This window comes from Pseudoxanthomonas mexicana (assembly GCF_046736355.1).
Taxonomy (GTDB): Bacteria; Pseudomonadota; Gammaproteobacteria; order Xanthomonadales; family Xanthomonadaceae; genus Pseudoxanthomonas_A; species Pseudoxanthomonas_A mexicana_B.
Genome location: NZ_CP157201.1, coordinates 3,517,563 through 3,627,759, shown reverse-complemented (window position 1 = coordinate 3,627,759; position 110,197 = coordinate 3,517,563). Strand labels below are relative to the sequence as shown.

Below are 110,197 nucleotides of genomic sequence, written 5' to 3'. Positions count from 1 at the left end.
TGGCTTGCACCGTCGGCGCCGCCCAGGCGCAGGTCGAGGCCACCACCGACTACCTGTCGCGCATGGACGGCGACGGCGACGGCAAGGTCAGCCTGGACGAATACCTGGCCTGGATGAGCTACGCCTTCGACGCGCGCGACCGCAACGGCGACGGCACGCTCGCCGGCGACGAACTGCCCGGCGGCCGCGGCAATCCCGTCACCCGGCAGCAGCACCGCGAGCGACTGGCCGCCACCTTCCACAAGCAGGACGCCGACCGCGACGGCTACCTGAGCGCGAGGGAACTGGCGGCGCCGCCGCGCTAGCGTGATGCGCCATGCCGATCCCCGGCAGCGCCAGCGGCTGAGGCCGGCATCGCCTTCTTCGCCGACGCCCTTCCAGAAGTTTGCATGCTCTCCTGCATGCAACATGGTGCTGACCCCGGCGGATGATTTACCGGCGAATGGCCGAACTGCTCCAGCGGCGACAACGGGTCACGTTGCGCACTTACCGCACCGGGTAGCCCCAATAATCCATATCACCCTGGGAATCACGGATAAGGTCAGGGAAGCTTCCACTTTGACAGCGTCCATCCCGGCCGGATGACGCTTGCCATTGGCCAGGATGAATCGCCGGATCCAGCCGACATAGGCCTGCTCGGTACGACGGCTGTAGTGACGCACCCGCAGCGCCGCTCGCACTCGATCCAGCAACCGTGGCGAACGCCCGCCGGTTACACCCTCTACATCGCCTGCGTAACTCATACACCCGCTTCCCCAAGCGACAACGCAAGCACACTGGCAGCCTCCCGGTGCCGTGTCTGTCATCCAACCCATTAATTCGAGGCAGGAATCTTCCGGTTGGATTTCCCTTGCGACTATCCCATACTCCGCGCAACACCCCGTTTATGGGGTTGAATAGGTAGTTAGGCCGCAGTGGGTCAAAGTTCGGGGTGGTTCCTGCCTCGGCAAATCCACCGGCTGTTTGCCGGTCGGCTCCGGCTATCGTTCTTCACTGTCTTCGGTGTCGGCAAGTTCGCGGCTTCGGTCTTGGCGTCATGGTTGCCACGCTCGGTTTGCACTTGGCTTTGGTTACTCCGCGCGTCCGGCTTCATCGGGCAAGCCCCGGCCATACAGCTGTGGCATCATCTGCTTCCGGTACGTTGTTCAAAACAGGCAGCGCCGGCCCGGCTAGTAATCCCTCGGCCCATGCTGCCTAACAATTCGTTCAAGCCGAACAACAATCGCTACGCGATTGTTGTCGGCTTAACTCCGGCGTTAGAACTCAGGGGGAGTTTCGCAATGCTGACCTTCAAGACCCAGTTTCCAATCGCATCATCTACAACGATGGAGGAGCTTCTGGAGTGCTGTCGCACTTGGATCAAGAAGAGCCCTTACACAAAGCTTTCGAACTCCATTCCCGAAGATGCTAGTAATGGGAAGTTTGGAGACGATGAGGAGTCCGCAAACTTCGCAAGCTACATTTCTGAGTCGAACTCCACTGGCGGCGTTCGATACGAGAAAACCGATAATGAGGACGTTCGTTGGGTAACGGACGTAGTGGGACATAAAACTGAAGACGCCTTCTGGGTGAGCATTCAGCTGAACGTGGATTCTGAGCTGCCAGTAGAGCGCCTTGAGCAAGGGAAGCGACCGTATATCGTAAAGCTCCTTATGGAGCGCTTCTCAGGAGGACATGACGGCAGCCTCCCTGTAACCGATCAGCCAACTTATCTCGCGGAGACTGACACAGATCTTGCTGAGCAGATCATCTGTGCCAGCACCGGAAGCGTAATGCCGGTCGTCTATGCAAGCAGAGACTCCAAAGAAGAACTGCTGATTGACCCATCTCGGCTGTCAAAGTGGATATCTGGCATGGCTCACGTGATTGTAGAGCCTAGTCGGAGATTTTCATCTCAGATCATGCGGAAGGTGTACGGCGAGAATGTCTACGGAGGTGCTGTTGCCATCTATTGGCCCGACGGGATCGGAAGGTGGACTTACCTTCCAGGAAAGTGGAGCAACTCTGAAGCATTGCACGCCGCTATTTCTAGAAAAGTAAGAATGTCTCTTCTTTACCAACGTGCTCGACGCGAATGCACGTGGTCGTACCTACAAGAGATGGTCTCTCGGCAGAAGCTTGACGAGCTAAGAGCGTCTGGTTCCGGAAACATCGATGAGTACATCGAACACTTCGATAGAGAGATTGCTGCGAAGGACGAAGAGATCCTTAGATTGGAGGCAGAGATCATTAGAGTTCGATACAGCAAAAGGGGAGAGCGTTCCTCCTCTGACAGCGGGGAAACCTCAATAGTTCTTCAAACGAATGAGACTGATCTTTACCAAGGCGAGCAACTTGGGCTGATTACAGATGCCCTTCAAGTAGCAGCGGAATCATCAGAGCAACACTCACGCAGGCGTCAGGTCTTCGATTCGCTGATCGATAACAATGAGAACCCCGGGGATCGAGAAGAACTATTGGACCGGCTTAAAGAGACTCTGCGGAACTACACATCGCTAACCTCTCCAGTGCGTTCTGAGTTAGAGGATATCGGCTTCGTGATCTATGAAGAAGGCAAGCACTACAAGCTTCTATTTCAAGACGACTCGCGCTATCCGTTCACACTGCCTAAGACGGGAAGCGACTGGCGTGGCGGTCTAAATGCCTTCTCAGACTTGAAGAAGAAGGTCTTCTAGGCCTGAGTTCTAACAATTCATTCAAGCCGATGCCGCTTCGCGGCACGGCTTAATTCTGGCGTTAGGGCGCCATGACACTACAGGGGGGAGCATGACAAAGAACCAAGCGTACGACTTTCCGGAGCATTTCCGAGATTTCGTTTTTATGCCGAAGTTTGAGGAGAACGTTGATGCTTTGGCAGCCCTAGCTGAACCAGAGGACTGGGGTTACAAGTCCACAGCGGCTCAACACTCAAAACCAATCCTCAGGAACTACCTGACATACACCTACCGTCGGGTGGCGGAAGAAAAGAAGATCGCAATAACTCCCGATGAGGAGTGCGCGTGCTTCAACCTTGGGCTGATCACGGCATCTCAAGAGCCCATCTATGCGCTGTTCTCTAAGAACAAGCTCGATAACTTTACGCACTACTGGCATTTCTGGAGATTCTGCAGGCGCGGAGAGTTCGACCTAAACAGATTCTCTTCCCTTCCTGACATGGCGCATTACTACGACAATCCCGCAAGTCTGGTGTATGACGCTCGGAAAGAGTTGCGGGTAAACGTAGAGCACATCATCCAAGACAACATTGACCGGTTTCCTGAGGCCCTTAAGACTATGAATTCCTTTGGGCTTCAAAATCTTGTCAAAGGTGCGATCGATTCCGCGCTTGAACGAGTCCGCCGGAACTACAAGACAGCTATCCCGCAGTACTATCAGGGCAGCGTGCAGCTGCTGCTTCCACTCACTTTGCTTGACCCAGCAAAGGCCGATCTAGCACTTGTGGCGGAAAGATTCGGTGACTTCTACCGCGCGGCAACCTGTCTCACGTTAGACATGGCGTACAACAATGCTAGGCAAGTCGCTCGGCCAGACCGTGACTGGCTGGCGCCCTAACAATTCATTCAAGCCGACGCCGCTTCGCGGCGCGGCTTAACTCAGCAACTGTCTTCCGACTGACGGTCAGCCAGGCATCGCGACCTCCTGCACCAGCTCATCGCGACGTCGTGCATTGATGATGGTCAACAGCTTGCGCATGCAGGCGACCAACGCGACCTTAGCCAGTTTGCCGCGTGCGCGAAGTTGCTTGTAGTGCGCCTTCATCGTTTCGTCCCAGCGCACCGCCGACAGGGTGGCCATGTACAGGGCCACACGGACGGGTGATCGTCCGCCGCGGATCCGGCGTGCGCCGCTACTCTGGCCGCTGTCGCGGTTCATGGGTGCCACGCCGACCAGGCGTGCGATCTGGCGGCGGGTTAGGGCGCCCAGCTCCGGCAGCAGTGCCAGGCTGGTGGCCTGGAAGATCGGTCCCAGCCCTTTGCATGATCCCAGTGCAGGCGTTGCGTGCGTATCGAGCAGGCTCTTTATCTGCCGACCGATGGCCATGAGCTCACGGCGCAGGGCCGCGATGATCCTGGCCGCCAGCGACCGGACCGATGCCGGGCACATCGCCATCTGCTGCCGGTGCGCCTGCAGCGCCGTGACCACCTGGCCGCGGCGGCGCAGCCAGTCCCGGAGCTCGCGCTGCCAGGGCAGCGGGGCGCGGTAACGCTGAAACCGGTCGGCGAACATGCGGGCCATCAGGCACAGCAGCCGGGCATCGATGGCATCGGTCTTGGCCACATCGCCGGCCGCACGGGCGAAGTTGCGCGCTTGGCGGGGATTGACCCGCGCCACCCACAGGCCGGCATCGCAGCAGGCTTCCAGCAGCGGCTCTTCGTAGCCGCCGGTCGCTTCGACCACGATCCGGGCCGCCACCTGCGCCAACTGTCGAACCAGCTTGCGGATGCCGGCCGCGCTGTTGGCCACCCGCATCACCCGCGGTCGTCCTTCGATGGCCACGTCCAAGGAGGCCTTGCCCACGTCGATGCCTACTGCCGTCATGCCCGTTCTCCGATAGAGTTGGCCGGTCGAGAGCATCGCGCCCACGGCCCACGCTTATCAGTTCGAGGGAGACCTCGGTCAACTGTCCGGGCGCAGGGCGCGAGAACCGGCATGCGGCCCCTGCTGAGTTACGGTGCTGCTACACCGAGGCGTTATCGGGCGCGCATGCCGGGCTCTCGGCGCCTAAGCTAGGGGAAAGACAAGACATAAGGCGTTAGGTGCCACCGGAGACTTCAGAAGTGCTTGGATTCCACATCATCATGCCTGCACTCCTGATCTCATTGGTGGTCGGTTGCTCGGTCAAAACGCACAACCGAGCTCCACCTACCGATGACACCTCGGCACAACGGCGGCATGAAGACATCCGAGTCTTCCGCGAGAACTTCCTGGCAATGGATCGCGCATTCACACCCGCAACGATCGCGGCCGCGGAACAAAGGTTGTCAAGGCTGGAGAACATGTCTGCATCGATACGGCCGTCGGAGTTCGCGGTGGAACTTTGCCGCATCGCTGCACTTGCGGACAACGCTCATACACAGTGCTTACCCAACTGGCTCGGCCGCGATATTTGCCAAGGGGTAGCGGCATTGGGTGTAAACCAGCCGCCCTGGTGCCAGTTGAAGGAACCGGATTCGGAAATTCCGGACTTCTCGACCATACCGATTTCGTTGTATCCCTTCGGCGAGGAGTTCCATGTCGTCGGTGCAGAGGAGAGAAATTCGGATCTCTTGGGCGCCCGTCTCGTTGCCGTTGAAGGCCATTCAATCGAGCGCATCCGTCCAACACTCCGTGCCTTCTCAGGCGGTACGCCCGCCCATCGCGACGAAAGAGCGGCTCAAGTACTGGTCAGTCCGGAACAATTGTACGTCGTTGGTCTAAGTTCGAGTGAAGACTCGGTGCGATATACGTTCCTCACTCCGGATGGACGTCGGATTGAGCGAATACTCATCCTGCCGAAACCTTCCACGAAGTCCGCGGCATGGCGCTCTATTCCCGATGGAGCATCGGCCGGATGGGCGTTCCAGGCGCCAGACGAACCTTTCCGTTACCGCGATGCACCGGAAATCGACAGCATCGTCGTGCAACTCCGCCAGCACTTGGACGGACACGACCAGAGCATCACCGATTTCCTCGATATAGCAGAGCGCCAAAGGGTCTTGCTCGGTCGCAAGAATGTTGTGCTGGACATGCGGTTCAATCGGGGAGGCAATTTCCTACTCACACGCGATTTCATCAATCGCTGGCCCAAACGCGTGCCGGGACGCTTCTGGGTGCTGACCAGCCGCAGCACTTTCTCCGCTGCGATCGCCACGATCGCGTACCTGAAGCAGGCAGCTCCAGATCGCGTGACACTCATCGGCGAGCCGGTCGGCGACCGATTGATGTTCTTCTCAGATGGCCTGCCCATTCAGCTGCCACATTCCGGGTTATTCTTTCTGCCCTCAACCGTACGCATGGACTACCGTGACGGTTGCAGGAAGTACGACGATTGTTCAGAGGCTGTTGCGCAACCGGGTCGCCCAACCGCAACTTCTGCCTTGCCATTCCTGGGGGAGCTGGAACGCTTGCCGCTTTCCATCTCGACGTTAGAGCCGGATATTCCTGTGCCCTGGACAATAGACTCGTGGCTGACGGGCGAGGACCCAATGATGGAAGCCGTGATAACGCTGGTCGAGCAAGATGCCCAGTGACGCATGAGGCATCGCGTTGATGCCCAACAAGTCGTTCAAGCCGATACCGCTTCGCGGTTCGGCTTAACTCCGGCGTTAGGTGTGCTATGAAACAGCTACTTGCAATTTCAGTTTTCTTTACAGCTTTTTCAGTCAATGCAGCGGAACCTCAAGATGAGAAGTGCGCCTACGATCAAGAGGCACTTCTGTCTCTTGACGAGGCAGCTTTTGACCAAGACTTGCCTAATGGCGGCTGGCGCAAGATTGGAAACATCTCGGGGTGTGAGGCTGCCGCCGCAGAGCTAATTTCTGCCTATCGGGAAAGGCATCCAAACTCTTCATCAACAGTAGCTTGGCATCAAGGTCAGATGCTGGCGTCTGCGGGAATGAATAAGCAGGCCATTCCTATACTTGAGAGTTCCAAGAAAGACCCGACACAAGACATTGCGGGATGGAACCACTACGTTGATGCCACTATTGCCTTCTTGTCTGGCGACAAAGAAAAGCTTGAAAAGGCACGTGATCGGTTAGCGGCTGTGCCCTATGACGCTGCACCAGGCATGCCGCCACTCGTGGATGGGCATGTTGAGTTTACAACCCAACCAGACCAACCACCCGTCAGAATGCGCTGGCCACCAAACATCGATGTGGTGGATGGCTTGGTCAAATGCTTCGGTAAGTCATACGGCGAAGCATATGGGCCATCTTGTCGCCCCGATGGATCATGAGGCGCACAGGTCTAACAATTCATTCAATCCGACGCCGCTCCGCGGCGCGGCTTGATTCAGCCAAGGCAAAGAAATTGGGTACCGCAAGAGATATCTGAAGTGATCAAAACCACCGCCAGCTATACGGTCGAACACTCGGTACCCAGCGTCCAAACCTACCTGTATCTCCGCGAAGCTTGTGGCCTTAGCCCCAAGACCCCCGTCGCAGCAGAGCGAGGGTTGTCGAATACGTTGTTTGGCGTACAGGTGTTCTTCCAGGGAGAGCCGGTCGGAATGGGGCGCATCATGGGCGACGGAGGCTGCTTCTATCAGGTCGTTGATATCGCAGTGCTGCCTGCGCATCAGGGTCATGGACTTGGCAAGAAAATCATGGCGGCGATCGCCGGCTATATCGAGCATGAAGTACCTGAATCCGGCTATGTGAGCCTTCTCGCGGATGGTCAGGCGTATCAGCTTTACCAGCAGTTTGGTTTCGTTCTCACAGCTCCGGCAAGTGTCGGCATGGCTCTCAGGAAAAGTACGGCAGGCGGGATGTAGCGATTCCCTATAGCCACCGGTGGCCTCGACCACGATGCGGGCAGCATCGCGGTAACCGGCGTGCGGCCCTGCTGGACCACGGTGCTGCGCACGCCGGGATCATGGCAATTGCGGTAGGCGAAGAACCTCAGCGAGTTGGCAATGACCATAAGAGCAACGTCACGCAGCAAATTTTTCCTTTACATGGCCTTTGGGTTCCTGGCCATCGCCGTCATTGGATTCTCGACGACCTTTTTCATTCCCCTGGCACGCGGGACTTTCAGGGCGCCACCCATAATCCACATACATGGCGCGCTGCTCTTTGCCTGGCTGCTTTTCTTCATCCTGCAAGCCTCGCTGATTCATAAGCGCCGCATCCTCACTCACAGGCAACTCGGTCTCATGGGCGCCGCACTGTGCGTGGCCATCGTCGTTTCTGGTGTCCTTGTAGGGCTCTATGCGACTCGCAGGGATCTCGCCGCAGGTGGCGACGATCTTGTGCTTGGCCAGTTTGTCAACATCCTGATCGAGATGGTTCTGTTCGGGTCATTGGTTGCGGCGGCAATTGCCTTCCGCCGTGACGGTGAGAGCCACAAGCGGCTACTTCTTCTCGCCACCATCTCCGCACTTGCCCCCGCATGGCTCAGGTTCCGCCATCTGTTTCCTGCGGTTCCAAATCCGTTCGTTACCTTCTCACTCCTGGCCGACTCCCTGCTGCTGCTTGCCATTGCCCGTGACTGGCTTGCAATCAAGCGGGTTCATCCGGTTTATCTTTGGGCCGGCGGCGCTATGGTGGTGGTGCACGTCATTGAACTGCTGGCGATCCGCAGCACCCCTTGGCTGCGCTTGTCGCGCTGGTTGCTTGGCGAACCCGCGGGGTGAATTGACGCCACAAGCGCAACGTCCGGCGCAGTGCTGCGCGTCGCTGGATTGGAGTCTTGCAGCCGTGTCCACGGGAAAAGAAACGCCGGCCACGAGGGCCGGCGTCGGGGTGCCGGCACGCGGGCCGGCAGGGGGAGGAACGGCTTACTGGGTGATGTCCACGTCCTTGGTCTCGCGCAGGAACAGCGAGCCGATCACGAAAGTCATCAGCGCGATCACGATCGGGTACCACAGGCCGTAGTAGATGTTGCCGGTGGCCGCGACCAGGGCGAAGGCGATGGTTGGCAGGAAGCCGCCGAACCAGCCGTTGCCGATGTGGTACGGCAGCGACATCGAGGTGTAGCGGATGCGGGTCGGGAACAGTTCGACCAGCCAGGCCGCGATCGGGCCGTACACCATCGTCACGTAGATCACCAGGATGGTCAGGATGAACACCACCATCGGCTTGTTGATGCGTGCCGGGTCGGCCTTCTCCGGATAGCCCGCCGAAGTCAGCGCCGGCTTCAGCGCGCCGTTGAACGCATCGCCCTGGGCCTTGGCCTCGTCCGCCGCCAGCCCGGTGCCCTCGTAGCTGGAGATCTCGGTGCCGCCGACGTGGATGACCGCCACCGTGCCGGCCGGCGCCTTCTCCACGGTGTACGGCACGCCGGCCTTGGCCAGCGCGGCGGTGGCGATGTCGCAGGAACTGGTGAACTTGGTCTTGCCGACCGGATCGAACTGGAAGTTGCAGGTGTCCTCGTCGGCGGTCACCACCACCGGCGAGGTGGCGCTGGCCTCGGCGACGGCCGGATTGGCGTAGTGGGTCAGCGCCTTGAACAGCGGGAAGTAGGTCAGCGCGGCGAGCAGGCAGCCGGCCATGATGATCTTCTTGCGGCCGATCTTGTCCGACAGCCAGCCGAAGAAGATGAAGAACGGCGTGCCGATGGCCAGCGCGGCGGCGATCATCAGCCAGGTGGTCGTGCTGTCCACCTTCAGCGACTGCGACAGGAAGTACATCGCGTAGAACTGGCCCGCGTACCACACCACCGCCTGGCCGGCGGTCGCGCCCAGCAGCGCCAGCAGCACGATCTTGCCGTTCTTGGAGAAGAAGCTCTCGGTGATCGGCGCCTTGGAGGTCTTGCCCTCGGCCTTCATCTGCTGGAACAGCGGCGACTCGTGCAGCTGCATGCGGATCCACACCGAGATGCCCAGCAGCACGATCGACAGCAGGAACGGGATGCGCCAGCCCCAGGCGTTGAACGCTTCGATGCCCAGGCCCTCGCGCACGCCCAGGATCACCAGCAGCGACAGGAACAGGCCGATGGTGGCGGTGGTCTGGATGAAGCTGGTGTACAGGCCGCGCTTGCCGTTGGGCGCGTGCTCGGCCACGTAGGTCGCCGCGCCGCCGTACTCGCCGCCCAGCGCCAGGCCCTGCAGCAGGCGCAGGACGATCAGGATGATCGGCGCGGTGATGCCTATCGACTCGTAGTTGGGCAGCACGCCGACCAGGAAGGTCGAGATGCCCATGATGACGATGGTGACCAGGAAGGTGTACTTGCGCCCGATCATGTCGCCGATGCGGCCGAACACGATCGCGCCGAACGGACGCACCGCGAAGCCGGCGGCGAAGGCCAGCAGGGCGAAGATGAAGCCGGTGGTCTCGTTGACGCCGCTGAAGAACTGCGCGGCGATGATCGCCGCCAGCGAACCGTACAGGTAGAAGTCGTACCACTCGAAGACGGTGCCCAGGCTGGAGGCGAAGATGACCTTCTTGTGGCCCTTCGTCAGTGCGCCCGGCGGGGTGTTGGCTGCAATGGTGGACATGGGTGCTTCCCTTTAGAAAGTGTATTTGACGTGCGTGTGCAGTCGCTTGAGATCGCCCTCGCGCTCGTCTTCCAGGAAGCGCTGGCCGAAGATCAGTTCCGCGCCGACATCCAGTTTCGGGAATGGCGAATAGATCACGTTGGCGTGGAAGGAATGCGAACGCTCGGTCACGCCGAAGCCGGTGAGGGCCTTGTCGTTGTCGAAGTGCGCGGCGGAATACATCAGGTTGGTGCGGACCTTGGGGCTGAAGGCATGGCGCCAGGCGACGAAGGCGCCGTAGCCGTCCAGCGCGTGGAGGTCGCCGCCGGCGTCGGCGACCACGTCGCTGCCCAGCCCGAAGGCGAGGTAGCGGCCGATGCCGCTGCCGGCGTTGACGGCGTAGCGGATGTCGTCGTTGGCGCCGAGGTTGAACCGGCCCGAGACGCTGACCGCCGCGCCGCTCTCGGTCTGGCCGGCGGCCTTGAACTGGCGCAGCAGGCCGGCGACGCTGAAGTGGCCCCAGCTGCCCTTGCCGGTCCAGCGCGCGGTGACGTCGGGCAGCACGTTGTCGCCGGAGTTGGCCAGGCGCGCGCCGGTCTGGTAGGCGGTGATGGTGGTCTGCGGGTTCTCCAGCGACACCGACCACGGCCCGCTGCTGTAGCGCAGCTGCGCCTGCCGCACGAACACCGTGCCGTCGGTGGGGCCGACGAAATCGACCGCGTCCGGCAGCGCCGCCACGTCCATGAAGTTGGACCAGGTCTGGCCGGCCAGCCAGTTGTTCCAGCTCACGTAGGCCTGGCGCAGGGTGACCGCGTAGGTGTTGGTCGCGGTCTCGTTGCCGGCCAGCGCGTTGCTGCCGCCGCCGAAGAAGTCGGCCTCGATGAAGCCCTTGAACTTGTCGCCGTTGCCGGTGACGTGATCGGCGCTGAACCAGAAGCGCGAGAACTGCGCGTGGAAGTCGGTATAGGCATCGCCGCCATCGGCGCTGGCGCCGCCGACCGGGATGGTGCTGGGCACGTAGAACAGCCGGCCGGAGGAACCGTCGGCGATGCGGCCGTCGCTGGTGTCGGTGACCATCGCGTCCATCTTGACGAAGCCGCCATAGGAGAACGTGCTGCCCGGATTGGCCGCGGTCAGGATGGTGGTGGACTGGATCGGCTGCTTGCCGGCCGGCAGCGCCGCCGGCTGCGCGCTGCTGACCTCGCTGATCCGGCTCTGCGCCTCGGCGATCTGGCCCTGCTGTTGCTGCTGCGCCGACAGCAGCTGCTGCACCTGCCGCTCCAGATCCGCCACCCGCGCCTCCAGTGCCTGCTCGCGTGCGGTCTGCGCGAAGGCCAGGCCCGGCGCGATCAATGCGACGAACAACGCGGCGGCCAAGGGCCGTCGCGACATTGCTGCGAAACGTGTGCTCATAACCCTCTCCCGGTGATCACGGACCGCGCCCAGGGAGCGCGGTTGCCGGCAGACTTGCGCGTCCGCTCCGCATTCGCCTATTCGCCATTAGTCGAAACACGCGCCGAAAGCCGGCATGGCGGCGCCGGATCAGCCGCTTGCAGGGGCTTTCGGAAGGAGGAGCGGGAGGGGTTTTACGACCAAGGTCTAAGTGCCTTGCTGCGATGCCGCAAGCATGGATGCGGCAAACTGCGGGCAGGACGGCTTCCGGCGGCGATGTGCATGCGCGCCGGCGGCCGTCAGAATCGCATCTTCGCAAACGCAAGCTCCGGGAGGGCTCCCCCATGACCGATCTGTATCCGGTGAAGCCGGAATTCGCCGCCAAGGCACGCATCCGCCGCGAGGACTACCTGCGCGACTACCAGGCGTCGATCGACGATCCGCAGGCCTTCTGGGGCCAGGCCGCGCGCCGGCTGCAGTGGTTCAAGGAGCCGACCCAGGTCAAGGACGTCAGCTACGATCTCGACGACTTCCGCATCCGCTGGTTCGCCGACGGCGAGCTCAACGCCAGCGTCAACTGCCTGGATCGCCAGCTGGCCGAGCGCGGCGACAAGATCGCGCTGCTGTTCGAGCCGGACAGCCCCGACGGCGAGAGCCACGGCGTCACCTACCGCGAGCTGTACGAGCGCACCTGCAGGCTGGCCAACGCGCTGCGCAGCCTGGGCGTGCGCAAGGGCGATCGGGTCACCCTGTACCTGCCGATGATCCCCGACGCGGCGGTGGCCATGCTGGCCTGCGCGCGCATCGGCGCGATCCACTCGGTGGTGTTCGGCGGCTTCGCGGCCAACTCCATCGCCGACCGCGTCGCCGACTGCGGCAGCAAGCTGATCATCACCGCCGACGAGGGCCTGCGCGGCGGCCGCAAGGTGCCGCTGAAGGCCAACGTCGACGCCGCGCTCAAGCTGCCGGGCACGCAGACGGTGGAGACGGTGCTGGTCGTGCGCCATACCGGCGGCGCGGTGGACATGCAGATGCCGCGCGACCGCTGGTTCGACGCGGTGGTCGACGAGCAGCCGGCCGAATGCGAGCCCGAGCGCATGAACGCCGAGGATCCGCTGTTCATCCTCTACACCTCCGGATCCACCGGCAAGCCCAAGGGCGTGCTGCACACCACCGGCGGCTACCTGCTGTTCGCCGCCTACACGCACGAGGCGGTGTTCGACCTGCGCGAGGACGACATCTACTGGTGCACCGCCGACGTCGGCTGGGTCACCGGCCACAGCTACATCGTCTACGGCCCGCTGGCCAACGGCGCCACCTCGGTGATGTTCGAGGGCGTGCCCAACTACCCGAGCGTGTCGCGCTTCTGGGAGGTCATCGACAAGCACAAGGTCACCATCTTCTACACCGCCCCGACCGCCATCCGCGCGCTGATGCGCGAGGGCGAGGAACCGGTGAAGAGGACCTCGCGCGCCTCGCTGCGCCTGCTCGGCAGCGTCGGCGAGCCGATCAACCCGGAGGCCTGGCGCTGGTACTACGACGTGGTCGGCGACGGCCGCTGCCCGGTGGTGGACACCTGGTGGCAGACCGAGACCGGCGGCATCCTGATCTCGCCGCTGCCCGGGGCCACCGACCTCAAGCCCGGCTCGGCGACGCTGCCGTTCTTCGGCGTGCGCCCGGCGCTGGTCGATCCGGAAGGCAAGACGCTCGAGGGCGCGGCGGAGGGCAACCTGGTCCTGCTCGATTCCTGGCCGGGGCAGATGCGCAGCGTCTACGGCGACCACCAGCGTTTCATCGACACCTATTTCCGCACCTATCCCGGCACCTACTTCACCGGCGACGGCTGCCGCCGCGACGAGGACGGCTACTACTGGATCACCGGCCGCGTGGACGACGTGATCAACGTCTCCGGCCACCGCATCGGCACCGCCGAGGTGGAGAGCGCGCTGGTCTCGCACCCCAAGGTGGCCGAGGCCGCGGTGGTCGGCTTCCCGCACGACATCAAGGGCCAGGGCATCTACGCCTACGTCACCCTGGTGGCCGGCGAGGTGCAGAGCGAGGAGCTGCTGAAGGAACTGGTGCTGTGGGTGCGCAAGGAGATCGGCCCGATCGCCGCGCCGGATCACCTGCAGTGGGCGCCGGGCCTGCCCAAGACCCGCTCGGGCAAGATCATGCGGCGCATCCTGCGCAAGATCGCCGAGAACGCGCCGGACCAGCTCGGCGACACCTCCACCCTGGCCGACCCCTCGGTGGTCGATTCGCTGGTGGCCGAGCGCAAGGTAAAGTGAGGCAAGGGCGAGGAGCAGGAGTGAGCGGAGAGGGGTGAGGAGTGAGCAACGGCAATGGCGCCGTGTGATTCACCCTCTTTTCTCCTTGTTGCAGGGGGGTGACTGGCCTACCCTCCTGCTTCCGCTCACTTCTCCTCCTCTCCGCTCACTCCTGCTCCCGACCCATGCCCACCCTGCTGATCGCCGACGACCACCCGCTGTTCCGCGAAGCCCTGCGCGGGGCGTTGCAGCGGGTGCTGCCGGGCGTGCGGCTGCACGAGGCCGACAGCGTCGATGCGCTGTACGCGCTGGTGGACCGGCATCCGGACGCCGACCTGCTGCTGATGGACCTCAACATGCCCGGCGCGCAGGGCTTCAACGCGCTGGTGCACCTGCGCGCGCTGCACCCGCAGTTGCCGGTGGTGATCGTCTCGGCGCGCGAGGAACCCACGGTGATGCGCCGCGCGCTGGACCACGGCGCGCTCGGCTTCATCCCCAAGTCGGCCGATTCGGACACCATCGGCCAGGCCATCGGCGCGGTGCTCGACGGCGAGCGCTGGGCGCCGGAGGAAGCGCACAACGCGCCGGCCACCTCGCGCGACGAGCACGAGGTGGCCCAGCGCCTGCGCGAGCTGACCCCGCAGCAGTTCCGCGTGCTGCAGATGCTCGGCGCCGGCCGCCTCAACAAGCAGATCGCCTACGACCTGGGCGTGTCCGAGGCCACCATCAAGGCCCACGTCACCGCCATCCTGCGCAAGCTCGGCGTCACCAACCGCACCCAGGCCGTGCTGATGGCCTGGCTGATGGTGGAGCCGGATGCGATCGTGCTGCCGGTGGAAGAGCAGGATTGAACGAGGGGCGGCTCCGGACCCCTTGGGCGCCGGCGGCGGGATGCGGGCTCAGAACGCCGGCTTGCCGATGCGCAGCACGTAGTCGAGCGAGGCGGCGCCCAGCCCGGGCAGGTTGAGGTAGAGGCCGTCGGTGCCGATGGTCACGCTCTCCACCTTGACGTCGACATAGGTATCGAGGGTGGTGCTGGCGCCCTGGCTCGCGACGTGGATGGCCTTGAGGGTGTAGGTGCCGATGGGCGCCTGGTCGCCCCTGGCATTGCGGCCGTCCCAGGAGAACGGCAGCTCGCCCTTGCCGCCGGCCTCCAGCACCAGCTTGCGCACGACCACGCCGCAGTCGTCGATGATCTGGATGTTGACGATGCCCATCCCGCGGGCCATCACCGAACCGGTGGCGGCGCCGTTGCCGGTCAGGGCGATCTTCTGCGAAGGCAGCAGCACCGAATGGCCTACCAGCAAGGCGCTCTTGAGCACCTGGTCGTCGCTGTGGACGCTGGCGGGTGCGGCCGCGGTCATGTTCAATTCGGATATCCCCTGTACGGTTGAAGACGGCGCGCGTCCGGCGGCGCCTTCGCCCTCCGGCCGGGGGCCGTCCGGCTCCCCGGCGCGCGCAGGCCCGCCCGCCGCCTTGCCGTCGGCCTGTGCGGGCGCGCAGGGCGGGAAGGGAGCGGAGCGCTCCGCCCCGTCCACGGTCACGGTCACGTTGGCGCAGTTTCCCGGCATCGCCGTCCAGTCCGGGCTTGCGCGCTCATGCCCACGACCTCTTCCAGTAGCGGGCGAGCCGTTCGGCCACCTGCGGGTGGTCGCGGTAGTAGACGGCGTTCTCGTGCAGGCCGACCCAGCGCTCGTGGTCTTCCAGCAGGCCGGCGAGATGGCCGTTGAGGTTCAACAGGCTGCCGCGGGCTGTTTCGGCGGGTTCGCGCCGCAGGATGATCTCGACGCAATTCAACAGGCAGCGCAGCAGGTCCAGGCTGTCCTGGCTCTTGCGCTGCGCGGCCACGGCCAACCGTTCCAGGTGCTCGGGCGGCAGCCGCGCGATGGACGCATCGGTCAGGCCCGTGCCCTCGCCCTGCAGCAGTTCCAGTATCCGCACCAGCGGCGTGACGTCCCCGGCCGGGTCCGGCGCATCCGCATCCGATGGCGGTATCGGGAAGTTCATTCATCCTCCGGTGAATCGCCCTTCATTTGGGACGCGGGAAGCCGATACAGGTCTTGGACAGACCCGTTGCGGGCGGAAGCGCCCCGCGGATCCATCGTCACGGGGATGACACTACGTTATTCGTAGTATCGGAGTCAAGCCGGCTTTTCGTAGCTTGCTCTACGATCCCGTCGGAAGTTTCCGTGCCCGCCAAACGCAACGTCCCGATCTACAGTCGAAGACTGCGCCAAGCTCGGGAAGCCAAAGGCTTGTCCCAGCGCAGCCTGGGCATCGAAGCCGGGATCGATGAATTCGTCGCCAGCACGCGGGTCAACCGCTACGAGACCGGCGTACACCAGCCCGACCATCAGACATTGACCCACCTGGCGCAGGTGCTGGACCTGCCGACCGCCTACTTCTATGCCGAAGATGACCGGCTGGCCGCGCTGATTGCGGAATTCCACCAGATCCACCTGACCTCTTCCCGCTTGATCAAGGGGGGCAAGGGAGGCAAGGGGAGCAAGGGGGACAAAGGCGACTGATCGCAGGCGAGGTCCGGCGTCGGTAGCCGGGCCTGCCGCGGCACAGGACAAGCCACTGCCGGGCGCAGCGCGGGATTCCCCGAGTTCGCCGGGACCTGGCTGGAATCAGGCTCCCCCGGTCGCCGGGCATGTGAACCCTTTCCGCCTGGCCTGGTTGCGGCCGAGCATCCGGTCGGTCACCGGCAGCGCGTCGCCGTTGAGCCGCCAGTCGTAGATCACGCTGAAGGCGAGCACGCGGGCGACGTATTCGCGGGTCTCCTTGTAGCTGATGGTCTCGATCCACAGGTCGGGATCGTAATTCGGCCGCTGCGACTGCCAGCGCGCGGTCGGCGCCGGGCCGGCGTTGTAGGCGGCGATGGCCACGTAGGGCACGCCGTAAGTGTCCTCCATCTGCCGCAGGTAGGCGGTGCCGAGGCGGATGTTGGTGTCGGCGTCGTACAGGCTGTCGGCGCCGCCCCAGGCGATGCCGAGCCGCCGGGCGGTGGCCGCGCCGGTGGTCGGCAGCACCTGCATCAGCCCGCGCGCGTTGGCGCCGGAGCGCGCGCGCGGATTGAACACGCTCTCGGCGCGGATCTCGGCCGCCACCCAGGCCGGATCCAGCGCGTGCCGGGCCGACTCGCGGCGGATCGCCTCCTGGTGGTGCAGCGGGAAGCGCAGCTCGTACAGGCGCTGCTCGTCGGGCTGCTTGCCCAGCGAGAACACCGCGCGATCGAACCAGCCGTTGTCGTGCGCCACGCCGACCGCGATGCGGCGCTGGGCGTCGTCGAAGCGCGCCATCGCCTCGTTCCATTCGGCGGTGGCCCAGCCGGGACGATCCAGCTTCCACAGTTCCATCGCCCGCACGATCGCCGGATCGCGGGCGACCGCCGCGCGCGCCTGCGCGCCGTCGTCCGGCTTCCACGGGCACAGCACGTATGGCTGGCCGAGCCGGTCGGCGGCGAGGAAGCCGTGGAAGGTGGGCGAGGCGGCGGCTTCGCGCAGCAGGCGCTGCGCCTCGGCCTTGTCGCCGGTCTTCTCGGCCATGCGCGCCTCGAACCAGCGCCAGCGCGAATCCTCGCGCTGCGCCTTCGGCATCCTGCGCAGCGCGGCCAGCGCGGCGCGCCAGTCGCCGCGCGCCATCGCCTCGCGCACGCGCCACTCGTGCAGGCGCTCGTCGTAGGCCGATTCCGGCACCGCCTCCAGCCGCCGCGCCGAGTCCGGGCCGTACGAGGCCACCGTCCACAGCGCGATCTGGTACAGCACCGGCGCCTGCTCGGCCGGGCTCATGCCCAGCGCCTGCGCGTACTGCGGCAGCTGGCGCTCGGCCGCGTCCGGATCCTTGCCGGCCAGCCGCGCCAGCCCGTGCGCGGCCATCCTGCGGCTGCGCTCGCCGCGCGGCCAGTTCAGCGCGCGCGGGTGCACCGCGTCGATGAAGGCGGCGTAGTCGTTGGCCAGCGCCGCCTCGGCCGCCGGCAGGCCGCGCGCCGCGCTGCGCATCACCGCGCCCTGCTGTTCGGCGGCGGCCGCGTCGATGCGCGCCCAGCGCAGTTCCGGCGGCAGCCCGCCGCGGCTGGCCAGCAGCGCGAACACCGGGTCGCAACCGTCCGGCAGCGACTGGGCCGCGCCGCGCCAGATCGCCTGCGCGTCGCGGGTCCACTGTTCGTCCAGCGCGCCGGTGGCCTGGCGCGCATTCAGCTCGGCGCATTGCAGGGCGGCGCCGCGCTGCGGCCGCCAGTGCGCGCGGAACGTGCGCCATTCCTGCCGCCGCGCCAGCGCCGCCAGCCACAGCGTGCGGAACTGCTCGCCCACCGCCTGGCCTTCGTGGCGCTTGAGGAAGTCCCGCGCCTGCGCATCGCCCACGGTGTCGATGCGCCGGCTCATCTGCGCGAACTGCAACCAGCCGTGCAGCGGATGCCGGGCCAGCGCGGGATCGACCGGCTGGCCCTGCGCGGCGGCTTCCAGCGCGGCGCGCACCTGCGGGCGCTGCGCCTCCAGCGATTGCGCGCGCGACGGCGCGGCGGCGAACGCGCACAGCGCAGCGAGTACGATGATCGAAGCGGAACGGGACATGCGCCGGAATATACCGAAGGCGCATGAACGTCCGTGACGAAAGCGCGACGCATGCCGACAGGGGACGCGATGGACTGGAGCAACGTGTGGATATTCCCGCTGCTGGGCGTGATCGCCGGCATCCTCGCCGGCCTGCTCGGCATCGGCGGCGGGCTGGTGCTGGTCGGCGCGCTGGTGTGGCTGCTGCCGCTGTACGGCGTTCCCGCCGAGGCGGCGATGCACGCGGCGCTGGCCAGTTCGCTGGCCAGCATCGTGCTGACCGCGGCCTCGTCGGCGCGATCCCACCACCTGCGCGGCAGCGTGATGTGGCCGACGGTGGCGTGGATGGTGCCGGGCCTGCTGATCGGCGGCTGGCTGGGCAGCGGCTTCGCGGTCGCGCTGGACGATGCGGCGCTGCGCTGGATCGTCGCCTGCTACTGCCTGCTGGCCGGCGCGCAGATGGCCTTCGGCGGCGTCCGCAACGGCGGCCGGGGCGACGCGCCGCCGCGCGGCCTGCCGCTGACCGCCGCCGGCACCGGCATCGGCGCGGTGTCGGCGGTGGTCGGCATCGGCGGCGGCAGCATGACCGTGCCGCTGCTGGTCTGGCTGGGCTCGCCGCCGGTGCGCGCGGTCGGCACCTCCAGCGCCTGCGGCGTGGCGATCGGCGTGGCCAGCGCGCTGGGCTATGCGCTGCACGCGCCGGCCGGCGCGCTGCCGGCGCACGCGATCGGCTACGTCTACCTGCCGGCGGCGATCGGCGTGGCCGCCGCCTCGGTGCTGGCCGCGCCCTGGGGCACGCGGCTGGCGCACCGGCTCAGCGGGCGGGCGCTGCGGCGCGTGTTCGCGCTTTTCATGATCCTCGTCGCAGTCAGTATCGTGATAGCGAAGTGAAGAGATGACGGCACGTTCGTCGCATGTTGCGGCGTGACTTGCCCTGTTTTTACGATTTGTTTACAAGGAGCGCAGGCCGCTGGCAGCAGTGAGAAAGGAACAGGGGGGCCGTGGCCGACACCACCCATTCTTAAGGAGAGAGAACATGAAACTGCGCATTCGGCCGCTGGCCGCCGCGGTTCACTGCAGCCTGCTGTTCGCTTTGCCCGGCCTGGCCGCCGCACAGGACGCGCCTGCCCGCAGCACGCCCACCACCCTGGACAGCGTCCAGGTCACCGGCACCCGCATCAAGAAGGCGGAGATGGAAGGCCAAGTGCCGGTCCACGCGCTCACCCGCGAGGACATCGAGCGCTCCGGCCTGACTTCCATCGGTGACGTGCTGCAGGAGCTGACCGGCTCCGGCTCGGCGCTCAACACCCGCTTCAACTCGTCCGGCAACTTCGGCTTCTCGCCCAACGGCGACGGCGTCGGCGCCGGCTCGGCGCAGGTGGATCTGCGCCACCTCGGACCCAAGCGCGTGCTGGTGCTGGTCGACGGCGTGCGCTGGGTCAACGAGTCCTCCGCCTCCGGCGTGGGCGCGGCGACCGATCTCAACACCATCCCGCTGGCGATCGTCGAGCGCATCGAGGTGCTGGAGGACGGCGCCTCGTCGCTGTACGGTTCCGACGCCATCGCCGGCGTGGTCAACATCATCACCCGGCGCGCGTTCGACGGCGGCCAGGTCACGCTGAACTACGGCGAGTATGGCGAGGGCGACGGCACCACCCAGGGCGTGGACCTGGCCTGGGGCTATACGACCGATCGCAGCAGCCTGTTCCTCGGCGCCAGCCATACCGACCAGGATCCGGTCTATTCGCGCACGCGCGAGCAGGCGAGCTTCCCGACGCCGGGCACCGGGCTGACCTTCGGCAGCTCGGGCACGCCCAACGGCCGCTTCATCTTCATCGCGCCCACGCCCAGCACGGCCTGTCCGCTGACCGACCATGACGACAATCCGGCCACGCCGCCGGTGGCGTTCTGCAACATCACCACGCCCAATGGCTCCTCGTTTCCCAACGGCGTCAGCTATCCCGACGACTTCATCGGCTTCACCACCGCCAACCGCTTCAACTTCGCCCAGTACAACCTGCTGGTCACCCCGTCCAGGCGCACCGGCGTGTTCGGCCAGTTCCGCTTCGATCTCAGCGATGGCCTGCAGTGGTACGCCAAGGCGCTGGCCAACCGTCGCGAGTCGGTCAACCAGGCCGCGCCCGAGCCGATCTTCCTCGGCCCCGACGCCGGCACCGGCAACCCGCTGGCCGACAACATCTTTATTTCCCGGCTCAACCCGTACAACCCGTTCGGCTTCGATCTCGATTCGGCCGACAACCTGATCATGATCGGCCGCCGCCCGGTGGAAGGCGGCGCGCGCGTGTTCGAGCAGGAGGTCGACACCCGCTACCTGGCCACCGGCCTGAGCGGCAGCTTCGCCGACGCGCGCTGGTTCTGGGACGTCAACGCGGCCTGGAGCGAGAACGAGGCCGAGCAGACCAACTACGGCAGCTACAACATCTACAACATCGCGCTGGCGCTGGGCGATCCGGCCGCCTGCGCGGCGGTGGCCGGCTGCGTGCCGCTGAACATCTTCGGCGGCCCCGGCACCATCACCGCGCCGATGCTGGCGTGGATCCAGCCGGTCGTGCGCGATCGCAGCAAGAACAGGCTGATGCTGGCCTCGGCCAACCTCAGCGGCGATCTGTTCGAGCTGCCGGCCGGCGCGCTGGCCTTCGCCGCCGGCTACGAGTACCGCAAGTACGAAGGCTCGTACAGCCCGGATCCGCTGACCGTGCGCGGCCACTACAACGGCGTGCCGTCGCTGCCGACCTCGGGCGAGTACGACGTCAACGAGGTGTTCGTCGAACTGGACGTGCCGATCCTCGCCGACAGCGCGTTCGGGCAGAAGCTCAACCTCAACCTCGCCGGCCGCTATTCGGACTACTCGACCTTCGGCGGCGAGTTCACGCCCAAGTACGGCCTGCGCTGGCAGGTGACCGACGAGTTCCTGCTGCGCACCACCTTCGCCGAGGGCTTCCGCGCGCCGGCGATCGGCGAACTGTTCGGCTCGGCCGCGCGCGCCGACCTGCAGATCTCCGATCCCTGCTCGATCGGCCTGGGCGGCACCCCGCCGCGCGGCAGCGCCAGCAACTGCGCCGCGCTCGGCGTGCCGACCGGCTACCAGCAGGCCAACTCGCAGATCTCGGTGACCACCGGCGGCAATCCGGATCTGGAACCGGAGCGCTCGCGCAGCTTCAGCGCCGGCTTCGTATGGAGCCCGGGCTTCGCCAGCGGCGCATCGTGGTCGGACCGGCTGGATTTCGAGGTCACCTTCTACCGGCACGACCTGGAAGGCGCGATCCAGGCCATCGACGCGCAGACCCAGCTCGACCTGTGCGTGGCCACGCTCGAAGCGCAGTACTGCGACGGCATCACCCGCGCCTCCACCGGCGGCATCAACGGCTTCAACAACCGGCTGGTCAACCTGGGTTACATCAAGACCGACGGCTGGGACGTCGACCTGAGCTGGGCGCTGCCGGAAACCGCGGCCGGCCGTTTCCGCATCGCCTGGCAGAACACCTTCGTCACCCGCTACGAGGCGGTCGGCGCCGGCGGCACGCGGCAGCCGCGCGCGCCCGGCATCGAGGTCAACGACAGCGCCATCCCCGAATGGACCTCGACCGCGACGCTGGACTGGCGGCAGGGCAACTGGAACGCGTCGTGGTCGCTGCGCCACGTCGACGAGCTGAGCGAGGACTGCGGCGACGCGGTCGCCTTCCCGGTGTGCAGCGACCCGGCCACCGGCACCAACACCCTGGCCGCCACCACCTACCACGACGTGCAGCTGGGCTACCGCTTCGGCTGGATGAAGGGCCTGCAGCTGACCGCCGGCCTCAACAACGTGTTCGACGAGGATCCGCCGATCTGCCTGTCGTGCTCGCTCAACGGCTACGACCCGTCCACCTACGACATCCCGGGTGGACGCTTCTGGTACCTGCGCGCGGACCTGAAGTTCTGACCGCGGCGGGCCGCCACGCGAAAAAGGGGAAGCCGGCGCAAGCCGGCTTCTTCCTGTGCGTGGCGGGCGGCGGGGCCGCGGTTGCGCTCAACCGCGCAGCGCCGCCTCCGGCACGTCGATGTCCATCGCCAGGGCCAGGTGGTCGGAATTGGCCGCCGGCAGCGCGCGGGCGTCGTTGGCGACCAGGTCGGCGCTGATCAGGATGTGGTCGATGGCGCGCTGCGGCCGCCAGCTCGGGAAGGTCGGCACGCAGAACTGCGGCGGCTGCAGGCGGGTGCGCTTGTACAGCGTCTCCATCTCCGGGCGATCCGGCAGGCAGTTGAAGTCGCCCATCAGCACGGCGTTGGGATGGTCGGACAGCAGTTCGGCGATGAAGGACAGCTGCGAGTGGCGGGAGTTGGCGCCCAGCGACAGGTGCGCCACCGCCACGGTCAGGCCTTCGCGGCCCTCGCCGAAGCGCGCCATCAGCACGCCGCGCCCGCTGATGCGGCCGGGCAGCGAATGATCGCTGACCGCGACCGGCTCCAGCCGGCTGAGCAAGCCGTTGGCGCTGCCGGCCACGCGGGCGACGTTGCGGTTGGGCTGGTGGCTCCAGTAGTCGAAGCCGGCGCGCTCGGCCAGGTAGTGGGTCTGGTTGGTGAAGCCCGAGCGCAGGCTGCCGGGGTCGGCCTCCTGCAGGCCGACGATGTCGTGCTGGCCGGCCAGCTGCGCGATCAGGTCCAGGCTGCCGCGCTTGTTGCCCGCCGGCAGCGCGTGCGACCAGCTGCGGGTGAAGTAGTCGCTGTAGCGGCGCGTGCTGGAGCCGGCCTGGATGTTGGCGCTGAGCACGCGCAGGCGGCGGGTCTGCAGCGGTGACTGCGGCGCTTGCGGCGTGCCCGGGTTCGTCATCGGCAGGGCTTCAGCGCGCCGCGCGTTCCTGCGCGATCAGGTGCTCGACGGTGTTGAGCATCTTCTCGTAGCTGTCGCCCACGCTGACCGTGTACTTGCCGTTGACCACCATCGTCGGCGTGCTCTCGATGCGGCTGCGCATGGCGAACTGCTTGCTGCGGTTGAGCTTGGCCTCGATGCCGAAGCTGTTGAAGGTGGCCGCGTAGGTCTTGGGATCGACGCCGTGCCCGGCGTAGAACTGGGCGAACTGCTCGGCGGTCACGCCCTGCACCGGCAGGCTGCGCTGGACGTGCACGGCGTTGAACATGGCGTCGTGGGTCTTGTCGACCACGCCCAGGGTCTCGGCCGCCCAGTAGGCGCGCGCGTACGGCACCCAGTAGCCGCCGAAGGCGGCCGGCACCGGGACGAAGCGCACGTCGGCCGGCAGGCGGCGCTTCCACGCGCTGACCACCGGCTCGAACTGCGCGCAGCCGCCACAGGTGTAGCCGAACACCTCGGCGACCTCGATCTTGCCGTCCTGCGGCGCGAACGGCTGGCCGTTGTCGATCACCAGGTAGTCCACGCCGGCCACCGGCGCCGGGCCGCTGGGCGGCGGCAGCTCGGCCGGCGTCGCGGCGGCGGTTTCGGCCGGGGCGGAGCCGGCTCGGTGGCGGCCGGCTCGCTCGCCGGCGCTTCGCCGGCGGCGGGGGCCTCGCCGGCCGGGGCTTGCTGGGTGACCGGCACCGCCGGCTCGGTCGCGGCAGGTTCGGACTTGTTGCAGGCGGCCAGCAGCGGCAGCAGCAGGGACAGCGCCAGGACGAAACGGGATTTCATCGTTCGGACTCCAAACGGGAAGGAGGGGAAGGCGGGAGGGACATCATGCCGTGGATGGCGGGACGGGAGCGTCGACGCCTTCAGCGTCGCGCCGCCGCGCGCTCGCGCGCGACCAACTGGTCGACGATGCGCAGGGCCTCGTCGAAGTTGCGCCCGCCGATGACGCGGTACCTGCCGTTGACGATCAGCGTCGGCGTGCCCTCGACGCCGGCGGCGGCCATGAACTCGCGCGAGCGCTGCAGCCTAGCCTCCAGCGCCGGGTTGCGCAGGGCGTCGATGAAGCGCTGGCGGTCCACGCCGAGGCTGGCGTAGTAGTCGGCGATCTCGTCGGCGGAGGCGTTCTGGATCGGCAGCAGCTGCTGTTCGTGCAGGGCCTTGAACACCTGGGCGTGGGTGCGCTCGAGCACGCCGAGCGACTCGGCGGCGTAGTAGGCGCGCGCATACGGCAGCCAGTAGCCGCCGAACGCCGCCGGCACCGCGGTGAAGCGCACGTGCGCCGGCTGCCTGCGCTTCCACTGGGCCAGGGTGGGTTCCAGGTGCGCGCAGTGGACGCAGGTGTAGCCGAACACCTCGACCACCTCGACCTTGCCGGCCAGCGGCGCGAACGGCTTGCCGTCGGGGATCTCCACGTAGTCCACGCCCGCCTGCGGCGCGTCGGGAGCGGCCAGGGCCACGGCCGGCAGCAGGAGCAGCAGCAGGGCGAACAGGCGGGATTTCATCGCGGGCATCTCCATCGGGGTTCCACAAAAAGAAACGCCGGCCATGATCGGGCCGGCGCAATGAAGGAGCGGTGACTTGGACCGCCCGCGGGCGGCCAGGTTCATTACGGGGCCGCGGCCACGTCGTCGGCGCGGTCGTGCAGGCCCTGGATGTAGCTGGCCAGCGCCTGGATTTCCTGCTCGGTCAGCGGCTTGGCCACGGCGGACATGACCTTGACCAGCGGATCGCCGGCCAGATCCGGCATGCCGGCCTGGTATTCCTGCAGGCGGCGCACGGTGTAGTCCTGCATCTGCCCGCCGATGTGCGGGTAGGCCGGGCCGGGGTTGCCGGCGCCGGACGGGCCGTGGCAGGCCAGGCAGGCCGGGATGCCGCGCCCGGCGTCGCCGCTGCGGTAGAGCTTCTGGCCGATCTCGTAGAACTTCATGCCGTCGTAGGGGCCGCCGTCGGCGACCACGCTGTCGTCGGCCAGGCCGGCGCCGGACTTCTGGGTGGCGTAGAAGGCGCCGACGTTGCGCATGTCCTGCGCGCTGAGCATCTGCGCGAACGGCGCCATCACCGCGGCCAGCCCGGTGTTGCGCTTGCCCGAGGCGAACAGCGCCAGCTGGTGGGCGATGTAGCGCTCGCTCTGGCCGGCGATGCGCGGGTACATCGGATTGTCCGAGTTGCCGTCGATGCCGTGGCAGGCGGCGCACGCGGCGGCGGCGGTCTGGCCGGCCTTGGCGTCGCCCCAGGTGGTCTTGGCCAGGTCGATCTCCAGCGGCGCGGTTTCCACCGGCGCGTTGTCGGGCACCGGCGTGACCTCGGCGGCCGCGGCCGCCTCGGGAGCTTCGGTGTTCGTCTGTGCAAACGCGACCGCGGCGACGGCCACGATGGCCAGTCCAGCGAGTCCCATGACGCGAGCGTGGCGCATGCTAAAGCTCCGTAAACCCTTGAACGAGGCGGTGCCGGATGGCGACCGCGAAACCGGGCAATTATCGTCGCGGGCCGGGTGGGTGGTCAAATTCGGGGGCAGGGATTGGGGATTCGGGATTGGAGCCATCGTCCATGCTCGTCATCCCAATCCCCAATCCCGAATCCCAATCCCGAATCCAGGCCCACGCCATGCCATGCTATCGGCATGTCCAATCCCCTGAACGCCGCCCGCTACCTGCTCTCGGCGCACAACACCGGCCAGTTGCCGCCCGACGGCGGCCACGAGGTCGCCTTCGCCGGCCGCTCCAACGCCGGCAAGTCCAGCGCGCTCAACGCGCTGGCCGGCCACAACGCGCTGGCGCGGGTGTCCAAGACCCCCGGGCGCACCCAGCAGCTGGTGTTCTTCGAGGTGCAGCCGGGTCGCTGCCTGGTCGACCTGCCCGGCTACGGCTACGCCAAGGTGCCGCAGGAGCTGCAGGCGCACTGGCAGGCCTTCATCGACCGCTACTTCCGCGAGCGCGAGGCGCTCAAGGGGCTGGTGGTGGTGATGGACATCCGCCATCCGCTCAAGGACTACGACCGCCAGATGCTCGGTTACGCGGTGCAGCGCGGACTGCCGGCGCACGCGCTGCTGACCAAGGCCGACAAGCTCGGCCGCGGCCAGCAGGCCAACGCCCTGCAGGCGGTGCGGCGCGAGCTGTTCTCGGCCTACGGCGACAGCGTCGGCGTGCAGACCTTCTCCGGCGAGTCGAAGCAGGGCGTGGAGCAGGCGCGCGCGGTGGTGGCCGGCTGGCTGGGGCTGGCGCAGGCGTTGCCGTCCTCGTCCAGGCTTTCCCGGGATCCCTGAAAGGCCCGTCATCCGCGCAGGCGGATTTTCCAGGAGCTTGCTAGAGCGCCACGTCGAACAGGCTGCCGATCAAGTGCGCGGCGCTCATGGCCAGCGCGCCCCAGAAGCCGGCGCGCAGCGCGCCGCGCAACAGCGGGGCGCCGCCGATGCGGGCCGCGGCCGCGCCGGACAGCAGCAGGCCGGCGAGGGTGGCGAGGGTGGTCACCTCGGCCACGCGCGCTTCCGGCGCCAGCACGGCGGTGGCGAGCGGCAGCAGCGCGCCGGCGATGAAGGCGGCCGCCGAGGCCAGCGCCGCCTGCAGCGGGCGCGCGCGCAGCGTCTCGGTGATGCCCAGTTCGTCGCGGGCGTGCGCGGCCAGCGCGTCGTGCGCGGTGAGCTGCTCGGCGACCTGCCAGGCCAGCCCGTTGCTGAGGCCGCGCTGCACGTAGATGTGCGCCAGTTCGGCCAGTTCCTGCTGCGGCTCGGTCTGCAGTTCGCGCAGCTCCACCGCCAGGTCGGCCGCCTCGGTGTCGGCCTGCGACTGTACCGACACGTATTCGCCGGCGGCCATCGACATGGCCCCGGCCACCAGCGCGGCCACGCCGGTGGCCAGGACCAGCTCGGCACCGGCGCCGCTGGCGGCCACGCCGACCACCACGCCGGCGACCGAGACGGTGCCGTCGTTGGCGCCCAGCATCGCCGCGCGCAGCCAGCCGGCGCGACCGCTGCGGTGGCGTTCGGGATGGCGGCTGAGGGTGTGCAGGCACAGGTGAGGCATGGGCGAAAGCCTAGCCCCATGCGTTTTGCGATGACGAATTGAGACCCACTATCGCTGCCGCGAGGCAGGGCGGTGCGGCGGCGATGGAATACTGCAGGCCGCCCGTGGCGCCGTGGCGGCCGGGGGCGTCCGTTATAGTTTGCGTCCTGCGCCGGGCCTTGACCGGTCCCCCCGCCGTTCGCGAGACCGCCTTTGTCGAGTCCCAGCCATACCGCCGACACGCCCATCACCGACCGCGCGCAACTGGTCGCCTACCTTGCTTCCGGCGAGAAGCCGCGCGCCGACTGGCGCATCGGCACCGAGCACGAGAAGTTCGGTTTCCGCCTGGACGACCTGCGCCCGCCGACCTTCGACGGCGAGCGCGGCATCGAGGCGCTGCTGAAGGGACTGACCCGGTTCGGCTGGGATCCGGTCGAGGAGAAGGGCCGGGTAATCGCGCTGTCCAGGGACGGCGCCTCGGTGACGCTGGAGCCGGCCGGGCAACTGGAACTGTCCGGCGCGGCGCTGGAGAACATCCACCAGACCTGCGTCGAGGTCGGCACGCACCTCAACGAGGTGCGCCAGGTCGCCGACGAACTGCGGCTGGGCTTCCTCGGCATGGGCTTCCAGCCCAAGTGGCGGCGCGAGGAGATGCCGTGGATGCCCAAGGGCCGCTACCGGATCATGAAGTCGTACATGCCCAGGGTCGGCTCGCTGGGCCTGGACATGATGACGCGCACCTGCACGGTGCAGGTCAACCTGGACTACGCGACCGAAGCGGACATGGTGAAGAAGTTCCGCGTGTCGCTGGCGCTGCAGCCGATCGCCACCGCGCTGTTCGCCGACTCGCCGTTCACCGAAGGCAGGCCGAACGGCTACCTCAGCTACCGCTCGCACATCTGGACCGACACCGATGCCGATCGCACCGGCATGCTCGACTTCGTGTTCGAGGACGGCTTCGGCTACGAGCGCTACGTCGACTACCTGCTCGACGTGCCGATGTACTTCTCCTACCGCGACGGCGTCTACGTCGATGCCAGCGGGCAGAGCTTCCGCGACTTCCTGCGCGGCGAACTTCCCGCGCTGCCGGGCGTGCTGCCGACCCTGGGCGACTGGTCCGACCACATGACCACCGCCTTCCCGGAAGTGCGGATGAAGAAGTTCCTGGAGATGCGCGGCGCCGACGGCGGCCCGTGGAACCGGCTGTGCGCGCTGCCGGCGTTCTGGGTCGGCCTGCTCTACGACGATGCTGCGCTGGATGCGGCGTGGGACCTGGTGCGCGACTTCACGATGGCAGAGCGCCATGCCTTGCGCGACGGCGTGCCCAAGCACGCGCTGAAGCTGCCGTTCCGCGGCGGCACGGTGCGCGACCTGGCCGCGCAGGCGCTGAAGATCTCAGTGGCCGGCCTGCGCCGTCGCGCCGTGCACAACAGCCGCGGCGTGGACGAGAGCGGCTTCCTGGATCCGCTGGTGGAGATCGTCGAGGCCGGCCAGACCCCGGCCGAGCGCAAGCTGGCGCTGTTCCACGGCGAATGGAACGGCGACATCGACCGCGTGTTCCGCGAGTTCGCCTACTAAACGCAAGCCGGCGTCACCGCTGCTGTATACTGCCCCCCAGTATCCAGCCGGGGCTGCCCGATGCCGCATTCGCCCGAGGAAAAGAAACGCGTGCTGGCCCGCGTGCGCCGCCTGCGCGGGCAGGTCGACGCGCTCGAGCGCGCGCTGCAGGACGGCGCCGACTGCGGGCCGGTGCTGCAGCAGATCGCCGCCATCCGCGGCGCGGTCAACGGGCTGATGTCCGGCGTGCTGGAAAGCCACCTGCGCGAGGAACTGGCGCAGGCCGCCGCCTCGCCGGCGCGCCGCCAAGCCGGCATCGACGATGCCGTGGCGCTGGTGCGCTCGTACCTGCGCTGATCGTCCTTCCCTCCCAGGAGTCCATGCCATGAAATCACGCGCCGCCGTCGCCTTCGCTCCCGGCCAGCCCTTGCGGATCGTCGAGATCGACGTCGCCCCGCCCAGGGCCGGCGAAGTGCTGATCCGGATCACCCACACCGGCGTCTGCCACACCGATGCATTCACCCTGTCCGGCGACGATCCGGAAGGCCTGTTCCCGGTCGTGCTCGGCCACGAGGGCGCCGGCGTGGTGGTCGAGGTCGGCGAGGGCGTGACCAGCGTCGCCCCCGGCGATCACGTGATCCCGCTGTACACCGCCGAATGCGGGCAGTGCCTGTTCTGCAAGTCGGGCAAGACCAACCTGTGCGTGGCCGTGCGCGCGACCCAGGGCAAGGGCGTGATGCCCGACGGCAGCACGCGCTTTTCGTACAACGGCCAGCCGCTGTACCACTACATGGGTTGCTCGACCTTCAGCGAATACACCGTCGTGGCCGAGGTCTCGCTGGCGAAGATCAATCCCGAAGCCAATCACGAGCACGTCTGCCTGCTCGGCTGCGGCGTCACCACCGGCATCGGCGCGGTGCACAACACCGCCAAGGTGCAGCCCGGCGACAGCGTGGCGGTGTTCGGACTCGGCGGCATCGGCCTGGCGGTGATCCAGGGCGCGCGCCAGGCCAGGGCCGGGCGCATCATCGCCATCGACACCAACCCGTCCAAGTTCGAACTGGCGCGCGAGTTCGGCGCGACCGACTGCGTCAACCCGAAGGATCACGACGAGCCGATCCAGCAGGTGATCGTGGAGATGACCGGCTGGGGCGTGGACCATTCGTTCGAGTGCATCGGCAACGTCAACGTCATGCGCGCGGCGCTGGAATGCGCGCACCGCGGCTGGGGCCAGAGCGTGATCATCGGCGTGGCCGGCGCGGGGCAGGAGATCTCCACCCGCCCGTTCCAGCTGGTCACCGGCCGCAAGTGGATGGGCACGGCCTTCGGCGGGGTGAAGGGCCGCAGCCAGCTGCCGGGCATGGTCGAGGACGCGATGAAGGGCGAGATCGAACTGGCCCCGTTCGTGACCCACACGATGCCGCTGGAGGAGATCAACACCGCCTTCGACCTGATGCACGAGGGCAGGTCGATCCGCAGCGTCGTCCACTATCGATGATGCGCTCCCTCCCCCGCCAGCGGGGGAGGGTCGGGGCGGGGGCAAGCCGGAAGGCCTGCCGCTGCCCGTTTCCCCCATCCGCCCTTCGAGCACGCTCGCCTTCGTAGGGGCGGGGATTTGCAGAGGAATTCCAGAATGCAACGCATCGAACACCGCGCCTGCTTCGGCGGCTGGCAGGACGTCTACCGGCACGAATCGGAGGTGCTGGGCTGCGCCATGAACTTCGCGGTCTATCTGCCGCCGCAGGCGCAGACCGGCGCGAGGCTGCCGGTGCTGTACTGGCTCTCCGGCCTGACCTGCAACGAGCAGAACTTCATCACCAAGGCCGGCGCGCAGCGCCATGCCGCCGAGCACGGCCTCATCCTGGTCGCGCCGGACACCAGCCCGCGCGGCGACGACGTGGCCGACGCCGAGGGCTACGACCTGGGCAAGGGCGCCGGCTTCTACGTCAACGCCACGCAGGCGCCGTGGGCTGCGCACTACCGCATGTACGACTACGTCGCGGAAGAGCTTCCCGCGCTGATCGAGGCGAACTTCCCCGCGACCGATGCGCGCGGCATCAGCGGGCACTCGATGGGCGGGCATGGCGCGCTGGTGATCGCGCTGCGCAATCCCGGGCGCTACCGCAGCGTGTCGGCGTTCTCGCCGATCGCCGCGCCGTCGCAGGCGCCGTGGGGCGACAAGGCGTTTTCCGCCTACCTGGGAGACGACCGCGAGGCATGGAAACGCTACGACGCGACCGAACTGGTGGCCATGACGCAGGAAAAGCTGCCGCTGCTGATCGATCAGGGCGATGCCGACGAATTCCTCGACAGCCAGCTCAAGCCGCATCTGCTGCAGGCCGCCGCACAAGCCGCCGGCCACCCGCTGACGCTGCGGCTGCAGCCCGGCTACGACCACAGCTACTACTTCATCGCCAGCTTCATCGGCGAGCACATCGCCCACCATGCCGCCGCGCTGAAGCGCTGAGCCACCTCTGTGGGAGCGACGTCAGTCGCGACGAAGCTTTGCCGCTAACCTGTCGCGACTGACGTCGCTCCCACGACAGGATGCGGTGATGCGGGGAGCATGAAGTCGGTATAGGCGAAGCGCCCGTCGCGCAGCACGGTGTCGCCACGGCGCAGGTGCAGCGGCGCGGCGAACATCGGCCCGTCCCATACGCAGGTGTGGAACTCGCCGTTCTCGCCGCAGGGATCCACGCCTGCCGGCAGATCCGCCAGCAGGCCTTCGTCGAAATCGCGGCCGGCGAACGCTGCCGGCAGCTGGGTGGTGTCCACGCAGCACAGGCCGGCGCGCAGGCCGGAAGCGATCATCCCGCGCGCCAGCAAGGCGGTGTCGCGGCCGAACAGCGGGGTCAGCAGTCGCCAGCCGGCGGCCGTGCAGCGTTGCTCGCGCCAGGCGCGGATGTCCTCCAGCAGCAGGTCGCCGAAGGCGACCGTGCGCAGTCCCGGCCAGCGGCGCGCGGCCTCGGCCAAGGCCGCGGCCATCGCCGCGTCGTAGGCGTCGTTGTCGCCGCCCGCGCGGATTTCCGCTTCCAGCAGCGGCAGGCCGGCGGCCCGCGCCTGCGCGTGCAGGACTTCACGGCGCACGCCCTGCATCGAGGAACGGCCGTATTCGGCGGTGACGGTGGTCAGCAGCGCGACCACCTCGACATCGGCGCGCTGGCGCAGCGCGTGCAGCGCCCAGGCCGCATCCTTGCCGCCGCTCCACGCCAGCAGCACCGGCGTCGCGGTCGCGGCCATCAGGCCGCGGAGACGTCGCGCAGTTCCCAGCCGTGGCCGGCCAGCAGGCGCAGGCGGTGCTTGAGCACCTGGCCGGGGATGGAGGTGGTGGCGAGCAGGGCAATCTGCAGGTCCTTCTGCTGGCCGCTGACCTGCGCCTGCGGGTCGACCACGCCCAGGCCGGCGTCGACGTCGTCGGGTTCGTCCTGGGACATCTTCCAGCGCTCGAACAAGCGCGGGCTGCGCAAGGCATCCTGCAACTGCTCGGCGAATCCTTCCGCGCCCTGGGCGGTGAAGCTGAAAGCCGGATCGCCGCCGCGGGCGCCGGCGGGATTGGGCAGGTTGATGTAGTAGCGGACCGGCATGGCGTCTCGGGCTCCCTGTTGGGTCGCAGCTTAATGACCGGCAGGTGAAGAAACGGATAAGCCGGCCGCCTCGCGATCGATATCGGAAGAACCTAGCCGGGCTTGAATTCGTGCGGCTCGGCGGCGAAGCCGACCACCACCGCGCCCTTGCCGACGTTGACCATGCCGGTCAGGCTCATCACGCTCTCGAACACCTCGACCTTGTTGTTCTCGCAGATGTCGCGCAGCCGCTGGTAGCCGGGCAGCGCGCGCAGTTCCGACAGTTCGCCGCCGTAGCTCATGCACAGCGTCGGCGCCATCAGGCCCTTCATGACCTGGTTGCCGGCGTGCCGGAACATCTGCTCGACCGCGTTCTCGAAGCCCTTGATCTTGGCCACCGGCTCGGTCGCGCCGCGGTAGCCGCGCAGCACCGGCTTGATGTCCAGCGCGCTGCCGAGCGCGGCGCTGAGCAGGCCGACGCTGCGATCGCCCTTGGTGCGGGCGCGCGCGCGCAGGTAGTACAGGTCGCGCGGGATCATGAAGCCGTGGGTGTTGGCCGCCAGCAGTTCCAGCCGCTCGCGCATCTGCTGTAGGCCGGTGCCGGCCTCGCGCAGACGCACCGCCTCCACCGCGGTGACGCCCTGCGCGGCGAACAGGTTCTGGGTGTCGATCACGCGCAGCGCGAACGGCGAGTTGTACCCGGCCGCCTGCCGCGCCGGCTTGTAGTCGTTGAGGATCGCGAAGCTGGCCTGCATCGCGTTGTCGTGGATCGGGCTGCGCGTGCGGGTGATGGTCAGGCAGAACACGTGGTCGTAGTCGATGACCAGCTTGCCCAGGAACAGGTCGCGGATCTGGTTGACCGTGAACGGGGTGGTCTCGGCCTCGTGGCCGCGCTCGGCCACGTGCGCGTGCAGGAAGCCCAGGGTGGCCTCCTCGTCGCGGTGGTCGGCCAGCACCGCCTCGCCGATGCGGACCGTGATGGGCAGCACCACGATGTTGTTCTTTTCGAGGAACTCGTGCGGCAAATCGCACGCAGAGTCCACCACGATCCCGATGCGCATGTCCTGCCCCTCCCGGCGTGCGTCGCATTCAATCCGCGAAACGTATCGCAAAAAGCGATGCGACGCAGCCTCCGTGGGGTTTCAGTCGTAGGCGCGCGGCAGCGGCCCGGCCTGGCGCAGGTAGCGGTCGCGCAGTTCGGTCTGGCGCGAGCGCATCGGCTGCGCGCGGCCGTCCAGCCAGACCTGCTCGGCGGTGTGCGCCACGTCCAGCGGGTCGCCGCTCCACAGCACCAGATCGGCGCGCCGGCCCGGGGCGATGGTGCCGATCTGCTCGGCCACGCCGAAGGCCTGCGCCGGGATCCGGGTCAGGCCGGCCAGCCCCGCTTCCCACGGCAGGCCGTTGGCGACCGCGTTGCCGGCCAGCTGGCGGACCTTGCGCGCGTTGTGCGAGGCGTCGCCGGCCTGGGTGAAGGCCACCGCCACCCCGGCCGCGTGCAGGCGGGCGGCGTTCTCCAGGGTGGCGCCGATCTGGTCGAAGTCGGCCGGCAGGTCGGCCAGCGCATCGACCAGCACCGGCACCTGCGCCTGCGCCAGCTGCGGGGCGAGCTTCCACGCCTCGGCGCCGCCGGCGATGGCGATGCGGACCTTCTCGCGCGCGGCCCAGCGCAGCAGCTGGCGGATGTCGGCGGCGCGGTTGACCGCCACCACGATGCGGCCCTGGCCGGCCAGGTAGCGCGCCAGCGTGGCGCGGCCGGCGGGGGTCAGCAGCGCGTGCGGCGAGTCGGCCGGCATGCGCCCGCGCGCCTCGGCGACCAGTTGATCCAGCAGCATCCACTGCGCCGCGCGCGAGTTGCCGCTCAGCCCGGAAGCGGCGCTGCCGAGGCGGATGAACAGCGCGCGTGATCCGATTGGATCGGCGCTGCCGTCCAGCCGCACCACGCCGCCCTGGCCGGCGACGAAGGCGCCGCCGGTGGTGGCGCCGAGCAGGGTGAAGCCCAGCCCTTCCACCCGCGCCACCGGGATCAGCACCGAGGCCGGGTTGTAGGCCAGGGTGACGTCGAACTCCGGCCGCACCGGCTGCTCCTTCAGCGTCAGCGAAGCGTCGTCGGTGGCCGATTCGCCGGAGACCTCCTCGATGCCGATGGCGGTGATGCCGCCGAACAGCGCCGGGGTCAGCGGCTTGCCGCCGGCCTCGACCACGGCCACGCCGGCGGGCGCGGACAGCGCGCTGCCGACCGCGCGGATCACCCCGCCTTGCACCAGCACGTCGGCCGCCTGCAGGGTGCCCTGCGGGCCGGCGGTGTGAACGGTGGCGTTGCGGATCAGCAGGTCCTGCGCGGCGGCGGCGAACGAAGCGGCCGCGCATGCGGCCAGCAGCACCGCCCTGGCCGCCGTCCCGGCCAGGGCCGGGACCCGGCGCCGTTCACCGGTCCTGCCGCAAATCTGCACGGAAGTCGCCGGCTCGTGGCCTTTGCTGGAGCGGCGGGAAACATCGCGCACGCGGATCATGGCGCCACCTCCTGGCCCAGCAGGAAGTCGGACTTAGGCCGTCGCGACGGATCGTGGCGGTCGTAGACGCGCGCGCCGTCGATGTACACCTGCTCGGCCCTGGCGTAGACGCTGAAGGGGTTCTGGTTCCACACCACCACGTCGGCCATCTTGCCGGCTTCCAGCGTGCCGGTCTGCTCCTGCACGCCGAGCGCGCGCGCGGCGTTGCCGGTGAGCCAGCGGATCGCGCGCTCCGGGGCGATTTCGCCCATGCCGGCGCGGCGCGCGTTGGCCATCACCTTGGCCGCCTCCTGGTTGAGCCGCTGGATGCCCTCGTCCGAGTCCGAGTGCACGATCGCGCAGCCGCCGGCGGGACGGTCGACCAGCGCGATGTTCTCCTGGATGCCGTCGAAGGCCTCCATCTTGAAGCCCCACCAGTCCGCCCACAGCGCGCCGCAGACGTTCTCCTGCGCCAGCCGGTCGGCCAGCTTGTAGGCCTCCACGCCGTGGTGGAAGGCGGCGACCTTGAAGCCGAACTCCTTGGCCAAGTCGAGCATCGTGGCCATCTCGTCGGCGCGGTAGCAGTGGATGTGCACCAGGATCTCGCCGTTGATGGCGCCGGCCAGCGTGTCGAGCTTGAGGTCGCGCTTGCCGCCGGCGTCGCCGCCGCTGTCCGGCGCGTCGCCGCCGGAAGCGCGCTCCCACCAGCGCTTGCGCTTGGGCGCCTGCGATCTGGGTGCGTTCTTCTTCAGGTACTCGGCCGCGTCGATGAAGGCGGCGCGGTAGCCGGCGACGTTGCCCATGCGCGTGGCCGGGCCGCTCTTGCCGCCGTAGACGCGCTTGGGGTTCTCGCCGCAGGCCATCTTCAGCCCCCACGGCGCGCCGGGGAACTTCATCGCCTGGTAGCTGGTGGCCGGCACGTTCTTCAGCGTCACCCCGCGCCCGCCGACCAGGTTGGCCGAGCCGGGCAGGATCTGCAGCGAGGTCACGCCGCCGGCCAGCGCGGCGTGGAAGCCGGGGTCCTGCGCCCAGATCGAATGCTCGGCCCAGACGTTGGCGGTCACCGGCGAGGTCATCTCGTTGCCGTCGCTGTGCGCCTTGACGCCCGGGCTGGGATACACGCCCAGGTGCGAGTGCACGTCGATGATGCCGGGCGTGACCCACTTGCCGCCGGCCTCGACCACGGTCGCGCCGGCCGGCGCGGCAAGGCCGGTGCCGATCGCACTGATGCGGCCGTTCTCGACCAGCACGTCGGCGTTGTCCAGCCGCCGGCCGTCGCCGACCAGCACGGTGGCCTGGCGGATCAGCAGCGGCGGCGCGGCCAGCGCGCGGTAGGTGCTCGGGTACGGGTCGAAGGTGAAGCGCGAGGTCGGCGTGGCCGCCTGCGCGCCCGCGCACAGCAGCGCCAGGCTCAGCCCGGCCAAGAGTGTCGGTCGCATCGGTGTTCCCCTGGAAGCGGAACCCGGAACCTACCCGGCCGCGGGCCGGTTTGCCAAGTGCGCACCGGCATGCCCGTGACACAATGGCGCGCATGACGGCGCGTCGAGGAAGGCGATGAAAGACAAATCCGACATCGTCGGCAACTGGCTGCCGCGCTACACCGGCGTGCCGCTGGAGCAGTTCGGCGATCACGTCCTGCTGACCAACTTCGGCGGCTACCTCAACACTTTCTCGCAGCTCACCGGCGCGCCCATCGTCGGTCTGGACCGGCCGATGGCCAGCGCCACGTTCGATGGCATCACCATGATCAACTTCGGCATGGGCAGTCCCAACGCCGCCACGATGATGGACCTGCTGTCGGCGACCGCGCCCAAGGCGGTGCTGTTCCTCGGCAAGTGCGGCGGGCTCAAGCGCAAGAACCAGCTCGGCGACCTGGTGCTGCCGATCGCGGCCATCCGCGGCGAGGGCACCTCCAACGACTACCTGCCGCCGGAGGTGCCGGCGCTGCCGGCGTTCGCGCTGCAGCGCGCGGTCTCGACGATGATCCGCGACCTCGGCCACGACTACTGGACCGGCACCGTCTACACCACCAACCGCCGCGTGTGGGAGCACGACGTGGCGTTCAAGGAATACCTGCGCAAGCTGCGCTGCATGGCCATCGACATGGAGACGGCGACCATCTTCGCCGCCGGCTTCGCCAACCGCCTCCCGTGCGGCGCGCTGCTGCTGGTGTCGGACCAGCCGATGGTGCCGGAGGGCGTCAAGACCGAGGCCTCCGACGCCAGGGTCAGCTCGCAGTTCGTCGAGCAGCACATCCAGATCGGCATCGAGGCGCTGAAGCTGATCCGCCGCAACGGCAAGTCGGTGCGGCACCTGAGGTTCGACGAATGACGCAGGAGACGACGATGGACGGGATTGGCCCGCAGCAGGTAACCGGTTTCTGGCGCGAGGCCGGCTACGCCAGGTGGTTCAGCCGCGACGATGCCTTCGACGCGGCGTTCCGCCAGCGCTTCGGCGATGCGCACTTCCGCGCGGCGCGGCGCGAGCTGGAAGCGTGGATGGACGATGCCGAAGGCGCGCTGGCGCTGGTGCTGCTGCTGGACCAGTACCCGCGCAACTGCTTCCGCGGCAGCGCGCATTCCTACGCCACCGACGGCTTGGCGCGGCACTACGCGGCGCGCGCCGTCGAGGCCGGGTTCGACGCGCAGGTGGAGGCGGCGCTGAAGATCTTCTTCTACCTGCCGTTCGAGCATTCGGAGGACCTGGCCGACCAGCAGCGCTCGCTGGATCTGTTCGCCGCGCATGGCGACGCCGGCTACCTGCGTTACGCGCAGTTGCACTACGACCTCATCGTCCGCTTCGGCCGCTTCCCGCATCGCAACGAGGCGCTGGGACGCGCCTCCACCGAAGCCGAACTGGCCTATCTCGCTGGTGGAGGCTTCGCCGGCTAGGGGGCGGGCTGCACCGTAAGCTTGACGCCGAGTGCAGACACGACGCGCTGGATCGTGTCGAATCGCGGATGCGCATCGGAGCGCAGGGCGTTGTAAAGATTTTCGCGGCCGAGGCCGGAGGCCTTCGCGATTTCGGACATGCCGCGCGCGCGGGCGACGACATTCAGCGCATCCTGGAACTCGGTGGCGTTGCCGGACGCGAGTGCGTCGCCGAGATAGGCGGCAATCGCTTCGGGGGTGTCAAGGTATTCCGCCGAGTCGTAGGGGATGGTTTTCGTCTTTGCCATGATGGGTCTCACAGATTCGTCGCGAGTTTCTTTGCGGCCTTGATGTCGTGATCCTGCGTAGCCTTGTCGCCGCCGCACAGCAATACGATCAGGGCGTTGCCGCGCTTCACGAAATAGACCCGGTATCCGGGGCCATGATCGATGCGCAATTCCGAAACGCCTTCGCCGACCGGCTTCACATCGCCGAACAGCCCCCCGCGCAAGCGGTCGATGCGGCGCATGATGATCGCGGCGGCGGACTTGTCGCGCAGGTTAATCAACCAGTCGCGGAAGGTTTCGGTTTGTCGGACTTTCGATCATGGAGTTATTGTATCGAAATCGATACATGCCACAAGCAGGCTATCCAGAAGCCTGTTCCGCTGGATTGCCGTTTCAAGCCATCGACGCGATACGCGCCGTGTATCCAGGGTCGGCGCACATGCACTGCGCATGGAACGGCACGAGATGCCGGGGGCCGCAAGGAACAACGGCGCCTTGCGGCGCCGTCGTCTTCAGTACTTGGCGATGCTGCCGTCCACCTCGTCGGCCCAGGCGTTGATGCCGCCGGTGACGTTGTGGACGTTGTTGAAGCCGCGCGCGCGGAATTCCTCGGCGGCCTGCTGGCTGCGGCCGCCGCTGCGGCACAGGAAGGCCAGCGCGGTGTCCCTGGGCAGCGCTTCCAGCTCGGCGCGGCCGTCGCCGTCGAAGGTGCGGAAGGGCACCGCCACCGAGGCGACCGCGCGTTCGTCGGCCGGGCGCACGTCGACCAGCAGCACCTCGCCGGCGCGTACCCGGGCGTCGGCGTCCTTCGGCGACAGCGCTTGCACTGGCTTGGGCGCGTTGGGGTTGTCGATGGCCAGGCCCTTGCCGCGGATGTCGTCGACCCAGTCGATGGTGATGCCGTCTGCGCGGCGCGCGCTGGCCAGGTCGAACTGGATGCGCAGGCCGTTGGACTCGGCGGCGATCGCGTTGGGATCGTACTGGGCGAGCTGGAAGTTGGGCTGGAACTGCGCGTTGATCGACAGCGACAGCGCGGCCCCGGCGCCGGCGTCCTGCAGCGCGCCGCGCAGCATCTCGGCGGCGGCGGCGGTCACCGTGATCGCCGGCGGGGTGCGATCGGGCGCCTCCAGCCCGAGCAGGGTGGCCAGTTCGCCGGAATTGGTCATCTGCTCGATGATGTCGCTGCCGCCGATCAACTCGCCGTCGACGTAGAGCTGCGGGATGGTCGGCCAGTCGCCATAGGCCTTGATGCCCTCGCGGATCTCCTGGTCGGCCAGCACGTTGACGTGGGCGAAATCCACGCCCAGCGTGGACAGCGCGCCGACGGCCTTGGCCGAGAAACCGCACTGCGGCATGCCGGGCTGGCCTTTCATGAACAGCACCACGCGGCTGGATTGCAGGACGGATTCGATGCGGGAACGCAGGGCGGGATCGAGGGACATGAACGTCTACCGGAAGTCGGGAGGGGAAGTTTACGCCGCGCGGCGGGGGCGGACATGACCTGGATCAGGCGCCGGGCACGTCGCCGCCGATATGGGGCCGGGACAGCGCCGCCGCAAGTGGCGCGGCCTACGGCGCCGGCGCGTCGTGCAGCAGCGCGCGCGCCACCGGCAGCGCCTGCGCGGTCCACAGCGCGTACATCGCCGCCGACGGGTGCAGGCCGTCGTCGGCCAGCATCGCCGCCTGCCCGCCGTGCGCACGGCTGGCCGGAGTGATGTCGACGAAGGCCACGTGCTGGCGGCGGCAGGCTTGCCGCGCGGTGGCGTTGAAGGCGTCGATGGCCTGCGCGGTCGCCTGCGCGTCGCGGCCCTGCCGCCGCGCGAACGGGGTCACGCCCCAGTCGGGGATCGACAGCACCAGCACCCGGCCGGCGCGCTCGCCGGCGAAGCCGATTGCGCGCCGCAGCAGCGCTTCGAACTGGCCGGCGTACTCGTCCAGGTTGCGGCCGCGGTACTGGTTGTTGACGCCGATCAGCAGGCTGACGAAATCGTGCCCGCCCAGCGGTTCCTGCGCGGTGATCGCCGCGTCCAGCTCGTCGGTGGTCCAGCCGGTGGTGGCGATGATGCGCGGGTCGGCCAGCGGCACGCCCCCGGCGCGCAGCGCGCGGGCCAGTTGCACGGGCCAGCGGCCGGCTTCATCGATGCCCTCGCCGATGGTGTAGGAATCGCCCAGCGCCAAGTAGCGCAGTTCGGTGGCCAGGGCGGTGGTGTGCGCGGTGGTGGTCATGGCGCCATGATGCCCTCATCGGCCCCCTGTGGGAGCGACGTCAGTCGCGACCGGGGATCTGGAAGCACCTGCCTCGAAGTCGTTACGGGGAGATGCCGAGGATGGCCGGCGTGCAGCCAAGGCGCGCAAGGTGCCCTCATCCGTCCCTTCGGGACACTTTCTCCCGCAAGCGGGAGAAGGGAACGCGGGCAACCGGGTGGCCGATGCTGTGCCGGAATCCGGAGACCTGGCTTTCTCCGGTCGCGACTGACATCGCTCCCACATCCGCATCGCACATCTCCCACGGATGGGACTATGCGGCGGCGGGCCGCGACTTCGACGTGATCGGCACCACCTTGGTCGCCGCTTCGGCGCGGCGCGACAGCGCGCGGTCGATGCGGGCGAACACCTCGCGCATCGTCGCCGCCTCCGGCAGCAGGGTGACGCGGAAGTGGTGGCGGTAGGGCACGTTGAAGCTGGAGCCGGGCACGACCAGCACGCCTTCCTCCTCCATCAGTTCCAGCGCGAAGGCGTGGTCGTCGAAGCCCTTGGCCGCATCGCCGACCACCGCCGGGAACGCGTACAGCGCGCCGGCCGGGGCGACCAGTTCCAGGTGCTCGCTGGCTTCGCAGGCCTCGATCACCGCGCGGCGGGTTTCGTACAGGCGGCCGCCCGGCGCGCACAGCGCCGAAATGGTGTCCGGGCCGTTCACCGCCGCCTCGATCGCGTACTGGCCGGGCACGTTGGCGCACAGGCGCAGCGCGCTCAGCAGGTCCATCGCGTGCAGCAGGTCGCGCACCCCCTCGCCGTGGCCGGACAGCAGCGACCAGCCGACCCGCCAGCCGCAGGCGCGGTGCACCTTGCTCATGCCGCCGAAGGTGATGCACGGCACCTGGCCGGCCAGCGGCGCGACCGGCTCGAAGCGCGCGCCGTCGTACAGCACCTGGTCGTAGATCTCGTCGACCATCAGCAGCAGGTCGTGGCGCGCGGCGATGGCGACGATGCGCTCGAGCAGTTCGCGCGGGTAGGTCGCGCCGGTCGGGTTGTTGGGGTTGATCAGCACGATCGCGCGGGTGCGCGAGGAAACCAACTGCTCGATCTCGCTCGCGTCGGGCAGGAAGTCGTTGTCGGGATCGCAGCGGTAGTAGACCGGGCGGCCGTCGTTGAGGATGGTCGCGGCCGACCACAGCGGGTAGTCCGGCGAGGGCACCAGCACCTCGTCGCCCGGGTTGAGCAGCGCGCGCAGCGACAGGTCGATCAGTTCGCTGACGCCGTTGCCGACGAACACCCGGTCGGCGTGCGCGTCGGGCGCGCCGCGGCGCGCGTAGGCGGCGGCGATGGCCTCGCGCGCGGCCGGCAGGCCCTGCTGGTGGGTGTAGGGATCGGTGTGATCGATGTCGCCGATGATCGCCTTCTGCAGGTGCTCCGGCGCGCGGAAGCCGAACGCGCCGGGATTGCCGATGTTGAGCTTGATCAGCTTGCGGCCCTGGTTCTCCAGCTCGCGGGCTCGGCGCGCCAGTTCTCCGCGGATCTCGTAGCGGACTTCGGACAGGCGTTCGCGGGTCTTGAGCGGGGAGGACATGGCGGCCGGCGGCGGGCGGGAAAAGGCCCCAGAGCTTAGCGGAAAACCCGCATCGTCGCGGACCAGCGGCCGGCGCGGGATAGAATCGCCCCCCATGACCTCCGCCTCCCCGCCCCAGCCCGATCCCGGCGCCCTGCGCGCGATCGGCTGGCCCTACGCCGGCGAGGCGGAGGATCCGGCCTGGCGCGCGCTGCTGGCGGCGCATCCGCGCGCGCGGCCGGCGCGGGTGATCGAGCAGCACCGCTCCGGCTACGTGGTCGCCGACGGCCCGGACAGCGCGCTGCGCGCCGAATCGCTGCCGGAATGGCAGCGGCCGCGCTTCCCCGCGCACGAGCGGCCGGCGGTCGGCGACTGGGTGCTGCTGGAAGGCGCGCGCATCGTCGCCGCGCTGCCGCGCCACACCGGCGTCAAGCGCGGCGCGGCCGGCGAGCACTACCACCAGCAGGTCATCGCCGCCAACATCGACACGGTGTTCATCGTCAGCGGGCTGGACGCCGACTTCAATCCGCGCCGGATCGAGCGCTACCTGCTGCTGGCCGGCAGCGGCGGCGCGCAGCCGGTGGTGGTGCTGACCAAGGCCGATCGCACCCCGCTGGCCGACGAGGCGGTGGCGGCACTGGCCGACGTCGCCCGCGACGCGCCGGTGCTGGCGCTCAACGCGCGCGATCCCGAAAGCGTGGCGGCGCTGGCGCCGTGGCTGGGCCCCGGCCGCACGGTGGTGCTGGTCGGCTCCTCCGGCGCCGGCAAGTCCACCCTGACCAACACGCTGCTGGGCGACGAGCGCATGCGCACCGGCGCGGTGCGCGAGCGCGACGATCGCGGCCGCCACACCACCACCTTCCGCGCGCTGCTGACGCTGCCCTCGGGCGCCTGCATCATCGACACGCCCGGCATGCGCGAACTCAAGCCGACCGGCGAGGAGGATCTGGCCGAGGGCGGCTTCGACGACGTCGAGGCGCTGGCGGCGCAGTGCCGCTTCCGCGACTGCGCGCACCAGCGCGAGCCCGGCTGCGCGGTGCGCGCGGCGATCGAGCGCGGCGAGCTGGACGAGGATCGCTTCGCCAACTACCTCAAGCTGCGCGACGAGGTCGGCGCGGCGGCCGGCAAGCTGGCGCAGCGGCAGGCGCAGAACGCCGACGCGCGCGGGCCGGGCAAGGCACCGCACAGGCGGCGGCACTGACGCATCATCGTGTCGCCGGCAGCGGCCTCTGCTGGCTGAGGCAGCCGGTTCCCTGTCTGCCTGTCCCTGTGGGAGCGAGGTGAGTCGCGACCGGAGTTCCCACGTCGCGACTGACGTCGCTCCCACAAGGGAGGGTGGTTTGGTGGCTTCACCCGCCATCGCGGCGGGCTGCGGCAGGATGGCGCGATGGAAGAATGTCCGCGTCCATCACGACGCCATCGCTGGGCCGCGCTGCTGCTCGGCGCGTGGCCGGCGCTGGCGGCCGCGTCGGCGTCGCCGGCATGCATCGAAGCGCTGCTGCGCGAACTGGGTTGGCGCATCGAGCCGGCAGCCGAAGTGGCGGACATGCACGTCGGCCAGCCCTGCACGCGCGCCTCGCTCGCCGACGCGCACGCGGCCGGGGATCTGCGCCTGCTGCTGCCGGCGGACATCGATGCCGAGGGGCGCGAGGCCGCGCTGCGGCAGGCGCTGGCCAGCGAAGGCACGCTATGCGCCTACCTGTTCGCGCTCGGCGACAGCACGCGCCGGGCGACCGCGCGGCTGCAGGACAATCCGGGCTACCGCTTCAGCGCGCTGCAACTGGGCTGGATCGGGTTCGGGCCGGGCGGCGCGCGGGCGCAGGGCTGGCGGCGCTTCCGCAGCTTCGGCCGCGGCTACGAGCCGGCGGGCAGCAACGCGCGCGCGCTCGACGCCTTCTACAGCGGCCGGGTGCGCTCGGAATGCGGCGTCGGCCGCCAGGTCGCGCAGCTGGCGACCCAGCGCGAACTGTACGGCGATGACGGCTTCGATGCCGAGTTCGACGCCGGCGAACTTTCCATCGGCACCTTCCTGACCCTGCACGGCACCGACAGCATCCTGCTCGGCCGCAACGCCGGCGAGTTCCTCGCCGACGGCAAGGCCGCGCGCACGGCGGCGATGGGGCGGCAGGCGTTCATGGGCGCGCCGGGCGCGATCGTGCACGCCTACGATCGCATCCTGCTCGACGACGTGCACAACCAGGCCGAGAACTTCGTCGTCGCCGACGTCGACGAGGCGGCGGCGCGGGCGCTGGAGGAACACGGCGGCCTGGCCCACTACGACCGCCTCAACCAGCGCATCTGGTCGCTGGCGCGCGAGATGCGCCGCGGCGACCCGCCCGACTTCCTCGCGCTGCTGCACGATCGCGACGAGGCCGCGCGCGCGGCGCTGGACGAGGCCGATCGCGCGCGCGTGGCGCAACTGGACGCGCTGCTGGCCGATCCGTTCTACACCGGCTTCCGCGTCTACGTGCACCGGCAGGGCGTGCGGCCGATCGGCTACCACGTCGTGCGCCTGCTGGATCTCAACCCGCGCACGCCGTACACGGTCGAGCTGATGCTGCACAACCTGCACACCACGCTGTACCGGCGCTGGATCGAACACCGCCTGCGCCGCTGCGCGGCCAGCGACTGAAAGCGCCTTCGCTTGCCACCCTCGCGCCGCTGCGGCATAGATAGCCGATGACGGCCGCCGACCCCGACCTCGCCCACCACGCCGCGCTGGACCGCCGGCTGGTCCGCGCCGCGCGCGGGATCAAGCTGCTGACCCTGGCGAGCTGGCCGGCCTCGGTGCAGCAGATCTTCATGGACAAGCTGGCGCGCGGCGTGCGCGAACTGCCGCGGGTGGAATACCCGCCGCAGGACTTCGCCGCGGCGCGGCGCGAACTGGCGGCGGTGGCGCGGGCGGCCGACGTCGTGCATCCGCTGGGCCGCTACCTGCGCGAATCGGCGCGCAGCTGGGACATCGCCGCGCAACTGCTGGAGTCGCTGGGCAGCGCGGCGGTGACGACCCATTCGATCGCCTTGTTCGGCCAGCCCGGCGAGCGCCTGCCCGGCGGCCCGACCGCGCGCGAGGCGGCCCGCCACTTCATCGACATCGCCAACGAGCTGGACCGCGAACTGCTCGCGCCGTCGGAGCAGGTGCCGGTCTCGGCGACCTCGATGCAGCTGCAGCTGCAGTCGGACCTGGACGGTTTCTTCGGCGGCCGGGTGGTCGAGGTGGCGCTGGATCCGGCGCTGGTCGCCAAGGCTGCCGCCGGCGCCACCCGCATCCGCCTGCGCCAGGGCGCGGCGTTCAGCGACTACGATCGCCGCCAGCTGTTCCACCACGAGGCGCTGGTGCATTCGCTGACCGCGCTCAACGGCCGCGAGCAGGTGCAGCTGCCCAGCCTGTCGCTGGCCTCGCCGCGGGTGACCGAGACGCAGGAAGGGCTGGCCACCTTCGCCGAGCAGATCACCGGCAGCATCGACATCGAGCGGATGAAGCGCATCAGCCTGCGCATCGAGGCGGTGGCGATGGCCCTGCAGGGCGCCGATTTCCTGCAGGTGTTCGACTACTTCATCGACGCCGGGCAGAACCCGGCGGAGAGCTTCTCGTCGGCGCAGCGCATCTTCCGCGGCGTGCCGCTGACCGGCGGGGCGGCGTTCACCAAGGACACGGTGTACCTGCGTGGGCTGGTCGGCGTGCACACGTTCTTCCGCCGCGCGCTGCACCAAGACCGGCTGCGGCTGGGGCGCTGGCTGTTCGCCGGCAAGATGACGCTGGAGGACGTGGAGGCGTTCGCGCCGCTGTTCGAGGCCGGGACGTTGGCACCGCCGCGCTGGCTGCCGCCGTGGATCGCGCGCGCCAGCGGGTTGGCGGGGATGCTGGCGTTCTCGTTGTTCGCCAATCGCATCCGGTTGGATGTGTTGACCGACAAATAGGGCGGGCGAGCGGAACAAGCTCCGCTCTACAGGCATGCGAGGTTGTAGAGCCGAGCTTGCTCGGCTGCGGTGATGGTCAAGGCTGGCGGGCGAGCGGAGCGAGCTCCGCTCTACAGGCATGCAGGGTGTAGAGCCGAGCTTGCTCGGCTGCGGTGATGGTCAAGACGGGCGGGCGAGCGGAGCAAGCTCCGCTCTACAGGCATGCGGGGTGTAGAGCCGAGCTTGCTCGGCTGCGTTGATGGTCAAGGCGGACGGGCGAGCGGAGCAAGCTCCGCTCTACAGGCCTGTGGGGTTGTAGAGCCGAGCTTGCTCGGCTCCGGGAGTTCAAGGTTCTTCAGCGCACGAACGCCGGCGTTTCCACGGTGGAATGCAGCACCCGCACCGCCGGCGCCGGCAGCGCGGCTGGCATCGCGCCGGCCAGCAGCGCCATCAGGCTGTCGCGGTCCAGGCCGCTGTCGGGCACCAGCCCGATCCAGGCGTTCTTGCCGGCGGCCTTGGCCGCGTACATGCAGCGGTCGGCCAGTTCCACGCTCTGCTCCCAGTCGCCCAGCGCCGGCCACTGCGTCGAGAACGGCCAGGGCGCGAAACCGACCGAGCAGGTCAGCGGCAGCGCGTGGCCCTGTTCCAGTTCCAGCGGCGTGGCGGCGATGGCGTCGCGGATGCGCTCGGCCAGCGCGGCGGCGTCCTCGTCGCGGCTCAGCCAGGCCACCAGCAGGAACTCCTCGCCGCCCCAGCGCACCACCAGGTCGCTTTCGCGCGCCAGCAGCCGCAGGCGGTCGGCGAACTGCACCAGCACCTGGTCGCCGGCGTGGTGGCCGTACTGATCGTTGACACGCTTGAAGTTGTCGATGTCGATCATGAAGAACACCAGGTGCCGCCCGGGCGCGGCGGCGGCCTGCCCGCGCAGCGCGCCGGACGCGCGCTGCAGCCAGTCCTGCAGGTCGCGGCGGTTGGACACCCGGGTCAGCGGATCCAGGCGGGTGGCGACGTCCAGTTGCGCGATGCTCTGCATCAGCTGGCGATTGGCCTGCTCCAGCTGCGCGGTGCGCTCGGCGACGGTGCGGTTGAGCAGTTCGACCTGCGCGCGCTCGCGATGCACGGCCCAGCGCACCCGCAGCGCCAGCCACGCACCCAGCGCCAGCAGCAGCAGCGCGTAGCCGGCATAGGCCAGCGGGTGCCGCCAGGCCGGCGGCCGCATGGTGATGGCCAGCACGCGCGACTCGCCGTAGCGGCCGTCGCGGCCGGCGGCCTGCACCTCCAGCCGGTAGCGCCCGGGGTCGAGGTTGCTGACCGAGAACTCGGTGCGCGCGGCATGCGGGTACACCCAGCCCTCGTGCAGGCCGTGGACGCGGTAGCGCAGCCGCGCCGCCGCCGGCGCGGTGAAGTCGATCGCGGTCATCGCGATCGAGAACACGGTGTCGCGCGGTTCCAGGACGATGTGCTCGGCGTAGACCAGGTCGGTTTCGGCATCGGCATCGGCATCGGCGTCGGGGCCGTTGTCGCGGATGCGGCTGAGCACGCGCAGCGCGGTCAGCACCGGTTGCGCCGGCGCGCTGTGCGCTTCCAGCCCGCGCGGGTCGATCATGTCCAGGCCCTGGGTGCCGCCGAAGTAGAGCAGGCCGCCCTGGTCGCGGTAGCTGGAGCTGCTGTTGTATTCCTGGTTGCGCAGGCCGTCGCGGCGGCCGACGTTCTGGACGATGCCGCTGGCCGGGTCGAGCACGCTCAGGCCGTTGTTGGTGCTCATCCACAGCCGGCCGGCGTGGTCGGGCAGGATGGCGTAGACCACGTTGTTGGACAGGCCGTCGCGATCGGTGATCGCGGTCGAGCGGCCCTGTTCCAGATCGATCCGGAACAGGCCGCCGGAGAAGCTGCCCGCCCACAGCGTCGCGCCGTCCGCGTGCAGCGGCCAGATCGACTTGTGGAGGCCGGTGCCGGCCGGCTCGTATGGCTCGGCCACGCCGCCCGGCGGCAGTCGCCACAGGCCCGAGGCGTTGGTCGCCAGCCACAGCGTGCCGTCGGCCGTGCGCAGCAGCGAGGTCACCCATTGCCCGCGCAGCGGCCGCAGCGCCGGCTCGTCGACGGGGCGGCCGTGGCGCAGCCGCGCCGGCCCGCCGCGGGTGCCGACCCAGACGCCGTCGTCCTCGACCAGCAGGTGGTCGATGCGCGGGTCCGGCAGTCCCTCGATCGCCTGCGTGCGCCCGTCCGCATGCAGCCGCCATAGTCCGCTCTGGGTGCCGATCCACCAGCCGCCCTCGTTCGCCGCGGCCACCGCGCGCACCGAGCGGCCATTGAAGGGCGCGACCGCCCGCCAGGGCGCCTCCGCGCCGTCGCGCGCCATCAGGCCGTTGTCGGTGCCGATCAGCAGGCGCGGGCCTTGCCGCCAGATCGCGCGCAGGCTGCGGCTGGGCCAGGTCGGCGCGGCGCCGACCGTATCCAGGTCGTGGCGGATCGCCGTGGACAGCGGCCGCACCCGGTACAGGCCTGAGGTGTAGGTGCCGATCCACAGCGAGCCGGAGCGGCCCTGGTACAGCTGGGTGATGGCGCTGTCCGGCGGGCGATCGAAGCGCAGGCGCCGCGGTGGCGCGGTGCCGACGGCCGCCACCTCGGCCACCGTGCCGTCGCTGAATCCGGCCAGGATGCGCTCGTCGCGCGTCCGCGCCAGCGCGGTCAGTTCCGCCTCGGCCGGCGCCAGCGCGGCGGCGGCGATGGCGCGCCGCGACCGGCCCTGATCGTCGAGCAGGCGCAGCCCGTCGCGCCGGGTCGCCAGCCACAGCCCTTCGTCGCCGGCCTGCAGGGCGATGCAGTCCTGGCCGTGATCGCCGGGAATCGGATCCAGCCGCTCGCCGCCGACGGCCCACAGCCGGCAGCGGGCGTCCAGCGCCACCGGCTGCCTTCGCGCCGCCGACCAGGCCAGGCCGACAATCGGCGCGGTGCGACCAAGGTTGCGCGCCCGGCCCATCGTGGCGTCGACGTGATCGACGCCGGCCTGGGTGCCGAGCCAGGCGCCGCCGGCCGGATCGACGAGCACGCGCGTCACGCGGGTGTGCGACAGGCCCTGGTCCGGGGTCAGCCGCCAGCGCTTCCAGCTCGGCAGGTGCAGCACCTCGGCGCCGGCGTCGTTGCTGCCCAGCCACATCAGGCCGCGCTCCGGATCGAAGGCCAGGCTCTCGATGCTGCTGCTGAGCAGGTCGCCCGGCGCGCGGTGCTGCGGATCCGGCGAGCGCCGGTAGGCGTTGAAGCGATGGCCGTCGAAGCGGTTGAGCCCTTCCTGGGTGGCGACCCAGAGGAAGCCGCGGTCGTCGCCGCTCATCGCGTTGATGCTCAGCTGCGACAGTCCGCTGTCGAGATCGTAGTGCTCCAGGCTCAGCATCGGTGCCGGTGCCGGTGCCGGTGCCGGTGCCGACGCCGCGGCCGCGCCACCGGCGGTGAGCAGGCAGGCCAGCAGCAACCGGCCTGTCCACGGCATGCCGCGCTTGCGCCGGGGCGGCGGAGGGCGAGCGGGAACAGGCAGGGGACGGGGGTTCACGGAAGCGATGGCGGCCACTCTTGCACGGATTGAAGATCCGGACGTGATGGACTGCAAGCAAACCACGTGCCGTGACGCACAGGATCGTGGCGACGGGGCTGCGGGCCTCTTGCCCGGGGCCGCCGCGCCGGCGTGGCGACGCCGGCGGTCATGCATGGACGCGCAGGGTCACCTCCGGCCGTGGGTCGGTCAGCGCGGCGGGCGCTTGTAGGCGATGCAGTCCACCTCGACCTTGCAGTCCACCACCATCCGGTTCTCCACGCAGGCGCGCGCCGGCGGATGCTCGCCGAAGTAGTGCCTGAACACCGCGTTGAACGCGGCGAAGTCGCGCGCGTCGTCCAGCCACACGCCGCAGCGCACCACGTGCTCGGGGCCGTCGCCGGCCTCGGCCAGGATCGCCAGCAGGTTGCCGATGGCCACGTGCGCCTGCTCGGTCACGGTGCCGCCGACCAGCTCGCCGTCGCGCATCGGCACCTGCCCGGACACGTGCAGCCAGCCATCGGCCTCGACCGCGCGCGAGAACGGCATGTGCTGCCGGCCCTGGCCGACGCCGCCCTCGGCGCCGTATCGCTTGATGTCGCTCATGGGTTTTCCTGCTACGCATGGAGGTTTCAAGGCCCCTCTCCCAGTGGGAGAGGGGTTGGGGGAGAGGGTGCGGGCACCCTCATCCGCACTTTGGGCACCTTCTCCCGGGGGGAGAAGGAAAGGCAGGCTCGGCCAGCGCCGCTTCGGGCGCGATGAAGCGGCCGGCGCGCGCGAGCACGGTGTTGCCGTCGTAGGCCAGTTGCCCGTTGACCCACACCGCGTCGATGCCCTCGGCCGCTCGCACCGGATCCTGGAAGCTGGCGGTGTCGCGCACGCGCGCCGGATCGAACAGCACCAGATCGGCGCACCCGCCCGGGCGGATGCAGCCGCGCGCGCCCAGCGCGAACCGCGCCGCCGGCAGCCCGGTCATCTTGTGCACGGCGGTGTGCAGCGGGAACAGCTTCTGGTCGCGCGCGTAGTGGCCGAGCACGCGCGGGAACGTGCCCCACAGGCGCGGGTGCGGGCGCGGGTCGCGCGGCAGCCCGTCCGAGCCGATCATCGTCAGCGGATGGGCCAGGATGCGGCGCACGTCGGCCTCGTCCATGCCGTGGTAGACCGCGCCGGCCGGCATCAGCCGGCGCGCGGCCTCGTGCAGGTCCAGGCCCCAGCCGGCGGCGATGTCGGCCAGCAGCCGGCCGCCCTGGTCCGGATGCGGATCCGACCAGGTGATCAGGATGTCGTGGCGGTCGGTGACCTGCCTGGGGTCCAGCGTCGAGGAACTGGCCGCGTACGGATAGCAGTCGCAGGCCACGTCGTGATTGCGCGCGGCCGCCTCCAGCGTCGCCAGCACCTCGGCGCTGCGGCCCCAGTTGTCGTTGCCGGCGCACTTCAGGTGCGACACCCGCACCGGCGCGCCGCTGTGGCGGCCGACCGCGAACGCCTCCTCCAGCGCCGGCACGATGCCGGCGAACTCGTCGCGCAGGTGGGTGGCGTACAGCCGCCCGCGCGGCAGTTCGCGCGACAGCGCCAGCACCTCGCTGTCCGGCGCGGCGAACGCCGAGGCGTAGGCCAGCCCGGTGCTCAGGCCCAGCGCGCCCTCGGCCAGCGCGTCGCGCAGCTGCGCGCGCATCGCGGCGATCTCGTCCGCGCGCGCCGGCCGGTCCAGCCGGTCCATCTGGTTGTGGCGCAGCGCGGTGTGGCCGACCAGCGCGGCGACGTTGACCGCCGGCCGCGCCGCCTCGACCGCGGCGCGGTAGTCGGCGAAGCGCGGATAGGCGAACTCGCCGTCCTCGCCGAGCAGGTTCATCGGATCCGGCACCGCGCGCCCCGGCGCCACCGGGCTGGCGCTGATGCCGCAGTTGCCGACCACCACCGTGGTCACCCCCTGCGACAGCTTGCTGGGCATGGCCGGGTTGCGGATGACTTCCAGGTCGTCGTGGGTATGTACGTCGATGAAGCCGGGCGCCAGCGCGCGGCCGCCGGCCTCGATCACCACCGCCGCCGCGCGCGGATCCAGCGCGCCGATGGCGGCGATGCGGCCGCCCAGCACCGCCACGTCGCCGTCGCGCGGCGGCGCGTCGCCGCCGTCGAATACCCGCGCGCCGCGGATCAGCAGGTCGAAGGCCACTCAGTCCCCCAGCGGCAGGCGGTTGTCGCCGCCGCGGTGGGTGTCCAGCGCCAGCTTGATGCGGCGCAGGCGCTCGCGGTTGTCGCCGGCCTGGTGCAGCGCCAGCGTGGTGGCGAGGATGTCGATGGCCAGCATCACCGCGTAGCGCGAGGCGGTGGGCTTGAACACGAAGTCGGTCTCGTCGATGACGATCGGCAGCAGCCAGTCGGCGCGCTCGGCCAGCGGCGTGCCGGCGCGGGTGATCGCGATCACTTTCGCGCCGTAGCCGCGGGCGATGTCGATCGCGGCCAGCAGCTCGGCGGTCAGGCCGCTGATCGACAGCGCCACGATCGCGTCCCGCGAGTCGAGCGTGGCGGCGATCATCTGCATCGCCAGCGCGTCGCTGCACGCGCTGATCGGCCGGCCCAGGCGCATCAGCCGGTTCTGCATCTCGATGCCGAACACCGTCGAGGCGCCGCCCAGGCCGAAGACATGGATCATCCGCGCGCCGGCCAGCGCTTCGGCCGCGCCCTGCACCACCGGCTCCTGCAGGCCGCCGAGGTTGCGCCGCAGCGCGGCCTCGATATCGGTGCAGATCTGCGCGTACAGCGCCGACACCGGCGGCGCGTCGCGCTCGTCGAGGAAGCGCTTGCCGACCGCGCCGGCCTCGGCCAGGCGTGCGCGCAGTTCGCGCACGTTGTCGCAGCCCAGCACCTTGGCGAAGCGCGAGATCGCCGCCACGCTGGTCTGCGCGCGCTCGGCCAACTCGCTGATGCCCAGTTGGGCGGCGGCCGGCACGTCGGCCAGGATCGCGTCGGCGATGCGCTGCTCGACCGGGCTCAGTTCGTCGCGGCGCTGCCGCAGTTGGTAGACGATGTCGAACATCGGTTCGCTCCGTGTCAGAGGATGGCCGCCAGCGCGGCGGTCAGCGCCAGCGCCACCAGCGAGATGATGGTTTCCAGCACCGTCCAGGTCTTGAAGGTCTGGGCCACGCTCATGTTGAAGTATTCCTTCACCAGCCAGAAACCGCCGTCGTTGACGTGCGACAGGATCAGCGCGCCGGCGCCGGTGGCCAGCACCAGCAGTTCCGGGTGCGGGTAGCCGGCGGCCAGCGCGATCGGCGCGACGATGCCGGCGGCGGTGCTCATCGCCACCGTCGCCGAGCCGGTGGCGATGCGCATCATCGCCGCCACCGCCCAGCCCATCATCAGCGGCGACAGCTCGAAGCGCTGCGACAGCGTGGTGATCTCCGCGGCCACGCCGCTCTTGACCAGGATGCCGTTGAGGCCGCCGCCGGCGCCGACCAGCAGCGTGATCGCCGCGGTCGGCGCCAGGCATTCCTGCGAGAACTTCAGGATCTGCTCGCGGTTGAAGCCGCGCATCAGCCCCAGGGTGACGAAGCTCATCAGCGTGGCCAGCAGCAGCGCCACCACCGAGTGGCCGATGAAGCGCAGCGCCTCGTTCAGCATCGTGCCGCGTGCGGCGATCTCGTCGGCCCAGCCGCCCAGCAGCATCAGGCCCACCGGCAACAAGAGCGTGGCGATGGTGATGCCGAAGCCCGGCAGCGCCTCGTCCGGCACGCGCGCGTGGCCCTCGTCCAGCAGCGCGTCTTCCATCGGGTTGTGCGCCGGCAGCCGCACGCGCGGGGCGACGAACCTGGCGAACACCGGGCCGGCCAGCGCCGCGGTCGGCAGGCCGACCACCAGCGCGTAGAACAGCGTGCGGCCGACGTCGGCCCGGTATTCGTGCACCGCCAGCATCGCCGCCGGGTGCGGCGGCACCAGCCCGTGCACCACCGACAGGCCGGCCACCATCGGCAGGCCGACCAGCAGCAGCGGCACGCCGGTGCGGCGGGCGACGTTGAGCACGATCGGGATCAGCAGCACGAAGCCGACCTCGAAGAAGATCGGCAGGCCGATGCAGAACGCGATCAGCATCATCGCCCAGTGCACGTTCTTCGTGCCGAAGCGCGCGATCAGCGTGCGCGCGATGCGCTCGGCGCCGCCGGACTCGGCCATCATCTTGCCCAGCATCGTGCCCAGCGCGACGATCAGCGCGATGTGGCCCAGCGTGCGGCCCACGCCGGCCTCGTAGGCGCCGACGATCTCGCCCGGCGGCAGCCCGGCCACCAGCGCCAGCCCCAGCGCCACCAGGGTGATGGTGATGAACGGATTGAGCCGGTAGCGCGCGATCAGCACGATCAGCGCGATGATCGCCGCGGCGGCGTAGATCAGCAGCGAAGTGCCTGGCGACATGCGTGGGTTCCCGGGCGCTCTAGAAGCAGGTGTGGACCGCGCCGGTCACCCGCCAGTCGTCGTCGACGATCAGCAGGTGCCGCCACTTGTCGAAGGTCAGGCACGGATGCGAGATGTCGAAGCACAGCAGGTCGCCGACGGCGACGTCGTCGCCGGCCTCCACCTGCAGGAAGGCGTGCTGGTCCATCATCGCCGCCAGCCGCCAGTGCGGCGGCGCCGGCCGCGGCGCTTCGCCGCCGGGGCGGTGGTGCAGCACCGGCAGCGGCAGGCCGGCGTCGAACGCCGCGTCGCGCTTGCCCAGCCCGACGATGGCCCGTCCCGGTTCCGGGCGCGACTGCACGCAGGCCCACAAGCGCAGTGCGGGTTGCAGCGAGGAGGCCATGTCGCGCGCGACCGGATTGGCCGCGTGGATGCGCTCGGCCGCCTCGCGGTAGGCGCCGACGTCGTGGGTGAGGTAGCAGCCCGGGCGCAGCAGCACGAGCGCACCCGGATCGCCGGCCAGCGCGCTGAACTCCTCGGCCACCAGGTCGAACCAGGCCGAGCCGGCGCCGGACAGCAGCGCCGGCGTGCGCGCGAACGCGCCGGCCTCGCGCAGGCTCCGCCATTGCGCCACGGTTCGTCGCAGCAGCGCGCGGATGCCGGCCTCGTCCTTCAGCACGCCTTCGTAGACTTCAACCCCGCACAGCGCCAGCGATTGCGGCCAGCGCGCCAGCGCCGCCAGCACGGCCTGCGCCTGGGCGTCGTCGCGCACGCCGGCGCGGCCGCCGTCGACGCCGATTTCCAGCAGCACGCGCAGGACCTGCCCGCGCGCGGCGAAGAACGCGCCCAGCGCATCGGCGTTGGCGGCCGAGTCGACCAGGCAGTAAAACTCGAACGCGGGGTCTTCCAGCAGCGCGGCGACGATCGCCATGTTGGCCTTGCCGACCAGCTGGTTGGCCATCAGCACCCGGCGCACGCCGTGGCGGTAGGCGTCGTGGACCTGCGGCGCGGTCGCCAGGGTGATGCCCCAGGCGCCGGCCTCCAACTGCAGCGCGAACAGCGCCGGGCTCATCGTGGTCTTGCCGTGCGGGGCCAGCGCCATGCCGTAGCGCTCGGCGAACGCGCGCATCCAGGCCAGGTTGTGGCGCAGCGCCGACTCGCGCAGCACCGCCGCTGGCAGGCTCACCTCCTCGTCGAGGATCGAGGCCCCGGCCAGCTGCGCCGGCGTCAGCGGCGCGGTCCCGGCCAGCCCCTTGCCGGCCAGCAGTGGCGCCTCGTCCTGAAATGGATTTTTAACCAAGCGTGGCTCCTGCACGGCGGGCAGGCTCCAGCCGGCCCGGGCGGATATTTACCACAGGGCGGAGCTGGTTTGAAAATTATTTTCTGGAAAAGTGGGCGCAGCCATGCCCACGCGATGGCCCGCGGCGGGCCAAAGCGCGCAACACGCTCTAGAATCGACGGCCAACCCTTCGCATCGCCCTCCATGTCCGAACAAGAAGACTTCAAGCAGGCCGCGCTCGAGTACCACCGCGCCATCCGCCCCGGCAAGATCAAGGTGTCGCCGACCAAGGCGATGCTGACCCAGCGCGACCTCGCGCTGGCCTACTCGCCTGGCGTGGCCTACGCCTGCGAGGCCATCGTCGAGGACCCGCGCGCGGCCAGCGAGATGACCGCGCGCGGCAACCTGGTCGCGGTGGTCACCAACGGCACCGCCGTGCTCGGCCTGGGCAACATCGGCCCGCTGGCTGGCAAGCCGGTGATGGAAGGCAAGGGCGTGCTGTTCCAGAAGTTCGCCGGCATCGACGTGTTCGACATCGAGATCGACGAGCACGACCCGGACAAGCTGGTCGACATCATCGCCTCGCTGGAGCCGACCTTCGGCGGCATCAACCTGGAGGACATCAAGGCGCCGGAGTGCTTCATCGTCGAGCGCAAGCTGCGCGAGCGGATGAACATCCCGGTCTTCCACGACGACCAGCACGGCACCGCGATCATCGTCGGCGCCGCGGTGGTCAACGCGCTGGAAGTGGTCGGCAAGCGCATCGAGGACGTGCGCGTGGCCACCACCGGCGCCGGCGCGGCCGGCATCGCCTGCCTGGACATGCTGGTGGCCCTGGGCGTGCGCCGCGAGAACATCCTCGCCTTCGACCGCGAGGGCGTGATCTACACCGGCCGTCCCAACCTCGACCCGGACAAGGCGCGCTACGCCGCCGACACCGGCAAGCGCTCGCTGGCCGAGATCGTCGAGGGCGCCGACGTGTTCCTGGGCCTGTCGGCCGGCGGCATCCTCAAGGCCGAGATGGTCGCCACGATGGCGCCGCGGCCGATCATCCTGGCGCTGGCCAACCCCAACCCGGAGATCCTGCCGGCCGACGCCAAGGCGGTGCGCCCGGACTGCATCATCGCCACCGGCCGCTCGGACTACCCGAACCAGGTCAACAACGCGCTGTGCTTCCCCTACATCTTCCGCGGCGCGCTCGACGTCGGCGCCACCGTCATCAACGAGGCGATGAAGCTGGCCTGCGTGCACGCCATCGCCAAGCTGGCGCGGCAGGAGGCCTCCGACCTGGGCAGCGCATACGGCGACGAGGTGCCGTGCTTCGGCGCCGACTACCTGATCCCGCGCCCGTTCGACCCGCGCCTGCTGGTGGAAGTGGCCGGCGCGGTGGCGCAGGCGGCGATGGACTCGGGTGTGGCGCTGCGCCCCATCGAGGACATGCGCGGCTACCGCGAGAAGCTCGGCCAGTTCGTCTACCGCACCAGCCTGATGATGAAGCCGGTCTACGACCGCGCGCGCGCCGACAGGAAGCGCGTGGTCTATGCCGAGGGCGAGGAGGAGACCGTGCTGCGCGGCGTGCAGACGGTGGTGGACGAAGGGCTGGCGCGGCCGATCCTGATCGGCCGCCCCGACGTCATCGCCTCGCGCATCGAGCGGCTGGGCCTGCGCCTGCGCGCCGGCATCGACTTCGACCTGACCAACGTCAACGACGACCCGCGCTTCAACGAATACTGGCAGTACTACCACGCGCTGACCTCGCGCCGCGGCGTCACCGTGGCCGCGGCCAAGAACCTGATGCGCTCGCGGCCGACCCTGATCGCCGCGGTGATGGTCGCGCGCGGCGAGGCCGACGCGATGATCACCGGGCTGGTCGGCCGCTTCCACAAGAAGCTCGGCTACGTGCGCAGCGTGATCCCGCTGGATCCGGGCGTGCAGTCGACCTCGGCGATGACCGGCGTGATCAACAACCAGGGCGCGTGGTTCTTCGTCGACACCCACGTGCAGGACGATCCCACTGCCGAGCAGATCGCCGAGGCCACCCTGCAGGCGGCCTACCGGCTCAAGCTGTTCGGCATCGAGCCGCGCATCGCGCTGCTGTCGCATTCCAACTTCGGCAGCCACGAGACGCCGGGGTCGCTGAAGATGCGCCGCGTGCGCGAGCTGCTGCTCAAGCGCAAGCCCGAGCTCAACGTCGACGGCGAGATGCAGGGCGACACCGCCTGGGACGAGGCGCTGCGCCACCGCATCATGCCCGGCAGCACCCTGAGCGGGCGCGCCAACCTGTTCGTGCTGCCCAACCTGGACGCGGCCAACATCGCCTACAACATGGTGCGCGTGGTCACCGACGGCGTGGCCATCGGCCCGATCCTGATGGGCATTTCCAAGCCGGTGCACATCCTGACCACCAGCGCCACCCCGCGCCGGGTGATCAACATGACCGCGATCGCCGCGGTCGATGCGCAGATCCGCCAGCAGATCGAGGCCGAGCGCCACGGCACCGGCAACTGATGCATGGACCCGCCTGTGGGAGCGACGCCCGTCGCGACGGCTTGTCGGTAAGGCTTCGTCGCGACTGACGTCGCTCCCACGGGAACCTGCATGGGATCGGCACGGCTTCAATCGGCCGACCAGACCTGTGCTGGCGGATTCGCGCCATGACAGCAAAAGGCACTGGGTTGACCAGACCGGGCTGTTGAAAGGCGCTTCCGCCTCCGCGTGAATGAAGCGACGGAAGCGGATTGGCCGGTTCGCTAGCGCCCCAGCACGTCCCGCTGCAGCGCATCGATGTAGGCATCGACCTCGGCGCTGCTGGCGAACACCTGCTCCAGCGGCACCGCCTGCACCAGCTCGATGACCCTGCGCACCTGCTCCTGCGCGTGCACCAGCACCACCCGGCCCCGGTGCGGGGCCAGCGCCTTGCGTGCCTTGAGGATGGAGCGGATGCCGGCGCTGCTGATGTAGTGCAGGCCGGCCAGGTCCAGCACCAGCACCGGCGGCCGTTCGGCCAGCAGCGGCGCCAGCCGCGCGTCGAAGGCCTCGTGCGTGTGCGAGTCCAGCCGGCCGTCGAGGACGAGGTACTGGTTGCCGTTGACCGGCGGGTAGATCGCGATGTCCAGGCTCATGGCGCGTCGCCGCCGGCATCGCCCTCGCGCACGCGGCGCTGCAGGGCGTCGAGGTAGGCGTCGGCCTCGGCGGTGGAGGCGAAGATGTCGTTCAGCGGCACCGCCTTGACCATGTCCAGCACGTGCTGGATGTGCGGCCGCGGGTTGACCACCAGCACCTTGCCGCCGTGCTCGACCAGCGCCTTGCGCGCCTTGAGGATGGAGCGGATGCCGGCGCTGCTGATGTACTCCAGGCCGGACAGCTCCAGCACCAGCAGGTGCAGGCGCGGATTGATCAGCGGCGCCAGCGCCTCGTCCAGGTCCTCGTAGGTGTGCGTGTCCAGCCGGCCCTCGAGCAGCACCCGGCGGGTGCCGCGCGCGGCGGGTTCGATCCGGATCTGCAGGCTCATTCGGCCACCTCCGCGTGGGGCGTGCGCAGGCTGACGCTGAGCACGTTGTAGGCGCCGTCGCGGCGGTAGCCGATGTCGTGGGCCAGGTTGCGGATCAGGTAGACGCCCAGCCCGCCGAGCGGGCGCTGCTCGATGTCGGCGTCGAGGCGCGGATCCGGCACCCGGGTCGGATCGAACGGCGCGCCGGTGTCGCGGAACTCCAGCTTCAGCAGCCCGCCGGCGATGGCGATGTCGACCGACAGCTCGTGGTGCCCGCTCGGCGGCACGTCGCCGCCGTGGTCGATGGCGTTGCTGGCCAGTTCCTCGACGATCAGCCGCACGTCGCCGCGCACCTGCGGCTCGATGCCGTGCCGCTGCAGCACCGTTTCCAGCGACGCGTTGAGGTCCTCCAGGCGGGCGTATTCGCCCGGCACGATCAGCCTGATGAGCATGGCGTTTCCTCGTGAGCAAGCGGGGAGGACGCGCGGCGCAGGCGTATCGCCAGCACGGTGACGTCGTCCGACTGGGGGGCAGGATCGGCGAACGCGCGCACCTGCGCAAGCACGTGCGCGCACTGCGCGCCGGCGTCGCGGGCCGGGTCCAGCGCCGCGCGCAGCCGCGCCTCGCCGAAGGCCTCGCCGTGCGGGTCGAATGCCTCGGTGACGCCGTCGGTATAGGCCAGCAGCGTCTGCCCTGGTCGCAGCCGGCCCTCCCACACCGTGAACGCGTCGCTGGCCTCGAAGCCCAGCGGCGGCCCGGCCGCCAGCGGCAGCGTGCGCACGCTGCCGTCGGCCTCGATCAGCCACGGCGATTCGTGGCCGGCGCTGGCCAGCAGGCAGCGGCCGCTGCGCACGTCGATGCTGCCGCACAGCACGGTGGCGAACATGCAGGTCTCGTTGCCCTCGATCAGCCGCCGCGAGGCTTCCATCAGCACCGCCGCCGGCGAGGGCACCGCGTGCGCCATCACCTCCAGCACGGTCACCGTGCGCGCCATGAACAGCGCCGCTGGCACGCCCTTGTCGGAGATGTCGCCGATGGCGAACCACAGCCGGCCGTCGGTCTCGATGAAGCTGTAGAAGTCGCCGCCGACCGCCTTGGCCGGCTGCAGTTGCGCGAACGCCTCCAGCGCGTGGCCGTCGCATTCGAGCACCCGGCCCGGCGGCAGCATCGCCTGCTGGATCTCGCGCCCGATCGCCAGTTCGCTGTCCAGTTTCTGCCGCGCCGCGGCCAGATCGCCGATCTCGCGCAGGTGCCGGCGGATGGCGTCGCTGGCCTGGGCCAGCGTGCGCGCCAGCAGGCCGACCTCGTCCTGGCGATCCTGTTGCGGCACCGCCCGGTCGTACTCGCCGCGGGCCAGCTGCGCGGCCGCTTCCGACAACTGCATCACCGGCCGGCTGATGTGGCCGCCGAGCACGCGCGCCACGACCATGCAGGCCAGCGCCAGCAGCGCGCCGGCGCCGAGCAGCATCCACACCGCGCGCGCCAGCCGCTGCATGATCAGCGCGTGGGACTGCGCCACCAGCAGCGTCCAGCCGCTGCGGCCGATCGGCTCGACCACGGTGTAGTGCGTCTGCCCGCTGCCGGCGTCGGCATGCACGAACTGCACGCGCTCGCCGCGCCGCACCGCCTCGACGGCCGGCATCAAGTCCAGGCGGCCGCTGCGGCGGACGTAGTCCTCCAGGTATTCCTGCCGGGAGACGTCGGCTTCCGCATCCAGCGCCACGGTGCCGGCCGGCGCGACCAGCGACACCCGCCAGCCGGGCAGGTGGGCGAGCGTTTCCAGCGGCCCGGTCAGCCGGTCCAGCGGCACGTCCACGCTGACCATGCCGCGGGTGGCGGCGCCGCGGCCGCGGTCGCGCAGCGGCATGTTGTAGGTGGCCACCCAGGCGTCGCCGGCAAGGGTGCTGCGGTACGGCTCGGACCACCAGCCGCCCGGCGCGGCGACGGTGCGCTGGTACCAGCCGCGATCGCGGTAGGAATGGCCGGCGGCGATGAAGTCGATGCTGCCGCGCGCCGACACGTAGCGGGCGAACGCGGTCTGTCCTTCGCCGCGCGGCTCCAGGATCGCCAGCCCGCCGACTGCGCCCGGCGTGGCGTCGATCATCGCGCGCATGGTCAGCGCCAGCGTCGGGTCGTCGAGGTTGCCGTGGGCGATCAGATCGGCCAGCCCGCGGGTGGTGACGGCGACCCCGGCCAGCGTCGCCTCCAGCCCCTCCGCCGCTTCCTGCGCGTTGGCCCGGGTGTCGCGGCGCGCATCCTCGACGATCGACTGGCGGGCGAACCACACCACCGCCGCCAGCAGCACCAGCAGCAGCCCCAGGTTGAGCGCGCCGGCCCACAGCGCGATGCGCGTGCGCAGGCTGCGCCGCCAGTGCACCGTTCCGATCCGCGCCCGCGCCTGCGTGGACATGCCGATCCCCATCGCTCCCTGCGCCGATAATAGGCTTGCCGCACTGCGACATGCATCCCCGGCCGCGCAGAGGTCTTGCATTGGTGTGGCGGGACTGTCCCGGGACAGCGCCCAATCCCCGCCGAAACAGCCTCCATACGCCTTCGTAGCCACGGCCCGGGCAGGGGCGGTGCGCTACAATTTGCAGTTCCACAGAAACGAAGAATCCGCGCGCGCAGCGCGGCAAACGGGAGCGGCGATGAACTGGTTGAACGAGATGTTGCAGGACGATCCGGATCCGGCGGAGACCCGCGAGTGGATCGAATCGCTGCAAGGGGTGATCAATGCCGACGGCGCGCAGCGCGCCCACCAGCTGCTGCAGGGCATGGTCGAGCTGACCCGCCGCAACGGCGCCTACCTGCCGTTCTCGCCGACCACCGAGTACGTCAACACCATCTCCCCGGCCCATGAGGCCAAGTCGCCCGGCGACGCCGCCATCGAGTGGCGCATCCGCTCGATCATCCGCTGGAACGCGATGGCCACCGTGGTGCGCGCCAACCGCAAGCCCGGCGACCTCGGCGGCCACATCGCCAGCTTCGCCTCGGCGGCCACGCTGTACGACGTCGGCTTCAACCATTTCTGGCGCGCGCCCAGCGACAGTCACCCGGGCGACCTGCTCTACATCCAGGGCCACAGCGCGCCGGGCATCTATGCGCGCTCGTTCCTGGAAGGGCGCATCAGCGAGCAGCAGCTGGACAACTTCCGCATGGAAGTCGACGGCCAGGGCATCTCGTCCTACCCGCATCCGTGGCTGATGCCCGACTACTGGCAGGCCCCGACCGTGTCGATGGGCCTGGGCCCGCTGGGCGCGATCTACCAGGCGCAGTTCATGAAGTACCTGGAGCATCGCGGCCTCATCGAAAAGTCCGACCGCAAGGTGTGGTGCTTCATCGGCGACGGCGAATCCGACGAGCCGGAGACCCTGGGCGCGATCGCGCTGGCCGGCCGCGAAGGGCTGGACAACCTCATCTTCGTGGTCAACTGCAACCTGCAGCGCCTGGACGGCCCGGTGCGCGGCAACGGCAAGATCATCCAGGAGCTGGAAGGCGTGTTCCGCGGCGGCGGCTGGAACGTGATCAAGCTGCTGTGGGGCAGCTACTGGGATCCGCTGCTGGCCCGCGACACCGACGGCGTGCTGCGCAAGCTGATGATGGAGACCGTCGACGGCGAATACCAGAACTGCAAGGCCTTCGGCGGCGCCTACACGCGCGCCAACTTCTTCGGCAAGTACCCGGAGACGGCGGCGATGGTCGCCAACCTGTCCGACGACGACATCTGGCGCCTCAACCGCGGCGGCCACGACCCGCACAAGGTCTACGCGGCCTACCACGAGGCGGTCAACACCAAGGGCATGCCTACCGTGATCCTGGCCAAGACGGTCAAGGGCTACGGCATGGGCTCGGCCGGCGAATCGCTCAACCCGACCCACCAGACCAAGAAGCTCGACGACGACGCCATCCGCACGTTCCGCGATCGCTTCAACATCCCGCTCAGCGACGCGCAGTTGGAATCGGCCGAGCAGGTCCCGTTCTACCATCCCGGCGAGGACTCGCCGGAAGTGCAGTACCTGAAGGAACGCCGCGCCGCGCTCGGCGGCTACCTGCCGCAGCGCCGCGCCAGGGCCAGCGTGTCGGTGGCCGTGCCGGGCCTGGACAAGTACGACCGCCTGCTCAAGGACAGCGGCGAGCGCACCTATTCGACCACGATGGCGTTCGTGCAGAGCCTCAACATCGCCCTGCGCGACAAGGAACTGGGCCCGCGCATCGTGCCGATCGTCGCCGACGAGGCGCGCACCTTCGGCATGGAGGGCATGTTCCGCCAGATCGGCATCTACGCCCCGTTCGGGCAGAAGTACAAGCCGGTCGACGCCGACCAACTGATGTACTACCGCGAGGACCAGTCCGGCCAGGTGCTCCAGCAGGGCATCAGCGAGCCGGGGGCGATCGCCTCGTGGATGGCGGCCGGCACCAGCTATTCGGTCAGCGACGTGCCGATGCTGCCGTTCTACATCTACTACTCGATGTTCGGCTTCCAGCGCGTCGGCGACATCGCCTGGCAGGCGGCCGACATGCGCACCCGCGGCTTCCTGCTCGGCGGCACCGCCGGCCGCACCACGCTCAACGGCGAAGGCTTGCAGCACGAGGACGGCCACAGCCACCTGCTGGCTGGCGCCATCCCCAACTGCCGCAGCTACGACCCGACCTTCGGCTACGAGGTCACCGTCATCCTCCAGCACGGCATGCAGCGGATGATGGCCGAGCAGGTCGACGAGTACTACTACGTCACCCTGATGAACGAGAACTACGCGCACCCGGAAATGCCGGCCGGCGCGGAGGAAGGCATCATCAAGGGCATGTACCTGCTCAAGGACGCCGGCAAGCCCAAGAAGGGCGAACTGCGCGTGCAACTGCTGGGCAGCGGCACCATCCTGCGCGAGGCCATCGCCGCGGCCGAACTGCTGGACAAGGACTTCGGCGTCTCCGCCGACATCTGGTCCTGCCCCAGCTTCAACGAACTGCGCCGCGACGGCTTCGACGCCGAACGCTGGAACCGCTTCAACCCCGAGGCCAAGGCCCCGCGCAAGGCCTACGTCACCGAACTGCTGGAAGGCCGCCAGGGCCCGGCCATCGCCGCCACCGACTACGTGCGCGGCTTCGCCGACCAGATCCGCGCCTTCGTGCCGATGGCCTACACCGTGCTGGGCACCGACGGCTTCGGCCGCAGCGACACCCGCGCCAACCTGCGGCGCTTCTTCGAGGTGGATCGCTACTACATCGCCCACGCCGCCATCGCGGCGCTGGCGAAGGAGGGCAAGATGACCGGGAAGGACGTGGCGCGGGCGATCAAGCAGTACAAGATCGATCCGGAGAAGGCGAATCCGGTTGGGGTTTGAGGATCTCTTCCCTCCCCCTATGTGGGGGGAGGGGTTGGGGTGGGGGCCTTCCCTCACTTGTATCGGTATCGCAAGGATGCGATATGCCACCGAAAATCCGCGATATCCTCGACCTGCTCAAGCACGACGGCTGGATCGAAGTCGCCGTGCGCGGCAGCCATCGCCAGTTCAAGCATCCGGTAAAGCCAGGCCGCGTGACAGTCCCCGGCAAACCGGGCGATGATGTGCCGCCGGGCACCCTGAACAGCATCTTCAAGCAGGCCGGACTCAGGAGGTGATCGCCATGCGCTATGCCGTTGTCATCGAGAAAGCCGAGTCAAACTATGCAGCCTATGTGCCCGACCTGCCGGGCTGCGTCACGACGGGGGCGACCGTCGAAGAAGTGGAAGCAAACATCCGCGAGGCCATCGAACTGCATCTGGCCGGCCTGCGCGAGGATGGGCAGCCAATTCCGGAGCCCTGCAGTTCCGTCGAATATGTGGATATCGCAGCGTAGCGGAAATGAGGCGATCATCGCGCGCTGGTCCAAAGAGGGTGCGCTATTGAGCTGCCCTTGCACAAGATCCTGCCCGCCATGAGTAACCCTTCCATGAGGTTCCTCCTGATGGGAAACAGGGAAACAGGGGTCGGAAACAGGGGTCAGAGTGCACTTTCCTTTACTTTCGCCGGCCTTCCGAGCTTGGCGGGACCGACGCGTCGGCCCAGTTGACGCTCGATAGCGGTGCGGAACCGGTCGTTGCCGAGTGCATGCTGGCGTTGCAGGGTAAGGCGGATGGCTTCTGTTTCGCCGGCATCCACTCCGGACATGACGAGTTCGCGAAAGGAAACAGGGGTCAGAGTGCACTTTCCTTTACTTTCGCGGGCCTTCCGAGCTTGGCGGGACCGACGCTTCGGCCCAGTTGACGCTCGATAGCGGTGCGGAACCGGTCGTTGCCGAGTGCATGCTGGCGTTGCAGGGTAAGGCGGATGGCTTCTGTTTCGCCGGCATCCACTCCGGACATGACGAGTTCGCGAAAGGCCGCGCAACGGCCTTGTTCGGTCGCGGCGAGTGCTAGATAGCAGGCATGCGGATGGACCAGTAGATCAGGTTCTCCGCGGGCATTGGCGCGATGGCTCGACCAGCGATAATCCATAGGATCCGCGACCATGCCGGCACGGACAGGATTGAGTTCGATGTACCGGCAGCAGCGCAATAGGTACTCGCCGCCGTCGACCAAGCAGGACTTGTAACGCCCTTCCCACAGGGTGCCTGTGCGGTGGTAGCGATCGTTGACGTAGCGCACATAGCGCCGGCCGAGTGACTGCATCAATTGCGCGACACGTCCAACGTGGCTGGCGGTCATCAGCAGATGGACATGGTTCGTCATCAGCACATAGGCGTGGATCTGACGGAAACAGGGGTCAGAGTGCACTTTCCTTTACTTTCGCCGGCCTTCCGAGCTTGGCGGGACCGACGCGTCGGCCCAGTTGACGCTCGATAGCGGCGCGGAACCGGTCGTTGCCGAGTGCATGCTGGCGTTGCAGGGTAAGGCGGATGGCTTCTGTTTCGCCGGCATCCACTCCGGACATGACGAGTTCGCGAAAGGCCGCGCAACGGCCTTGTTCGGTCGTGGCGAGTGCTAGATAGCAGGCATGCGGATGGACCAGTAGATCAGGTTCTCCGCGGGCATTGGCGCGATGGCTCGACCAGCGATAATCCATAGGATCCGCGACCATGCCGGCACGGACAGGATTGAGTTCGATGTACCGGCAGCAGCGCAATAGGTACTCGCCGCCGTCGACCAAGCAGGACTTGTAACGCCCTTCCCACAGGGTGCCTGTGCGGTGGTAGCGATCGTTGACGTAGCGCACATAGCGCCGGCCGAGTGACTGCATCAATTGCGCGACACGTCCAACGTGGCTGGCGGTCATCAGCAGATGGACATGGTTCGTCATCAGCACATAGGCGTGGATCTGACAGCCGATCTTGAGGGCGAGCTCACGCAGGTCCTGCAGGTAACGTTGCCGATCAATGTCGGTAAAGAAGCAGGGTTGGCGGTCATTGCCGCGCTGGACAACGTGTTGGGGAATACCGGGTAGGTCTAGACGTGGTTGACGAGGCATCGGTGCCGTCCGGGCAGGGGAACCGCATGCAAGCATTGCGTGTTACGCCATCCTTGGAGATCGGGACTTGCCGCCAGTGGCTGTAGGAAAAGTGCACTCTGACCCCGGTTTTGCATGCTGTCCGATGGAGTCATTGAGCTCGCGAATCAATGCCCAACCTGGCATGCAACTCCCGCTCTGCAGCAGCATTGATCGCCGGCCAATTGCGCTTGCCATCCAAACGGGCGACGGCTGCCGGCTCCATTTCGGTGAAGAACAGATCCGCATGCTTCCATGATCGCGCCGGCGCGGGTACGAACACGCCGGCGATCTGGCCGTTGAAGCCCTGGCTGCGATCCACGCGGCCGTGCATGTCCAGGCGGCCGTACAGCGGTTTGGCCGAGTAGTAGCCCAACAGCCTGCGGTCATCGGAACGCAGCGCGTGGAAGTCGTCCCGGTGCAGCGGGTAGCGGAACCAGTGACGCATGCGCGGCACCGCCTCCGGCAGTAGCCGTGGATCCAGCGAGCGCGGCAAGACGCTTCGCTTCATGGTCTTCCCCGGGTTGGCAGACCGGGACAGGCATCGGCCTGGATGGCCGCTTTGCCGATCACGTCCCGCCGAAGCCCGGGCTCGACTGGGCGGCGGCGCGTACCGGTTCGGTTTCCAGCGTTTCCTCGCTGCGGCGCGGGTCGCCGTGGGGCGGGGTGGTGCCGCCATCGTCCAGGCGGCTGCGCGCGCTGGGCGCGTCGGTCTGCGCGGCGTTGCGCTTGCTGCGTTGCCAGGCCTGATAGGCCAGATAACCCAGTGCGCCGGCGGCCACGATCTTGAACAGGGGCATGGGAATCTCCGTGGAAAGGGCAGTCCAAGGATGTGCCCGTGGGGGTGAGTCGGACGTGATGTGTGGCGGCGCGGATCAGCAGTGGCTGAGTTGCAGGACGCGCCTGGCAGCGCGCCCCGTGCGAATCAACGCCTGCTCGCCAGCACGCCGTCCAGCGCAAGCTGCGGCCTGAACCCGGCCTTTTCCAGCCGCCTGGCCACCTCGCGCGGAACGTCGCGGCCGCTGGTGAGCTTGTTGGGACTGCCGGTGTAGTGGAACAGCTTGCCGCCCCGGCGCAGGACGCGGGCGAGCTGGTCGTAGAACGCCTGCGAATACAGTTCGCCGGCGATGCCGAAGCGCGGTGGGTCGTGCAGGGCGGCGTCCATCGAGGCATCCGGCAACTGCACAATGGCACGGGAGACGTCGGCGTGGAGCAGGTGCAGGCGGCCGCCAGTTTCCGGCGCGCCGGGGTCGGGCGACCACGGATTGAGCGTGCGCAGCCACAGCACGTCGGCGTTCTTCTCGAACGAATGGAGGCGCGCCACGCCGGCATCGAGGCAGCAGGCGGCGAAGTAGCCCAGGCCGCCGCAGGTGTCGAGCACGGTCTTGCCGCGCGGTTCGATCAGCGCCACCTTGCGGCGCGCATCGTCGATCGGCGAGGCGGCGGCGGTCGGCAGCATCTTGATGCCGTCGATTTCGAAGGTCGGCGCACCCCACTCGGTCGGCACCAGCTTGATCAACGATCCGGAGTAGCGCGAGATCGGCATCCAGTCCTCGCCGTCGAACCAGTAGAGGGTGCGATCCTTGAGCCTGCCGGGATAGGGATAGGCGGCACCGCGCCATGTCCAGTGATCGGCGGCCAGCGTGGCGGAGCCTTCGCTGCGGCCCAGGTCCAGCGAAACGGTCCAGGCGTCGTCGCCGGCCTGCCGCGCGGCGAGCAGCGATTCGGCGGTGATGCGGGTCAGCAGCGGGCCGGTGTGGTGGGACACGTGGGGACGGGCGGAATCCGGGGAGGCGCGCATCGTAACCGACGGCGATCCACGTAGGTGAAGGAAAACAGGAGGAAATGCCGGGTTTTTCCCAAAGCCGGATCCGGCCGCGACTCTGCTGGCTGCTATCGCGTATTGATGCAGTCTCAACTGCTGCGAACCCAAGGGCGGATGATGGCCCCAAAGGAGGAATCATGCTCGCATACGAAGTCATGATCTGGCGTGCCGGAGATGCCGACAAGGAGCGCCCGTGGGAGTTGTGCGTGGCAAACTGGATGACGGGCGTCTTTGGTCTGGACTGGTTGCAGGATCTCGAAAAGACCGGATTGGTGGAAGGATGGGCGGGGAACGGATACCCGTATCGATTCCGGATTCAAGTGGGGACGCTTCTGGAAAGCCTGGCCGATGGGCTGCCGGGCAATGCGAGCCCGCCGATCCACGGTGAGGACTACTTTCTCCCGGCCGGCTTCAATGGGAGCCTGAAACTCGATCTGCAGAAGCTCCGCAGTTGTCCCGTGGATGAGTGGCTTGACGGCGAAGCCTGGGACCAGAGTTGATTCGCGCAGGATTCATCGCCAGCCATCGGCTTCAACACACTTCAGATAAGGAGATGCAATGACGCGACTTACCCCAAGATTCACGGAAGCCATCGAATATGCACGCATGGCCCATGATGGGCAGATTCAGAAAGGCACCCGCATCCCCTACCTCGCCCATCTGCTGGGTGTGGCAAGCCTGGTGCTGGAGTTCGGAGGAAGCGAGGACCAGGCCATTGCCGGATTGCTTCATGACGTCGTGGAGGATCGCGGCCTTGAGCATGAACCGATAATCCGCGAAAGGTTTGGTGATGCGGTAGCCGACATGGTCATGGACTGCACGGATGGCAGTGCGGAACAAAAGATCGCGGCCGATACGCCGGAGGCCAAGAAAGCGGACTGGTGGAAGCGCAAGCTGGATTATCTGCAACACCTGCACCAGGAGCCGGAGGCATCGCTGCTGGTTGGAGGATGCGACAAGCTGTACAACGCCCGCTGCATCGTGCGTGACCTGAAGGACCCCTCCGTGGGAACCACGGTGTTCGATAGGTTCACGGCGGGACGTGAAGGAACGCTTTGCTACTACGAATCCATATCGCGGGTGCTGATCCACCGGAAAGCACCCACCGCCGAAATATTCGAGGGTGTCGTGGCGCAGATGCACGAGCTTGCGGGTGAAAAATCAAGATTGCCGCTTGAACATGCCGTGCAGGCATGAGTCCGTGCAGGAGCATCATCGGTCCTGATCTCCGGCTGTCCTGAAAATCAGGATGAGAAACAGTAATCCTGGGACAATCCATGCCTGGCAGGGATGGGTACGAGCCGGATAGCCGATTCACCGATATCCACTACCCCGCCGCTCAACCCGCTGGAGTCACCGGGAGTGTGATCGCCCGGCCTGCCTCACGCCTCCACCGGATCGTGGTAGGCCGCCAGGAACGCGCGCAACGAAGCCGGCTTCACCGGCTTGGTCAGCAGCCGGTAACCGCGCGCGCGCGCCTGCTGCTTGAGTTCGTCGCGGCCGTCGGCGGTCAGCAGCGCGCCGGCGATGGGGCCCTGGCAGGCGTTACGCAGGGCGTCCAGCGTCTCCAGGCCGTCCAGCCGGTCGTGCAGGTGGTAGTCGACCAGCATCACCGCCGGCGCCAGCGCGATCTTCTCCAGCGCCTCGTCCACGGTGCTGGCGGTGATCACCTCGACCTGCCAGCGGCCGAGCAACGCGCGCATGCCGTCGAGGATTTCGTGGTCGTTGTCCACGCACAGCACGCGCAGGCCGGCCAGCGAATCGGTGGCCGGCGCGGCGCGGCGCGGCGCGCGGTGCTCGACGGCGGCCGCGCGCGGCACCATGATGGAGAACATGCTGCCGTGCCCGACGCGGCTGCGCGCGTCCAACTCGTGTGCGAGCAGGCGCGAGATGCGCTGGCAGATCGACAGGCCCAGTCCCAGTCCCTGCTCGCCCCAGTCGAACGGCTGCTGGAAGCGGTGGAACTCGTCGTAGATCTGCCGCATGTGGTTTTCCGGGATGCCCGGGCCGCTGTCCCACACCTGCAGCGAAACATTGCCGCCGCGCACGCGCATGCCCAGCACGATGCGGCCCTGGCGGGTGTAGCGCAGCGCGTTGGCGAGGAAGTTCTGCAGCACCCGCCGCAGCAGCCGGCGATCGCTGCGCACCGGCATCGTGCGCGCGTGCACGCGCAGGTCCAGGCCGCGCCCGGCGGCCACCGGCGCGTATTGCGCGGCCAGTTCGCGCAGCAGTTCGCCGGCGTTGAAGTCGCTGATCTCGGCGTGCAGGTTGCCGGCGTCCAGCCGCGACACGTCGAGCAGGCCGTCGAGCAGTTCCTCGGCCGCGCGCAGCGAGGCGTCGACGCGTTCGGCCAGATGGCGCTGCTCGTCGCCCTCGCTGTCGCGCAGGGCCGAGACGAACAGCCGCGCGGCGTTGAGCGGCTGCAGCACGTCGTGGCTGATCGCGGCCAGGAAGCGGGTCTTGGACTGCTGCGCGGTCTCGGCCACCAGGCTGCGCTCGGCCACGCGCTGCTCCAGCGTCTCGTTGGCCTCGCGCAGCGCGATCTCGGCGCGCTTGAAGTCGGTGATGTCGTTGTAACTGGTGACGTAGCCGCCGCCGGGCAGCGGCTGGCCGCGCATTTCGATCACCTGGCCGTCGGCGCGCACGCGCTCGTACACGTGCGGGGTGCCGGCGCGCATGTGGCCGATGCGCCGCTCCACCTGCTCCTCCACGCTGCCCATGCCGATCAGCTCGCCGCGCTCGGCGTTGTAGCGGATCAGGTCGGCGACCGGGCGGCCGACGTAGAGCATGCCCTCGGGATAGCCGAACAGCTGCTGGTAGCGCCGGTTCCACGCGACCAGGCGCATGTCCGGGTCGACCACGCTGACGCCGGAGCTGATGTTCTCCAGCGTGGTGGAGAGGATCTCGCGGTTGAAGCGCAGTTCCTGCCCGGCCTCGTCCAGCACCGCCACCACCTCGCCCAGTTCCATGCCCGAGCCGCGCAGCACGCTGGTCAGCACGATGCGCGCCGACGCCGCGCCGATGGCCGCGGCCAGCAGGCGTTCGGTGAACTGCACCCAGGCGCGGTCGGCGGTGACGTTGGGCAACAGTTCCACGTCCATCGCCTGCGCCTGCTCGACGAAGGCGCGGCGCGCATGCCGCTCGCCGACCACGCGCTCGGCCAGCGTGAGCAGATCGCCCACGCGCACGTTGCCGGGCCACTCGCCGGCCGACAGCGCCGGCCGCTGCGCGTAGGGATCCAGGAACGGCGCGGCGCGCAGCCGCTCGTCCATGCCGGGCCGCCAGCGCGCCGACACGATCATCATCGCGCCGGTGTTGACCAGCAGCGACCAGAACGTGCCGTGGGTCAGCGCGTCCCAGCCGCTGAGGCCGAACAGCTGCTGCGGCCGCAGCCAGGAAATGCCGAACGGCCCGGCGTGCAGCCAGTCCGGATCGAACCAGCCGGCCTGGGTCATGGTCGGCAGCAGCAGGGTATAGATCCAGGTGGCGAAGCCGAGCAGCATGCCGACCTCGACGCCGCGCCGGCTGCTGCCGCGCCAGTACAGCCCGCCGATCATCGCCGGCGCAAACTGCGCCACCGCCGCGAACGCCATCAACCCGTACGAGGCCAGCGTGCTGTCGTTGCTGCTGCCGCGGTAGTAGGCGTAGGCGGTCACCGCCAGCAGCGCGATCACCAGCCGGCGTATCCACAGCACGCGCGAGGCGACGTCGGCCTCGGCATGCGGCTGCGCCCAGCCGCGGCGCAGCATCAGCGGCATCACCAGGTCGTTGCTGACCATCGTCGCCAGCGCGATGCTGGCCACGATCACCATGCCGGTGGCGGCCGAGAAGCCGCCGACGTAGGCCACCAGCGCCAGCACGTTGCTGCCCTCCACCAGCGGCAGCGACAGGATGATGCTGTCGTCGGCCACGCCGCTGCCGATGCCGAAGCGCGCCACCCCGGCCGCGGCGATCGGCACCACCATCAGCGAGATCAGCGCCAGGTAGCCGCTGAACAGCCAGCGCGCCTTGCGGATGTCGCCGACGTCGCTGCATTCGACCACCGCCACGTGGAACTGCCGCGGCAGGCAGAAGATCGCCAGGAACGCCAGCATGGTCTGGCCGATGAAGCCGACCGGCGGCGCGTTCTCGAACAGCGTGCGCGCCGAATCGGCCACCGCGATGTCGTGCTTGCCCAGCCACAGCCAGGCGAACACGCCGACCGCGATCATCGCCACCAGCTTGACCATCGACTCCAGCGCGATGGCCAGCATCATGCCGTGGTGGTGCTCGGTCGCATCGACCTGGCGGGTGCCGAACAGCGCGGCGAACAGCGCCATCAGCAGCGCCACGTACAGCGCCGGGTCGGAGAAGAAACCGTAGGTGCCGCCGGCCTGCCCGGTCAGCACGCTCAGGCTCATCGCCACCGCCTTGTACTGCAGCGCCAGGTACGGCACCACGCCGATCAGCGCGATCACCGTCACCAGCGCCGCCAGCCGGCGCGAGCGGCCGTAGCGCGAGGAGATGAAGTCGGCGATGGAAACGGTGTTCTCGTTGCGCGCGATCAGCGCCAGCCGTTCGATGATGCGCCAGCCGAACAGCAGCAGCAGCACCGGGCCAAGGTAGATGGGCAGGTAGCCCAGGCCGTTGCGCACCGCGCTGCCGACCGCGCCGTAGAACGTCCACGACGAGCAGTACACCGCCAGCGCCAGGCTGTAGACCAGCGGCCGCAGCCAGGGCCGATCCGGATACATCGGCCGGCGATCGCCGTACCACGCCACGCCGAATAGCAGCGCGGCATAGGCCAGCGACACCAGCAGCAGGATCCAGCTCGACACGTGCTCGGCTACCCTCGCTCCCGCGGAGGCGGCCAGTGTACTGCGTGCGGCGCATGCCACCGCGCCGGGCCGGATTCATTCCTCATGGGGAAATCCCCGGCATTGCCGAGGGGACTCGCAAGGTTCGACTTTCATGGCAGTTGCTTTTTAGCCCCTCTCCCGGCGGGAGAGGGGTTGGGGTGAGGGTACCGCGGAGTGGCGATGATTCGGCTGCGGTGACTTCGCCATCCCCTCGTCCGCCCTTCGGGCACCTTCTCCCGGAGGAAGAAGGAACGGCAGAATTGCCCGCGATGCCTACTCCGCCAGCATCAGCCGTGCGACGGTTTCGGCCTGGCCGCGCAGTTCGGGGATGGCGATGCTTTCCCACAGGCAGCCGATGCGCAGGCTGCCCAGCGTGGCCAGGCGTGGCTGGGCGCGCCCGCCCGCGTCGATCAGGCAGCCATCGGCCGCGGTCTTCAGGCCGATGCCGTGCGGGCCGGGCTGCGCATGGCCCTTGCCGATCACATCGTCCAGCAGCGGATTGCGCATGCTCTGCGCGCGCATCTCCACGCCGGTGGCGTTGATCACGCGCTCGACGTCGAGCGTGCGCCCGCCTCCGTCGCGGCTGCGCAGCGACACGCGCACGCAGCGCCCGGCCTGCAGCACGGTGTCGAGGCGGCCGCGGTGCAGCTGCAGTTGTCCCCGCGCCCGCATCGCCTGCAGTCGTTCGTGCACCTGCGGCGCGATGCGGTGGCGGTGCACGTCCCAGCCGCGCACGGCATGGCGCAGGAAGCGCCGCTGGTCGTCCGGCGACAGCGACTGCCACAGGCGCTGGCCCAGCGGCCGGATGCGTTCCATCACCGCCTGCCAGGGCAACCCCCGTGCCTCGGCCTGCGCCGCCAGCGCGCGCAGGTGGCGCATGCGCCGGCGCAGGTCCATGCCCGGCAGCGCCTCGGCATCGAAATCGGCCACCGCGTGCGGTGCGTGCGGCAGCGGCAGCAGCGCATGGCGGGAGATCACGTGGAGGGCGGCGGTGTGGCCGTTGTCAGCCAGGCTCAGCGCCGCATCGACCATGCTCAGGCCGGAGCCGACGATGACCACCGGCGCCGTGCGCGGGATGCGCTTGACCGCATCGAAATCCCAGGCGCCCAGCAACAGCTCCGCCGGCACCGCGGCGGTGCCGCGCGAGGGCAGCGGCCTGGGCCGGTTGCCCACCGCCAGGGTCGCGCGGCGGCAGTGCAGGGCGGCGCCGTCCTCCAGTTGTAGGCGGTAGCCATCACCGGCATCGTCCAGCGCGACGACGCGCTGCCGGATTACCTCCAGCGTCGCGACGGCGGCCTGCCGTGCCTGCCGCAGGCGCTCCTGCAGGTAGCGCGCGTACAGGCGGCGTTCGAGGTAGGCATGGCCCAGCGCCTGGCGATCAGGCGCGCCCGGCAAGGCGGACAGGGCGAAATCGAGGAAGTCCTCCGGCGCATCGTCGAAACCGCTCATCCGCCGCGCCGGCACGTTGAGCAGGTGCTCGGCATGCGCGGTCGCATAGGCCGCGCCGTGCCCCAGCGAGGGATTGGGTTCCAGCAGGACGATGCGCAGCGGTTGCCGCGCCTGCCTCAGCAGGTGGATGGCCACCAGCACGCCGCTGGCGCCGCCGCCGACGATGGCGATGTCGTAGCCGGGAATCGAAGCCGTTCGCATGCCGTCGATTGTAGGCGATGGCGCCGGCCGGCCCGTTCGCGGCGCGGATGGCGGTTCACATCAGGGTGTCGGCCAGCCGCGCGATGCCTTCGCGGCTGCGCCGCCAGGCCGGGCGCATGCGCCACTGCGCCGGATCCAGCGCGCGGCTGTGGCGCAGGTAGTCGGCTTCTATCTCGCGCATGCGCGCGACGACGCCGCGGTCGTAGCAGATCAGGCCGATCTCGGCGTTGAGCGCGAACGAGCGGATGTCCAGGTTGATCGAGCCCAGCAGCGCGATGCCGTCGTCCACGCTCATGTGCTTGGCGTGCAGGAAGTGCGGCTCGTACAGCGCGATGCGCACGCCGCAGGCCAGCAGGTCGTCGTAGTACGACTCCTGCGCCCACGAGGTCAGCCGCTTGTTGTTGCCGGCCGACAGGATCAGTTGCACCTCCACGCCGGACAGCGCGGCGATGCGCAGCGCCGCCAGCGTGGCGTCGTCGGGCACGAAGTACGGCGTGGTCAGCACGATCCGGCGCCGCGCCAGGTGGATCAGCGCGTTGACGGTGTCGCGCGCGTTCTCGTACGGATAGGCCGGCCCGCTGGGCAGCAATTGCGTCGCCACGTCGTCGGCGTGCACCGGGCAGTCGTGCTGGTAGGGCAGGCGCTGCCCGGTCTCGATGTACCAGTCGCCGGCGAACACCGCCTCCAGGTGCGAGACCACCGGTCCCTGCACGCGCGCGACCAGTTCGCGGTTGGGCAGGCCGGGCACGAACACCGCATCGGCCAGGTTCTGCGAGCCGACGTGGCCGCAACGGCCGTCGATCACCGCCAGCTTGCGGTGGTTGCGCAGGTCCATGCGCCCGCTGCGCCGCCAGCGCAATCCGCCCGGCAGCAACTCGTGCACTTCCACCCCGGCCTGGCGCAGCGGCCTGCGATAGCGCCGCAGGCCGCGCCGCGCGCCGACCGCGTCCAGCAGCAGCCGGCAGCACACGCCGCGCGCGGCCGCCCGGCACAGCGCCGCGGTCACCGCATCGCCGACCGCGTCGTCGAACATCAGGTAGTACAGCAGGTGCACCTGCTCGCGGGCCTGGTCGATGTCGGCCAGCAACGCGTCGATCGCGGCCTGGTAGTCGTCCAGCAGCGCCACCGCGTTGCCGTGGGTGGGCATGAACGCGCCCTGGCGCTCGACCAGCGGCGCCATCTCGAACGCCGCGCCGCCGTCGGGCGTCCAGCGCAGCGCGCGCAAAGGCAACTGCTCCTCGCGGACTACCTCGCTGACCTGCGCCTGCCGTTGCACGCGCCGGCGCGACAGCCAGGGGTGGCCCAGCAGCAGGTACAGCGGCAGGCCCAGCAGCGGGATGAAACCCACCAGCAGCAGCCAGCTGCGCGCCGCCGCCGGGCGGGTACGGCTGGGAATCCACAGCAGCGCGCCGATCCGGATGACCCAGTCCACGATCAGCAGCACGGTGGCGGGCGACCAGTCCGGGGTCATCGTGGGGGCGCGAGGGCGGGCATCGGGCGATGATGCGGCGGGCAGGCGCAAAGCGGAAGCGGCGAGGGAATGGCGATTGCGCGGATGCCGGCGCTTGCCTGCGAAATCCAGGAAGCCGTCATCCCCGCGAAGGCGGGGTTCCAGTGGCTTGCTGGCCATTGAAAGCGAAAGCCCCGGATGACCGGTATGCGGCGGTTGGAAAGCGCTTCCCGCCTGCGCGGGGATGACGCAAAGGCAAAGGCATTCGCGCTCGCGCGAATGCTCCGTGACACGGATGCGGGGAGCCGAAAAGCAACAACCCCGCCGGAGCGGGGTTGTCGGTGAGGCACTAGATCCCCGCCTGCGCGGGGATGACGCAACGGCAAAGGCATTCGCGCTTGCGCGAATGCGCCGTTGCGTCACTTGATCTTGCCTTCCTTGTAGATCACGTGCTTGCGCACGACCGGGTCGTATTTCTTGATTTCCATCTTGCCCGGGGTGTTCTTCTTGTTCTTGTCCGTCGTGTAGAAGTGGCCGGTGTTGGCCGAGGAGATCAGACGGATCTTGTCGCGCTTGGATGCCATGTTCGATTACTCCTCAGATCTTTTCGCCACGGGCGCGCAGGTCGGCGAGCACGGCGTCGATGCCGTTCTTGTCGATGGTGCGCAGCGCGTGCGCGGAGACTTTCAGCTTGACCCAGCGGTTCTCGCTGGCCACCCAGAAGCGGCGCTCGTGCAGGTTGGGCAGGAAGCGACGACGGGTCTTGTTGTTGGCGTGCGAGACGTTGTTGCCGGTCTGCACACGCTTGCCGGTGACTTGGCATACGCGGGACATACGCACCTCGATAGGTAATCTTGTCGCCCATAGCCTGGGAGACGGCGGCCCGGCGGCCTGGCGGGCAGGCGCCGCACGATGCGGAAGGGAACCGCCACGGTGCGGCCGGAATCGTGCTTCCGGCCACGGATCCGGCCAGGCCGGACGCAGCGAGCCGCGCATTATGCCGGGGTTTTCCTTGTGTCGCAAGCACTTACTGTGGGGCGGGGCTTGCTCCGCTGGCCGGGGCTGCCGGCATTACTACGGAGCCGAGCAAGCCCGGCTCCACACGCGGTGCACCATGGGACAAAAGAAGCCCGGCATGCGCCGGGCTTCGATTCGTTTCCGCGGGATGCGCGATTAGGGCCGCGGCTGGTAGCGCAGGCTCAGGCCGTATTCGCGGCCGGGCTGGTTGTACCAGGCGATGGTCTCGTACTGGCGGTCGAACACGTTGCCCACGCGCGCCTGCAGCGACCAGTCGCGGTGGAAGGCGTATTCGGCGCGCAGGTCCAGCGTGCCGTAGCCGGCCACGCGCAGCGTGTTGGCGGCGTTGTCATGGCGGCTGCCGGCGCCGTGGGCGGTGAGGCCGAGGCGGAAGTCGCCGAAGGCGCGATCGGCGTCGATGCGCGCGCTGTTGCGCACGCGACGCGGCAGCAGGTGGTCGTAGTTGGCGCCGGCCGAGCGGTTGCGCGGATCGGCGTGGCTGATCTGGGTGGACAGGTCCCAGCCGGCCAGGGTGGTGTCGAAGGTCAGTTCGGCGCCGCGGATGCGCGCTTCCTCGGCCTGCACCAGGTTGAAGCTGCTGTCGTAGCCGATCATGTCGTCGATGTCGGTCTGGTAGGCGTTGAGCGTCCAGCGACCGTGGCCGGCGTCGTAGATCAGCCCGGCGTTGAGGCTGCGCGATTCCTCCGGTCCCAGGTTCGGATTGCCGGAGAAGGGAAAGTACAGCTCGTTGAAGCTGGGCGCGCGGAAACCGGTGGCGTAGCTCAGGTTGAAGCGCAGCGCGTCGCCGAAGTCGTAGCCCCAGCCCAGGCTGCCGGTGCTGTGGTTGCCGAACTGCTCGTTGTCGTCGTTGCGCAGGCTGGCCTGGAAGCGGTGCGCGCCGACGCGGCCCTGGTATTCGGCGAACAGCGCCAGGTTCTCGCGGTCGGCCACCGTATAGGCGGTGGAGCTGTCCAGGCGATCGTCGATCCAGTCCACGCCGAAGGTCAGCAGGTGCCCCTCGGCGGCCAGCAGGTCGGCCTGCAGCGAAGCGTTGTCGCGGCGGGTGTTGAAGCGGCTCACATGGCTGCGCGGAGCGACGTGATCGGTGAAGTAGTTGTCCGACTTGTCGTAGGCGCGGCCGGCCTGCGCGGTGACGGTGACGCGATCGCCGGGCGTCCAGGTCAGCTTGCCGCCGGCGACCTGCTGGATGTTGTCGGCCTCGTTGCCGCCGAACACGCTGCCGTCGTACTCGTTGAAGGCGCTGGCGTGCAGCGCGCTGCCTTCCAGCTTGACGGTGTCGCCGAGGTTGACGCCGCCGCGCAGGCTGGCCGAGCGGTTGCGGTAGCCGTCGCGATCCGGCTCGTCGGCGAAGCAGCCCTGGAACAGCGTGCCCGAACCGCGGCAGGCATTGATGCCGTCGGTACGCTGGTAGCTCACGTCGGCACCGAACCAGCCGCGCTCGCCGCCGCCGCCGAGGCCGGCGCTGGCCTCGCGCAGGTTGTGGCTGCCGGCGCCCACGCGCAGGTGCGGGCGCAGCTTGCCGTCGTCGCGGCGGGTGAAGATCTGGATCACGCCGCCGATCGCCTCGGAGCCGTACAGGCTGGAGCGCGGGCCGCGGACGATCTCGATGCGATCGATCAGATCGACCGGCAGATCCTGGAACGCGGCCAGCGCCGCCGAGGTGGAGCCGATGCGCACGCCGTCCACCAGCACCAGCACGTGGTCGGACTCGGCGCCGCGCAGGTTGATCGTGGTCAGCTTGCCCATGCCGCCCTGGTTGACGACGTTGACGCCGGCGCGGCCCTTCAGCAGTTCGACCAGCGAACGCGCCTGGCTGCGCTCGATTTCCTCGCGCCCGATGACCTGCGCCGGCACCAGGCTGTCGCGCAGCGCGACCTCGGTGCGGGTGCCGGTCACCACGATCTCGTCGAGCTCGGTGGTGGACGAGGACTGCGCGGCGGCCGCGGCGGGTAGCGCGAGCAGGACGGCCAGGGACAGGGGCCGCAGGGCCGGGATGGATTCGTGCATGTCATTCAACTCCGTTGCGCGATGGGCGCGAAAAAACTGTGGAGTTGCCAGACGAAGGAAACAGCGGACAGCGCACGGCGGCGCGGCACGCCGCGACGCCCTCCGCATCGCAACCAGTGGACTCCCAGGCCGGTCTCCGGACTTGCGAGCGGACCTGTCGCAGGTCCCGTCCCGGCGCCTTCCCATGCGGATGCACAGTGGCCGATGCCGTGGCTTGGCTCGCTTACCGTTGCGGGGGCAGCGCCGGAATGCTGCCGCGCGGGGCGGGCAGGTCACCGGCTTCCCGTTTCAACCCGTGGGCAGGAAGCGCCGCCGGGTCACCTGAAAGCGCGGCGATTATACGGGAAGCGGCCGCGCGCGGCCCCGGGATGGCCGCTGGGCGAGCGGATGCCATCCACGGCGCGCGAACGTGGAAGACGGGAGGGAACGGAATCGCCGCCATCCGGGCCGGCCGGCGCGAGCGGCTTCAGTCCTGCGCTTCGTCCGGCGAGTCGAACGGATCCAGCGCCGGTGCGCCGTCTTCGTCGGACATGTGGGTGGTGGTGACCGGCGCGGCGGCGGGCCGGCCGCGCGGCGGCGGCAGCAGCGCGGCGGCGGCGTCGTAGGCCAGCACCAGCTCGCTGCGGCGTTGTTCGGGCAACTGCTGCCAGTGCGCGTCCAGCAGCGCGCCTTCCAGCGCGTAGAGCAGGTTGAGGCTGGGACGGAAGCCGGCCCGCTTGATGCGCATGAACGCCTCCACCGAGCCGACCGCGGCCAGGTCCTCGTGCGTGCGCAGGCCGACCTGGCGCAGCCACGCCGCCGACTTGGGACCGATGTTGCGCAGCTTGGCCGTGCTCATCGCAGCGCCTCGACGAACACCTGCGCGATCGCCTCCAGCCCGCGCTGGTCGTCGGCGTCGAAGCGGCCCACGCGCGGGCTGTCCAGGTCGAACACGCCGATCAGCGCGTCGTCCTTCACCAGCGGCACCACCAGTTCCGAGCGCGAGGCCGCGTCGCAGGCGATGTGGCCGGGGAAGGCCTCCACGTCCTCGACCCGCTGGGTCTGGCGGGTGCGCGCGGCCGCGCCGCACACGCCCTTGTCCAGCGGGATGCGCACGCAGGCCGGCAGGCCCTGGAACGGGCCGACCACCAGCTCGCGGCCATCGTGGAAATAGAAGCCGACCCAGTTCAGGTCCGGCAGCGCGTGGTAGACCAGCGCCGCCAGGTTGGCGGCGTTGGCGACGCGGTCGGGCTCGCCGGCGAGCAGCGCGCGCGCCTGCGCGGCGAGCTGCGCGTACTGTTCCGGCTTGCTGCCGGTCAGCGGGATGGAGGTGAAGGACATGCGGGCGATTCTATGCCGATCGGCGCGCCCGCGCCCGCTATGATGCCGCCCCGGCCCGAGCAGGAGGAATGCGCCGATGACGATCCCGCCCATCCAGCAGCGACCGCCGTCGGCGCGGGGGGGCGCGTGAGCGGCCTCTACGTCACCGGCACCGACACCGGCATCGGCAAGACCGTCGCCTCGGCCGCCCTGCTGCACGCGCTGCGCATGCGGAGCCTGCGCGCGGTCGGCATGAAGCCGCTCGCCAGCGGCTGCGAGGCCGGCGAGCAGGGCTGGCGCAACGAGGACGCGCTGGCGCTGCTGGCGGCCAGCGATCCGCGCCCGGCCTATGACGACCTCAACCCGTACGCGCTGCCCGCGCCGCTGGCCCCGGAGATCGCCGCGCGCGAGGCCGGCGTGGCCATCGACCCGGCGCGGCTGGACGCGGCCTTCGCGCGGCTGCGCGCGCAGGCCGATCACGTCGTCGTCGAGGGCGTCGGCGGCTGGGCCGCGCCATTGAGCGCCACGCTGGATCAGGCCGATCTGGCGCGGCGCTGGGAACTGCCGGTGGTGCTGGTGGTCGGCCTGCGGCTGGGCTGCATCAACCACGCGCGGCTGACCGCGCGCGCCATTGCCGCCGACGGCCTGCCGTTGCTGGGCTGGATCGCCAACGAGGTGGACCCGGCGATGGCGCGCCTTGAAGAAAACCTTGCCCTGCTGCAGGACCGCCTCCACGCGCCCTGCCTGGGCCGCATTCCCCATCGCCCGCAGGCGGAGGCGGCGCAACGCGGCGCATTGCTGCGCCTGCCCGCGGACTTCGCCCGTCCCGGCGCACCGGCGCCGTTGCTGCGGGCATAAAAAAACCCGGCAGCGCGGGCTGCCGGGTCGATTGCGCGGAGGGAGGGGGAGCCGCGCAGAGGGGGAGAGAGATCCCGTTGTTGCGGTGTTGCTTGATTACTTGGTCTTGACGCTCTTGGCGGCCTTGGCGACGTTGGCCTGGACGGTCTCGCTGGCCGATTCGATCTGGCTCTTGGCCAGCTGGCCGAAGGCCTCGCCGGCCTTCAGGGTCAGGCCGAACACTTCCTGGCTGGCGGCGACCAGGCGCTCGGTGTTGTCCTTGGCGACCTGCAGGCCCTTCGGCCACAGGGTCTTGTAGCCGTCGAGATCGCGGGTGCCGGCGACTTCGTCGAGGAAGGCGGTGGTGGCGTCGATGTTCTTCTCGAACACGCGCAGCTGCACGCCGAACACGCTTTCCGCGTTCTCGAGCGCCAGGCGGTTGGCGCGCGAGGCGGCCGCGGCGAACTGGTGGGTGAAGATGCTGAAGCTGTCGTTGAACTGGGCGGACATGGCGTACTCCTCAGGGGTTGCCTCTATGTTGCGACGCAGCATAGCCCGCGCCTTGTTGCATTGCAACATGCAGGGCGGAGTTCCCGACGAACGGTTGCCCGCCGTTCAAAAAAGGCCTGATCGCCCAGGCCGGCGGCGGCCCGGTGGTTGCGATCAACCGCGGTAGCGGCTGCCGGCGGTGCAGGTCTCGTGCACCACCACCTCGCTCAGCAGCGGCAGGGCAGGCTTGAGCTGCTGCCAGATCCACTGCGCCAGCCGCTCGCTGGTCGGATTCTCCAGGCCCTCGATGTCGTTGAGGTAGTGGTGATCCAGCCGCTCGTAGATCGGCTTGAACGCGGCCTTGATGTCGGCGAAATCCATCACCCAGCCGGCATGCGGATCCAGTTCGCCGGACACGTGCAGCTCGACGCGGAACGAATGGCCGTGCAGGCGCGCGCACTTGTGGCCTGCCGGCACGTTGGGCAGCCGGTGCGCCGCTTCCAGGGTGAAGATCTTGAAGATGTCCATGCCGTCATTGTCCGCCGCGCATGGCGCCGGCCGCAACGGAAAAGCGGAGCCTGGGCTCCGCTTTTCCGCCTGGCCGGACATTGCCGCCGGTTTCAGCTGCCGCGCCGCTGTCCGCCGCCCTGCCTGCGACCGCCGTCGTGGCGCTGCGCGCCGCCGTGCTTCTTCGGCCCGGCATGGGCGTGGCGCGTCGCCTCACCGTGCGGGCGGCGGGCATGCTTCTGCGGGGAGCCGCGGCGCGGGGCGCGCTCGCCGCCGGGCTGGTCGGCCTTGCCCGGCGCGCTGTTGCCCCAGCGGATCGGCACCTGCGGCTCGAAGCCGGGCACGTCGCGCAGTTCCACGTCGCGGCCCAGCATGCGCACGATGGCGCGCAGGTACTTGGCCTCGTCCTGCGCCACGATGGAGATCGCCTCGCCGGTCGAGCCGTTGCGGCCGGTGCGGCCGATGCGGTGCACGTAGTCCTCGGCCACCATCGGCAGGTCGTAGTTGATCACCCGCGGCAGCTGGTCGATGTCGATGCCGCGCGCGGCGATGTCGGTGGCCACCAGCACGTTGATGCGGCCGGCCTTGAAGTCGCCCAGCGCGCGCTGGCGCGCGCCCTGCGACTTGTTGCCGTGGATGGCGGCGGTGTTGATGCCGCTCTTGTCCAGGAACATCGCCAGCTTGTCGCTGCCGTGCTTGGTCTTGGCGAACACCAGCGTCTGCACCCGGCTGTCGGCCGCCAGCAGGTGCAGCAGCAGCTCGCGCTTGCGGCCGCCATCGACCGGATGCACGCGATGGGCGATGGTCTCGGCCACGGTGTTGCGCGGCGTCACCTGGATCTGCTTCGGCTCGCGCATGAACTCCAGCGCCAGCTCGCGGATCGGATCGGCGAAGGTGGCCGAGAACAGCATGGTCTGCCGGTTCTGCCTGGGCAGCTTGGCCAGGATGCGCTTGATCGACGGCAAAAAGCCCATGTCGAGCATGCGGTCGGCCTCGTCCAGCACCAGCACCTCGATGCCGGACAGGTCGATGCTGCGGCGCTCGAGGTGGTCGATCAGCCGGCCCGGGCAGGCGATCACCAAATCCACGCCGCGGCGCAGCGCGTCGAGCTGGTTGCCCATGCCGACGCCGCCGTAGATGGTAGTGCTGGGGATGCGCAGGTACTTGCCATAGCCGCGCAGGCTCTCGTGCACCTGCACGGCCAGCTCGCGGGTGGGGGTCAGCACCAGCGCGCGCGGCTTGCGCGTGCCGCGCTGCACTTCCTGCGGGGTGGTGGCCAGGTACTGGATCAGCGGCAGGCCGAAGGCGGCGGTCTTGCCGGTGCCGGTCTGCGCGCCGGCCAGCAGGTCGTGGCCTTCCAGCGCCAGCGGGATGGCCTGTTCCTGGATGGGGGTGGGCTGGGTGTAGCCCTGTTCGGCCAGCGCGCGCAGCAGGGCGGGCGCCAGCCCGAGGTTTTCAAACGTCATCTTGGCAAAGCTCCAAAGGCGGCCGGCCGGATACGCGCCAGGCCGCGCACGCGGGGGTGCGGCGGCGTACAGGCGCAGGATGCGGAGGGCCGTGACTCGAAGCGTTCCCGTGAAACCGCGCTGCGAGAAGGGGTGCGGACGCGCCTACAGCGGCGGATCCGGGCTTGCGCAACGAAAGAAGTCGGAGCGGAGGCGGGCGCGGGAAGTCGATGGACGTCCCGGCGCCGGCGGACCAGGGGGAAACGAACGGCCGCTGGCAAGCGGGGCGCACTGTAACCGATCCGGGCGGTCCGCGGCGAGCGCCGCCGCCCGCATGCGACCAAGGATTCAGCCAGATTTGAGGGTGGGCGGGAGTATGATGGCCGCTGGTTTTCCATGTTGACCGCGGACGAGCGATGACCCTGCGTGTGCTGCGCCATAACGGTGTCCCGATTGCCGGCATCCCGGCAGGCGCCGAATTCCTCGATGGCTGCGCCGGCTGCCAGGTCAGGCACCTGTCGGTGTGTTCGGCGCTGCCGCTGGAACAGGCGCGCGAGCTGGAGGCGATGGCCGGCGACGTCACTGTGCGGGCCGGCGAACTGCTGGTGCGCGAGGGCCAGCCGCGGCGCGGGGTGTTTTCGGTCACCACCGGCGCGCTGCGGCGCATCCGCCTGCTGCCGGACGGGCGCCGGCTGGTGGCCGGCTTCCTGATGCCGGGCGACTTCATCGGCTTCAGCACCGGCCCGCACTACCGCCATTCGATCGAGGCGATCGTCGACAGCAAGCTGTGCGCCTTCCCCAAGACCGACATGCGCGCGCTGTGCGAGCAGCACCCGGCGCTGGAGCGCGAACTGCTGGAGCGCGCCTGCCTGGAACTGGACGCCACCCGCGACAACCTGATGTCGCTGGCGCGGATGACGCCGCTGGAGCGGCTGGCCGCGTTCCTGCTGGACATGGCCGCGCGCCGGCGCCGCCACGGCGGCAGCGATACCGAGGTGATCCTGCCGATGACCCGATCGGACATCGCCGACTACCTGGGCCTGACCGTGGAAACCGTCAGCCGCAGCTTCACCCGGCTGCGCCAGGAAGGCGTGATCGACACCGCCGACCCGCACCACATCCTGCTGCACAAGCGCGATCGCCTGCAGGCGCTGGCCGAAGCGCGCGGCTGAGGCCGCGCGTCCGCGCCGCATTTCCCAGGTCCCGGGAGAAGGCCGTAGCGCCGGGCCTGCCCGGCGGAGGGTTGTCCGGGGGAGCGGAGCAAGCTCCGCTCTACAGCCATGCCGGATGGACAAACTCGTTACTGCAGGCCTGGAAGTCCGCTTCCTGTCTCCAAGACTTTGCCGAAGAGACTGTAGCGCCGAGCTTGCTCGGCGGGCACGTACCGGAGAGCGGAGCAAGCTCCGCTCTACAGCCGCAAATCTCTCAGGGCAGCGGTTTGCAGCCCAGCGCGGCCAGCGGGCCGTGCAGCGCCGGTACCTGCATCAGCCAGGGCGCGGCCAGGGTCAGCAGGCCGGCCAGCGCGATCAGCGCGGCGGCGGCGCGGCGCAGGGCGGGGCGTTGCAGCCAGCGGCCCAGCCGCGCGCCCGACCAGGTCAGCGGCACCATCACCGGCAGCGTGCCCAGGCCGAACGCGGCCATCGTCAGCGCGGCGTCGCGCGCGTTGGCCTGCAGCCAGGCGGTGGTCAGCAGCGACAGGCTCAGCCCGCACGGCAGCCAGCCCCACAGCGCGCCGGCGGCCAGCCGCCGCGGCAGGGTGTCGGCCGGCAGCACGCGCGCCTGCAGCGGGCGCAGCCATTGCCACAGCCGCGCGCCCGGGCGGGCGAGGAAGTCGAGCCGGCGGCGCGGCATCAACAGGCGCAGCGCGACCGCCACCAGCACCGCCCCGGCCGCCATCCGCAGCCCGACTAGCAGCCAGTCGCTGCGCAGCAGCGCCAGCAGCCCGCCGCCGAGTCCGCCGACCAGCGCGCCGGCCAGCACGTAGCCGCCGACCCGGCCCAGGTTGAGCTGCAATGCCGGTCCCAAGCCGCCGATCCCGCCGGCCGCGGAGAAGCCGGTGGCGATGCCGCCGCACATCGCCGCGCAGTGCACGCCGCCCAGCAGCCCCGCCAGCAGCGCGGCCAGCAGGACTGGAAGATCAATCGGCATCCGGCGGCCCGGGCTGCGGTGGTTGCGGTTGCGGCGGCGGGTCATCGTCAGCCAGCACGTCCAGCGCCGGCGCGTCGAGATCGTCGAACTGGCCCTTGCGCACCGCCCACACGAACGCCCACACCGCCGCGCCCAGCAGCACCAGGCTCAACGGGATCAGCAGCAGCAGGATGTTCATGCGCAGGCCTCCGGTTCCGGCACGCGGCGCGCCAGCCGCAGCGCGTTGAGGGTGACCGCCAGCGACGAGGCGGCCATGCCGAGGGCCGCCAGCCAGGGCGTCACCCAGCCGGCCGCGGCCAGCGGCAGCGCCAGCAGGTTGTAGCCGGCCGCCCAGGCCAGATTCTGCCGGATGATGGCGCGCGTGCGGCGTGACAGCGCCAGCGCCTGCGGGATGCGCGCCAGCGTCTCGCCGGTCATCACCAGATCGGCCGCGCGCTGCGCCAGCGGCGCGCCCTGGCCCATCGCCAGCGAAACGTCGGCGCCGGCCAGCACCGGCGCGTCGTTGAGGCCGTCGCCGACCATCGCCACCACCCGACCCTGCGCCTGCAACCCGCGCACGTAGGCCAGCTTGTCCTCCGGGCTCTGCCGCGCCTGCGCGCCGTCGATGCCCAGCTGCGCGGCCAGCCGCCGCACCGGCGTCTCGGCGTCGCCGCTGCACAGGTGCACCGACAGTCCCTGCGCGCGCAGTGCCGACAATGCCTCGGCGGCGTGCGGACGCAGTTGCTCGGCCAGTTCGAAGCGCGCCACCGCGCGCGCGCCATCGCCCAGCCACACGCCGTCGCCGTCGATGGGACCGCCGGCGTAGGCGCCGCGGCCCAGCCGCCAGCGCGTGCCGTCGACCATGCCCTTGATGCCCTGCCCGGACACGGTCTGCACGGCCTGCGCCGGCGCGTCGACGGCGATGCCGGCGAAGGCGGCGGCGATCGGATGGCGGCTGTCGTGCTCCAGCGCGGCGGCGATGCGCAGCGCGCGCTCGCGATCGAAGCCGTCGAAGGTCTCCACCTGCCGCAACTGCAAGCGTGCGCCGGTCAGCGTGCCGGTCTTGTCGAACACCACGTCGGTCGCGCGCGCCAGCGTGTCCAGCGCCTCGGCGCGGGTGGACAGCACGCCCAGCCGCGCCAGCGCGCCGTGCGCGGTCGCCAGCGCCGCCGGCACCGACAGCGACAGCGCGCACGGGCAGCTGATCACCAGCCAGGCCAGGGTGACTTCGAGCGCGCGCGAAGGATCGTGCCAGTGCCAGAACCCGTACACCGCCAGCGACGACAGCAGCAGCGCGGCGGCGAAGCGGCTGCCGATGCGATCGGCCATCCGCGCCAGCGCCGGGCGGTGCGCCTGCGCCTGCTCGACCAGCCGCGCCAGCTGCGCCAGCCGGGTCGCGCCGCCGGTGCCGGTGATGCGCATCCGCGCCGGCCGCTCGCGGCACAAGGTGCCGGCGTACAGCGGGTCGCCGGCCTGCTTGCGCACCGGATGCGACTCGCCGGTCAGCAGCGCCTCCTCCATGTCCGCGCAGTCGTCCAGCAGCACGCCGTCGGCCGGCACGCCGTCGCCGATGGCCACGCGCACGGTGTCGCCGACCGCCAGCGCCGACACCGGCACCGTCTCCACGCCGCCGTCGCGCTCGCGGGTGGCGAACGCCGGCCGCGCCCGCGCCAGCGCATCGACCTGCGCGGTGGCGATGCCGCGCGCGCGCTGCTCCAGCATGCGCGCGGCCAGCAGCAGGAACACGAACATCACCGCCGCGTCGTACCAGACGTGCGGCCCGCCGCGGATCGTCTCCAGCACGCTGGCGAAATAGGCCAGCAGGGTGGAGCCGGCGATCAGCGTGTCCATGCCGACGTGGCGCTGGCGCAGCTCGCGCCAGGCGCCGGACAGGAACGGCCAGCCGGCGTAGAACACCACCGGCGTGGACAGCAGGAAGGTCAGCCAGCGGAAGAAGTCGCGGGTGGCCGCCGGCATCGTGCTGTCGAAGTCCAGGTACAGCGCCTCGGCCATCATCATCGCCTGCATCGCGCCCAGCCCGGCGATGCCCAGCCGCAGCAGCCAGCGCTTGCGATCGGCCAGCCGCGCCTGCTCGTGCGCGCGGCCACCGGCCAGGTAGGGGCGGTAGCCGAGCGTGGCCAGCGTGCGCAGCGGATCCGACAGCGGCGCGCGGCGCGGATCCCAGGCGATGCGGATGCGGCCGGTGACCGCGTTGGCGGTGCTGTCGATGACGGCCGGCTCGCGCTCCAGCGCGCGATCGATCAGCCAGGCGCAGGCGGCACAGCGCATGCCGTCGGTGAGCACGACGATCTCGCGCCCGCCGGGGATCTCGCGGCCGTGCTCGGCCAGCACTTCCTCGCGATCCCAGATCGACAGGTCCAGCGGTTCCTCGCCCACGCGCGCGGCCGCGGCGCTGCGCAGCGCGTAGTAGCTGTCCAGCCGGGCGTCGGCGATCCAGGCGGCGGCGGCCGCACAGCCACTGCAGCAGTACGCGCGCCAGCCGTCGCCGGCCTGCGCGCGCACCGGCGTGGCCGGCAGGGGTCCACCGCAGTGGTAGCAGTCGCACTGGCCGCCGGAGGCGTCCATCGGTTGGACCTACGGCGCGCGCGCCAGCGCCGGCGCCAGCCGCGCGGCCTGCTGCTCGCGCGGCAGGCGGCCGAGCAGCCGCCAGCGGCCGTCGGCCGGGGCCAGCTGCAGGTTCCAGTCGTGGCCGGGATCGATCGCGGCCTCGGCGCGCCAGCCGCCCTCGGCCGGCAGCAGTTCCAGCCGCACGTCCTCGGCCGCGCGCACCGGGTGCAGCAGGGTCAGCTGCAGCGGCGCCTGCGCGGCGTATTCGCCGGTCACCGGGCGTACTTCCACATGCGCCCCGTCGATGCGCACGACGGCGCTGAGCCTGTCCAGGCGCGCGCGCTCGTCCGGCCCCAGGTCGGTGGTCTGGATCTGCGAGACGCGCTGCACGCGGTCGGTCACCACGTCGGCGCCGCCGGCGCGGATGGCGATGATCACCAGGCCCACGCCGGCCACGATCGACAGCAACGGCAGGCCGGCGACCAGCACGGCCATCGGCTCGCGCCAGAAGGAGGATTTAGGTTCGTTCATGGCAGGGGTCCGAAGAAGCTGCTCTCGACGGTCTTCTCGACCTGGCCGTCGTCGCGGACGACCTGGAAGCGCACCGGGTGGCGGCCGCCGAGCCGCTGCGGCGCGGCCAGCAGCACCGGCACCGAGAGTACCTGCTCGGCCTCTGCGCGCACCTGAACCGGCTCGCGCAGGGCGATGGACGGATCCTCGGACAGCAGCTCGACGCGGAAGCCGTGCGCCTGCTGCGCCTTGTTGACCAGCTTGACCGTGTAGCTGTTCTCGACCATGCCGTCGGCGGTCTCGCGGTACAGCGCGTTGCGGTCGCGCAGCACCTCCACGATCAGCTCGCTGCGGTGGATCACGCCCCAGCTCCAGGCCGAGACCAGCGCCAGCAGGATGAAGCCGTAGACGAAGATGCGCGGGCGCAGCACGCGGCTGGGCTTGCCGTCGATGGCGTTCTGGGTGGCGTAGCGGATCAGCCCGCGCGGATAGCCCACCTTGTCCATCACCTCGTCGCAGGCGTCGATGCAGGCGCCGCAGGCGATGCACTCGTACTGCAGGCCGTTGCGGATGTCGATGCCGGTCGGGCAGACCTGCACGCAGATGGTGCAGTCGATGCAGTCGCCGAGCTGCTCGGGGGCGAACTTCGGCAGCGGCGCGGCCTCCACGCCGGCGCCGGCGAAGGTGATGGTGCCGTGCGCCTGCGCGTGCTGGCTGGCCGCCGACGGGTGCTTGCTGGCGCGGAACACGTAGTCGTAGGCGGTCAGCGCGTCGAGCAGGCCGCGCGCGCGCGCCAGCACGCTGTCCAGGCCGCGCTTGCGCGGGCCGCGCGGTTCGCCGCGCATCGGATCATAGGCGATGATCAGCGTGTTGCGGTCGAACATCGCGCTCTGGAAGCGCGCGTACGGGCACATGTACTTGCACACCTGCTCGCGCAGGAAGCCGGCGTTGCCCCAGGTGGCCAGTGCGTAGAACAGCACCCAGAAGGTCTCCCAGCCGCCCCAGGCGAACGGCAGCAGGCGCGCGCCCAGGTCGGTGATCGGGGTGAAGAAGCCGACGAAGGTGAAGCCGGTCCACAGCGCGAACGCCAGCCACAGCGCGTGCTTGGCGCCCTTGCGCAGGATCTTCTCGGCGTTCCACGGGCCGGCGTCGAGCTTCATGCGCTTGCCGCGGTCGCCCTCGGTCCAGCGCTCCATCCACAGGAACACCTCGGTCCACACCGTCTGCGGGCAGGCATAGCCGCAGAACAGCCGCCCGGCCAGCGCGGTGAAGAAGAACAGCGCCATCGCCGCGATGATCAGCAGCAACGCCAGGAACAGGAAGTCCTGCGGCCAGAACACCAGCCCGAACACGTGGAACTTGCGCGCCGGCAGGTCGAACAGCACCGCCTGGCGGCCGTCCCAGCGCAGCCACGGGAACACGTAGAACATGCCCAGCAGCCAGATCACCGCCGCCACCCGCAGGCGGTTGAAGCGGCCGGCCACGTCGCGCGGATAGACCTTGCGCTCGCTGACGTAGAACGAGTTGCCCTGGGCGTCGACGACCTCGAGCGGGATGCGCTTGCTCATGGCCGACGCCCCGGCAACGCCGCGCACGGACGCGGCAGGGGAAGGAAGGCGGATGGATGGATGGCGGTCATGGCTCAGGCTTCGCCGGTCGTGCCGGCGTGGCGTGCGGATCAGGTTGTGCGTGGTCCAGTATCCGCATATCCGCAGCGCGCGATAGCGACAAATTGTCGCAGGGGGCGCCGGCGGGTGCGGTCATTTTTCCGGCGGCAGCGCCCGGTTGAAGCGGCTGGCCGGGCGCAGCAGGATCCAGGTGAACAGGCTGGAGGCGGAAGTGGCCAGCCAGAACATGAAAAAACCCACCGTGTAACCCAGTTCGCGGGTCATCGGCAGGTGCGGGAAGGTCATGTCGCGCAGCGTCAGCGGGTCGACGAAGGCGAAGAACACCATCGTCGCCACCCCGGCCGAGAAGAAGCTCGGCCAGAGGATCGCCCCGACCCGCTGGACCAGCGGGCGGGGCGGGTGATCGAAGCCGGGCTCGGTGAAATCGGCCATCAAGGACCGCCCTGCGCCTCGGGAGGGCGATTGGACAGCGACCAGACATAGGCCGCGGCCAGCCGCGCGCGGGTCTCGCCGAGCAGTTCGCGGTGCGCCGGCATCGAGCCGTGGCGGCCTTCGGCGATGGTCTTGCGCAGGCTTTCCTTGCTGTCGCCGTACATCCAGTAGTCGTCGGTCAGGTCCGGCGCGCCGAGCTCGGCGTTGCCCTTGCCGTCGATGCCGTGGCAGGCCACGCACACGCCTTCGTACAGCGGCTTGCCCTTGGCGGCGAGGAAGTTGTTGCGGATCGAATCCGGGTTGGACAGCGTGCGCACGTAGGCGATGGTGTAGTCCACCGCATCCGGGCCGCCCATGCCGGTCAGCACCGTGCCCCACTCGGGCATCACGCCCTCGCGGCCGTCCAGCACCGTCTCCAGGATCCGCTCGGGCGAACCGCCCCAGTGCCAGATGCCGTCGGTCAGGTTGGGATAGCCGATCGCGCCCTTGGCCGAGGAGCCGTGGCAGGTGGCGCAGGTGTTGTTGAAGATCGAACGGCCCAGCGCCACCGCCTTGTCGTCACCGGCCAGCCGGTCGATGGACTGGTTGGCGTAGGGGCGGAAGGTTTCCTCCAGCTTGGCGTCCTCGATCTGCTTGCGCGCGGCGTGCTCGTTCTGCGAGGACCACTTGCCATAGCCCTCGTAGCCGCCCAGGCCGCCGTACCAGGCGATGTAGGCGATGCTGAAGATGATGGTCAGGTAGAAGAGGTTGATCCACCAGCGCGGCAGCGGCTTGTTGTATTCGGTGATGTCGCCGTCCCAGACGTGGCTGGTTTCCTCCGGTGCCGGGTCGCCCGGGCGGCGGCGCGAGGTCCACCACAGCAGCCACACGCAGCCGACGATGTTCAGCGCCACCAGGGCGATGACGTACCACGACCATCCCGTACTCATTCGGACTTCTCCCCATCGCCGGCCAGCGGAAGGCGGGCGGCATCGTCGAATTCATGCTTGCGCTTCGGGCTCCACGCCCAGATCCAGCCGGCCACGAATAGCAGCAGCAGCACGGCGGTCACGATTCCGGAAACCATCTTCAGCCTCCCCTCGGGGCGTGCCTGCCCAGGCCCTGCAGGTAGGCCACCACCGCGTCGAGCTCGGTCTTGCCCTGCAGCTCGGCCGGGGCCTGCTCGATCTCGGCGTCGGTGTAGGGATCGCCCAGCTTCTGCAGCGCGCGCATGCGCCTGGCGGTGACCTTGCCGTCCACTTCGTTCTTCGCCAGCCACGGGAAGCCGGGCATGTTGGATTCCGGCACCACGTCGCGCGGGTTGATCAGGTGCACGCGCTGCCAGTCGTCGGAGTAGCGGCCGCCGACGCGGGCCAGGTCCGGGCCAGTGCGCTTGCTGCCCCACTGGAACGGCCGGTCGTAGACCGACTCGCCGGCCAGCGAGTAGTGGCCGTAGCGCTCGGTCTCGAAGCGCAGCGTGCGCACCATCTGCGAGTGGCAGTTGTAGCAGCCCTCGCGGACGTAGATGTCGCGGCCGGCCAGCTCAAGCGCAGGGTAGGGCTTGACCCCTTCCAGCGGCTCGATGGCCTCGGCCTGGTACATCAGCGGGACGATTTCGGCCAGGCCGCCGAAGGACACCGCCACCGCAATCAGCACGGCCATCAGGCCGACGTTCTTTTCGACTTTCTCGTGTGAATGGTTGCTCATCGCAAGTCCTTCAGGCGCGGGCTTGGGAAAGGTCGGGCGACAGCACCGGCTGTTCGCTGACGCGGCTGACCTGGTAGGTGCGCAGCACGTTCCACGCCATCAGGAACATGCCGGCGAGCACCAGCACCCCGCCGCCCAGGCGGATCAGGTAGTACGGGTAGGTCACGTTGAGCGCCTCGACGAAGCTGTAGGTCAGCGTGCCGTCGTCGTTGGTGGCGCGCCACATCAGGCCCTGCATGACGCCGGCGATCCACATCGAGGCGATGTAGAACACCACGCCCAGGGTGTGGATCCAGAAGTGCAGGTCGATGGCCTTGACCGAGAACATCTGCTCGCGGCCCAGCAGCTTCGGCAGCAGCGCGTAGATCGAGCCGATCGAGATCATCGCCACCCAGCCCAGCGCGCCGGCGTGCACGTGGCCCACCGTCCAGTCGGTGTAGTGCGACAGCGAGTTGACCGTCTTGATCGACATCATCGGGCCTTCGAAGGTGGCGATCATGTAGAACGAGATGGCCACGATCAGGAACTTGATGATCGGGTCGGTGCGCAGCTTGTGCCACACTCCGGAGAGCGTCATCACGCCGTTGATCGCGCCGCCCCACGAGGGCGCCAGCAGGATCAGCGAGAACACCATGCCCAGCGACTGCGCCCAGTCGGGCAGCGCGGTGTACTGCAGGTGGTGCGGGCCGGCCCACATGTACACGGCGATCAGCGCCCAGAAGTGCACGATCGACAGCCGGTAGGAGTAGATCGGGCGGCCGACCTGCTTGGGCACGTAGTAGTACATCATGCCGAGGAAGCCGGCGGTCAGGAAGAAGCCGACCGCGTTGTGGCCGTACCACCACTGCACCATCGCATCGACCGCGCCGCTGTAGACCGGGTAGGACTTGGCCAGGCCGACCGGGATGGAGATGTTGTTGACGATGTGCAGCAGCGCCACGGCGATGATGAAGGCGCCGTAGAACCAGTTGGCCACGTAGATGTGCTTGACCTTGCGCTTGGCGATGGTGCCGAAGAACAGCACCGCGTAGGACACCCACACCACCGCGATCAGGATGTCGATCGGCCACTCCAGCTCGGCGTATTCCTTGCCCTGGGTCAGCCCCAGCGGCAGGGTGATGGCGGCGGCGACGATGACCGCCTGCCAGCCCCAGAACACGAACGCGGCCAGCTTGTCGGAGAGCAGCCGCACATGGCAGGTGCGCTGGACCACGTGCAGGCTGGTGGCGAACAGCGCGCTGCCGCCGAAGGCGAAGATCACCGCATTGGTGTGCAGCGGGCGCAGCCGGCCGTAGCTGAGCCACGGCAGGTCGAAGTTGAGCGCCGGCCAGTACAGCTGGGCGGCGATGATCACGCCCACCAGCATCCCGACGATGCCCCAGACCACGGTCATCACGGCGAACTGCCTGACCACTTTGTCGTTGTAAGTCCCCTGGACGCCTTGCATTGCGACCGCTCCTCGGCTTGAACGCGGAAATGATGCGAATTTTCCACCGGTATCAGCATTGATTTCAATCAATGAGAAACCGATGGCGGACTTTGCAGCCCCCATTCGGGAATCATTCGCGTTTGCGTGCTGCCGATGCCGGGGCTTGCGCAAGCCTGCGTGGCAGGCCGGCTCCGCCCGGCATCCCGGAGCCATCGCGTGCCGTCCGGCAAGGCCCGCGCATCGCGCCGGTACCTTGACTTGCGGCACGTGCAGGAGCCGCCTTCACGGCGGCTCCTGGTCCCACGACGCCCGAAGGCGCTTTTTCGGGTCTCCCGGCGAAGCGGTCGCCTGCCGGGAAAGAGGGCTTACTTGACCACCACCAGCGCGCCCTTCATCAGGGTCGAGTGGCCGGGGAAGCTGCAGAAGAAGCTGTAGTCGCCGCCGGCGGTCAGCTTGTTGCCCGGGAAGGTGATCTGGGTCTTCTCGCCGCCGCCGATGAGCTTGGTGGCGGCGATCACGCGGGCGTCGCCCTTGGGCACGTAGTCGCTGGCCACGCCGGCCTTGACGCTGTCGCGCGCGAGCGCGGCCAGGTCCTTGGTCTGGGTGATGACCACGTTGTGGCCCATCGCGGCGGCCGGCAGCTTGCCGGTGTGGGCCAGTTCGATGGTGATCTTGGCGCAGGACGCCGAGACGGTGACGCTCTTCTGGTCGAACTTCATCGCATCGTCGCCCTTGAGCGAGATGGTGCAGTTGCCGGCGGCCTGGGCCATGCCGGCGGCGCCGAGCAGGCAGAGGCCGAGCAGGGAAGCGGTGACGGTTTTCATCGTGTGACTCCTGGTGTGGGTGAGTGGTTCAGGGAGAGGAAGCCGGGGTCGCCAGGGCTTGCCTGACCTGCCGGATGAAGATGGGGTCGGGAATGGCGTTTTCCACCTCCGTGCGCGCCAGCACGCGGCCCTGCGCGTCCAGCAGCACCAGCACGCTGGTGTGGTTGATGCTGCCGTCGTCCAGCGGGCGGTAGCGGATGTCCATCACCCCGGCCAGGGCGCGCACGTCGGCCGCGCGCGGGGTCAGGAAGGTCCAGCCCTCGGCGACGCCGTGCGCCTCCATCCGTTCGCGCATCGCCGCCGGCGTGTCGCGCACCGGATCCAGGCTGATCATCGCCATGTCCAGGCGCGCGGCCTCGGCGGCGCCGAGCTGCTTGCGCACGCCCTTGGCGTTTTCGATGATCAGCGGGCACATCAGGTGGCAATGGGTGTAGAACATCGACACCACGCGGGGACGGCCGGCGAGCTCGCCCCAGGCGCGTTCGCGTCCCTGCTGGTCGGTCACGCGGGCCTCCAGCTGGTAGACCGAATCGCCCGGCAGGGGCTGGGCGGCCTGCGCGTCCGCGGGAGCGAACAGCGGCAGGGCCAGCGACAGCAACAACGACATCAGTTTCATGGCAGGCTCCTGGCGCAACGGAAACCGAGGTTCCCGAGCGTGTTTGCAGGACGCATCGCCGACAGGATGGCGATGCGCTTGAGGACCGTGTAGTTGCCACGGTCGTTGAATTGCAGTGCTCCGGCGCCGCAGAACTGCAGCTTTTCGCCATCGGCGCCGCCGCGCTTTTCCGCGCCGTCCATCAGCGAGGAGAAATCCTCCACCCATTCCCAGGCCGTGCCGTGCAGGCCGGCAACGCCGTGGACGTTGGGGCGGGCGCCGGCGCCGGCGTCGACCGCGTGCGGGGTGCCATCCAGCAGCACGCGCTGGCGCCAGGCCGGGTCGCTGCGCGCATCGGCGCGCTCGGCGTCGGCGGCGGCCGCGTATTCCCATTCCAGCCAGGTCGGCAGCCGCGCGCCCTGCGCCTTGCAGTAGGCGTCGGCCGCGTACCAGCTGACCTGGGTCACCGGCGCATCGCCGTCCGCGCCGGGTTGCTCCGGCGCGGACCACGCCGACAGGTAGTTGCCGTCGGCGAACAGCGTCGGCACGCGATCGCGCCGCCACTGCGGGTGCTGTTGCAGGAACTGCTGGAACTGCGCGCGGGTGACCGCGCGGGTCATCATCGAGAAGGCGGGAACCTCGACGTTCCCGCCGTTCTCCTCGAAGCGGATGGCCGACCTGAAGCTGCCGCCCGACAGGTCCGCGTAGCCCGGGCCGGCGGCCACGGCGGGGACCGCCAACAACGCCAGCAGCAGGGACGCCATCCGCTTCATCGTCGCGCCTCAGTTGCCCTTGGCGGACGGTTGCGGCGTTTCCTTGCTCGACTGCTGGCCGGTGTAGATGGCGTGGTTCTCCTCGCCTTCGACCTTCAGGATGCCCAGCGAGCCCTTGTGGAAGGTGCGGAAGATGCTGTGGTCGACCAGGATGAAGTTGCCCGGCACGTCGGCCTTGAACTCGACGATGGCCGAACCGCCCGCGGGCACCAGCGTGGTCTGCACGTTCTCCTGGTACTTGGTGCCGCCCTCGATGTAGACCTTGTCGAAGATCTCGCCGATGACGTGGAAGCTGGACACCAGGTTGGGGCCGCCGTTGCCGACGAACATGCGGATCGTCTCGCCGGCCTTGGCGGTCAGCGCCTTGTCGCCGGTCATCGAGCCTTCCGCACCGTTGAACACCACGTAGGTCGGATGCTCGTCGATGGCCTTCTCCAGGCTGAAGGGCTGCAGGCCGGGTTCGCCGTACTTGCCCTCGGTGTAGAAGTCGCCCTGCATCACGTAGAACTCCTTGTCCACCTTGGGCAGGCCTTCCGGCGGCTCGACCAGGATCAGGCCGTACATGCCGTTGGCGATGTGCATGCCCACCGGCGGCATCGCGCAGTGGTAGACGTACAGGCCCGGGTTCAGCGCCTTGAAGGTGAACTGCGTCTCGTGGCCGGGCAGGGTGAAGGTGGCCTCGGCGCCGCCGCCGGTGCCGGTGACCGCGTGCAGGTCGATGTTGTGCGGCATGTGCGAGTCGTGGGCGTTCTTCAGGTGGAACTCGACGGTGTCGCCCTGGCGCACGCGGATGAAGCTGCCGGGCACGCTGCCGCCGAAGGTCCAGAAGTTGTAGGTCACGCCGTCGGAGATCGTCATGTCCTTCTCGATCACTTCCAGCTCGACGATGACCTTGGCCGGGTAGTTGCGGTTGACCGGAGGCGGCACGAACGGCGGCGCGGTCAGCACGGCCTTGATCGGTTCGCCCTGCGGCGCGCCCAGCTTGGCGTCGGCCTTGTGGCTGTCATGGGCGGCTACGGCCTGTCCGGCCGCAGCCAGGCCCAGGCCGCAGGCGATGGCACAAGCGAGCAGGCATTGCGTCACGCGTTTCATGTTTTCTTCCTCTTTATGACCTCTCTGGTCGATGGAGAAAATCTATTCCCGGCTTGCGTGCGGCGCCTTGATATCCGTCAAACGCAACGCGCGGAGAAGCAGGTTTTTCAGCTGTCGTATGGCATGCCGCATGCAGGCGGGAAGCTTCGTTCGCGTCGATGAAAAATACCGATTGATCGTAATCAATGCGCGCGTTCTGGAAATCCTGTCGCGTGCCGGCGGCGGCGAAGCAGTACGTGCAACGCGGACGGCGTGGCCGGCAATCGACGCCGGTGCCGGCACAGGGATTGCGCAGCACGCTGCAGGGATTTCGATGGCGAAAGTGGAAGGCGCGATCGCGCGCCGGGGTGAATCGCCGCCGCGATCAGCGCATCAATGCGTGGCGGCGAGGAACCCGATCGCGCGCCGCCGGCAGCGCAACAGCGCGCGCAGGGTGGACAGATAGGCGGCGATCAGCGCCAGCGCCGCCAGCGTGGCCAGGACCGGGAAAAGCGCTGCGGCAGTCAGCGCCAGCGCGGCGGTGGCATGCAGGTACAGCGACAGGCGCTTGTCGCGCTCGGGCAACAGGCGATCCACGCCGGGGATGCGGATGCCGCGCGGGCAGCGCATGCGCAAATCCAGCCAGGTGATGAAGCCGGTGATCTCCAGTTGCATGCCGGTCATCAGCAACGGGAATCCACCGCCGATGGCCAGTGCGCCGATCAGCACGGCGGTGTCCGCGCGCGCGCGCGCAAGTAGCAGCGCGCAGGCCGCGCCGAGCAGCAGCGTGCCCAGCGCCCAGAACGCCAGCAGCGAGGGATTGCGGCGATGGCGCGCGCGCGCCTGCAGCCACAGCGAGGCCAGCATGAACGCCAGCCCCGGCGCGGCCACGCCGGCGGCCAGCGGCAGGCCCGCTCCATGCCGCAACCCGATCGCGCCGCCGCACAGCCCGAGCAGCGCCAGCGCCATCCATCCGCGCAGCCAGGCCGGCGGCACCGGCCGCGTACCTTGGAACATCGGCAATGTGATGCTGCCCACCGACACCACCAGCATCAGCATCCAGCCCAGCGTGCCGGAGGCGGCATGCAGATCGACCAGGCTCACCGGCAGCGCCGCATGGCCGAGCAGCAGCGCCGCCAGGGCCGCGCCCAGCGCGACGGTGGCGACCAGCGCCGCCAGCGCCAGGCCGATGCCGATGCGCAGCAGGCGCAGGCCGGCGCCGCGCAGCAGCGCGATCAGCGCCAGGGCGGCGAAGGTGGACAGCGAACCGGCCAGCAGGCACGCAGCCGCGTATAGCAGCCCGGCATGCGCCAGCAGCATGCCCGGCACGAACAGCAGCAGGCCGAGGTTGAGCGCCGCGTGCACGCCGTAGGCCCAGCCGCCGCGCCGCAACGGGCTGCCGGCGGCCACCGGCAGGAACTGCAGCAGGCTGCCGAGCATCGCGTTGGCCATCACGCCCAAGGTGAACAGGTGCACCAGCACCAGCGTCGGCAGCGCCCAGCGCGACAGCAGCGCGTCCGACCCGTGCCACAGCAGCCACGCGCCGGCCGCCACGCCCCAGCAAGCGGCGCTGTAGAGATAACGCAGCGGCTGCGCCGAAGCCGGCGCGCGCGCCATGTCCAGCGCGGTCATGCGTTGGCGGGCGGGATCAGCCTTTCGGCCATGTCGGTGTGGCAGATCGAGACGCAGGCCTGGCCGAGCGGGAGGTCCTGCACGCGCCAGGCATAGCCCCACGCGTCGAGGATTTCCAGCAGCGGGCCGGGCCGGTGCGGCGTCAGCGCGACGATGCGCTGGTCGCGCGGCAGCCGCTGCACCTCGTCGAGGATGCGCTGCATCGGCTCGGGCGCCGGCAGGTCGCGCAGGTCCAGGCGGATCATGGCCATGCGCCTTCGTCGTCGCGCGGCTCCGGCGCGGCGTCCCCGTGGGCCGGCAGCGAGGTGTCCATGCCGGCCGCGTCCAGCACCTCGCACAGCAGGCCCTCGCAGGCGCAGTCGGATTCGGGCAGGCAGAAACCGTTGTTGCTCATCGCCGTGGCTCCGTCATCCCAGCAGGTAGAACACGCCCAGCGGATGGTGCGCGCGCGCGATGAAGTAGATCTGCGCGAACGCCAGCAGCGCGCCGAGGTAGCAGAACAGACGCGTGCGCCGTGGCCGGCTGCGCTGGAAGGCGAGGATGCCCAGCACGATGTAGGCCAGCACGAGCCCGATCTTCACCGTCAGCCAGCCGTTGGCGAACATCGCGCCGGGCAGGATCGTCAGCAGCATCATCGCCGCGGTCAGCAGCACGGTGTCGATCGTGTAGCTGAGGTAGCGCACCGGCGCGGCCAGCGGCCAGCGCATCGACGCCAGCACCGCCAGCCCGCGCAGCGCGAACAGCCCGCCGCTCAGCAGCGCGGTATGGATGTGGACCGACTTGATCTGCGGATAGAACTCGATCATCGCTCAGCCCCGCCTGCCGTCCGCGCGCGGGCTCAGGTAGATGCGGCCGATGCGCGCCACCCACGGCGCGAACGCCAGCAGCCAGCCGACCGCGGCCACGCACTGCCACAGCAGCGTGTCCGGCAGCAGCTCGGCCGCCACCCGCATCGCCGCGACGACCTGGATGGCGACGAAGGCGAACCACGCCACCTTCGGCATCACCAGCGGCAGGCCGGAATGGCCCTGGGTCACCCGCGTCACCATCGCCACCAGCAGGCTGCCGAAGAAGCCGATGAATAGCGCGTGCATCGGCGCGCGGCCGAACATGAAGTCGCCGCTGAGCAGGTAGCCCACGCTCTGCGTCACGTACAGCGCGAAGGTCACCGGCATCCACGCCAGGCCGATGAACAGCACCGCCAGCAGGCCGGGCATGCGCCCGCGCGGCCACCAGCGCCACAGCGCCAGCAGGCTCAGCAGCAGCAGCGGCACGTCGGCCAGCCACAGCCAGGCGTAGGCGTGCGCGAGCTCCAGCGCCAGGTGCGCCATCAGCAGCGCCCACGCCGCCGCCAGCCAGCCCAGCGGGCGCCAGGCGGTGTAGCCGGGCACCACGTTGGCGGCGAAGAACGGGAACATCCGGTGCGCCACCGTCAGGTACACCGGCAGCAGCAGGCCGAAGCCGCCGATCTTGATGCTGGCGAAGGCCAGCAGCGGACTGGCGCCGAGCACGAAGGCGATGAAGGCCAGCAGTCCCAGCCAGCCCAGCAGCAGCGCGGCGAAGCACGAGCGCGCATGCCAGGTGCGCCCCGGTTCGGCCTTCAGCAGCCGGCCCAGGATGATCAGCCCGGCGCTCCAGCCGGCCAGCGCCATGAACAGGCCGACGACGAAGGCCGCCTCCCAGCCCAGCGTCGACAGCAGGATCGCCAGCTGCCCGCCCATCAGCCCCGCGCCCACCGGCACGTAGTGCCAGCGGCTCAGCTCGGCCAGGCCCATCCAGCGCGGGAACACGGTGAGCAGGAAGCCGAAGATGAAGCTGGGGAACACCAGGTACTGCATGACGAAGGCATGCAGCCAGCCGGCGTACACCGCGGTCTGCGGCATCTGCCAGCCGCCGCGCTGGGCGGCCAGCCACGCCGCCCACCACAGCATCGCCAGCAGCAGGTTGCCGGCGCCGATGAAGAACATCAGCCGGTGCGGCGCCTGCGCCAGCTGGGCCGGCGACATGCGCGGGGACGAGGGAGGCGACACGATGTGCATGGGCGCAGTCTGCCGGCGCGGCGGGTGGGCTTCCTTGACATGGATCAGCCGCGGACGTCATCGCCAATGTGCAGGCGTGCTTGACGCCGGTCAAGGCGCGGCGGCGTGCCGGCGCCTAATTTCACACGCGATCGCCGGCGCGGGCCGCTGGCGCACTTTCCTCCTGCAGACGAGAACTCCCATGCCCGGCACCGGCGAACAAGCGGACTGGACCCAGCGCAGCCTGCTCATGACCGAGGCGTTGCGCGCGCTGGATCCGGAGGCGGAAGTACGCTTCGACGCCGCCAGCGGCAAGGTCAGCCTGCAGACCGTGCTGTCGACCTGGCAGGTGGTCGAGGTGCTGAAGGCGCTCGGCGAGCATGCCGAATTGATCGACGATGGCGACGACGAGGACTCCGACGGTGGCGGCTGCTGCGGCTGCTGCTCGCACTGATTGATCGTGGCGGCCGCCGCGGCCGCGCATCCTGGGCCACTCCGGCAAACGTCCTTTCCGCGCCGGCGACGGCGCGACGACCGCGCGTGCGTGCGGTCAGGATTTCACCGCACGCTTACATCGGCCTCTCCTAGAATCGGCCGCGATGTCCGTGGCCGGGCGGCGTCCGTCTTCCGACGGCGCATCCACAGGAGAGATCGCATGGAAAACGTCAGGAAGCTGTGGATCGGGCTGGCGATCCTGCTGGTGGGTTCCTTCAGCGTGCTGTTGTGGTCAGGCGGCGAGATCCGCCGCAACGCCGCGCCGATGCCCGAGCGGGTGGTTTCCGATGACGGATCCGTGCTCTACACGCGCGCCGAGATCGAGCGCGGGCGCCAGGTCTGGCAGTCGATGGGCGGCATGCAGCTGGGCTCGATCTGGGGCCACGGCGCGTACGTGGCGCCGGACTGGAGCGCGGACTGGCTGCACCGCGAGGCGATGACGCTGCTGGACGGCTGGGCCGGGGCGGAAGCGGAAGGAACCGGCTACCTGCAGCTTCCGGTGGATCGCCGCGCCGCGTTGCAGGGACGGTTGCAGGCGATGATGCGCGCCAACACCTACGACGCGGCCAGCGGCACCATCACCCTGGGCGCCGAGCGCGTGGCGGCCATCCGCGAGGTTTCGGCCCATTACGAGCGCCTGTTCGGACGCGATGCGTCCACCGCCGAACTGCGCGAAGCCTACGCGATGAAGGACGACACCATTCCCGATGCCGAGCACCGGCGGCTGTTGTCTGCGTTCTTCTGGTGGACGGCCTGGGCGGCCACCACCGAGCGCCCCGGGACCGACGTGGAAGCCGAGGTGCAGCAGCGCGCCGGCGTCGAGGCCAAGCGCGTCACCTACACCAACAACTGGCCGGCCGAACCGCTGGTGGGCAACACGCCGCCACCCAGCACCTGGGTGTGGTCGGCCTTCAGCGTACTGTTCCTGATCGCCGGCATCGCGCTGCTGGGCTGGCACCACGCCACCACGCGCGATGAGGAGCCGGGCCACCGCATCCCCGACGTCGACCCGCTGGCGCAACTGGTGGTGACGCCGTCGATGCGCGCGACCGCCAAGTATTTCTGGGTGGTGCTGGCGCTGTTCCTGGTGCAGATCCTGCTGGGCGCGATGACCGCGCACTACCAGGTCGAGGGCCAGCAGGCCTACGGCTACGCCTTGTCCGAGGTGCTGCCGTATTCGATCACGCGCACCTGGCACACCCAGCTGGCGGTGCTGTGGATCGCCACCGCCTGGCTGGCGACCGGCCTGTACATCGGCCCGGCCATCTCCGGGCACGAGCCGAAGTTCCAGCGGCTGGGCGTCAACGTCCTGTTCGTGTGCCTGCTGATCATCGTGGTGGGATCGTTCGCTGGTCAGTGGTTCGCGGTGATGCAGAAGCTGGGCCTGGAGCACAACTTCTGGTTCGGCCACCAGGGCTGGGAATACGCCGACATCGGCCGCTTCTGGCAGATCTTCCTGTTCATCGGCCTGCTGCTGTGGCTGACCCTGGTGGGCCGCTCGCTGTGGCCGGTGCTGCGCGGGCCGAAGACCGACACCAAGGCCATCGTCGGCCTGTTGTTCCTGTCCACCGTGGCCATCGGCGTGTTCTACGCTTCGGGCCTGATGTGGCGCGAGCACAGCCACATCTCGGTGGTCGAGTACTGGCGCTGGTGGCTGGTGCACCTGTGGGTGGAGGGCTTCTTCGAGGTCTTCGCCACCGCGGTGATGGCGCTGATCTTCACCAAGCTGGGCCTGCTGCGCGCTTCCACCGCCGCGGTGGCGGTGCTGTTCGCCACCGTGGTGTTCATGACCGGCGGCGTGCTCGGCACCCTGCACCACCTGTACTTCGTCGGCAGCCCGACCGCGGTCATCGCGCTGGGCGCCAGCTTCTCGGCGCTGGAAGTGGTGCCGCTGGCCTACATCGGCTTCGAGGCCTACCACACCTACCGCTACGGCAACGCGGCGCCGTGGATGCGGCGCTACCGCTGGCCGATCTACTTCTTCCTGGCGGTATCGTTCTGGAACCTGGTGGGCGCGGGCCTGTTCGGCTTCCTGATCAATCCGCCGCTGTCGCTGTACTACATGCAGGGCCTGAACCTGACCCCGCTGCACGGCCACACCGCGCTGTTCGGCGTGTACGGCATGCTCGGCATCGCGCTGGTGCTGTTCTGCGTGCGCGGCCTGCGGCCGCGGCAACGCTGGGACGAGCGCCTGCTCAAGGCCAGTTTCTGGACGCTCAACATCGGCCTGGCGCTGATGGCGCTGCTGACCCTGTTGCCGCTGGGGACCATGCAGTTGCTGGCCGCCATCGAATACGGCTACTGGTACGCGCGCTCGGCCGAGTTCATGCAGCAGCCGATCGTGGACCTGCTGATATGGATGCGCGTACCCGGCGACACCATCTTCAGCGTCGGCGCGGTGGTGCTGGCCTGGTTCGTGATTGGACTGTGGATCCGGCCCAGGCTGGATACGGAGCCGGAAGGCAAGTCGCCGGCGGACAGCAAGGGTCGTCCGCCGCGCTGAAGCCGGCCGGGTAGCGGAATGCAGCCGGGCAAGCCCGGCTCTCCCCGCCCCGGACGCTCTTGTAGAGCGGAGCTTGCTCCGCTGCCTCGACGGGGTGGAAGAAGCACAGTCGGGCAAGCTCGGTTCTACCGAGGTGCTCTTGTAGAGCGGAGCTTGCTCCGCTGCTCTCGGCACCGGAACCGAGGCAGCCGAGCAAGCTCGGCTCTACACCCGCGGTCCTTGTCGGATCCAAAAAGAAAGGGCCGCGATAATCGCGGCCCTTTCCCTGCATCGTCCGCCGGCATGGCCAGCGGGTATGGAGCGGTGGATCAGCTCTTGGCCGGTACCACCTCGCCCGTCGGCACCTGCTTGCGCGGTGCCACCCACAGGCGGAACACGAACCAGGCCAGCGCCAGCGCGCCGACGCTGAACAGCGTGTCGGACGGCACCCGCATCCACACCAGCAGGTCCACGATCGGCTGCTGCATGAACTCGGCCGAGCGCGCGTACCAGTAGCCGTGCTTGAGCGCGGCGTTGAGCTGCAGGATGCCCAGCGGCAGCAGGGTGAACAGCGCCATGCCGGCCAGGCCGATGTTCAACGACCAGAAGCTGGTCTTCAGCAGCTTCTCGCTCCACTGCACGTCCGGCTTCAGGCCGCGCAGGCAGAACAGCATCAGGCCGATGCCGAGCATGCCGTACACGCCGAACAGCGCGGTGTGGCCGTGGGTCGGGGTCAGGTTCAGGCCCTGCATGTAGTACAGCGGCAGCGGCGGGTTGATCAGGAAGCCGAACAGGCCCGCGCCGACCAGGTTCCAGAACGCCACCGCGATGAAGAACATGATCGGCCACTTGTACTTCTGCATCCACGGCGTGGCCTTGCCCAGCTTGTAGCTGTGGTAGGCCTCGAAGCCGACGTAGGCCAGCGGCACCACTTCCAGCGCCGAGAAGCTGGCGCCCAGCGCGATGACCGCGGTCGGGGTGCCGGTGAAGTACAGGTGGTGCAGGGTGCCGAGCACGCCGCCGGCCATGAACACGATGGTGGCGAACAGCACCGCGATGGTGGCGGTGCGGGTCTGCAGCAGGCCCAGGCGGGTGAACAGGAAGGCGATGACCGCCACCGCGAACACCTCGAAGAAGCCTTCCACCCACAGGTGGACCACCCACCAGCGCCAGTACTCGACCATCGACAGGTGCGTGTGCTCGCCCCACATCAGGCCGGCCGCGTAGAACACGCCGATGGCCACGGTGGACAGGAACAGCAGGGTGACGATGGAACGCGACTCGCCGCCGTGGCGAATCGCCGGCCACAGCGAGCGGCCCACCAGGGTCAGCCACAGCGCCAGGCCGATGAACAGGAACCACTGCCAGAAGCGGCCCAGGTCCACGTATTCCCAGCCCTGATGGCCGAACCAGAAGTTGTGCTCCAGGCCCAGCTTCTGCATCACCGCGAACCATTGCCCGGCGAACGCGCCGACCACGATGACCAGCAAGCACACCCACAGGAAGTTCACCCCCAGCCGCTGGAACTTCGGCTCATGCCCGGAGATGGCCGGGCCGATGTACAGGCCCATGCCCAGCCAGGCGGTGGCGATCCACAGCACCGCCAGTTGCGTATGCCAGGTGCGGGTGAGCGAGTAGGGCAATACGTCGGCCAGCGCGAAGCCGTAGGCTTCCTGGCCCTCGACCTGGTAGTGCGCGGTGATCGCGCCCAGCGCGATCTGCACCAGGAACAGCGCGATCACCACCCAGAAGTACTTGGCGGTGGCGCGCATCGACGGGGTGATCTTGATCGACGCCAGCGGGTCGCTCTTGGGCAGCACCGGCGCCATCTCGTCGCCGTGGTTGACCGCGTAGTGCCAGCCGAGCAGGCCGATGCCGGCGATCAGGAACAGCACGCTGAACACCGTCCACATGAAGGCGCTCGGCGGCGGCGTGTTGCCGACCAGATCGTCGGCCGGCCAGTTGGCGGTGTAGGTGATGTCCGCGCCCGGGCGCTCGGTCACCGACGACCACGCCGCCCACCAGTAGAAGGCGGTCAGCTGGCGGCGGTGCTCGGCATCGGGCACGGTGTCGTTGCGCATCGCATAGGCCTCGCGCAGCTCGGCGGTGGCCGGGTCGGCGCTGAACAGGCTCTGGTAGTGCGCGGCGACGGTGGCGATGGCCTCGGCGCGATCGTTGTCGATGCGTATGCTGCCGCTGGCCTCGTCGTAGGTGTTGGGCCGCAGCAGCTTCTGCACGCGCTTGGCGTAGGCGGCCTGGGTCGGCTCGTCCAGCTGCTTGTAGCTGTCCACGCCGGCCTCGCGGCGCGCCCACAGGTCGAGGATGGCCTCGGCCTCGCGGTGCAGCCAGTCCGCGCCCCAGTCCGGCGCGACGTAGCCGCCGTGGCCCCAGATCGAGCCCAGCTGCTGGCCGCCGATCGATTGCCAGACCTGGCGGCCGGTCTCGATGTCCTTGCGGGTGTAGATGACCTGGCCGTCGCTGCCGACCACCTGTTCGGGCAGCGGCGGAGCCTGGCGATGGACCTCGCTGCCGACCCAGAGCAGGACGGCGAACGAGGTGATGAGCAGGGCGGCGAGCCCTGTCCACAACTTGCGTGTCGAATTCATGATGCGGCACTCGTAGGAAAACGGCCGCATGGTGCGCCGCCCCCACCCCCGCCTCCATGACGTACGTCAAGCCGCCGACCGATCGCCGCTTTCCGCCGGGAAAAGCGGCCGATGCGGCAGGCTCAGCTGCGCAGCACCATCAGCGCCATCGCTTCCAGCCGCGCCAGGTCGAGGATTTCCACGTCGCGCTGCTTGATGTGCAGCAGGCCCTCGCTCTCGAACCGCCGCAGCACGCGGCTGACCGTCTCCGGCGCCTGCCGCAGGTAGTTGGCGATGTCGGTGCGCGACATCGTCAGCTGGAACCGGCGCGGCGAGAACCCGCGCGCGGCCAGCCGCCGCGATAGCCCGATCAGGAACGCGGCCATGCGCTCGTCGGCGGAGTTGTCGCGCGCGTACAGCGAGGCGTTGCCGATGTCGCGGCTCATCAGCCGGAACAGGTGCCGCTGCAGGTTGGGCAGCGAGGTGGCCAGCATCGCGATCTTGGGGAACGAGAACCGGCACAGCATCACCGTGTCCAGCGCCACTGCGTTGCAGGGGTAGCGGTCGCCGTCGATGGCGTTCAGGCCGATGACCTCGCCGGGCAGGTGGAAGCCCAGCACCTGCTCGTGGCCGTCGCGGTCGATCTGGTAGGTCTTGACCGTGCCGGCGCGCACCGCGGCGATCGCGCCGAACGGGTCGCCCTCGCGGAACACGTGCTCGCCCGGCTGCAGCGGGCCGACGTGCTCGACCAGCATGTGCAGGTCCTGCAGCGCGCTCTTGTCCATGCCCTCGGACAGGCAGGCCTGCGAGAACGCGCAGGTCGAGCAGAAACGCAGCTCGTCGCCGTCGTCGGACAGGATGCGCGCGTCGGTGCGCGGGAAAACCGGACCCGAATTCACGGACCTGCCCCCGCCGGATTCAGATCACGCGCGAGGCCTGCGGCACGGCCGCCTCGTCGGTGGAGGGCGATAGATAACGGTCGAAGCACATGGCGATGATACGCAACAGCAGCCGCCCGCGCGACGTCGCCCGCAGGCCGTCGGCCGAGAGCTCGACCAGGCCGTCGTCCCGCAGCGGCGCCAGCCGGGCCAGCGCATCGGCGAAATAATCCGCGAAATCAATGGCGTGGCGGCGCTCGACCGCGCGGAAATCGATGCGGCCGTGGCACATCAGCTGCTGGATGACGTCGGCGCGCAGGCAGTCGTCCTCGTCCATCCGCATGCCGCGCCAGACCGGCAGCCGGCCGCGGTCGATGGCTTCCTCCCAGCTGGCCAGGTCGCGCGGGTTCTGGCTGAAGCTGGCGCCGATGTGGCTGACCGCGCTGACTCCCAGCCCGACCAGGTCGCTGTCGGCGTGGGTGGAATAGCCCATGAAATTGCGGTGCAGGTCGCCGCGCCGCTGGGCCAGGGCGAGATCGTCGTCGGGCAGGGCGAAGTGGTCCATGCCGATGTGCACGTAGCCGGCCTCGCCCAGCCGCTCGATGGCGCAGCCGAGCAGGTCCAGCTTCAGCGCCGGCGAGGGCAGGTCCTCGGCGCGGATGCGCCGCTGCGGGCGGAACATCCCCGGCAGGTGCGCGTAGCTGTAGATCGCCAGCCGGTGCGGGCGCGCCTGCAGCACGATGTCCAGCGTGCGCGAGAAGCCCTCCAGCGTCTGCAGGGGCAGGCCGTAGATCAGGTCCAGGTTGACCGAGCGCATGTGCCGCTTGCACGCCTCCACCACCGCCAGCGTTTCGTCCACGCCCTGGATGCGGTTGACCGCCTCCTGCACCTTCGGGTCGAAGTCCTGCACGCCGAGGCTGGCGCGGTTGAAGCCGGCCGCGGCCAGCGCGCGCACCTCGTCGGGATCGATGAAGCGCGGGTCCAGCTCGATCGAGCCTTCGAAGGCGTCGGACTTGGCGAACTGGAAATGCCGCCGCAGCACGTCCACCACCTCGGCGATGCGATCGGTGGCGAGGAAGTTGGGCGTGCCGCCGCCGAAATGCACCTGGACCACCTCGCGGTCGCGGTCGAACAGCGCCGCCATCAGCCCGATCTCGCGGTACAGCCGGGTCAGGTAGGCCTCGCCGCGCGCGACGTCGCGGGTGATGATGCGGTTGCAGCCGCAGTAGTAGCACGGGCTGGCGCAGAACGGCACGTGCACGTACAGCGACAGCGGGCGCGGGATCGGATCGCCGTTGCTGATCGCCACGACCTCGCGCAGCTCGGCTTCCTTGAAGGCGGGCGAGAACTGCGGCGCGGTCGGGTAGGAGGTGTAGCGCGGCCCCGGCCGGTCGTAGCGTGCCAGCAGCTCGGCGTCGAAGAGGGAGGAAAGGGCGGCCATGCTGCACATGCCTAGGCGGATGGCATGCGGCTTGCCTTGACTTGGGTCAACGGGCGCACCCGTTTTCCGTTCAGCCGCCGCAACCGCCGCAGCATTCGGAAGGCTGCCTTTCGATGGCCAGGATCGGCAGCGGGAAGCCGGCGCGGGAAAATACCGAATGCAGCTCGTATTCACCCAGCACCGTGGATGCGCGCAGGAACGTGCCCGAATGATCGGCGTCGAGCAGGGCGGCGGGATCGAGTTCCTGCAGCGCAGAAGCGATGGCGTCCAGGTCCAGGCCCTGGGCGGCGGTCTTGATCCGGTATTGCATGTCCTGTCCTCACATTGGCTGGCGAGCGGCCGGGATGGCGCGCGCGGCCATCATTCCGGCCACGCCGCCGGCCCGCCTTGACGCCGGTCAAGCCGGTGAACCCTGCCGCACCGCAACCGCGGGCTTTCACGGCGCATGGACACGCATGGGTCAACGATGCCGCCATCGGATGCGACAGGAGGGCGGCATGGCAGGTTCGTTGCCGATTACCGAGGAAGTTTCCAACAGCAAGGTCGCCGCGGTGTTCGACGACGAGGCGGTCGCGCGCGAACAGGCCGCGCGCCTGAAGCAGGCCATCGGCCTGACCGACAGCCAGGTGCGCGTGGTGACCCCGCGCAGCGCCGATCCCGCGCGCAGGCTGCAGCCGGAGAGCCACGGCATCTTCCGTACCATGCTGTATGCGCACGCGCGCCTGGGCGTGGTCGGCCTGGTGGTCGGCGCGCTGGCCTTCGGCGTGCTGTGGTGGGCCGGCATCCCGATGATCGTCAACTCGCCGCTGGCCGCGCTCGGCGTGCTGCTGTTCTTCGGCGGCACCGCCGGGCTGATGCTCGGCGGGCTGGTGACCCTGCGCCCGGACCACGACCCCTACGTCTTCAAGGTCATGGGCGCGCTGGAGGAAGGCAGCTCGGCCGTGGTCGTGCACGCCTACGACGTGGCCCAGCGCGCCGACGCGCAGCGCTACCTGGAAAGCGTGGGCGGGCGCACCGTCACCACCCTCTAGCGCACCCCATCCCCGCCTGACCAGACATGACCAGCCATGCGGCTGTTATGAAGCGCTTCGTCTGTTGAAAACCGCGGGGATGACGGCGCAGCATTCAGAACGCATCGCCCGGCACGCGCACCCAGCCTTCCATCAGCACGCGCGCGCTGCGGCTCATCACCGCCTTGGTGACGACCCACCGGCCGTCCGCCAGCCGCGCCTCGGCGCCGACCCGCAGCGTGCCGGAAGGATGGCCGAAGCGCACGGCGCCGCGTTCGCCGCCGCCGGCCGCCAGGTTGACCAGCGTGCCGGGAATCGCCGCCGCCGTGCCGATGGCCACCGCGCAGGTGCCCATCATCGCGTGGTGCAGCTTGCCCATCGACAGCGCGCGCACGTTGAGATCGATGTCGCCGGCGGCGACGGCCTTGCCGCTCGACGCCAGGTAGTCCCGCGGCGGCGCGACGAAGGCCACTTTCGGCGTGTGCTGGCGCGTGGCCGCTTCTTCCGGCGTCCTGATCAAGCCCATCCTCAGCGCACCGGCCACGCGGATCGCCTCCAGCCTGGCCAGCGCGGCCTTGTCATCGTTGATCGCCGGCTGCGACTCGGTGCCGTCGTAGCCGATGTCGGCCGCATTGACGAACACGGTCGGGATGCCGGCGCTGATCATCGTCGCCGCGAGCCGGCCGACGCCCGGCACGTCGAGTTCGTCGACCCGGTTGCCGGTGGGCAGCAGCGCCCCGCCGTCCCCGCCTTCGCCCTCGTCGGAGGGATCGATGAACTCCAGCACGATCTCCGCCGCCGGGAAGGTCACCCCGTCCAGCTCGAAATCGCCGGTCTCCTGCACCTGCCCGCCGTTCACCG

General features: G+C 69.2%; 105 protein-coding genes, 2 pseudogenes and 1 riboswitch (2 of these 108 only partly in view). Of the genes and pseudogenes, 33 read left to right on the top strand and 74 right to left on the bottom strand.

The annotated features are described in order from the left end of the window. Positions 1-305 carry the 3' portion of a hypothetical protein gene (locus AAG688_RS16665; protein WP_411835038.1) on the top strand. It extends 28 nt beyond the left edge of the window, so 305 of the gene's 333 nt are visible here — the last part of the coding sequence; the start codon falls outside the window, past its left edge; the stop codon is at positions 303-305. Between the two features lie 234 nt (positions 306-539). Here the strand turns inward: AAG688_RS16665 and AAG688_RS16660 are convergent. Then, positions 540-743: pseudogene (locus tag AAG688_RS16660) on the bottom strand (phage integrase N-terminal SAM-like domain-containing protein); the annotation flags it as partial. A 537-nt stretch (positions 744-1,280) separates the two neighbouring features. Between AAG688_RS16660 and AAG688_RS16655 the strand changes: the two are divergent. Together AAG688_RS16655 and AAG688_RS16650 are read left to right on the top strand one after the other, a co-directional pair. Beyond that, on the top strand, positions 1,281-2,675 hold the full coding sequence (locus AAG688_RS16655) for a hypothetical protein (RefSeq protein WP_411833308.1): 1,395 nt from the start codon (positions 1,281-1,283) through the stop codon (positions 2,673-2,675). Between the two features lie 91 nt (positions 2,676-2,766). Next, positions 2,767-3,552, top strand: a complete 786-nt coding sequence (locus AAG688_RS16650; RefSeq protein WP_411833307.1) for a DUF3825 domain-containing protein — start codon at positions 2,767-2,769, stop codon at positions 3,550-3,552. Between the two features lie 66 nt (positions 3,553-3,618). Here AAG688_RS16650 and AAG688_RS16645 read toward each other — a convergent pair whose 3' ends face one another. Beyond that, positions 3,619-4,539, bottom strand: a complete 921-nt coding sequence (locus AAG688_RS16645; protein ID WP_411833306.1) for an IS110 family transposase — start codon at positions 4,537-4,539, stop codon at positions 3,619-3,621. Positions 4,540-4,799: 260 nt separating this feature from the next. Here AAG688_RS16645 and AAG688_RS16640 point away from each other — a divergent pair, with 260 nt between their 5' ends. The 4 genes from AAG688_RS16640 to AAG688_RS16625 all read left to right on the top strand — a co-directional run bounded on the left by AAG688_RS16640 (position 4,800) and on the right by AAG688_RS16625 (position 8,335). Next, positions 4,800-6,230, top strand: coding sequence for a hypothetical protein (locus AAG688_RS16640; RefSeq protein WP_411833305.1), 1,431 nt, complete (start codon positions 4,800-4,802; stop codon positions 6,228-6,230). An 86-nt stretch (positions 6,231-6,316) separates the two neighbouring features. Continuing rightward, the gene (locus tag AAG688_RS16635) at positions 6,317-6,937 is read left to right on the top strand and encodes a hypothetical protein (RefSeq protein ID WP_411833304.1); all 621 of its coding nucleotides are present in this window, start codon (positions 6,317-6,319) and stop codon (positions 6,935-6,937) included. A gap of 99 nt (positions 6,938-7,036) precedes the next feature. Next, positions 7,037-7,474: a GNAT family N-acetyltransferase gene (locus tag AAG688_RS16630; protein WP_411833303.1), complete on the top strand. Its 438-nt coding sequence runs from the start codon at positions 7,037-7,039 to the stop codon at positions 7,472-7,474. A 141-nt stretch (positions 7,475-7,615) separates the two neighbouring features. Beyond that, the gene (locus tag AAG688_RS16625) at positions 7,616-8,335 is read left to right on the top strand and encodes a hypothetical protein (RefSeq protein WP_411833302.1); all 720 of its coding nucleotides are present in this window, start codon (positions 7,616-7,618) and stop codon (positions 8,333-8,335) included. Between the two features lie 144 nt (positions 8,336-8,479). Here AAG688_RS16625 and AAG688_RS16620 read toward each other — a convergent pair whose 3' ends face one another. Together AAG688_RS16620 and AAG688_RS16615 are read right to left on the bottom strand one after the other, a co-directional pair. After that, complete coding sequence (locus AAG688_RS16620) at positions 8,480-10,138, bottom strand: MFS transporter (protein WP_411833301.1); 1,659 nt, start codon at positions 10,136-10,138, stop codon at positions 8,480-8,482. A 12-nt stretch (positions 10,139-10,150) separates the two neighbouring features. Continuing rightward, entirely contained in the window at positions 10,151-11,530 is a 1,380-nt protein-coding gene (locus AAG688_RS16615; protein ID WP_411833300.1) for a DcaP family trimeric outer membrane transporter, read from the bottom strand. Between the two features lie 323 nt (positions 11,531-11,853). On the opposite strand from AAG688_RS16615, the gene acs reads away from it, so the two are divergent. Both acs and AAG688_RS16605 read left to right on the top strand, forming a co-directional pair. Continuing rightward, positions 11,854-13,797, top strand: coding sequence for an acetate--CoA ligase (acs, locus tag AAG688_RS16610; protein ID WP_411833299.1), 1,944 nt, complete (start codon positions 11,854-11,856; stop codon positions 13,795-13,797). A gap of 164 nt (positions 13,798-13,961) precedes the next feature. Next, positions 13,962-14,627 (top strand): response regulator transcription factor, encoded by a 666-nt coding sequence (locus AAG688_RS16605; protein ID WP_411833298.1) that lies wholly within the window; start codon positions 13,962-13,964, stop codon positions 14,625-14,627. A 48-nt stretch (positions 14,628-14,675) separates the two neighbouring features. Here the strand turns inward: AAG688_RS16605 and AAG688_RS16600 are convergent, their stop codons facing one another. Together AAG688_RS16600 and AAG688_RS16595 are read right to left on the bottom strand one after the other, a co-directional pair. Then, entirely contained in the window at positions 14,676-15,140 is a 465-nt protein-coding gene (locus AAG688_RS16600) for an FLgD tudor-like domain-containing protein (protein WP_411833297.1), read from the bottom strand. Positions 15,141-15,372: 232 nt separating this feature from the next. Beyond that, positions 15,373-15,783, bottom strand: a complete 411-nt coding sequence (locus AAG688_RS16595) for a hypothetical protein (protein ID WP_411833296.1) — start codon at positions 15,781-15,783, stop codon at positions 15,373-15,375. A 182-nt stretch (positions 15,784-15,965) separates the two neighbouring features. On the opposite strand from AAG688_RS16595, the gene AAG688_RS16590 reads away from it, so the two are divergent. After that, the gene (locus tag AAG688_RS16590) at positions 15,966-16,304 is read left to right on the top strand and encodes a helix-turn-helix domain-containing protein (RefSeq protein WP_411833295.1); all 339 of its coding nucleotides are present in this window, start codon (positions 15,966-15,968) and stop codon (positions 16,302-16,304) included. A 105-nt stretch (positions 16,305-16,409) separates the two neighbouring features. Here the strand turns inward: AAG688_RS16590 and AAG688_RS16585 are convergent, their stop codons facing one another. Beyond that, complete coding sequence (locus tag AAG688_RS16585; RefSeq protein WP_411833294.1) at positions 16,410-18,353, bottom strand: transglycosylase SLT domain-containing protein; 1,944 nt, start codon at positions 18,351-18,353, stop codon at positions 16,410-16,412. Between the two features lie 51 nt (positions 18,354-18,404). Between AAG688_RS16585 and AAG688_RS16580 the strand changes: the two genes are divergently transcribed. Both AAG688_RS16580 and AAG688_RS16575 read left to right on the top strand, forming a co-directional pair. Continuing rightward, positions 18,405-19,223, top strand: coding sequence for a sulfite exporter TauE/SafE family protein (locus AAG688_RS16580; protein ID WP_411833293.1), 819 nt, complete (start codon positions 18,405-18,407; stop codon positions 19,221-19,223). A 145-nt stretch (positions 19,224-19,368) separates the two neighbouring features. Continuing rightward, positions 19,369-22,275, top strand: a complete 2,907-nt coding sequence (locus AAG688_RS16575; RefSeq protein ID WP_411833292.1) for a TonB-dependent receptor — start codon at positions 19,369-19,371, stop codon at positions 22,273-22,275. An 87-nt stretch (positions 22,276-22,362) separates the two neighbouring features. On the opposite strand, the gene AAG688_RS16570 is transcribed toward AAG688_RS16575, so the two are convergent. From AAG688_RS16570 to AAG688_RS16550, 5 genes are all read right to left on the bottom strand, one after another. Continuing rightward, positions 22,363-23,163 (bottom strand): endonuclease/exonuclease/phosphatase family protein, encoded by an 801-nt coding sequence (locus AAG688_RS16570; RefSeq protein WP_411833291.1) that lies wholly within the window; start codon positions 23,161-23,163, stop codon positions 22,363-22,365. Positions 23,164-23,173: 10 nt separating this feature from the next. Next, positions 23,174-23,725 carry a thiol:disulfide interchange protein DsbA/DsbL gene (locus AAG688_RS16565; RefSeq protein WP_411833290.1) on the bottom strand — a complete coding sequence of 184 codons (552 nt, stop codon included), beginning with the start codon at positions 23,723-23,725 and terminating at the stop codon, positions 23,174-23,176. Beyond that, the gene (locus AAG688_RS16560; protein WP_411833289.1) at positions 23,710-23,976 is read right to left on the bottom strand and encodes a hypothetical protein; all 267 of its coding nucleotides are present in this window, start codon (positions 23,974-23,976) and stop codon (positions 23,710-23,712) included. The genes AAG688_RS16565 and AAG688_RS16560 overlap by 16 nt, the downstream gene beginning before the upstream one ends. A gap of 80 nt (positions 23,977-24,056) precedes the next feature. Continuing rightward, the gene (locus AAG688_RS16555) at positions 24,057-24,695 is read right to left on the bottom strand and encodes a thiol:disulfide interchange protein DsbA/DsbL (RefSeq protein WP_411833288.1); all 639 of its coding nucleotides are present in this window, start codon (positions 24,693-24,695) and stop codon (positions 24,057-24,059) included. Between the two features lie 104 nt (positions 24,696-24,799). Then, positions 24,800-25,606 carry a c-type cytochrome gene (locus AAG688_RS16550; protein ID WP_411833287.1) on the bottom strand — a complete coding sequence of 269 codons (807 nt, stop codon included), beginning with the start codon at positions 25,604-25,606 and terminating at the stop codon, positions 24,800-24,802. 207 nt (positions 25,607-25,813) lie between these two features. Between AAG688_RS16550 and yihA the strand changes: the two genes are divergently transcribed. Beyond that, entirely contained in the window at positions 25,814-26,455 is a 642-nt protein-coding gene (gene yihA, locus AAG688_RS16545) for a ribosome biogenesis GTP-binding protein YihA/YsxC (RefSeq protein WP_411833286.1), read from the top strand. Positions 26,456-26,495: 40 nt separating this feature from the next. On the opposite strand, the gene AAG688_RS16540 is transcribed toward yihA, so the two are convergent. Beyond that, positions 26,496-27,212, bottom strand: a complete 717-nt coding sequence (locus tag AAG688_RS16540) for a VIT1/CCC1 transporter family protein (protein ID WP_411833285.1) — start codon at positions 27,210-27,212, stop codon at positions 26,496-26,498. Positions 27,213-27,404: 192 nt separating this feature from the next. Between AAG688_RS16540 and AAG688_RS16535 the strand changes: the two genes are divergently transcribed. From AAG688_RS16535 to fghA, 4 genes are all read left to right on the top strand, one after another. Beyond that, positions 27,405-28,769, top strand: coding sequence for a glutamate--cysteine ligase (locus AAG688_RS16535; RefSeq protein WP_411833284.1), 1,365 nt, complete (start codon positions 27,405-27,407; stop codon positions 28,767-28,769). A gap of 60 nt (positions 28,770-28,829) precedes the next feature. Continuing rightward, on the top strand, positions 28,830-29,105 hold the full coding sequence (frmR, locus tag AAG688_RS16530; protein WP_411833283.1) for a formaldehyde-responsive transcriptional repressor FrmR: 276 nt from the start codon (positions 28,830-28,832) through the stop codon (positions 29,103-29,105). A gap of 28 nt (positions 29,106-29,133) precedes the next feature. Further along, positions 29,134-30,246: an S-(hydroxymethyl)glutathione dehydrogenase/class III alcohol dehydrogenase gene (locus AAG688_RS16525; RefSeq protein ID WP_411833282.1), complete on the top strand. Its 1,113-nt coding sequence runs from the start codon at positions 29,134-29,136 to the stop codon at positions 30,244-30,246. 135 nt (positions 30,247-30,381) lie between these two features. Continuing rightward, positions 30,382-31,215: an S-formylglutathione hydrolase gene (fghA, locus tag AAG688_RS16520; protein WP_411833281.1), complete on the top strand. Its 834-nt coding sequence runs from the start codon at positions 30,382-30,384 to the stop codon at positions 31,213-31,215. A 44-nt stretch (positions 31,216-31,259) separates the two neighbouring features. On the opposite strand, the gene AAG688_RS16515 is transcribed toward fghA, so the two are convergent. The 5 genes from AAG688_RS16515 to AAG688_RS16495 form a co-directional block, all read right to left on the bottom strand. Beyond that, the gene (locus tag AAG688_RS16515) at positions 31,260-31,988 is read right to left on the bottom strand and encodes an ATP-binding protein (protein WP_411833280.1); all 729 of its coding nucleotides are present in this window, start codon (positions 31,986-31,988) and stop codon (positions 31,260-31,262) included. Next, on the bottom strand, positions 31,988-32,332 hold the full coding sequence (locus AAG688_RS16510) for a hypothetical protein (protein ID WP_411833279.1): 345 nt from the start codon (positions 32,330-32,332) through the stop codon (positions 31,988-31,990). The genes AAG688_RS16515 and AAG688_RS16510 overlap by 1 nt, the downstream gene beginning before the upstream one ends. Before the next feature lie 92 nt (positions 32,333-32,424). Then, the gene (locus tag AAG688_RS16505; RefSeq protein ID WP_411833278.1) at positions 32,425-33,372 is read right to left on the bottom strand and encodes a DegV family protein; all 948 of its coding nucleotides are present in this window, start codon (positions 33,370-33,372) and stop codon (positions 32,425-32,427) included. Between the two features lie 81 nt (positions 33,373-33,453). Then, the gene (locus AAG688_RS16500; RefSeq protein ID WP_411833277.1) at positions 33,454-34,821 is read right to left on the bottom strand and encodes an amidohydrolase family protein; all 1,368 of its coding nucleotides are present in this window, start codon (positions 34,819-34,821) and stop codon (positions 33,454-33,456) included. Then, positions 34,818-36,239 carry an amidohydrolase family protein gene (locus AAG688_RS16495; protein ID WP_411833276.1) on the bottom strand — a complete coding sequence of 474 codons (1,422 nt, stop codon included), beginning with the start codon at positions 36,237-36,239 and terminating at the stop codon, positions 34,818-34,820. Before AAG688_RS16495 ends, AAG688_RS16500 begins: the two co-directional genes overlap by 4 nt. A gap of 115 nt (positions 36,240-36,354) precedes the next feature. On the opposite strand from AAG688_RS16495, the gene AAG688_RS16490 reads away from it, so the two are divergent. Beyond that, positions 36,355-37,131, top strand: a complete 777-nt coding sequence (locus AAG688_RS16490) for an AMP nucleosidase (protein ID WP_411833275.1) — start codon at positions 36,355-36,357, stop codon at positions 37,129-37,131. Beyond that, positions 37,128-37,691 carry a DUF924 family protein gene (locus tag AAG688_RS16485; RefSeq protein ID WP_411833274.1) on the top strand — a complete coding sequence of 188 codons (564 nt, stop codon included), beginning with the start codon at positions 37,128-37,130 and terminating at the stop codon, positions 37,689-37,691. The genes AAG688_RS16490 and AAG688_RS16485 overlap by 4 nt, the downstream gene beginning before the upstream one ends. On the opposite strand, the gene AAG688_RS16480 is transcribed toward AAG688_RS16485, so the two are convergent. From AAG688_RS16480 to AAG688_RS16460, 5 genes are all read right to left on the bottom strand, one after another. Next, positions 37,688-37,978, bottom strand: coding sequence for an addiction module antidote protein (locus AAG688_RS16480; RefSeq protein ID WP_411833273.1), 291 nt, complete (start codon positions 37,976-37,978; stop codon positions 37,688-37,690). The genes AAG688_RS16485 and AAG688_RS16480 overlap by 4 nt on opposite strands. Before the next feature lie 8 nt (positions 37,979-37,986). Further along, positions 37,987-38,238, bottom strand: coding sequence for a type II toxin-antitoxin system RelE/ParE family toxin (locus AAG688_RS16475; RefSeq protein WP_411833272.1), 252 nt, complete (start codon positions 38,236-38,238; stop codon positions 37,987-37,989). A 231-nt stretch (positions 38,239-38,469) separates the two neighbouring features. Next, positions 38,470-39,399 (bottom strand): Grx4 family monothiol glutaredoxin, encoded by a 930-nt coding sequence (gene grxD, locus AAG688_RS16470; protein ID WP_411833271.1) that lies wholly within the window; start codon positions 39,397-39,399, stop codon positions 38,470-38,472. A 127-nt stretch (positions 39,400-39,526) separates the two neighbouring features. Next, complete coding sequence (locus tag AAG688_RS16465; protein WP_411833270.1) at positions 39,527-40,183, bottom strand: SGNH/GDSL hydrolase family protein; 657 nt, start codon at positions 40,181-40,183, stop codon at positions 39,527-39,529. A 292-nt stretch (positions 40,184-40,475) separates the two neighbouring features. Further along, a complete protein-coding gene (locus tag AAG688_RS16460; protein ID WP_411833269.1) occupies positions 40,476-41,744 on the bottom strand; it encodes an aminotransferase class I/II-fold pyridoxal phosphate-dependent enzyme in 1,269 nt (422 codons plus the stop codon). Positions 41,745-41,838: 94 nt separating this feature from the next. On the opposite strand from AAG688_RS16460, the gene rsgA reads away from it, so the two are divergent. From rsgA to AAG688_RS16445, 3 genes are all read left to right on the top strand, one after another. Further along, positions 41,839-42,924 (top strand): ribosome small subunit-dependent GTPase A, encoded by a 1,086-nt coding sequence (gene rsgA / locus AAG688_RS16455; RefSeq protein ID WP_411833268.1) that lies wholly within the window; start codon positions 41,839-41,841, stop codon positions 42,922-42,924. A 186-nt stretch (positions 42,925-43,110) separates the two neighbouring features. Next, positions 43,111-44,355, top strand: coding sequence for a hypothetical protein (locus AAG688_RS16450; RefSeq protein ID WP_411833267.1), 1,245 nt, complete (start codon positions 43,111-43,113; stop codon positions 44,353-44,355). A gap of 47 nt (positions 44,356-44,402) precedes the next feature. Then, positions 44,403-45,644, top strand: a complete 1,242-nt coding sequence (locus AAG688_RS16445; RefSeq protein WP_411833266.1) for a flavohemoglobin expression-modulating QEGLA motif protein — start codon at positions 44,403-44,405, stop codon at positions 45,642-45,644. A 334-nt stretch (positions 45,645-45,978) separates the two neighbouring features. On the opposite strand, the gene AAG688_RS16440 is transcribed toward AAG688_RS16445, so the two are convergent. The 6 genes from AAG688_RS16440 to AAG688_RS16415 all read right to left on the bottom strand — a co-directional run bounded on the left by AAG688_RS16440 (position 45,979) and on the right by AAG688_RS16415 (position 54,835). Then, the gene (locus AAG688_RS16440; protein WP_411833265.1) at positions 45,979-49,110 is read right to left on the bottom strand and encodes a diguanylate cyclase; all 3,132 of its coding nucleotides are present in this window, start codon (positions 49,108-49,110) and stop codon (positions 45,979-45,981) included. 249 nt (positions 49,111-49,359) lie between these two features. Continuing rightward, positions 49,360-49,755, bottom strand: a complete 396-nt coding sequence (locus AAG688_RS16435) for a RidA family protein (protein ID WP_411833264.1) — start codon at positions 49,753-49,755, stop codon at positions 49,360-49,362. Between the two features lie 79 nt (positions 49,756-49,834). Continuing rightward, on the bottom strand, positions 49,835-51,322 hold the full coding sequence (locus AAG688_RS16430) for an N-acyl-D-amino-acid deacylase family protein (RefSeq protein WP_411833263.1): 1,488 nt from the start codon (positions 51,320-51,322) through the stop codon (positions 49,835-49,837). Continuing rightward, positions 51,323-52,186, bottom strand: a complete 864-nt coding sequence (locus tag AAG688_RS16425) for a MurR/RpiR family transcriptional regulator (RefSeq protein WP_411833262.1) — start codon at positions 52,184-52,186, stop codon at positions 51,323-51,325. A 14-nt stretch (positions 52,187-52,200) separates the two neighbouring features. After that, positions 52,201-53,556, bottom strand: coding sequence for a gluconate:H+ symporter (locus AAG688_RS16420; protein ID WP_411833261.1), 1,356 nt, complete (start codon positions 53,554-53,556; stop codon positions 52,201-52,203). A gap of 19 nt (positions 53,557-53,575) precedes the next feature. After that, a complete protein-coding gene (locus tag AAG688_RS16415) occupies positions 53,576-54,835 on the bottom strand; it encodes an amino acid deaminase (protein ID WP_411833260.1) in 1,260 nt (419 codons plus the stop codon). Positions 54,836-55,018: 183 nt separating this feature from the next. Between AAG688_RS16415 and AAG688_RS16410 the strand changes: the two genes are divergently transcribed. Beyond that, complete coding sequence (locus AAG688_RS16410; protein WP_411833259.1) at positions 55,019-57,322, top strand: NADP-dependent malic enzyme; 2,304 nt, start codon at positions 55,019-55,021, stop codon at positions 57,320-57,322. Between the two features lie 242 nt (positions 57,323-57,564). Here the strand turns inward: AAG688_RS16410 and AAG688_RS16405 are convergent, their stop codons facing one another. The 4 genes from AAG688_RS16405 to AAG688_RS16390 are packed head-to-tail and all read right to left on the bottom strand — an operon-like array spanning position 57,565 to position 60,714. Beyond that, positions 57,565-57,936, bottom strand: a complete 372-nt coding sequence (locus tag AAG688_RS16405; protein WP_411833258.1) for an STAS domain-containing protein — start codon at positions 57,934-57,936, stop codon at positions 57,565-57,567. Further along, complete coding sequence (locus AAG688_RS16400; RefSeq protein WP_411833257.1) at positions 57,933-58,325, bottom strand: STAS domain-containing protein; 393 nt, start codon at positions 58,323-58,325, stop codon at positions 57,933-57,935. Before AAG688_RS16400 ends, AAG688_RS16405 begins: the two co-directional genes overlap by 4 nt. After that, positions 58,322-58,756 (bottom strand): ATP-binding protein, encoded by a 435-nt coding sequence (locus AAG688_RS16395; RefSeq protein ID WP_411833256.1) that lies wholly within the window; start codon positions 58,754-58,756, stop codon positions 58,322-58,324. Before AAG688_RS16395 ends, AAG688_RS16400 begins: the two co-directional genes overlap by 4 nt. After that, the gene (locus AAG688_RS16390) at positions 58,741-60,714 is read right to left on the bottom strand and encodes a SpoIIE family protein phosphatase (protein WP_411833255.1); all 1,974 of its coding nucleotides are present in this window, start codon (positions 60,712-60,714) and stop codon (positions 58,741-58,743) included. Before AAG688_RS16390 ends, AAG688_RS16395 begins: the two co-directional genes overlap by 16 nt. 238 nt (positions 60,715-60,952) lie before the next feature. Between AAG688_RS16390 and aceE the strand changes: the two genes are divergently transcribed. The 3 genes from aceE (at position 60,953) to AAG688_RS16375 (ending at position 64,142) form a co-directional block, all read left to right on the top strand. Beyond that, entirely contained in the window at positions 60,953-63,646 is a 2,694-nt protein-coding gene (gene aceE / locus AAG688_RS16385; RefSeq protein WP_411833254.1) for a pyruvate dehydrogenase (acetyl-transferring), homodimeric type, read from the top strand. A gap of 83 nt (positions 63,647-63,729) precedes the next feature. Continuing rightward, complete coding sequence (locus tag AAG688_RS16380; RefSeq protein ID WP_411833253.1) at positions 63,730-63,924, top strand: type II toxin-antitoxin system HicA family toxin; 195 nt, start codon at positions 63,730-63,732, stop codon at positions 63,922-63,924. Between the two features lie 5 nt (positions 63,925-63,929). Continuing rightward, positions 63,930-64,142, top strand: a complete 213-nt coding sequence (locus tag AAG688_RS16375) for a type II toxin-antitoxin system HicB family antitoxin (protein WP_411833252.1) — start codon at positions 63,930-63,932, stop codon at positions 64,140-64,142. A 337-nt stretch (positions 64,143-64,479) separates the two neighbouring features. Here the strand turns inward: AAG688_RS16375 and AAG688_RS16370 are convergent, their stop codons facing one another. The 5 genes from AAG688_RS16370 to AAG688_RS16350 all read right to left on the bottom strand — a co-directional run bounded on the left by AAG688_RS16370 (position 64,480) and on the right by AAG688_RS16350 (position 67,535). Next, on the bottom strand, positions 64,480-65,013 hold the full coding sequence (locus AAG688_RS16370; protein ID WP_411833251.1) for a transposase: 534 nt from the start codon (positions 65,011-65,013) through the stop codon (positions 64,480-64,482). Positions 65,014-65,047: 34 nt separating this feature from the next. After that, on the bottom strand, positions 65,048-65,749 hold the full coding sequence (locus tag AAG688_RS16365; protein ID WP_411833250.1) for a transposase: 702 nt from the start codon (positions 65,747-65,749) through the stop codon (positions 65,048-65,050). Between the two features lie 130 nt (positions 65,750-65,879). After that, the gene (locus AAG688_RS16360) at positions 65,880-66,215 is read right to left on the bottom strand and encodes a hypothetical protein (RefSeq protein ID WP_411833249.1); all 336 of its coding nucleotides are present in this window, start codon (positions 66,213-66,215) and stop codon (positions 65,880-65,882) included. Positions 66,216-66,336: 121 nt separating this feature from the next. Continuing rightward, entirely contained in the window at positions 66,337-66,567 is a 231-nt protein-coding gene (locus AAG688_RS16355; RefSeq protein ID WP_411833248.1) for a hypothetical protein, read from the bottom strand. Positions 66,568-66,692: 125 nt separating this feature from the next. After that, on the bottom strand, positions 66,693-67,535 hold the full coding sequence (locus AAG688_RS16350; protein WP_411833247.1) for a class I SAM-dependent methyltransferase: 843 nt from the start codon (positions 67,533-67,535) through the stop codon (positions 66,693-66,695). 194 nt (positions 67,536-67,729) lie between these two features. Here AAG688_RS16350 and AAG688_RS16345 point away from each other — a divergent pair, with 194 nt between their 5' ends. After that, on the top strand, positions 67,730-68,092 hold the full coding sequence (locus AAG688_RS16345) for a hypothetical protein (protein WP_411833246.1): 363 nt from the start codon (positions 67,730-67,732) through the stop codon (positions 68,090-68,092). Positions 68,093-68,150: 58 nt separating this feature from the next. Beyond that, positions 68,151-68,789, top strand: a complete 639-nt coding sequence (locus AAG688_RS16340; protein WP_411833245.1) for an HD domain-containing protein — start codon at positions 68,151-68,153, stop codon at positions 68,787-68,789. 185 nt (positions 68,790-68,974) lie between these two features. On the opposite strand, the gene AAG688_RS16335 is transcribed toward AAG688_RS16340, so the two are convergent. The 8 genes from AAG688_RS16335 to AAG688_RS16300 all read right to left on the bottom strand — a co-directional run bounded on the left by AAG688_RS16335 (position 68,975) and on the right by AAG688_RS16300 (position 79,895). After that, a complete protein-coding gene (locus AAG688_RS16335; protein ID WP_411833244.1) occupies positions 68,975-72,409 on the bottom strand; it encodes a NahK/ErcS family hybrid sensor histidine kinase/response regulator in 3,435 nt (1,144 codons plus the stop codon). Between the two features lie 294 nt (positions 72,410-72,703). Next, a complete protein-coding gene (locus AAG688_RS16330; RefSeq protein WP_411833243.1) occupies positions 72,704-74,080 on the bottom strand; it encodes an FAD/NAD(P)-binding protein in 1,377 nt (458 codons plus the stop codon). Between the two features lie 55 nt (positions 74,081-74,135). Next, positions 74,136-75,551, bottom strand: coding sequence for a cardiolipin synthase (cls, locus tag AAG688_RS16325; protein ID WP_411833242.1), 1,416 nt, complete (start codon positions 75,549-75,551; stop codon positions 74,136-74,138). Between the two features lie 398 nt (positions 75,552-75,949). Continuing rightward, a complete protein-coding gene (rpmG, locus tag AAG688_RS16320) occupies positions 75,950-76,114 on the bottom strand; it encodes a 50S ribosomal protein L33 (RefSeq protein ID WP_027070918.1) in 165 nt (54 codons plus the stop codon). Positions 76,115-76,127: 13 nt separating this feature from the next. Next, positions 76,128-76,364 carry a 50S ribosomal protein L28 gene (gene rpmB / locus AAG688_RS16315; protein ID WP_411833241.1) on the bottom strand — a complete coding sequence of 79 codons (237 nt, stop codon included), beginning with the start codon at positions 76,362-76,364 and terminating at the stop codon, positions 76,128-76,130. Between the two features lie 339 nt (positions 76,365-76,703). Beyond that, positions 76,704-78,575 carry a TonB-dependent vitamin B12 receptor gene (gene btuB, locus AAG688_RS16310; protein WP_411833240.1) on the bottom strand — a complete coding sequence of 624 codons (1,872 nt, stop codon included), beginning with the start codon at positions 78,573-78,575 and terminating at the stop codon, positions 76,704-76,706. A gap of 109 nt (positions 78,576-78,684) precedes the next feature. Further along, positions 78,685-78,915, bottom strand: a riboswitch (cobalamin riboswitch). A 126-nt stretch (positions 78,916-79,041) separates the two neighbouring features. Next, complete coding sequence (locus tag AAG688_RS16305) at positions 79,042-79,413, bottom strand: TfoX/Sxy family protein (protein ID WP_411833239.1); 372 nt, start codon at positions 79,411-79,413, stop codon at positions 79,042-79,044. Beyond that, positions 79,410-79,895 carry a GAF domain-containing protein gene (locus AAG688_RS16300; RefSeq protein WP_411833238.1) on the bottom strand — a complete coding sequence of 162 codons (486 nt, stop codon included), beginning with the start codon at positions 79,893-79,895 and terminating at the stop codon, positions 79,410-79,412. The genes AAG688_RS16305 and AAG688_RS16300 overlap by 4 nt, the downstream gene beginning before the upstream one ends. A 126-nt stretch (positions 79,896-80,021) precedes the next feature. Here AAG688_RS16300 and bioD point away from each other — a divergent pair, with 126 nt between their 5' ends. Beyond that, the gene (gene bioD, locus AAG688_RS16295) at positions 80,022-80,732 is read left to right on the top strand and encodes a dethiobiotin synthase (protein ID WP_411833237.1); all 711 of its coding nucleotides are present in this window, start codon (positions 80,022-80,024) and stop codon (positions 80,730-80,732) included. A gap of 96 nt (positions 80,733-80,828) precedes the next feature. Here bioD and AAG688_RS16290 read toward each other — a convergent pair whose 3' ends face one another. From AAG688_RS16290 to AAG688_RS16280, 3 genes and pseudogenes are all read right to left on the bottom strand, one after another. Then, positions 80,829-81,221 (bottom strand): phasin family protein, encoded by a 393-nt coding sequence (locus AAG688_RS16290; protein WP_411833236.1) that lies wholly within the window; start codon positions 81,219-81,221, stop codon positions 80,829-80,831. 153 nt (positions 81,222-81,374) lie between these two features. Continuing rightward, on the bottom strand, positions 81,375-81,728 hold the full coding sequence (gene queD / locus AAG688_RS16285) for a 6-carboxytetrahydropterin synthase QueD (RefSeq protein ID WP_411833235.1): 354 nt from the start codon (positions 81,726-81,728) through the stop codon (positions 81,375-81,377). 4 nt (positions 81,729-81,732) lie between these two features. Further along, positions 81,733-83,173: pseudogene (locus tag AAG688_RS16280) on the bottom strand (DEAD/DEAH box helicase). 395 nt (positions 83,174-83,568) lie between these two features. On the opposite strand from AAG688_RS16280, the gene AAG688_RS16275 reads away from it, so the two are divergent. Then, positions 83,569-84,324, top strand: a complete 756-nt coding sequence (locus AAG688_RS16275) for a Crp/Fnr family transcriptional regulator (RefSeq protein ID WP_411833234.1) — start codon at positions 83,569-83,571, stop codon at positions 84,322-84,324. A 253-nt stretch (positions 84,325-84,577) separates the two neighbouring features. On the opposite strand, the gene AAG688_RS16270 is transcribed toward AAG688_RS16275, so the two are convergent. From AAG688_RS16270 to AAG688_RS16175, 20 genes are all read right to left on the bottom strand, one after another. Continuing rightward, positions 84,578-85,300 carry a sulfite exporter TauE/SafE family protein gene (locus tag AAG688_RS16270; protein ID WP_411833233.1) on the bottom strand — a complete coding sequence of 241 codons (723 nt, stop codon included), beginning with the start codon at positions 85,298-85,300 and terminating at the stop codon, positions 84,578-84,580. Further along, positions 85,290-85,478: a cbb3-type cytochrome oxidase assembly protein CcoS gene (ccoS, locus tag AAG688_RS16265; protein ID WP_411833232.1), complete on the bottom strand. Its 189-nt coding sequence runs from the start codon at positions 85,476-85,478 to the stop codon at positions 85,290-85,292. Before ccoS ends, AAG688_RS16270 begins: the two co-directional genes overlap by 11 nt. Further along, positions 85,475-87,865: a heavy metal translocating P-type ATPase gene (locus tag AAG688_RS16260; RefSeq protein WP_411833231.1), complete on the bottom strand. Its 2,391-nt coding sequence runs from the start codon at positions 87,863-87,865 to the stop codon at positions 85,475-85,477. The genes ccoS and AAG688_RS16260 overlap by 4 nt, the downstream gene beginning before the upstream one ends. Positions 87,866-87,874: 9 nt before the next feature. Next, on the bottom strand, positions 87,875-88,378 hold the full coding sequence (locus tag AAG688_RS16255) for a FixH family protein (RefSeq protein ID WP_411833230.1): 504 nt from the start codon (positions 88,376-88,378) through the stop codon (positions 87,875-87,877). Next, positions 88,375-89,925 carry a 4Fe-4S dicluster domain-containing protein gene (locus AAG688_RS16250; RefSeq protein WP_411833229.1) on the bottom strand — a complete coding sequence of 517 codons (1,551 nt, stop codon included), beginning with the start codon at positions 89,923-89,925 and terminating at the stop codon, positions 88,375-88,377. The genes AAG688_RS16255 and AAG688_RS16250 overlap by 4 nt, the downstream gene beginning before the upstream one ends. A gap of 192 nt (positions 89,926-90,117) precedes the next feature. Next, positions 90,118-90,417 carry a hypothetical protein gene (locus AAG688_RS16245; RefSeq protein WP_411833228.1) on the bottom strand — a complete coding sequence of 100 codons (300 nt, stop codon included), beginning with the start codon at positions 90,415-90,417 and terminating at the stop codon, positions 90,118-90,120. Further along, positions 90,417-91,346: a cytochrome-c oxidase, cbb3-type subunit III gene (ccoP, locus tag AAG688_RS16240; RefSeq protein WP_411833227.1), complete on the bottom strand. Its 930-nt coding sequence runs from the start codon at positions 91,344-91,346 to the stop codon at positions 90,417-90,419. The genes AAG688_RS16245 and ccoP overlap by 1 nt, the downstream gene beginning before the upstream one ends. Beyond that, positions 91,343-91,483 (bottom strand): cbb3-type cytochrome oxidase subunit 3, encoded by a 141-nt coding sequence (locus tag AAG688_RS16235; RefSeq protein ID WP_411833226.1) that lies wholly within the window; start codon positions 91,481-91,483, stop codon positions 91,343-91,345. The genes ccoP and AAG688_RS16235 overlap by 4 nt, the downstream gene beginning before the upstream one ends. Before the next feature lie 2 nt (positions 91,484-91,485). Continuing rightward, the gene (ccoO, locus tag AAG688_RS16230) at positions 91,486-92,103 is read right to left on the bottom strand and encodes a cytochrome-c oxidase, cbb3-type subunit II (protein WP_411833225.1); all 618 of its coding nucleotides are present in this window, start codon (positions 92,101-92,103) and stop codon (positions 91,486-91,488) included. A gap of 10 nt (positions 92,104-92,113) precedes the next feature. After that, positions 92,114-93,550 carry a cytochrome-c oxidase, cbb3-type subunit I gene (gene ccoN / locus AAG688_RS16225; protein WP_411833224.1) on the bottom strand — a complete coding sequence of 479 codons (1,437 nt, stop codon included), beginning with the start codon at positions 93,548-93,550 and terminating at the stop codon, positions 92,114-92,116. Between the two features lie 347 nt (positions 93,551-93,897). After that, the gene (gene azu / locus AAG688_RS16220) at positions 93,898-94,356 is read right to left on the bottom strand and encodes an azurin (RefSeq protein ID WP_411833223.1); all 459 of its coding nucleotides are present in this window, start codon (positions 94,354-94,356) and stop codon (positions 93,898-93,900) included. A 28-nt stretch (positions 94,357-94,384) separates the two neighbouring features. Then, positions 94,385-94,972, bottom strand: coding sequence for an SCO family protein (locus tag AAG688_RS16215; protein ID WP_411833222.1), 588 nt, complete (start codon positions 94,970-94,972; stop codon positions 94,385-94,387). Continuing rightward, positions 94,969-95,715: a formylglycine-generating enzyme family protein gene (locus AAG688_RS16210; protein WP_411833221.1), complete on the bottom strand. Its 747-nt coding sequence runs from the start codon at positions 95,713-95,715 to the stop codon at positions 94,969-94,971. The genes AAG688_RS16215 and AAG688_RS16210 overlap by 4 nt, the downstream gene beginning before the upstream one ends. A gap of 18 nt (positions 95,716-95,733) precedes the next feature. Then, positions 95,734-96,816, bottom strand: a complete 1,083-nt coding sequence (gene nirK / locus AAG688_RS16205; RefSeq protein WP_411833220.1) for a copper-containing nitrite reductase — start codon at positions 96,814-96,816, stop codon at positions 95,734-95,736. A gap of 13 nt (positions 96,817-96,829) precedes the next feature. Then, positions 96,830-97,114 carry a hypothetical protein gene (locus tag AAG688_RS16200; RefSeq protein WP_411833219.1) on the bottom strand — a complete coding sequence of 95 codons (285 nt, stop codon included), beginning with the start codon at positions 97,112-97,114 and terminating at the stop codon, positions 96,830-96,832. 74 nt (positions 97,115-97,188) lie between these two features. Continuing rightward, on the bottom strand, positions 97,189-98,427 hold the full coding sequence (locus AAG688_RS16195; protein WP_411833218.1) for a hypothetical protein: 1,239 nt from the start codon (positions 98,425-98,427) through the stop codon (positions 97,189-97,191). Then, complete coding sequence (locus AAG688_RS16190) at positions 98,424-98,678, bottom strand: DUF2249 domain-containing protein (RefSeq protein WP_411833217.1); 255 nt, start codon at positions 98,676-98,678, stop codon at positions 98,424-98,426. The genes AAG688_RS16195 and AAG688_RS16190 overlap by 4 nt, the downstream gene beginning before the upstream one ends. Further along, positions 98,669-98,821: a hypothetical protein gene (locus tag AAG688_RS16185; protein ID WP_411833216.1), complete on the bottom strand. Its 153-nt coding sequence runs from the start codon at positions 98,819-98,821 to the stop codon at positions 98,669-98,671. The genes AAG688_RS16190 and AAG688_RS16185 overlap by 10 nt, the downstream gene beginning before the upstream one ends. A gap of 13 nt (positions 98,822-98,834) precedes the next feature. Continuing rightward, entirely contained in the window at positions 98,835-99,233 is a 399-nt protein-coding gene (locus AAG688_RS16180) for a SirB2 family protein (RefSeq protein ID WP_411833215.1), read from the bottom strand. 3 nt (positions 99,234-99,236) lie between these two features. Further along, on the bottom strand, positions 99,237-100,466 hold the full coding sequence (locus AAG688_RS16175) for an NnrS family protein (protein WP_411833214.1): 1,230 nt from the start codon (positions 100,464-100,466) through the stop codon (positions 99,237-99,239). A 181-nt stretch (positions 100,467-100,647) separates the two neighbouring features. On the opposite strand from AAG688_RS16175, the gene AAG688_RS16170 reads away from it, so the two are divergent. Both AAG688_RS16170 and AAG688_RS16165 read left to right on the top strand, forming a co-directional pair. Continuing rightward, positions 100,648-100,899 (top strand): hypothetical protein, encoded by a 252-nt coding sequence (locus tag AAG688_RS16170; RefSeq protein WP_411833213.1) that lies wholly within the window; start codon positions 100,648-100,650, stop codon positions 100,897-100,899. 201 nt (positions 100,900-101,100) lie between these two features. Further along, positions 101,101-103,443 carry a nitric-oxide reductase large subunit gene (locus AAG688_RS16165; protein ID WP_411833212.1) on the top strand — a complete coding sequence of 781 codons (2,343 nt, stop codon included), beginning with the start codon at positions 101,101-101,103 and terminating at the stop codon, positions 103,441-103,443. Between the two features lie 308 nt (positions 103,444-103,751). On the opposite strand, the gene AAG688_RS16160 is transcribed toward AAG688_RS16165, so the two are convergent. The 4 genes from AAG688_RS16160 to AAG688_RS16145 all read right to left on the bottom strand — a co-directional run bounded on the left by AAG688_RS16160 (position 103,752) and on the right by AAG688_RS16145 (position 108,636). Next, positions 103,752-106,028, bottom strand: coding sequence for a nitric-oxide reductase large subunit (locus AAG688_RS16160; protein WP_411833211.1), 2,277 nt, complete (start codon positions 106,026-106,028; stop codon positions 103,752-103,754). Between the two features lie 122 nt (positions 106,029-106,150). Beyond that, complete coding sequence (locus tag AAG688_RS16155; RefSeq protein WP_411833210.1) at positions 106,151-106,906, bottom strand: helix-turn-helix domain-containing protein; 756 nt, start codon at positions 106,904-106,906, stop codon at positions 106,151-106,153. A 19-nt stretch (positions 106,907-106,925) separates the two neighbouring features. Beyond that, positions 106,926-108,326 carry an oxygen-independent coproporphyrinogen III oxidase gene (gene hemN / locus AAG688_RS16150; RefSeq protein WP_411833209.1) on the bottom strand — a complete coding sequence of 467 codons (1,401 nt, stop codon included), beginning with the start codon at positions 108,324-108,326 and terminating at the stop codon, positions 106,926-106,928. A gap of 70 nt (positions 108,327-108,396) precedes the next feature. After that, positions 108,397-108,636 (bottom strand): hypothetical protein, encoded by a 240-nt coding sequence (locus AAG688_RS16145; RefSeq protein WP_411833208.1) that lies wholly within the window; start codon positions 108,634-108,636, stop codon positions 108,397-108,399. A gap of 187 nt (positions 108,637-108,823) precedes the next feature. Here AAG688_RS16145 and AAG688_RS16140 point away from each other — a divergent pair, with 187 nt between their 5' ends. After that, positions 108,824-109,357, top strand: coding sequence for a hypothetical protein (locus tag AAG688_RS16140; RefSeq protein ID WP_411833207.1), 534 nt, complete (start codon positions 108,824-108,826; stop codon positions 109,355-109,357). Positions 109,358-109,451: 94 nt separating this feature from the next. On the opposite strand, the gene prpF is transcribed toward AAG688_RS16140, so the two are convergent. Continuing rightward, positions 109,452-110,197 carry the 3' portion of a 2-methylaconitate cis-trans isomerase PrpF gene (gene prpF / locus AAG688_RS16135; protein ID WP_411833206.1) on the bottom strand. It continues 460 nt past the right edge of the window, so only the last 746 of its 1,206 coding nucleotides appear in the window; its start codon lies beyond the right edge, outside the window; the stop codon is at positions 109,452-109,454.

What these genes read in the sequence shown, in the direction of transcription:
- grxD (WP_411833271.1), bottom strand. Translation starts at nt 39,399, where the DNA reads ATGTCCCTCGATCCCGCCCTGCGTTCCCGCATCGAATCCGTCCTGCAA.
- ccoS (WP_411833232.1), bottom strand. Translation starts at nt 85,478, where the DNA reads ATGAACATCCTGCTGCTGCTGATCCCGTTGAGCCTGGTGCTGCTGGGC.
- AAG688_RS16405 (WP_411833258.1), bottom strand. Translation starts at nt 57,936, where the DNA reads ATGAGCCTGGACATCGCGATCTACCCGCCGGTCAACGGCAACCAGTAC.
- aceE (WP_411833254.1), top strand. Translation starts at nt 60,953, where the DNA reads ATGAACTGGTTGAACGAGATGTTGCAGGACGATCCGGATCCGGCGGAG.
- AAG688_RS16425 (WP_411833262.1), bottom strand. Translation starts at nt 52,186, where the DNA reads ATGTTCGACATCGTCTACCAACTGCGGCAGCGCCGCGACGAACTGAGC.
- AAG688_RS16595 (WP_411833296.1), bottom strand. Translation starts at nt 15,783, where the DNA reads ATGAACTTCCCGATACCGCCATCGGATGCGGATGCGCCGGACCCGGCC.
- AAG688_RS16305 (WP_411833239.1), bottom strand. Translation starts at nt 79,413, where the DNA reads ATGAGCACGGCCAAGCTGCGCAACATCGGTCCCAAGTCGGCGGCGTGG.
- AAG688_RS16365 (WP_411833250.1), bottom strand. Translation starts at nt 65,749, where the DNA reads ATGCCTCGTCAACCACGTCTAGACCTACCCGGTATTCCCCAACACGTT.
- AAG688_RS16180 (WP_411833215.1), bottom strand. Translation starts at nt 99,233, where the DNA reads ATGATCGAGTTCTATCCGCAGATCAAGTCGGTCCACATCCATACCGCG.
- AAG688_RS16620 (WP_411833301.1), bottom strand. Translation starts at nt 10,138, where the DNA reads ATGTCCACCATTGCAGCCAACACCCCGCCGGGCGCACTGACGAAGGGC.
- azu (WP_411833223.1), bottom strand. Translation starts at nt 94,356, where the DNA reads ATGAAAACCGTCACCGCTTCCCTGCTCGGCCTCTGCCTGCTCGGCGCC.
- ccoP (WP_411833227.1), bottom strand. Translation starts at nt 91,346, where the DNA reads ATGAGTACGGGATGGTCGTGGTACGTCATCGCCCTGGTGGCGCTGAAC.
- AAG688_RS16340 (WP_411833245.1), top strand. Translation starts at nt 68,151, where the DNA reads ATGACGCGACTTACCCCAAGATTCACGGAAGCCATCGAATATGCACGC.
- AAG688_RS16160 (WP_411833211.1), bottom strand. Translation starts at nt 106,028, where the DNA reads ATGAATTCGACACGCAAGTTGTGGACAGGGCTCGCCGCCCTGCTCATC.
- AAG688_RS16175 (WP_411833214.1), bottom strand. Translation starts at nt 100,466, where the DNA reads ATGCACATCGTGTCGCCTCCCTCGTCCCCGCGCATGTCGCCGGCCCAG.
- AAG688_RS16495 (WP_411833276.1), bottom strand. Translation starts at nt 36,239, where the DNA reads ATGCGACCGACACTCTTGGCCGGGCTGAGCCTGGCGCTGCTGTGCGCG.
- fghA (WP_411833281.1), top strand. Translation starts at nt 30,382, where the DNA reads ATGCAACGCATCGAACACCGCGCCTGCTTCGGCGGCTGGCAGGACGTC.
- AAG688_RS16480 (WP_411833273.1), bottom strand. Translation starts at nt 37,978, where the DNA reads ATGGCAAAGACGAAAACCATCCCCTACGACTCGGCGGAATACCTTGAC.
- AAG688_RS16435 (WP_411833264.1), bottom strand. Translation starts at nt 49,755, where the DNA reads ATGAGCGACATCAAGCGATACGGCGCCGAGGGCGGCGTCGGCCAGGGC.
- AAG688_RS16215 (WP_411833222.1), bottom strand. Translation starts at nt 94,972, where the DNA reads ATGAAACTGATGTCGTTGTTGCTGTCGCTGGCCCTGCCGCTGTTCGCT.
- AAG688_RS16650 (WP_411833307.1), top strand. Translation starts at nt 2,767, where the DNA reads ATGACAAAGAACCAAGCGTACGACTTTCCGGAGCATTTCCGAGATTTC.
- AAG688_RS16345 (WP_411833246.1), top strand. Translation starts at nt 67,730, where the DNA reads ATGCTCGCATACGAAGTCATGATCTGGCGTGCCGGAGATGCCGACAAG.
- btuB (WP_411833240.1), bottom strand. Translation starts at nt 78,575, where the DNA reads ATGCACGAATCCATCCCGGCCCTGCGGCCCCTGTCCCTGGCCGTCCTG.
- AAG688_RS16640 (WP_411833305.1), top strand. Translation starts at nt 4,800, where the DNA reads ATGCCTGCACTCCTGATCTCATTGGTGGTCGGTTGCTCGGTCAAAACG.
- AAG688_RS16270 (WP_411833233.1), bottom strand. Translation starts at nt 85,300, where the DNA reads ATGCCGATTGATCTTCCAGTCCTGCTGGCCGCGCTGCTGGCGGGGCTG.
- ccoN (WP_411833224.1), bottom strand. Translation starts at nt 93,550, where the DNA reads ATGCAAGGCGTCCAGGGGACTTACAACGACAAAGTGGTCAGGCAGTTC.
- AAG688_RS16235 (WP_411833226.1), bottom strand. Translation starts at nt 91,483, where the DNA reads ATGGTTTCCGGAATCGTGACCGCCGTGCTGCTGCTGCTATTCGTGGCC.
- AAG688_RS16395 (WP_411833256.1), bottom strand. Translation starts at nt 58,756, where the DNA reads ATGCTCATCAGGCTGATCGTGCCGGGCGAATACGCCCGCCTGGAGGAC.
- AAG688_RS16450 (WP_411833267.1), top strand. Translation starts at nt 43,111, where the DNA reads ATGGAAGAATGTCCGCGTCCATCACGACGCCATCGCTGGGCCGCGCTG.
- AAG688_RS16460 (WP_411833269.1), bottom strand. Translation starts at nt 41,744, where the DNA reads ATGTCCTCCCCGCTCAAGACCCGCGAACGCCTGTCCGAAGTCCGCTAC.
- AAG688_RS16540 (WP_411833285.1), bottom strand. Translation starts at nt 27,212, where the DNA reads ATGCCTCACCTGTGCCTGCACACCCTCAGCCGCCATCCCGAACGCCAC.
- AAG688_RS16210 (WP_411833221.1), bottom strand. Translation starts at nt 95,715, where the DNA reads ATGGCGTCCCTGCTGCTGGCGTTGTTGGCGGTCCCCGCCGTGGCCGCC.
- AAG688_RS16560 (WP_411833289.1), bottom strand. Translation starts at nt 23,976, where the DNA reads ATGAAATCCCGTTTCGTCCTGGCGCTGTCCCTGCTGCTGCCGCTGCTG.
- AAG688_RS16185 (WP_411833216.1), bottom strand. Translation starts at nt 98,821, where the DNA reads ATGAGCAACAACGGTTTCTGCCTGCCCGAATCCGACTGCGCCTGCGAG.
- AAG688_RS16260 (WP_411833231.1), bottom strand. Translation starts at nt 87,865, where the DNA reads ATGGACGCCTCCGGCGGCCAGTGCGACTGCTACCACTGCGGTGGACCC.
- AAG688_RS16410 (WP_411833259.1), top strand. Translation starts at nt 55,019, where the DNA reads ATGTCCGAACAAGAAGACTTCAAGCAGGCCGCGCTCGAGTACCACCGC.
- AAG688_RS16190 (WP_411833217.1), bottom strand. Translation starts at nt 98,678, where the DNA reads ATGGCCATGATCCGCCTGGACCTGCGCGACCTGCCGGCGCCCGAGCCG.
- AAG688_RS16575 (WP_411833292.1), top strand. Translation starts at nt 19,369, where the DNA reads ATGAAACTGCGCATTCGGCCGCTGGCCGCCGCGGTTCACTGCAGCCTG.
- nirK (WP_411833220.1), bottom strand. Translation starts at nt 96,816, where the DNA reads ATGAAACGCGTGACGCAATGCCTGCTCGCTTGTGCCATCGCCTGCGGC.
- AAG688_RS16485 (WP_411833274.1), top strand. Translation starts at nt 37,128, where the DNA reads ATGACGCAGGAGACGACGATGGACGGGATTGGCCCGCAGCAGGTAACC.
- frmR (WP_411833283.1), top strand. Translation starts at nt 28,830, where the DNA reads ATGCCGCATTCGCCCGAGGAAAAGAAACGCGTGCTGGCCCGCGTGCGC.
- AAG688_RS16375 (WP_411833252.1), top strand. Translation starts at nt 63,930, where the DNA reads ATGCGCTATGCCGTTGTCATCGAGAAAGCCGAGTCAAACTATGCAGCC.
- AAG688_RS16585 (WP_411833294.1), bottom strand. Translation starts at nt 18,353, where the DNA reads ATGTCCCGTTCCGCTTCGATCATCGTACTCGCTGCGCTGTGCGCGTTC.
- AAG688_RS16275 (WP_411833234.1), top strand. Translation starts at nt 83,569, where the DNA reads ATGACCCTGCGTGTGCTGCGCCATAACGGTGTCCCGATTGCCGGCATC.
- AAG688_RS16465 (WP_411833270.1), bottom strand. Translation starts at nt 40,183, where the DNA reads ATGACCACCACCGCGCACACCACCGCCCTGGCCACCGAACTGCGCTAC.
- AAG688_RS16445 (WP_411833266.1), top strand. Translation starts at nt 44,403, where the DNA reads ATGACGGCCGCCGACCCCGACCTCGCCCACCACGCCGCGCTGGACCGC.
- AAG688_RS16360 (WP_411833249.1), bottom strand. Translation starts at nt 66,215, where the DNA reads ATGCGTCACTGGTTCCGCTACCCGCTGCACCGGGACGACTTCCACGCG.
- yihA (WP_411833286.1), top strand. Translation starts at nt 25,814, where the DNA reads ATGTCCAATCCCCTGAACGCCGCCCGCTACCTGCTCTCGGCGCACAAC.
- AAG688_RS16490 (WP_411833275.1), top strand. Translation starts at nt 36,355, where the DNA reads ATGAAAGACAAATCCGACATCGTCGGCAACTGGCTGCCGCGCTACACC.
- AAG688_RS16370 (WP_411833251.1), bottom strand. Translation starts at nt 65,013, where the DNA reads ATGACGAACCATGTCCATCTGCTGATGACCGCCAGCCACGTTGGACGT.
- AAG688_RS16550 (WP_411833287.1), bottom strand. Translation starts at nt 25,606, where the DNA reads ATGCGCCACGCTCGCGTCATGGGACTCGCTGGACTGGCCATCGTGGCC.
- AAG688_RS16505 (WP_411833278.1), bottom strand. Translation starts at nt 33,372, where the DNA reads ATGCGCATCGGGATCGTGGTGGACTCTGCGTGCGATTTGCCGCACGAG.
- AAG688_RS16625 (WP_411833302.1), top strand. Translation starts at nt 7,616, where the DNA reads ATGACCATAAGAGCAACGTCACGCAGCAAATTTTTCCTTTACATGGCC.
- hemN (WP_411833209.1), bottom strand. Translation starts at nt 108,326, where the DNA reads ATGGCCGCCCTTTCCTCCCTCTTCGACGCCGAGCTGCTGGCACGCTAC.
- AAG688_RS16400 (WP_411833257.1), bottom strand. Translation starts at nt 58,325, where the DNA reads ATGAGCCTGCAGATCCGGATCGAACCCGCCGCGCGCGGCACCCGCCGG.
- rpmB (WP_411833241.1), bottom strand. Translation starts at nt 76,364, where the DNA reads ATGTCCCGCGTATGCCAAGTCACCGGCAAGCGTGTGCAGACCGGCAAC.
- AAG688_RS16440 (WP_411833265.1), bottom strand. Translation starts at nt 49,110, where the DNA reads ATGCCGTGGACAGGCCGGTTGCTGCTGGCCTGCCTGCTCACCGCCGGT.
- AAG688_RS16380 (WP_411833253.1), top strand. Translation starts at nt 63,730, where the DNA reads ATGCCACCGAAAATCCGCGATATCCTCGACCTGCTCAAGCACGACGGC.
- AAG688_RS16605 (WP_411833298.1), top strand. Translation starts at nt 13,962, where the DNA reads ATGCCCACCCTGCTGATCGCCGACGACCACCCGCTGTTCCGCGAAGCC.
- AAG688_RS16290 (WP_411833236.1), bottom strand. Translation starts at nt 81,221, where the DNA reads ATGTCCGCCCAGTTCAACGACAGCTTCAGCATCTTCACCCACCAGTTC.
- AAG688_RS16355 (WP_411833248.1), bottom strand. Translation starts at nt 66,567, where the DNA reads ATGCCCCTGTTCAAGATCGTGGCCGCCGGCGCACTGGGTTATCTGGCC.
- AAG688_RS16645 (WP_411833306.1), bottom strand. Translation starts at nt 4,539, where the DNA reads ATGACGGCAGTAGGCATCGACGTGGGCAAGGCCTCCTTGGACGTGGCC.
- AAG688_RS16145 (WP_411833208.1), bottom strand. Translation starts at nt 108,636, where the DNA reads ATGCAATACCGGATCAAGACCGCCGCCCAGGGCCTGGACCTGGACGCC.
- AAG688_RS16195 (WP_411833218.1), bottom strand. Translation starts at nt 98,427, where the DNA reads ATGACCGCGCTGGACATGGCGCGCGCGCCGGCTTCGGCGCAGCCGCTG.
- AAG688_RS16510 (WP_411833279.1), bottom strand. Translation starts at nt 32,332, where the DNA reads ATGCCGGTCCGCTACTACATCAACCTGCCCAATCCCGCCGGCGCCCGC.
- AAG688_RS16140 (WP_411833207.1), top strand. Translation starts at nt 108,824, where the DNA reads ATGGCAGGTTCGTTGCCGATTACCGAGGAAGTTTCCAACAGCAAGGTC.
- AAG688_RS16635 (WP_411833304.1), top strand. Translation starts at nt 6,317, where the DNA reads ATGAAACAGCTACTTGCAATTTCAGTTTTCTTTACAGCTTTTTCAGTC.
- AAG688_RS16555 (WP_411833288.1), bottom strand. Translation starts at nt 24,695, where the DNA reads ATGAAATCCCGCCTGTTCGCCCTGCTGCTGCTCCTGCTGCCGGCCGTG.
- acs (WP_411833299.1), top strand. Translation starts at nt 11,854, where the DNA reads ATGACCGATCTGTATCCGGTGAAGCCGGAATTCGCCGCCAAGGCACGC.
- AAG688_RS16515 (WP_411833280.1), bottom strand. Translation starts at nt 31,988, where the DNA reads ATGGCCGCGACCGCGACGCCGGTGCTGCTGGCGTGGAGCGGCGGCAAG.
- AAG688_RS16300 (WP_411833238.1), bottom strand. Translation starts at nt 79,895, where the DNA reads ATGTCCTTCACCTCCATCCCGCTGACCGGCAGCAAGCCGGAACAGTAC.
- AAG688_RS16500 (WP_411833277.1), bottom strand. Translation starts at nt 34,821, where the DNA reads ATGATCCGCGTGCGCGATGTTTCCCGCCGCTCCAGCAAAGGCCACGAG.
- AAG688_RS16580 (WP_411833293.1), top strand. Translation starts at nt 18,405, where the DNA reads ATGCCGACAGGGGACGCGATGGACTGGAGCAACGTGTGGATATTCCCG.
- AAG688_RS16600 (WP_411833297.1), bottom strand. Translation starts at nt 15,140, where the DNA reads ATGACCGCGGCCGCACCCGCCAGCGTCCACAGCGACGACCAGGTGCTC.
- AAG688_RS16165 (WP_411833212.1), top strand. Translation starts at nt 101,101, where the DNA reads ATGGAAAACGTCAGGAAGCTGTGGATCGGGCTGGCGATCCTGCTGGTG.
- queD (WP_411833235.1), bottom strand. Translation starts at nt 81,728, where the DNA reads ATGGACATCTTCAAGATCTTCACCCTGGAAGCGGCGCACCGGCTGCCC.
- AAG688_RS16615 (WP_411833300.1), bottom strand. Translation starts at nt 11,530, where the DNA reads ATGAGCACACGTTTCGCAGCAATGTCGCGACGGCCCTTGGCCGCCGCG.
- AAG688_RS16170 (WP_411833213.1), top strand. Translation starts at nt 100,648, where the DNA reads ATGCCCGGCACCGGCGAACAAGCGGACTGGACCCAGCGCAGCCTGCTC.
- AAG688_RS16420 (WP_411833261.1), bottom strand. Translation starts at nt 53,556, where the DNA reads ATGTCGCCAGGCACTTCGCTGCTGATCTACGCCGCCGCGGCGATCATC.
- AAG688_RS16570 (WP_411833291.1), bottom strand. Translation starts at nt 23,163, where the DNA reads ATGACGAACCCGGGCACGCCGCAAGCGCCGCAGTCACCGCTGCAGACC.
- AAG688_RS16245 (WP_411833228.1), bottom strand. Translation starts at nt 90,417, where the DNA reads ATGGCCGATTTCACCGAGCCCGGCTTCGATCACCCGCCCCGCCCGCTG.
- AAG688_RS16255 (WP_411833230.1), bottom strand. Translation starts at nt 88,378, where the DNA reads ATGAACGAACCTAAATCCTCCTTCTGGCGCGAGCCGATGGCCGTGCTG.
- rpmG (WP_027070918.1), bottom strand. Translation starts at nt 76,114, where the DNA reads ATGGCATCCAAGCGCGACAAGATCCGTCTGATCTCCTCGGCCAACACC.
- AAG688_RS16390 (WP_411833255.1), bottom strand. Translation starts at nt 60,714, where the DNA reads ATGTCCACGCAGGCGCGGGCGCGGATCGGAACGGTGCACTGGCGGCGC.
- AAG688_RS16655 (WP_411833308.1), top strand. Translation starts at nt 1,281, where the DNA reads ATGCTGACCTTCAAGACCCAGTTTCCAATCGCATCATCTACAACGATG.
- AAG688_RS16250 (WP_411833229.1), bottom strand. Translation starts at nt 89,925, where the DNA reads ATGAGCAAGCGCATCCCGCTCGAGGTCGTCGACGCCCAGGGCAACTCG.
- ccoO (WP_411833225.1), bottom strand. Translation starts at nt 92,103, where the DNA reads ATGAGCAACCATTCACACGAGAAAGTCGAAAAGAACGTCGGCCTGATG.
- AAG688_RS16525 (WP_411833282.1), top strand. Translation starts at nt 29,134, where the DNA reads ATGAAATCACGCGCCGCCGTCGCCTTCGCTCCCGGCCAGCCCTTGCGG.
- rsgA (WP_411833268.1), top strand. Translation starts at nt 41,839, where the DNA reads ATGACCTCCGCCTCCCCGCCCCAGCCCGATCCCGGCGCCCTGCGCGCG.
- cls (WP_411833242.1), bottom strand. Translation starts at nt 75,551, where the DNA reads ATGACCCCGGACTGGTCGCCCGCCACCGTGCTGCTGATCGTGGACTGG.
- AAG688_RS16330 (WP_411833243.1), bottom strand. Translation starts at nt 74,080, where the DNA reads ATGCGAACGGCTTCGATTCCCGGCTACGACATCGCCATCGTCGGCGGC.